Raw genomic sequence first — 115,343 nt, forward strand, 5'->3', positions numbered from 1 at the left:
AACGAGTCTTTGAACTGGATGAATCCACCTTTTATCTCCGTTAACGAGTCTTTGATACTCGTGGACAATTTTTTTGTGCTGTCGGTAATTGCCTGCAACTACGCTGTAGTAGAGTGTATTTAATTGACAAATGACCAATGACAAATGACCAATGACCAATGACAAATGACAAAACGTATCTTCATCAGCTATAAGCGTAATGTTCACCCAGATGAGCTAGTTGCATCGCAAGTTTTCCAGGCGCTATCGCAGCAACACAAAGTCTTTATCGACCAAACGATGTCCATTGGCACACGCTGGGCTGAACGTATTGAAGCTGAAATCCGCCAAGCTGATTTTCTCATTACTTTTCTTTCCGCCTGGTCAACCCAAAGCGAGATGGTAGTAGCAGAAATCGAGACAGCACACCACTTGGCAAAATCACAGCAAGGATGCCCGGTAATTCTCCCAGTGCGTCTAGCATATCAAGAACCCCTCGTCTATCCTTTGAGTGCCTATCTCAATGGTATTAACTGGGCATTCTGGAAAGATGCAGAAGATACGCCCCGCCTGATAGATGAATTATTACAAGCTGTCTCTGGCAGCCCATTAACTATCAGTCCAGAAAAATCCCCCTCATCCCCGGTTGGTGAGCGAAGTCGAACCACATCCCTACCCCATCCCTTTCCTTCAGCCCAGCCCGTTTCGCTGGAAATGCCCGAAGGGACAATGGAATCACAATCTGACTTTTACGTAGAACGCTCATCTGATGCACTTGCTTTGCAAACTATTGAGCAGCAGGGTGTGACAATTACCATTAAAGGCCCCCGGCAAATGGGCAAAAGTTCACTGTTAATCCGCACTATTAAGACTGCTGTGAATGCAGGTAAGCAGGTTGCTTTGCTGGATTTTCAATTGTTTGACAAAGCCGCCTTAACTAATGCTGAACTCTTCTTTCGCCAGTTCTGTACTTGGTTAACTGATGAACTGGAAATGACGGACAAAGTTGCTGAATATTGGAATATGCCCTTGGGAAATAGTCAGCGCTGCACTCGTTATGTCGGTCGCTACCTGTTAAAGGATTTTGGCAACCCCCTTGTCTTGGCAATGGATGAAGTTGAAAGAGTTTTTGATACTGAATTTCGCTCTGATTTCTTTGGAATGCTGCGAAGCTGGCACAACAGCCGCGCCACAACACCCATTTGGAAGCAACTCGATTTAGCGCTGGTTACTTCCACCGAACCCTACCAGCTAATTGATAATCTCAACCAATCTCCGTTTAATGTTGGGCAGGTGATTGATTTAGAAGACTTCACACCAGCACAGGTTTCTGACCTCAACCGCCGTCACGATTCCCCTTTCAACCCCAAGGAAGAACAGCAATTAATGGCGTTGTTAGGGGGACATCCTTATTTAATACGCCTTGCACTCTACTCAGTTGCTAGCCAGCGCCTCTCTGCTACCGAACTATTTGCCAAGGCCACTACAGATAATGGCCCCTTTGGCAATCATCTGCGTAACCATCTCTTCCGGTTGCATAACAAACAGGAATTAGTTCAAGCAATGTTCCAAATAATCCGCCAGAATCTCTGCGAAGATGAGCGAATTTTCTTCCGCTTGCGGGGTGCAGGTTTAGTGCGTCGAGAAGGGCGTATAGTGTTACCGCGTTGTCAACTTTACGCCGAGTACTTCCGAGAACATCTGCGGTAATACCATTTTGGATTTTAGATTTTAGATTTTAGATTTTGGATTTGGGAATCGCTATTAAAGCATTTTCATTCTGGCGATATTTCCCGATAAGCTTGCCGACACTGCTCATAGTTGTCTGGTAAAATCTCGGCATTACCAAAACATAATTGCTCGTGAGTGGTAATTAAAGTTTCATAAGGCTGTATGGGACTTACAGACGATCGCAATAATTGTAAATATTCTCCATCTGTACGGCTGAGTTTGTGAGGTGCGATCGCTTGCTGATGCAAGTGCTGTAACATTGCTAAATAAAGACAACGGCAAGCTTCACGGTAGTTACCTTGATGGTAAAATTTTTGCGATCGCTCCAACAAAACCGCAACCGATGACTCATTAGAGCCATTTTTAACACCAAAAACCGTGAAATTCCTACCTCTACCCAACCAATAATATAAATAGGGGCTGAACTCTCGCCATAACCGCCAAGCTACCCAAGCTACAAATAAGCCTAGTATCAGCCAAAACATAAATTTTAGTAACTCGCCTACCCAAGGGCTAATTGACCATCCACCAGGCAATTCAGGCAAAGACCTTTCCAAGCGGTAAAACTGGTATTCCCACCATTCTCCAACTTGTTGTTGGAACTGAGAAAGCTGCCAATTCCAGCTAGTTTTTTCAAAAGCATCTGTAGACATAGTGGGGAGTGGGGGGTGTGGGAGGTGTGGGGAGTGTGGGGGGTGTGGGAGGTGTGGGGGGTGTGGGGAGATTATAAAAAAGCTTCCTACCCTTTCAATGCCCCATGCCCAATGCCCTATTCCCTAATGACAATTGAGTCTTTTTTTATCATTATCCAGCCGATAACGGCAAGTAGCCCACCAAATGCAATAAATCCTAGATCCCAAGCTAATTGATTTGGCCCTGGTTTAACATGATGGATACCAAGAATTTGGTGGTCAATTAGTCCTTCAACTACGTCGAATAACCCGGCACCAATCAGTATTGAACCAACAAAGGTCTGTGATGACCAAGGAACATCATCACGCCCTCCGGCACGCCATAGTAAGATGATTCCTACTACAGTTAATAGCCAATCGAAAGCATGGAATAACCCGTCCCATATCATATTCAAATCTTCATTAGCAACATTTGTCAGAGGTCGAATGTTGCTCAACATGTGATGCCACTGGAGTAACTGATGCAGTAGAATCCCATCAACAAACCCTCCAAGACCCAAACCAAGAACAACTCCCGCAATAATCAGGGGTGTCCGTCGGTTGAGGGTTGTACTTTTCGCATCCATCATCAACCTCATAGATCGGCTTTTTACTAAAATAGAATTATTTTGGCAACAATATCTTCTATCTTGAGGCAAGTGCGATCGCTAATAATTCAGTACTCATACCAATTTGCAATTCGCAATTAGGATGTTCCCTTTTAAGAATGAGATTGCCTGTTGCCTATTCCCTGTTCCCTTTTAATGCTTAATTAATCTTCAATTTTAATTTGCATACCTGCTTTGGCTGGGTCGAAATTTTCCGGGAAATGAGTATTGCGATCGTAATCTGCTTTTTCTAAGTTCGCTCCTTTGAGATCGGCTTGATGGAGATTCGCTGACATTAACAATGCTCCCCTCAGATCGGCATCTCTCAAATTAGCTTGATTCAGATCCGCAAAGCTCAAATCAGTTCCTCTTAAATTAGCACCGCTCAAATTAGCTTCACTCAAGTCGGCATAGCTGAGGTCAGATCCTTTCAAATTAATACCTTGTAAATCAGCATTACCCAGTTCTGCTTTACTAAAATCTCGTTTTCCTGCTGCATACCTCTCCACAACAGTAGCGGCATTATTAACGGGCTGTTGAGAATTTATTTGAGACATATAACAGCCTCACAGGCTATATGATTATTGCTTTCACTAAGGATTACATCATAAAACCTGTCCAGTTAGACATTTGAGATAGCAAATTTTTCCAAACTCTACCTTGAAAAAAGGAGTGGGGAAGAGGCAGGGGGCAAGGGGTAGGATAAAAAATTACTTCTTTCCCCTCTGCTCCCTGTCCCCTGCCTTTTCATCTCCCCACCCCCTGTATTTCTTAACAGACGCCATGGTTCGGGTTTGTCGGTAGTCGAACCTTGTTATATGTAATACATCAGTTCCTTCTGTTGTCGGATTGTTCTCCGTTCACAAAGGTCTTGGAGTGTATATTTTTCCAATACTGAGTTAGCAGCTTGACGTGCTTCCTGCCAAACTTCTTGAATTAGCTCACCTTCTACTGTGCTGGGAGGCGGTTCAGAAGTAGAGACAACAGCATCAGACCCTTCCATACAGGTAAAAGCATCCAGTACTGTGATTGTCCTAGGGTCTCGTGCCAAAACATACCCACCTTTGGCTCCGCGTATACTCTTAATTAAACCTCCACGCCTTAATGTTGCCAGGAGTTGTTCTAAATAGCGGTTTGGTATGTCTTGTAATACTGCTATTTCTCGAATTTGCAGTGCGTCACCGTTAGGGTAGCAAGTTGCCAACTCTAACAGGGCTAGAAGTGCGTATTCTGATTTGTTAGAGATTACCACAGGCGTAATATTTTAAACTCACACCTAAATATACAAAGTTACTGAATCCATTTCCCTAAGCTATTGCTAAGAAAAACTTGACAATCAACTTATTGTTGACCGGCTTACTCCACTTTAAAGACTTTCAAGCATAGAAACAATTATAATTTTTTTTTAATCCAATAAATAAAAATGATTAATTATTTCATAGTCTTACTGACAAGGGACTGTTGAATGCCAGTTACTTCAACGGGGGGAACCCCCGCAACGCAATAGCTTCTGTTGACTGAAGATTTAGGAATTTGGAGTTTGTAGTTATTCTCCTTCTCCCCTCATGGTGTAATTTATAACATATTTTCAGTAGGATAGGATTTTTGCTTAGTAAATACTTCGCCAAGCTTTCACTGTCCCTTTACCAATTTCACTATCAACTGTTTGACCTCCTTCTAGTACTAGTCTGATGTCTAAGTTTTTGTCTGGAGCATTTTTCAAAGCAGTGGCTAATTCTTGATTAACAACAAACGTGCCTGTTGAACCGTCTAATTGAAAAACTTGTTCTCTGATCTTGATCAAAAGTTTATCTACTATTTGGGTAGTTACGAAGCTCAGATAATCTGGTCTGGGATACAGATTAACTGCGGTGTAGAAAGAAGATCTTGCTTGACCGGAATTTACTGTAATACCATTTCTTTGTGAGGCTGCGCCAAATTGTCTTGGCTTCCTTCCTTCTTTTCTTTCTTTCTTTGTGTCCTTTGCGCCCTTTGCGGTTCGTTCCTTATATAGTTTGGCGCATCTTCATACAGAATTGGTATAACGAGTAGCCGAACGCTCGAAGCAGTCCACAAACTAATAACTTGCTTAGAACTATCACGGTATAAATAACCGCCTAAATAATTAGAGTCTAATTCCTGGTTGATTTTTGACAGATAGATAAAAGCAAACATTCCCAAACTAGCCGTGGTTGAGCGTAAGCAAGTAAGTATTTACGAGCTTGTTCTAGCTGCTCGATCGCCTTGGCTTGATGCCACTGCTGCCAGTAAAATTGCTGAAGATAATCAACTACCCATAGCTGTGCTTCTGTATCTAACTCTTTATCAATTTTTTTGGCTAACTCCAAAGCGTTGCGGTAGGATTTGGGGGCTTTTTTCAGATCTTCGAGTAATTCAGGGGGAATAGCTTGTAATTGCTCGTAAGATGCGATCGCACTTCCCGCACTGCCAGCTGCTATGCTCAATACTGCCTGATGTTGCAAAATTTCCTCATGACCTGTTTGTGTGAGTACAACAGCTAAAGACTGTGCATCTAAGCGATAAAAGGGAATGCGCTGACAGCGTGACACCAAAGTTGGCAACACAGACTCAACTGTCGGTGCAATTAAAATTAATGTTGCTTGTCCTGGTTCCTCTAAAGTTTTAAGTAAAGCGTTCGCTGCGGCTTCAGCCATTGTTTGGGCTTCCTCCAGCACTACCACATTTCTTGGTGCTTCTAAAGGAGGACGACTGAGAAACTCAGTAATTTCCCTAATTTGTTCTAATCGAATTACAGGTGGTGCTTTACGCTTGAGTCCTTTTTCAGCCGCTTGTGCTGCTGTAAATCGTTGTCCTTGGTATTGGTAGGTTGGTTGCACCCACAACAAAGCCGGGTGGTTACCTTGACGCAAACGGTTTTGTAAAGCAGTAGTGATTTCCATCCCACTGGAAAATAGCAATTCCACAAAACACCTAGCTGCTAAACTCCTACCTACACCATCTGGACCGACAAATAAATAAGCTGGAGCAACCCGTTTTTGTCTAACAGCTTGAGTAAGCAATTCTATGGCTTGCTGTTGTCCCACAAGTGGTGCAAATGGCTCAATAGTCATTAGTCATTAGTTATTAATTATTAGTCAATTGTAATTTGCATAACAGCAAGTTCAGTGTTATTCATTTGCAGTTATAAAGATGATTCTCTCCAACTTAATAGCTATTTTTTAGATTTTAAGTTAATAAAATAATCCTTTAATTAGTTTGTGTACTTATTTGGTAAGTATCATTTTAGTTAATTTCCACTAGACACAGTTTTTATAAAGAAAAGCAAATATTGTCAAACAATTCTTGCTAACTTAGATAATCTGAATACATAGAGGAAGAACAAAAAAGCTTAGATTATTAAATTATCGCCTGCTAAATATCTGCAAGTTTTCACAAAGATTTGCAGCTAAATTATGGGGCTAATTTAAACATGCTTCAGGGTATCTAAATCTGAATTGAGCAGTTGCCCCAAAAGTGCCGCAGCTAAATATCAAAACATTTGGTGATGATGGAATTACCACTATCACCGATAAAAATCCTTACACCTCCTACTGAATGGTTATTCTACCTGATTTTCATTTAGTGAAAACTGCAAAGCTAGATGAAAAAATACTGAGTATTTTGCCATTTTTACAAGTAAAAAACGGTGATAAAAGACGATAACACCGAAATCAAGATAAATCAATATTTGCCAGAGGAGGCTGAGATGGAAATCTTCGATTACGTGATTCTAGGAGCCGGTCTGGGTGGACTTTCCGCCGCAGCTTGTTTAACCCGACAAGGCTACCGAGTAGCAGTTTTAGAACAACATTATTTACCTGGTGGATGCTGTCACACCTTTGATTATGGAGAATACAGTTTTTGTGCTGATGTTCATTATATTTCTCAATGTGGTTCTGGTCAGACCATAGACCAATTTCTCGACTATCTTGACCAAGATATACCCTTCAATAGCCTCGATTCTGACTGTATCGATCGCGTCATTACACCAGAGGTAGATTTCAAAATTCCTTTGGGATGGGAAAATTTGCGATCGCGTTTACTTTCAACTTTTCCAGAAGAAGCTAACGCAATTAACCTTTACTGCAATGAAATTCAGCAACTCCACCAAGAAATTCGCAATTTAGTACAGGAAGTACGCTGGTTCGATCGCAAATTATCTGATTGGTTGAAGTTGCCAAAATATTTTAATTTATTTTGCAAGCGGAAGTGGACACTACAAGATTTGTATAACCATGTGAGATTATCGCCTAAACTCCAAGCAGTGTTGGCGGGACAAAGTGGCGACTATGCGCTACCACCCGAAGAAATTGCCCTACTTACCCACACTTCCCTAGTTTGGGACTACTCAGAAGGCGCTTATTATCCAAAACATCACTTTAAACACTTTGTTGGCACCATTGCAGATGTAATTACCGCAGGTGGAGGTGTAATCAAGTATTCAACTTCTGTTAACCATATTCAAGTTAGCAACGGCAATGTTCATAGCGTACTTGCTGATGGAGTAACCTATCGCGCTAGTAAAGCTTATATCAGCGACCTCGACCCCAAATTAACAGTAGAGTTGATGCACGATTCTGAAGCTTTGAGTTACAAAGAGCGTCAACGTCTCACCCGTTACGAATACTCGGCTAGTGCTTTTAATATTTACCTGGGTTTAGATAGCCGCTTCGATCCCCAACGCTACGGCATCGGTAACTGGAATATTTGGTATTATCCTACAGGCAATCTCAACAAAGAATATCAACAACAATTGCAGGGAGACCTCAGCCATCCGTGGATTTTCCTCTCATGTCCGACGATGAAATCCACTGAACCAGGGATGGCACCAGAGGGACATCATATTTTAGAGATTGCTACCGTCTGCTCCTATAAACCATTTGAATATCTGCATAAAACCGACCCAAAAGCCTATAAAACCAGAAAACGGGAAGTTTATCAGCAGATGATGACAAGTGTGCGAGATTTGATTCCAGATGTAGACAACTACGCCCGAATGAAAGTTTACGGTACACCCACCACCAGCGAATTTTATCTCGGACAACCCCAGGGTAATATTTACGGGGCAAAATTAGTGCCCAAACAAGTTGGTTTAAATCGTTTGGGATATGCGACGGAATTACCAAACCTGTTTTTGGTAGGGGCGAGTGCTGGATATCCCAGCGTACCGGGTGTAATTGGTAATGGTATGGATGTAGTGGAACTGTTGACAGGGCGATCGCCACGTCAGAAACTTGAAATAACCCAGCCTTTGGTAGGAGTTGGGTAAATATTTGCTGAAAAAATAGCGAAGAAGCCAAAACAAGTCAAAATTCAAAATCCTCTTGTTTACGAGCCGTGATTAACCGTCTTGTCTTGAAAATGGCGTTGAAGTGTCCATAAGAAAATTATCCTAAAAAAAAGCCTCTGGTGAAAATACCAGAGGTGAAGCATATAATACCATTTCACTTGATGTTTGTCTGAGATGCCCCTGTTTTAGCCTCTGCCTAAACAAGAGGCTAGAGTGTTCCTAAAATATTACCGCAAAAAGTGATTAGGTATAAATATTAGCCAACATTTGCCAATAGCAACTCTCTTTTTGCTGATTTTTGGACTCTTACTTGAGAGTCATCGTCAACATCAACGATCGCTGTGTCTCCATCTATAATTTCACCAGACAACAGTGCTTCGGCGAGAGAATCTTCTAAAAGGCGCATGATTGCTCGGCGTAATGGTCTAGCGCCATAGCTGGGATTATAGCCTTCTTGTACTACGCGTTCTTTGAAGCGATCGCTAACTTCTAAAGTGATTCCTTTTTCCGTTAAGCGGTTAGCAACATCACGGAGCATAATGTCAGCAATTTGCTTGACTTCATCCCTAGAAAGCTGAGTGAAGACGATAATCTCGTCAAGACGGTTGAGAAATTCAGGACGGAAGTAATTTTTCAGTTCTTCATTTACCAAGTTGCGAATGCGGTTGTAACTAGCGTCGGCTTGGGTGTCAAAATCAAAGCCTAAACCACTACCGCCCTTTTCAATCACCTTGGAACCGATGTTAGAGGTCAAAATGATCAGCGTGTTCTTGAAATCGACTTTTCGGCCTTTGGCATCAGTTAGTTGACCGTCATCCAAGATTTGCAGCAGCATATTGAATACATCGGGGTGCGCCTTTTCGATTTCGTCGAAAAGCAGCACTGTGTAGGGTTTGCGCCGCACTAATTCAGTTAGCTGTCCGCCTTCATCGTATCCCACATAACCAGGAGGCGAACCAATTAATTTGGAGACGGTGTGGCTTTCCATGTATTCGGACATATCTAGGCGAACCATCGATTCTTCCGAACCAAAGAAATAAGCAGCCAAGGCTTTAGCTAATTCTGTTTTGCCAACGCCAGTGGGTCCAGAAAAGATAAAGCTAGCGATGGGACGGTTGGGATTTTTTAAACCGACGCGGGCGCGACGGATGGCACGAGATACAGATGTGACTGCTTGTTCTTGACCGATGAGCCGTTGGTGTAGAGTATCTTCTAGGTGCAGAAGCAACTCTGACTCAGATTCGGTTAGCTTGTTGACTGGTACACCAGTCCAAGAAGCCACGATTTGGGCGATGTCTTCTTCGTCAACTACAGCGGTATTGACAGATTGCTCATTTTCTGATATGCCAGCTTGCAGTTGAGTTGTGAGTTCCAACTCTTGGTCGCGCAGTTGTCCAGCTTTGTCAAAATCTTGGACTCTGACTGCTGCTTCTTTGGCTTTGGTAACGCCAGCGAGTTCGCGCTTGAGTTCTTTATTGGGAGAACTTTGAGAGTTCCGCAGACGAACGCGGGAGCCAGCTTCATCAATTAAGTCTATTGCTTTATCTGGCAAAAAGCGATCGCTAATATAGCGGTCTGACAACTTGGCTGCTGCTACCACTGCCGCGTCAGAAATTGTGACTTTGTGGTGCTGTTCGTAAGCGCCGCGCAAACCGTAAAGAATTTGTACGGTTTCCTCTACTGATGGTTCACCGACCATAATCGGTTGGAAACGACGCTCTAGGGCGGCATCGCGTTCGATATGCTTACGATATTCATCGAGAGTAGTTGCGCCGATGCACTGGAGTTCACCCCGTGCCAAAGCGGGTTTGAGGATGTTAGCTGCATCCAAACCGCCTTCTGTACCACCTGCGCCGACCAAGGTGTGAATTTCGTCAATTACCAAGATGATATTGCCCACAGAACGGACTTCTTCCACGACCTTTTTGATCCGTTCTTCAAAATCGCCACGGAAGCGAGTTCCAGCCACTAATAAACCCATATCCAGGCTGATGACTTGCTTATCTTGTAACGATTCGGGGATATCTTGATTAACAATACGTTGAGCTAAACCTTCAGCGATCGCAGTTTTACCAACTCCTGGTTCCCCAATCAACACAGGGTTATTCTTTGTACGGCGACCGAGAATTTGGACAGCACGCTCAATTTCCTTCTCACGACCGACTACAGGGTCGAGCCTGCCTTCTTGTGCCAATTTGGTGAGATTTCTACCAAACTCTTCCATAGTTAGCGTTTGGGTGCGCTTTTGATTACCACCACCAGCGAAAGCCGGTGCATTTTCACCCAAACGGCGAATAATCGCACTGCGGACTGTCTTGAAGTCAACTCCTAGATTTTGCAGTACTTTGGCGGCGACACCTTCGCCCGCCTCGGTTAATCCTAAGAGTAAATGTTCAGTATTAATGTAATTCTGTCCCAGACTATGAGCTTCTTTAAACGATTGCTCAAAGAGGCTTTTCACCTTGGGAGTAAAAGGAATTTCTGGTGGTACAAAGCCAGAACCCCTACCAATAATTTTTTCTACCTCGCGACGTGCGTCTTTGAGAGTAACGCCTAATTCGGCCAGCACTTTAGCAGCAACCCCAGTTCCTTCTCCCATCAAACCCAGGAGAATTTGTTCAGTTCCTACGAAGTTGTGTCCCAGGCGACGTGCTTCCTCCTGAGCTAGCATAATTACTCTAATGGCTTCGGAAGTGAAGTGTTCAAACATAGCGGGTTCTTGCTCCCTTGCTGCTTCGACTTTGGGTGAGATAAAATTCACCCTCATCTAAAGATTTTTGTATTTTCTTAAGCACTAATGTAACTTTATTTAAATTTAACTGGCAGTGGTGAGAGCCGTAAGACCTGAGGTGTACTTGCCGTCTGGGAGTACTGAGAGGGGCAGAGGGGCAGAGGGGCAAAGGGGAAAATAATAACTTTTAACTCCTAATTCTTGGAAAGACTTGGGTTAATCGCGTCTCTCCTAACTCACCACTCGCAATGCACCTCTGTTTAGATAAACTAAAAGTTTAGGATTCAGCACTCAATACTCACGACTTACAATGAGTGAACCAACGGGCAAAAAAGATCAACAGCACCCTCTTTATAACCGCGATCGCCCCCTTATTGATATTTTACTCTCTCAACAGGCGACGGACTATAACTTGGCAGAATTAGCTAGATTGCAAATTCGTTATCAAGGCTTCCCAGGGGCAAGAGACATTCAAAAAGATTTAGATAAAGTCTTGCAGCAGTGGGGTTTGACGGAAGCCCAGCTTTTTGAAAAAACTCGCCAACTCCACGACGTGGGCGGTATTTATAAAAGTCGCGGCAAGAAAGAGGAACAGGATTGGAATTAGGGAATGGGGATTGGGGATTGGGGACTTGTACTGAGCGTACCCCTACGGGGAAGCAAGCTACGCATAGCGTCTCGTAGAGAAGCTGAAGTATTGGGGATTGGGGTATTTTAATAACAGCCTCCTCTGCTTTTGCGTCCCCGCGTCCCCGCGTCTTTCCCATCTTTCCCACTCCCTACTCCTCACTCAGTACTGGAATTGCCATCGCCAATTCTGTGCCTTTGCCTAATTCAGATGTGACTGTGAGTTTGCCGCTATGTTTTTCTTCGATAATCTTAGGACTTACGCAAAAACTCTCTGAAACTCTTATTTATTTGTGTTCTTTGTGTCCTTTGTGGTTCGTTTTTTATAATTTTGCGTAAGTCCTGAATCTGTCGGGAAAAGGAACTTTGCGATCGCTATTTCCTCTAGAGAAGGTGCAAAGACTGGTGCTAATACCACGGATGCGATCGCTTCCATCAACGAAGAAGAAGGGGTTGTTAACTTTTACTTACATCCTAAAGATTCACGCGTACCCACACCAGTTTTAGAATTGACACCACTTGCCTTCGTACAGAGTTTTTTCACTTGCGTTTTATCTAAAACTGCATTGGTGAAATCAGCACCACTAATATCAACATTGTCAAATACAGAACGCAGCATCATTGCCTCACTCAACACTGCATCACTTAAATCAGCGTTCTTAAATCTTGCGAGATAGGCTATGCCATTACTAAAATCTGCACCATGCAGATTTACTCCCTCTAATACAGTACCGTTAAACACAACGCCACGTAAGTCAGCGTTGCTGAAGTTAGCATTTTCTAAATCGACATTGGTAAACTCAGTGCCAATTAAACTTTGGCCAGAGTAATCCTTGCTCTGAAGTCCATCTCCCGCAGAACGGGTAATACTGGAAGAACTTGCAGCTTGCGCCGAGAGGGGAAAAACAAAAAGAGCTATGGCTAAAACAAAGCTAGCTAGTATTTGCCGATACTTCATAATCTTAAATTAACAAATCTCAACACTTCCACCATTAACTATTAAACCTTAGTAGAGACGCGATTTGAGTGAGATACAGACGCGACGCCAGTCGCTACAACGGCGAGGCAGCCGTGTGGGAACGGACTGCCGTGGGAATCCCCGCAACGCGCTGGCTCATTAACCCTTGTCTCTACAAGAGTTAGGAGGCTTTTGTTTGTTACTTCAAACTATATCTGTCAAACAGGAGAGCATCTCGTAGGATAGATAAATGTTGAGGTGCGATCGCATAAATACCTGTGGCTAATCAAGAAGACAACGCCCAATCCTTGGCGCGAACTGTTTTATATCAATTGGGTGTAGAACTCAAAGCACGCTTTACCAGCTTTGGTGGTTGGGAAATGCCCGTACAATTTAGTGGAATTAGCCGCGAACACGAGGCTGTAAGAAATGCAGCCGGGATGTTCGATATTTCCCACATGGGCAAATTTACCCTCCAAGGTAAAAACCTCATATCCCAACTCCAATCTTTAGTACCCTCAGACTTGAGTCGGTTGCAACCTGGTCAAGCACAATACACTGTCTTGTTAAATCCCCAAGCGGGAATTATTGACGACATCATTGTTTATTATCAAGGTGAAGATACCACTGGTACACAAAGGGCTTTTATCATAGTCAATGCGGCAACTACTGGCAAAGACAAAGCATGGCTATTGCAACACCTCGACCAAAATGAGGTGCAATTCCAAGACATTTCACCAGAAAAAGCCTTAATTGCCGTGCAAGGACCAAAAGCTATCAAATTTCTCCAACCCTTAGTACAACAAGACTTACAACCAATTAAAGCATTCGGTCACCTGCAAGCAACGGTACTAGGTAAACCAGCCTTCATCGCCCGCACAGGCTACACCGGAGAAGATGGCTTTGAAGTGATGGTAGATCGTGATGTGGCAGTAGAATTGTGGCAAAGTCTCCATAATGCTGGTGTCATTCCCTGTGGGCTGGGTGCAAGAGATACCTTGCGGCTAGAAGCAGCAATGGCACTTTACGGACAAGACATCGATGACACCACCACACCTTTAGAAGCAGGTTTGGGGTGGCTAGTTCATCTAGATACCAAAGGTGATTTTATTGGTCGGGCAGTTTTAGAACAGCAAAAAGCTGCGGGAGTACAACGGCGCTTGGTAGGTTTACAAACCCAAGGACGTAACATTGCTCGTCATGGCTACCAAATTCTATCAGCAGGTAAAGTTGTGGGAGAAGTCACCAGTGGTACGCTGTCGCCCACACTTGGTTATCCCGTTGCTTTAGCCTACGTTCCCACCAAGCTAGCAACTGTTGGTCAGGAATTAGAAGTTGAGATTCGCGGCAAAGCTTACCCAGCAGTTGTAGTCAAACGTCCCTTCTATCGTTCAAAAAATCGTGTCACTAACTGATAACTGCTGAGGTTTTTGAGGAATAATGTGTTTTCAGTGGTGCTGAGTTCCGAGTACCAAGTAAAGAAGTGAAAATCACATTTTTTCACTCATTGCTCAGCACTGCTTGTGTGAGTTACTCAATCTACAGCAAGGTTTATTAGCGAATATGGCTTGGATGACTGTTAAGGCAATAAATTGTTCGATAAGGGAGAGGAAGTGATATGTCTTTTGAATATCCTCAAGATTTTAGATACTTAGATTCTCATGAATACGTGCGAATAGATGGCGAAATTGCCACCATTGGTATTACCGAGTTTGCCGTAAATGAATTGGGCGATATCGTGTTTTTGGAACTGCCAGAAATTGGCGATTTAGTGACAAAGGGAGACACATTTGGCACTATTGAATCAGTGAAAGCCGTTGAAGAATTAAATTCCCCTGTGACTGGCACAGTCGTAGAACGCAACGATCCTTTGATTGAAGATCCCGAACAAGTATCAGATGACCCCTACGGTGAAGGATGGTTTTTAAAAGTGCGTGTCAATGACCCCGATGAAGTGAATGATGCCTTGAGTGCTGATGAATACCGCGCTCAGGTAGAAGGGGAGTAGAGGCGGAGGGGCAGGGAGACAAGGGGACAAGGGGAGATGAGGAGATGAGGAGATGGGGGTGTGCGGGGAAAGATTTCTTCACCATCCTCCTACACCTCCCACACTCTCTGCTTGCCCCATACCCAATGCCTAATGCCCCACTCCCTAGAAAGATTAAGTTATCAAATTTAAATAAATTGATAAATTACACTCACTTGTTATCAGTATTTGTTGCAAAATATGAAATAGTATTATCTGGAGAGTAATTTGTGGTATTGAATCTCCCTAATTTAAAGTCTAGCGATCGCCATCTGCTAAACGAAACAAGTCAAAAGTTAAGTAATTTTGCCCCCAGACACATTGGCCCTAACTCCGATGACATCGAGCAAATGCTTGAAGTGTTGGGGTTTTCTAGTTTAGATGACCTCATCGACCAAACAGTACCCCAGGCAATTAGGCTCAAGCAACCGCTAAAGTTACCAGAGGCAGAAAGTGAATACGCAGCGCTGGCATTGTTAAAAAAAATTGCGAGCAAAAACCAAGTTTTCCGTTCATATATTGGTATGGGATATTACGATAGTATTACCCCTCCAGTAATTGCACGTAATATCCTAGAAAATCCTGGTTGGTATACTGCTTACACTCCTTATCAGCCAGAAATTGCCCAAGGACGATTGGAAGCACTTTTGAATTTCCAAACTCTGATTATCGACCTCACAGGTTTGGAAATTGCCAACGCTTCGTTACTGGATGAAGCTACAGCCGCCGCCGAAGCCATGAGCCTCAGCTATGGCGTTTCTAAAAATAAGGCAAATGGCTATTTTGTTTCTCGTGATTGTCATCCCCAAACCATTGATGTGTTGCAGACTCGCGCTCAGCCATTGGGGATTAAAATCATTGTCGGCGACCATCAAACATTTGATTTTGAAGAACCGATTTTTGGTGCCATTCTGCAATACCCAGCAAGCGATGGCACCATTTACGATTACCGCGCTTTTATTGAAAAAGCCCATGCTCAGGGTGCATTGGTGACGGTAGCAGCAGATCTTTTAAGTTTAACTTTGCTTACCCCTCCTGGGGAATTTGGTGCTGATATTGCTGTGGGTAGCACCCAACGTTTCGGTATACCCTTGGGCTTTGGCGGCCCTCACGCAGCGTATTTTGCTACTAAAGAAGAGTATAAGCGATCAGTTCCAGGGCGAATTGTGGGAGTATCAAAAGATGCTCTTGGGAAGCCTGCACTGCGTCTGGCTTTACAAACCCGCGAACAACATATCCGCCGGGAAAAAGCTACTAGTAATATCTGCACAGCACAGGTACTACTGGCGGTGATGGCGAGTATGTACGCTGTCTATCACGGTCCTGCTGGACTCAAGCAAATTGCCGAAAATATCCACTCATTGACGGTGTTGCTAGCAGAAGGACTCAAGCGTTTGGGTTATAAAATTAGTTCCGAACATTTCTTTGATACACTGCGAGTAGAACTAGGAAGCCACAATTTAGAAGATATTTTGGCAGCCTCGGAACAACTTCAAATTAACTTGCGGATTTTTGATACAACTGCTGTTGGTATCTCGTTGCATGAAACTACAACAGTAGATGATGTGCTTGACATCTTGGCAATTTTCGCAGGAAATAAAGAACTACCTTTCACCTTGGAAGAATGGTTTTCTCCCCATCTTCCCATCTCCTCATCTCCCTATCTCTCTCTCCCTCGTCAAAGCAATTACCTAACTCATCCAGTTTTCAATCGCTATCACTCAGAAACAGAGTTATTGCGTTATCTCCACAGGCTAGAAAGCAAGGACTTATCGCTAACAACATCGATGATTCCTTTGGGTTCCTGCACAATGAAGTTAAATGCAACCGCTGAGATGATTCCGGTAACTTGGGAAGAATTTGGCAAGATTCATCCTTTTGCCCCGCCATCCCAAACGCAGGGTTATCAAATCCTGTTTCAGCAGCTTGAAGCATGGTTAGCTGAAATTACTGGTTTTGCCGGAATTTCTCTGCAACCAAATGCAGGTTCTCAAGGTGAATACGCTGGACTTTTAGTAATTCGCCAATATCATGAAAGCCGGAAAGAAGGACACCGCAACGTCTGTTTGATTCCCTCCTCAGCACACGGGACAAACCCAGCGAGTGCGGTGATGTGTGGCATGAAGGTAGTGGCAGTTGCTTGCGACTCTCAAGGTAACATTGACGTTGATGACCTGAAAGCGAAAGCTGAAAAGCACAAGTCAGAACTCGCCGCCTTAATGGTGACATATCCCTCGACTCATGGTGTTTTTGAAGAGTCAATTAAGGAAATCTGTGCAATTGTTCATACCCACGGCGGACAAGTTTACATGGATGGGGCAAATATGAATGCCCAAGTCGGAATTTGCCGTCCTGGGGATATTGGCGCGGATGTCTGTCACTTAAACTTACACAAAACTTTCTGTATTCCTCACGGTGGCGGCGGCCCTGGTATGGGGCCTATTGGCGTCGCCTCTCATCTCGTACCGTTCCTACCCGGACATCCTGTTGTCACTATCGACAAGTCAGGGGGAAAATCTCATCTTGGTGCTGTGGCGGCTGCACCTTGGGGTAGCGCGAGTATTTTGGTGATTTCTTGGATGTACATTGCCATGATGGGTACGGCTGGTTTAACCCAAGCTACAAAAGTGGCAATTCTCAATGCTAACTACATCGCCAAGAGACTGGAATCTTACTATCCCGTTTTATATCAAGGGAAAAATGGTTTAGTTGCCCATGAATGTATTTTAGATTTACGATCGCTCAAAAAATCTGCGGCGATCGAAATCGATGATGTCGCCAAGCGTTTGATGGATTACGGTTTCCATGCGCCTACTGTTTCCTGGCCTGTGGGAGGTACAATCATGGTGGAGCCAACAGAAAGCGAATCAAAACAAGAATTAGATCGTTTCTGTGATGCCTTGATTGCTATTCGCCAAGAAATTGCCGAAATAGAATCAGGCAAGGCAGATATCCAAGATAATGTTTTGAAGAACGCACCTCATACTGCTGAAAGTTTGCTGAGTGGAGAATGGGATCATCCTTATTCCCGCGAACAAGCCGCCTATCCTGCGCCTTGGACGCGCGAACATAAATTCTGGCCTGTCGTCAGCCGCATTGATGCAGCCTTTGGCGACCGGAATTTTGTTTGTTCTTGTCTGCCAATGGATGCTTATTCTTCGTAAAATCATATACTTTAGTTAAAATTTGCTCCCCCCAACTTTTTGTAAACGAGAGTTGGGGGGATTTTTTTAGAATAAACTTTCTTTCTGGGTAAGATAGAAATATTTATAGTTCAATACAGTTCAGATAAGACCAAAACACTTGTAGAGACGGCGATTTATCGCGTCTCGAAAACCCAAAATTTTTGCCAGTAGCCCTTAACTAAAACATATTAATTTATAGTTGAGCCTCAGAAGGTCAAAGTTGAGCCTCAGAAGGTCAACGTCGAGCCTCAGAAGGTCAACGTCGAGCCTCGGAAGGTCAAAGTTGAGCCTCGGAAGGTCAAAGTTGAGCCTCGGAAGGTCAACGTTGAGCCTCAGAAGGTCAAAGTCGAGCCTCAGAAGGTCAACGTCGAGCCTCGGAAGGTCAACGTCGAGCCTCAGAAGGTCAAAGTTGAGCCTCAGAAGGTCAAAGTTGAGCTTTGGAACTCGAAATAGCTAGGCAATATCTACAAAGGCTACGTCTACGTGCTTTGGCAATGAGTGTGAGAATTGAAGCGCAGAGGCGCAGTATTTCGACTTCGCTCAATAACCGGGCGCGGAGGAAGAGTTTGAGAGGGTGCGTTAGTGCAGCTTATTAAAGGTATCGCTATTATATGTGTGTATTTGCTTAATTTTGGCATCTGTCGTTAGGATAAGTCACAGGTGTAAAAATTATTTCTACTGCTAGCGAAGATGAATATTGACCCTGTAGTTAATGTACTTAAAAGTATTGCTAAACCTGCGGCTTCTCTAGTTATTAATCAAGCTCAACGCAATGAAACTGTAGTTAGAACTTTAAAACAATTCAATTTTGACCCAGTACAACCGCCTAAAGATGTTGATGGTGTTTATGTTTATTCTTTAATTGAGTATGGTGTAGATAAGCCCGAAGTACTGCTGAATCTTTTTCGAGAAAGAGAAATTAAAAATGCTTTTTGGAGTGCTTATACTTCAAACGATCCTTTGGGTTTTTACAAAGAAGTAGAAAAGTTTTTGCAGGGGAAGGATTCAGAATTTGATATCCGATTGATGAAAATTGAACTGAGATCGGAGTTGGAGGAGTTTGGGGAAATATTTATTAAAGTTGCTAAAAGAAGTAAATCAATAGAGTTTCAGCCTTTTCCTACATGGAATTTAGACGAGTATCCAACAGAATTTAAGTCGTTAATTAGAGAAAAAATTCGCTCGTTTTGTGGTCGTCAGTTTGTTTTTGACGCATTTAAGCAATTTTGCAATAAAAATCGCAGTGGTTATTTCACAGTAGTGGGCGATGCGGGGATGGGGAAGAGTACCATTGCTGCTAAATACGTCTGGCACAATAAATCACCATGCTATTTTAATATTCGCCAAACTAGTAGCAATCGAGCGGAGCTATTTCTTGAAAGTATTCGCCAGCAATTAACTAAGCGTTACCAGTTGCAGAATGTCGAGAAGGCTAATTTAGCTGATTTACTAGAACAAGTTAGTAAAAAAATTCCTGTTAGCGAACGTCTGGTAATTGTAGTTGATGCTTTGGATGAAGTGGAGCAAGAAGCTGGGGGAAATCTTTTAGATTTACCAACGGCGCTACCAGAACGTGTCTATTTTCTGCTGACTAGACGACCATATACTATAGATAAAAAACGCTTGTCTGCACCAGATGTCCCGATGGAGGAGCTAGATTTAAGGGCAAATGACTATGTTAATTTGAGCCGTGAAGATATCAAAAAGTATATTGGGTTATTTTTAAATGTCGATGAAGACCATAAGAAGGAACTTAGACAATGGATTCAAGACCGCAAAATTGATGAGAATGATTTTGTTGAGCAGGTAGCAACTAAGAGTGAAAATAATTTCATGTACCTGCGCTATGTCTTGCCAGGAATTGCTAAAGGTGACTATCAAGACCTGAGTTTAAAGCAATTACCTCATGGACTGCAAGAATATTATCAAGTTCATTGGGAACGTATGGGGATGGATGCAAAGCCCCAAGAAGTAAAAGTATTTATCCTGTTTATTTTAGTGGAGATTGGTACACCAATTCCTTGTGAGATGATAGCGGCTATTGCTGAACAGGATGAATATGATGTGCAATTAGTTTTAGAAGAGTGGGTTGAGTATTTGAAGCAGCAGGATATAAAAGGAGAAATCTGCCATAGCATTTATCACGCTAGTTTTTTAGACTTTTTGAAAGCAAAACGGGTTTTGGATTCTAAACGGAAGCTATTTCAAGAGGTTAATCAACGCATTGCAGATTACCTGATCGGGAAGATGGCGTGATATGGGAGAATTTGCTGACAAATTAGCGGCACAAAGTCCTGCTTTTCAACGTGCTTACTTGGGTAGTTTAGCGCCAAGCTTGGTAAAGTCGGGAAATTTAGAAAAGTATTACCAAACTCTGACTAATTTTGATTTCATCACTGCCAAGATTAACTATCCTGAGTTTGGGGTGCAGCCACTAATTGACGATTATGATTTGATTGATGGTGAAGAGACATTAAATTACTCAGAATATAACTCTGAAAAAGTCAAAAGTCTCAAATTGATTCAAGGGGCATTAAGACTGTCAGCGCATGTTTTAGCAACAGATAAGCAACAATTAGCGAGTCAATTGCACGGAAGGTTACTAAATCAGCAAATGCCAAAAAAGATTCAGGCATTATTGGCACAAATCAAGCAAGAGAAAACTACCCCTTGGCTGTGTCCTTTGACTTCAAGCTTAACGCCACCAGGGGGACGCTTACTCCGCACCCTCAATGGTCATAATTCCTATGTATATGCCGTCGCCGTCACTCCCGATGGTCAACGGGTGATTTCTGGTTCACAAGACAAGACCCTCAAAGTCTGGAATTTGGCCACTGGGGAGGAACTCTTCATCCTCAAAGGTCATAGTGGCTCGGTAAATGCGATAGCCGTCACCCCCGATGGTCAACGGGTGATTTCTGCATCCGGTGATAAGACCCTCAAAGTCTGGAATTTGCTAACTGGAGAGGAACTCTTCACCCTCAAAGGTCATAGTGACTCGGTAAATGCGGTAGCCGTCACCCCCAATGGACAACAGGCAATTTCTGCATCCAGTGACAAGACTCTCAAAGTCTGGAATTTGCTAACTGGAGAGGAACTCTTCACCCTCAAAGGTCATAGTGACTCGGTAAATGCGGTAGCCGTCACCCCCGATGGTCAACGGATGATTTCTGCATCCGGTGACAAGACCCTCAAAGTCTGGAATTTGCTAACTGGGGAGGAACTATTCACTCTCAATGGTCATAGTTCCTCTGTCAATGCGGTAGCTATCACCCCCAATGGACAACAGCTGATTTCTGCTTCCTGGGATAACAGCCTAAAAGTCTGGAGTTTGGCAACTGGGGAGGAACTATTCACTCTCAATGGCCATAGTTCCAATGTATATGCCGTTGCCGTCACTCCTAATGGACAACAGGTAATTTCTGCTTCCCTTGACAACACTCTCAAAGTCTGGAATTTGACCACTAGGAAAGAACTATTCACCCTGAATGGCCATAGTTTCTATGTAAATGCTGTTGCCGTCACCCCTAATGGGCAACAGGTAATTTCTGCTTCCTGGGACAAAACCCTCAAAGTCTGGTATTTAGCAACTGAGGAGGAGTTATTCACTCTCAAGGGTCATAGTGACTCGGTAAATGCCGTTGCCGTCACCCCTAATGGACAACAGGTGATTTCTGCTGCCCTTGACAACACCCTCAAAGTTTGGAATTTGGCAATTGGGGAGGAACTATCTACTCTTAAGGGTCATAGTGACTCGGTAAATGCCGTTGCCGTCGTACCCAATGGACAACAGGTGATTTCTGCTTTCGATGATAACACTCTTATAGTCTGGAATCTGGAATCTGGGGAAGAACTATTCACTCTCAAGGGTCATAGCGACTGGATAAATGCTGTAGCCGTCACCCCTGATGGTCAACGTGTAATTTCTGCTTCCGCTGATAACATCCTCAAAGTCTGGAATTTGGAAACTGGGAACGAACTATTTACTCTCAAGGGTCATAGTTCCTATGTATATGCTGTCACAGTCACTCCCAATGGGCAACAGGTGATTTCTGCTTCCGGTGACAACACCCTCAAAGTCTGGAATTTAGCAGATGGTCAAGAAATATTCACCCTAAATGGCCATAGTTCCTATGTAAATGCTGTCACCGTCACCCCCAATGGGCAACAGGTGATTTCTGCTTCCGGTGATAACACCATCAAAGTCTGGAATCTCCCAACTGGAGATGAATTATTCACCCTCAATAATGATAGTAACTCGGTAAATGCGATCGCCTTAACACCCAATGGGCAACAGATGATTTCTGCTTCCAGTGAGAACACTCTCAAAGTTTGGAATTTGTCTACTAGGGAGGTTATTGCCACTTTCACAGGAGATAGTCCTATTCTTTGTTGTACAGTTGCACCTGATAACTTAACAATCGTAGCGGGTGATGCTTCAGGTAAGGTGCATTTTTTGCGCCTTGAAAACATGGGAGGTAATTCGTAGTTCGTAATTCGTAATTCGTAATTGAGAAACTACACAATATATTACTGACAGAGGATTTCATCGACGTTAATGTTTACATCAGGGAAGGCTTTAATTGATAAAGTTTGACTGCTAGCGAACTTTTGCATAAGCTGATATCCTGCGGCTGTTGGTTGTTGATAAACTTCCACAATTTCCTCCTTAATATCTACTAACCAAACTTCAATTATGTTTGCTTCTGCATATAAAGGGATTTTCTCTTCCCGGTCATACTCGATAGTTGAATCAGCTACTTCAATTAATAAAAAAATATCCTGGGGTTGGGGGTGTGCAGTGGCGTAAAAATCATCACGGGGTTTGAGTAATGCTACATCTGGCTGAGGTTGTGAGTTATCGTTTAATGCAACTGGATTTTGAGCCGCAACTATGACGCGTTTACCTAACAACTGCACCAACAAATTAATCAGGCGATTTACACAAGCCGCGTGTTTTGTCCCAATAGGCGACATCTCTATAATTTCTCCCCGTATCAATTCCACTCGCTCATCTTCTGTGAGAATCCCCAACTCAATCATTTTCTGATATTGCTCAACCGTGAATTTTCGTCTTACTAACTGCACAGTCATGACTACCTCCACTGTTGCCTCATCTTATAATTATTCCTCACAATTATGAATTCACCACCCAAACCACCAACAAAAATCAATTCCAGAGGACATCCCACAGATTTTGAGCAAATTATTCAAGCCAAAAGCCTAAACTTTGTCGGTCGTGAATTTGTCTTCACGGCTATTAACAACTTTCTCCACCGCCATCGCCACGGTTACTTCACTATCATTGGCGCACCCGGTAGCGGTAAAAGTGCAATTCTCGCCAAATATGTGACAAACAATCCTCAAGTTATTTATTACAATGCGGAATTTGAGGGTAAAAATCGTGCTGACGAATTTCTCATAAATATCTGCACGCAACTCATTAATCAATACTCGCTTAATTACACCTCTCTCCCTAATAACGCCACAGAAGGAAGTTGGTTTTTCTCTAGTCTTCTCCAGCAAATCAGCGATGAGTTAGAACCTCATCAAAAACTAATAATTGCCATTGATGGGTTGAATTGCATTGACCGCAACAGCCAACCATCTGGTACAAATCTGTTTTATCTCCCCCGCTATCTCCCGGATAAGGTCTATTTCCTCCTCACTCGTAGACCTTTCTTGCGGGACAAGTCGGGTTTATTAATTGAAACGCCGTCGCAAAGTCTTGATTTAGCAGATTATCCAGAAGAAAATCGGCGGGATATTCAAGCTTATATTCAAAATTACCTAACCCCCCTAACCCCCCTTCCCTACGAGGGAAGGGGGGGACAAGATTACTCCCCTCCCGTTGTAGGGGAGGGGTTGGGGGAGAGGTCAAGTCTTAAATCTTGGTTGAGTAATCACCAGATTAATGAGGAAGAATTTAGCAATTGGCTCACCACTTTGAGCGAAAATAATTTTATGTATGTTAACCAGATTGTAGGTGCGATGGTAGACAATTTCTACCCGGAATCTTTCGAGTCCAATCGACTCCCGCCTGGTTTAGAAGCATATTATCAGCAGCATTTACACAAAATGTTTCCACCCGAAGAAGGGACGGAACACAGCACAGATGTGTTAAACGTCTTAACACAGCAGCAAAAAGCAACATCTGTAGATGCGTTGGCGCAGACTGCCGCAGGCATCGCTAATATAATCAATACAGATGAATACGAAGTTGAAGAAGTTTTAGAAAATTGGCTTGAATTCTTACACCAAGAACAAATTGACGGAGCAATCTATTATAGTCTCTATCATTCCAGCTTCCGTCACTGGTTAGGTACACAACAAATACAATCTGATTATTGACTATTGATTAATTCCTGCAATTCTTCTTTTACAGATAAAGGCTCATAACCCAAAGCAAATGCTTTAGAACTATCCAAAGAAACATCTGCTGGTCTAGGTGCTGCCATTTTCACATCTTGTTGCCGACAGGCTTTGATTCTACTAGCTGATAGTTCAAATACTTCTGCTAATAGCAGACCAAAATCATAGCGGGACAGTCGCTCTTTCCCACCTAAATGAATAATACCGTTGACTTCTTCTAAGGCTAATAAAAGTCCTTTTGCCGCAGTTTTGCCACTGACTGGCGTGCGGAATTCATCAATAAACAAATTTAGTTCTTTGCCGTCTTTTAAAGTTTGAATAAATGGCTGAATAAAGCTTTTTGCTGTGGGTGTTTCTGCGCCAAACATTAAAGGCATTCGACACACTGCGGTCATGGGATACCTTTCTAGCATATCTGCTTCTGCGATCGCCTTTTGCTCACCGTAAAGATTGACAGGACACACGGCATCTGTTTCTTGATATGGAGCATTTAAGCCATCAAAAACTAAGTCAGTTGAGGTAAAAGCATAAGGAATGGAGTTATCCGCGCAAAGTCCGGCAATATTGCAGGATGCTATGACATTAATTGCGTGTGATTCTTCGGGGTGGGTTTGACAAAAATTTGGTTGCGAATGAGCAGCTGTATGAATCACTGCTGCTGGCTCGATATCACTAAATACGCATTTCAATTCTTGAAAATTTGTCAAGTTAACTTTTAATATTTTCACTCCAGGAATCTCTATAGGATGGGATAAATAAGTACCATAAATTTCCCATTCTTGTTTTGCAAGCTGGCAAAGATGCCAGCCTAAAAACCCACTGGCTCCAGTGATTAATAATCTTTTCATATTTCATTGAATGGTGAATACTGAACCGCCTGCCTTCTGCCCCCTGCCTTCTGCCTCTTCCTATGGGAACCACCAAAATCTGTTGCTTTGGAACTGAAACCGCCCAAACCCAAGAAATTGACCGTGGGAATTTTCACCCACTGGAAATGCTGTAACGCCAAGTAGGTAAACACCAGAAAAACTGGGATTACTTACAGGTCGGAGGGCAATTGTAACTGTTTGTCCTGGAGTCACAGGTGGGTCAAAGTTCACAGTAATTGTGCGTGTTTTGCGTTCTCTGGTGACTGGGCCGAGTGATAATTCCGTTCCTTTGCGATCGCGCGTTCCCACAAATGCACGGGTATCATCAAGATAATACTGGATATTCTCTGCTCCTTCACGTTGAGCGATCGCTACCTTCCCAAGAGATTCTCCAGCATTTTCCGGCACAGCGATCGTAAAATAGTAAGTCCCACCCGGAAAATTTACATCTTTGTAAACAGTCGTCGCCTCAACCAGTTTCGGTGGCTGCACAAAATAGACTATACCATCTCTGAGTTGCACTGCTTGAGTCACTGGAACAGTAACTTCCGCAATACCAATTGCTAAGGAAAGTGTTATCCCAAATAAAGTTGCAACGCGCATGGCCGAATATACATTAAGTCAATAAAGAAAAGTTTTAATTGAGTAAAAAAGCACCTCATTTCAATTCTAGTTCTTTAGGAATGAGTGACTTAGGAATGATAGAAGCTTGTTTTTCCGAATCAGAAGGTTGCGTGTACCACCAAGCCCAAGCAATTAAAACCGCTTGAAAAGGAAGTCTGAATACGTGTACCCAGGGTGAATTTGGTATATAGTCGAGCTTAATATGATTAACCGCCATATTGATATTGGCAGGGAAAACCGCAATAAAAAGAGCAATAAGTCCCCAAGCAGCAGCTTGGCTTACAGGCGGAACTAATAACCCAATACCACCTAAAATTTCATAAAAACCACTCAGATAAACTAATTCCAAAGGATAAGGAAGTTGCGGTGGCATAATTTTGACATATGGTTCTGGAATTAGAAAATGTGTAACTCCAACCACAATAATTGCTATAGCAAGGATGACACGTAAACGTTCCTTATGCTGATTCATCAGTTTTGCCTCATTATATACTTACCGCTATAACTTTAGTTTGACGGAGAAATGCTGAATCTGCCTTGAGTCCATAGGATGAAAATGTTATTAGTCATTAGTTATTAGTCATTAGTCATTAGTTTTTCTCCGCGTCCCCGTGTCCCCGCGTCTCCCCTATCTCCCCACACAAAGCATGAACAATGCCTTTAACCGACTTGCACCCTTCATCCAAGAATATATTTATCATCACCAATGGACTGAATTAAGACCAGTCCAAATTGCTGCTTGCCAAGTCATATTTGACACCGATGCTCACTTATTAGTTGCTGCTGCGACTGCCGCAGGTAAAACAGAAGCAGCCTTTCTCCCAGTTTTGACTTTATTACACACCTACCCTGCTAATACCATAGGTGCGTTATATATTAGTCCTATCAAAGCATTAATTAATGACCAATTTGAGCGTCTCAACGACTTACTTAAAGAAGCAGATATTCCAGTTTGGCACTGGCACGGTGATGTTTCTCAAACTCGAAAAAATAAACTTTTAAAAAATCCTCAAGGCATTTTACAAATTACACCAGAATCTTTGGAAAGTTTATTAATTAACAAAAATAACGATCTACTTCGCTTATTTGGTGATTTAAGGTTTGTGATTATCGATGAAATTCACGCGTTTATGGGTTCAGAACGGGGTTGTCAAATTATTTGCCAATTACAACGTTTAGCAAAAATCACAGAAAAACAACCCCGGCGTATTGGTTTATCAGCAACTCTCGGTGATTATTCCTTAGCTGAAGAGTGGTTGCGTTCTGGAACTGATAAGCCAGTAATTACTCCCAAAATAGATGGAATCAAACGCCAAATCAAACTAGCTGTAGAACATTTTTATATTAATGATGAAGTCGATGAATCAGAGGCGACAGCTTACGAACAATATATTTTTAACCTCAGTAAATTTCGTAAATGTTTAATATTTGCAAATAATCGCACGCGCACCGAATCTATAATTGCATCATTGCGAAAAATTGCCACAGAACAAAAATTACCAGATATATATCATGTACATCACGGAAGCATATCTGCTAGTTTGCGGCAAGCGGCTGAAAATGCCATGCGCGAACCCAACAATCCTGCTGTGACTGCTGCAACTTTAACTCTAGAATTAGGCATAGATATCGGTCATTTAGAGCGGGTGATTCAGTTAGATTCACCCTTGTCTGTAGCTAGTTTTTTACAGCGTTTGGGACGCAGTGGTAGAAGAGGTGAAGCGGCTGATATGCGCTTTATTTGCGCTGAAGAACAACCATTATCAGAAGCTTCTTTACCAGAGCAAATCCCCTGGCAACTTTTACAATGTATCGCTATTATTCAACTTTATGTAGAGGAAAAGTGGATTGAGCCAATTCAACCGATTAAATATCCTTTGAGTTTGCTTTATCATCAAACAATGAGTATTTTAACGGCAACTGGAGAAATTTCACCTAATGTTTTAGCTAAACAAATTTTTAGTCTGCCACCTTTTGCTGCTATTTCCCAAGAAGATTTTCGGTTATTGCTGCGTTATTTAATTGATATCGGTCATATTCAACATACCGAACAAGGTAAATTAATCCTGGGTTTGGCAGCAGAAAAGGTGGTGAGAAAATTTCAGTTTTATGCTGTCTTTACTGAACAACAAGAATATATTGTCAAGCACGGTACAACGGAAATTGGCAGTATCGCCGCGCCAGTTCCTGTTGGTAATCAATTTGGTTTAGCTGGGAGAACTTGGGAAGTGGTAGAAGTTGACTTTAAAAAAAGAGCTATTGTGGTGAAACAAGCTGAGGGTAAAGCTAGTATTTATTGGCGTGGTGGTGGTGGAAGTATTCATAGAAAAGTTTTACAACGAATCCGGCAAGTTTTATTTGAGGATGTGGAGTATAGCTATTTGCAAAAGAATGCTTTGCAAAGATTACAGACAGTTCGTCAATTGCTGCGGCGGGTGGGATTAGAGAAGCAGAATATTTTGGAATTGGAAAAAGGTAAATGTTGTATTTTTCCTTGGATGGGTACTGTTGGTTATCGTACCTTGGAAAGATTACTTAACTCTTGGTGTCGGGAATCATTGGAAATTACAAGTATTGGCGGGGTCAGTCCTTATTATTTGACAATTAAATTAGGTAAAGGGAAATTTAAATATCTTGCTCGTGAAATTGCTTCGTTATGCGAGCAAAGGATAAGTGGAGAAGATTTAGTTAGTAGTTCAGAAGCGCCAGAAATTCAAAAGTATGATGAATTTATTCCTCATCCACTTTTACGGAAGGCTTTTATTAGTGATTATTTAGATATGGAAGAAGTGCGGCAAGAAGTGGCAAAGTGGTAAGCACCTATGTAGGTTGGGTTTCGTTCCTCAACCCAACATTAAGCCTTTATTGTTGGGTTTCACTTCGTTCAACCCAACCTAGAATTCTACTTAAATATCTTCGGACTCCTCATCATCGTATATTCCTGCCCGAGTTAAAGCATACTCTGATAGTAAGGGCGTATCTCGCCTATGACTCTCTGCCCATTCCCGAAAAGCTGTTATCCACTCAAGAGCCGTTGCAGTTTTGTAAAATGGTTGCTCCTGTTTTGATTTCATCAACTGCTCAAGCAATGCATCCAAATGTGGCTTAACCACTTCAACAGGGAGCTTAGTTACGTTTGCTAACACCTGCACAACGCCTTCTAACTCTTCTCTGTCAACGTCTGGGGGTAATGGTAGTATTTGATTGTTATTGTTGACCGCGCTATTAGTTTCCACAAATAATACTGAAATTACTTCCTAGTTTAATTATCATGGTTTTAAGCACTACAAGCAAAACCAGAGAAATGGAATTACTGGGGTAGCCGCTTGCTAACAGGAATGATGATTAAAGGGAAGCCGAAAAAATCTTCGCCTGGGCAAATGAGTTTGCCTTGGGACAAGCACAAAGTTTCTGAACTTACGGAAGTGCATGAAGTAGCAGAAAAATTTATTCTGGCGAATTGCTATGTGCCCTCAGTGCCAGGTATCGGATCTCTGAAATGTTGATTATTTGGTGAAAAAATAGCCTGTAATTAATATTTACAAATTTCTGAAAGCCTTAAATGCTACAGTTTACAAGTCTCGATGCGAGAGAAGAGAACCTCCCCGAAACCCCTGGAACAACAAGACGACCATAACAACCTACCCTACCCAAAAACAACCCCCCCTCACCCAGACGCGACACCAGAGGGAGGTGTCCCCAGGGGGCTGACGTATCAAAAGTAACTTCATTGTAATAAATCCAGTTACTATTCATTCTCCATCCAACGCGATCGCCAAACTTTTCCCAAGCTTCTTTATAATACTTACCATCAGTCTTACCACCAACGCTGAGGTAAATTTCTTTTTGAACGCTGAAGCCAAAGCGCCCATTGCTATATTTTACCCACAAGCGGTCAATTGTGCGGAGGTCTTTGCAAGGAAAGTTCAAGAGTTCTTCGTCTCTAATCCAATCACCTTGTTGACGACCTACAGCTTGAAGCATCACTAGATAAGTTTCATAATCAGCGTCTTTCCAATTTCCTGCTGCTAGGTAGCTGCATAGTTTTGTGTAATCTACCTGTACTTCTGAACTCAAATCATCAGATGTAGTTTGGTTAAAAAAGGAAATGAACCATTCTTTCATCGTTTTTGGGCGTTCATTTCCTTTTAACTTCATTATTTCAACATTCGATGTCTTTTGGCTAACTAATAGATTTAACCATTTTCCCATCGTTTTTGGACGTTCATTTGCTTCTAACCTCATTCCCCCAAGAATTGCCAGATTTAATTGCTGGCTAATACTTGGATTGTGTTGTTTTGGTTCAATTAAATTAGCTTTATAATATTTGCGATCCCAAGAGTTTGTAGGTTTTTGAGCGGTTACTATATAGTAAAGTGTTGCTGACAAACCATAAATATCAACTGTTGGTTCTTTGCTACCGTTGAATTGCTCATAAGGAGCAAAATGTTCATTGCCAAACCTTTTAGAAAAAGAAGTTGCAGGAGCAATATCTCCAGCTAAACCAAAGTCTATTAAAATCGGTTGATTACCATTACGCAACATGATGTTACCGGGGTGAATATCACGATGCACTATTGAATTTTGATGCATCGCTGCTAATGCATCACCAATTTTTTTCTGTAGGTGAAGGCGAAGGTTTGATGAATAATTCTCGAATATCTCCTTGAAAAATTCCTGTGAATATTGCTATGACTGCGAGAATTAAACCTATTATTCCAATCCATAGACCTAACGCATCGTAATTAATTTGTCTTGGTTGTGGCTGAACAGCAGGTGTCGGTTTTAACCCTAGTGAATCTAGCCAAGCTTGAATCGATTGGGGGCGTTTTTTGGGGTCTAAATCCATTGCCCAAAGAATATTACGATTGATGTTATCGCTAATTTGAGGATTTAAGTCTTTTGGTTCTGGCAATGGAGTATGATTTTGCAGGCGTTCTTTGGCGCTGGTGGGTACTTGTCCTGTCAATAAGTTGTAGAGTGTGGCTGCAAGTGAATAAACGTCGGTATACGCCCCTAGTTCAATTGTGTGTGAATACAGTTCTGGTGGTGTAAAACCGGCTTCGGCTTCTGTTTCTAGATTGCTGACACTCAGCTTTTTACTGTCAATTCCCCGTGCTAGCCCAAAGTCAATTAACATGGCTTCTTTTGAACCAGCCCTAATCATAATGTTGGCTGGTTTGACATCTCTATGCACCAAGTTATTTTGATGCACTACCGTTAAAGCTTCGCCGATTTGTTGGATGTATTGCAGGGCGTCTGCTTCTGGCAAAATATTCTTCTGGCGATGTGCGAGGTCTATTCCGTCGATGTACTCCATCGCTATGCACCACAAATCGTCCTCCTGAAAGGGATCTTCCAAGAGGCGCACGATATGGGGATGTTTGCATTTAGCGAGTTTGAAGGCTTCTTGGACAAATCTTTCCTGCAACCTTTTGAAGTCTGGTTGGTTCAATAATTGATTGTCCAGGGTTTTGACGACAATGCGATCGCCCTTTTCATCTTTGGCGAGATAAGTAATGCCAAAACGTCCCCGCCCTAATACACTTTCGAGGGTATATTTACCCCCCTGCAACTGCTTTGGAACCGCCCAAACCATCAGCTATGACTGTGAGACACTTGTGTTAATTTTGGCATAAATAGCTCTCACGGCTGTGGAAGAAGGCAAAAGGCACGTCGCTTCGCTCCGAATTCAAAATTCAAAATTCAAAATTCAAAATTCAAAATTCAAAATTAATAATCCCCATAATATAGATAATGGGGCTTGTATCATGAGTCTGTTCGGTCAAAAGAAAGAACATTTACAACAGATTTGAACTTGGTGAAGTGATTAAAGCTTGTTTTACTTCTGAATTCTGACTCCTGAATTCTGATTTAAGGCAAAAACCGATCTAAAGCAGCTTTTAATTGTTCAATTTCAACTTCCATATTGCCTTCTTTTGCTGCTCTAGCAATACACTCGGTTAAATGTTCATCTAGAACAATTCGCGCAACCCGATCTAATGCACCCCGCACTGCGGCAATTTGTAACAAAACATCAGGACAAGGGCTACTTTGCTGCACCATTGTTTTAATACCACGAACATGTCCTTCTATCCGCGACAAACGATTGACAATTCGCCGTAATGACTCTTCGCTATGGATGTGAGGATGGCTTAACTCTCCATGCCCAGGAGTATTATCTCCATGTTCGTGGTCTGTATCATGATTATGGGTGTGTTCTGCTTGCTGGGATGTTAGCAAGGATTCTTGACCTAATCGGTTTGAGCCATTCATGGGTTATCAAAGGACTTGTAGTACTAAGATCCTAGCCTAGTAGTTGACCAAAAATTGGGGAGTGGGGATGAGGGGGATGAGGGAGAATTAGAATTTTGTTTATCTAGTTCAAAGACTCATTAATGGAGTTCAAATACTCCCTGATTCCCTCATCCCCCCATTCTCCAGTCCCCAGTCCTCAATTTCTACTGACGATTCGCTCTTTCTTGGGGAATTATCTCTGTTATTACTCTACCGCCAGAATTACCGCCTTTGACAACAATATTTTCTGTTTCCAAATTACCAACGGCTGTTTCACCAGTAAAATTTACCGGTGGGTCAATTTGTCGATAAACTACATTTCCTTGAGCTTCAACTAATTTATTGTCTAAATACCAAGTTAATGTATTAGATCTCAATGACTGGCTACGCTGACCAACAGCATTGACGTTACCTGTTAAATAAACCGTTTTTTGGGGTATTTTCATTTCCCCTTGATTGGCTGTGACGGTGACTTTTTCCACACGCTGGAACATGCGGGTGGGGGATTTTGTGCTGATGGTTTCTGCGTTCATGTTCCAGGTCATAGAGTTACTAGCTATTTGCAATGGTGGGTCTAGTAAATCTAATTGGGCATTTTTTTGGATGCTGGCAATTTTGGTTTTTAAGTTGACTTCGGCTGCATTTCCTTTGCCGCGATCGCTAATTTTATTATTTTTATAACGGTCAATTTCAATGGGGCGATCGGCAATTAATGTTTCTTCTTTAATATTCCAGTTCAAATGCTCAGTTCGCATCTGCAATTGGGGATCGGCGGAGTTTGCTATCACTCCTCCAGAAAATTCCATCCGCTGTTCGCGAGTTTTAACTCGCGCTTCCTGTGCCACTGCTTGTAGTTTTTTATGAGTACCGTTAATCTGCTTGCGGACAATCAACAAATCTTCTTGAGGACGCCATTCTAATTCATTACCTTGCAAAACAATTCCATTGCTAGGGTCTGTGGCAAATATTTTACCCTTGAGAAATAGCTGTTTTCCATCTTGTTCAATGTCTGCTACATCTGCTTTGACTTGGTAAACGACTTTGCCATCTTGATACAGTTCTCCATAAGGATTTTCAGCCTGACCAATTTGTTTTTCTTTGGTGTATTTTGCCCGTTTAGCTTGGACTTTCCAAATCGGTCGTCCTACTTCATCTGCTTGTTCTAAGGTGACATCAAAGAACGTCAATTTACTATCTTGGTTAGATGAATCAGCAGTATTTGGTTGAGAAGCTGTGGGAGATTTCCCCCCGCAGCTAACTAATCCAATTCCTAAAAAAAAGGTCAAAAACAAAATAAAGAAAGAGGAGAGTCGGAAACTTTGGGAAAAGGAAAATTCCTTGCCTTTGCCTCCTGTTTCCTGCCCTTCTACCTCTCTCGATTTATGATTAAACTGATACTTCATTCTTGGATTTCCAGGTGTCCATCGCTAGTTCTTGGGTCTTCCAAAAATCCCATACTCGATAAGGGTCGATATGGATAGCTTTGACGAGGGGTTTTTTGAATATCCTCTTTGATGGCTTCTAAATCAATGTAGCGATCGCTTACATTAATTAAGCTGTCACTAGTCATGGAACGCAAACTCACCACCTCTACCCGTACACCACGATAGCTCACAGAATTGACTGCATAAGCCAAATCGCCATCACCGCTGACTAAAACTGCGGTATCATAGGAATCGACTAACGCCATCATATCGACTGCTATTTCTACATCCAGGTTGGCTTTTTTAGACCCATCTGGCAGTTGCACTAAGTCCTTAGCAATTACTCGATAGCCATTACGACGCATCCACAGCAAAAATCCCTGTTGCTTCTCGTTTGTCCGGTCTACACCAGTGTAGAAAAAAGCTCGCAGTAAGCGAGAACCTCCAGTTAATCGACACAACAGCTTTGTGTAATCGATTTCAATTCCTAATTGTAATGCAGCGTAAAATAGATTCGAGCCATCAATAAATATGGCCACCCTACCTCGATTCTCCAAAACTTGTTCTGGCGTAAATATCGAGTCGTTTTCTAAATTATTCAACATTGTTGTCATACCTCAGTTTTTATCCCTGTTATTTTTGATACAAATTAACCAGTTTTACATTCTAGTCACAGCGGTTTATGATAATGTTCCGGGGCTAATTAGTTCAGCCCCGATAAATTTTTACCAGAGAATTAGAAATTGAACAAAATCAGAATTTGATATGAACTAATCGTTTTTTGGGAGTTCTATGCGCTTAAAAATGGGTTGGGCTGTACCCAACTGTTGTTTACTAGATAGTACTCCCCAGGTTGCATGGGTAACAAAAGGAGCATTAAGTGAGCTTTGTATTTGATCGTTAAAGTTTATTCCGAAGCCCAGCTGCTGATAAATATCGCTACTGATGTTTGGAATAATTGGAGATAGCAGATAAGCTGCTAGTCTAACCGATTCTAGAACTGCGTACAGAACTTTTTCGACTTCCTGCTGCTGTCCCTGTTTATATAATGACCAAGGAGCTTGTTCATCAATAAACTTATTACTGGCTTGCACCAGTGAAAGGATCGATTCGCAGGCTTGATTGAAAGCTAGCTGCTCATAGGCTTTTTCTACCTGTTCCCCTAGACGTAAACCAATTGTTTTCAAAGGATTTTCGTCAGAGATCGTTTCGTTGCCGATTGGTGGTACATTATTCTGGGCGCAGTATTTCTTCACCATGTTCAAAGTGCGATTGAGCAAGTTACCTAAGTCATTTGCTAAATCTGCATTCAGAACATTAATGAACCTAATTTCATTAAAGTCGCCATCTTTGCCAAATTCGATTTCCTTAAGGAAGTAATAACGAACGGCATCACTACCATAGCGTTTGACTAGCTCTACAGGATCGAGGGTATTACCCAGACTTTTGCCCATTTTTTGACCATCTTTGGTCAAAAAACCATGTCCAAATACCCGGTCTGGCAAGGGAAAACCAGCTGATAAAAGCATTGCTGGCCAGTAAACTGCATGGAAGCGCAGAATATCTTTACCAATTAAGTGCAAATTAATTGGCCACCATTTTTCTAAGGCATTTGCTAAAGTTGGTTCTGCATCTGGTTCGAGCAATGCAGTTACATAACCGAGTAGTGCGTCAAACCAAACATAAAGGGTGTGCTTGGGATCGGTTGGTACTGGAAAACCCCAATCTAAATTAACTCGTGAAATTGAAAAGTCTTGCAAACCTTGATTGACAAAGCTTAGGACTTCGTTGCGGCGAGTTTCTGGTTGGATAAAATTGGGTTTTAACTGATAAAATTCTGTCAGTTTATTTTGATATTTAGATAAGCGAAAAAAATAGTTTTGTTCGTCTCGCCACTCGACTTCTTTATTAGTATGAATTGGGCAACGGTGTCCTTCTAAAAGTTCACGTTCTTCTTTGAATTCTTCACAAGATACGCAGTACCAGCCTTGTTGTTGTCCTTGATAGATATCGCCAGATTCCCATACTCGCTCAAAGAATTCTTTAACGATCGCTTCATGACGAGGCGCTGTAGTCCGACTAAAGCGATCGTATTGAATATCAAGCAATTTCCACAAACTTACAAAGCTAGGCACAATTTCATCGCAAAAATCTTGTGGAGCTTTGCCTAAACTTTCTGCCGTTCGCTGAATTTTTTGCCCATGCTCATCTGTACCCGTAATTAATAGTACTTGATGTCCCCGCAATCTTTGAAATCGCGCTACTACATCAGCAGCGATCGTTGTATAAGCACTGCCTATATGGGGGACATCGTTTACATAATATAGGGGTGTTGTCAGTGCAAATGTCTTTTGTGTTTTATTCACTAGATTCATGCAAAATAAAATCAACTTATTAAAACGTTTTACATCTTAGTTTTGTGGGCAAAACCACGCAATTATATAACATTACTAGCATTTTTTCCAATAACACCTTAATATTAGCAAATTTATCCGGTCAGCAATTGTTTTATAATATGCATTAATTCAACTGATTTTTGCCTAAAATACAGAAATTTACTATTAAAGAATTTTTAGCAATAGTTTTGATTACATAATATTATTGTGTTGAGGAATACATAAATACTCAGAACTCAGAAAATCTACCTCAGTTTATAGATTCAGACATTTCTATCTTAAGACGGTCATGGCAGTGGTAAAGAAATGTAAAAATTAAATTAAGATAAACTGCCATATTTACCGGAATATATATTGATTAGGTATGAGTCTAAATAGTCCTCAGTTGATTTCACAAGCTTTCTTGGCAGGGCTTTCAACACAGATGTTGCGCTATTACGAAGATCGCATTCCGCGAGATGCTAGCGTCTTGGTAGTTAGCAATCACCGCAGCTTTATGGATGCACCGATTTTAATGGCGGCGTTATCCAATCCAATTCGCTTTGCTTGTCATCACTACATGGGACAAGTGCCGATCATGCGCGAGATTGTTACCGGACAATTGGGGTGTTTTCCTTTGGAGGAACCCCAAAACCGCCAACAAAGCTTTTTTGTGCAATCACAGATGTTATTGCAATCTCGGCAGATGGTAGGAGTATTTCCCGAAGGAACAGAACCAATGGTAAAATTTACTGTGCCAAACACAGTGGGTGAATTTCAGCGGGGATTTGCTCATTTGGCATTGCGGGCTGATGTGCAGGATTTAGCAATTTTGCCAGTTGCGATCGCTTCAATTGAAGAAGTCAACACTTCTGGTTTTCCCCTGAGGCTATTGAGTTTATTCGATCCTTCAGAACCTTTATTTAAACAACCAGGTTGGCATCCTTTGGTAGTTTATCGTCGGGTTGCCGTGTTAATTGGTCGCCCTTATTGGATTACGCCTCAACATCAAAAAAGATATCATGGCAAACAAGCCAGAACTGTTGTGGCTGAACTAACCGAACATTGCCACAACCAAGTTAGTGACTTACTGCGCCAGGGTTGCTATTAGGTGTAATTTTGGATTATCGCCAGGGCTTAGAGTTGCTTGTTGTGAGGAGTTTTTTGTGTCTGGTCAAAAGCAGCCAACAATCAACAGTCCAAAAGTTTTATACCATTTATTAGTGACCAATGACCAATGACTAATGACCAATGACTACCCCAGAAGTTGAACTCAAGCCTTGTTTCCTTACACCTAAACGATTACAGCCAGAGTTTCCGCTGTTTGTATATTTACCAGGAATGGATGGAACAGGTCAATTATTGCGATCGCAAACCGCTGGATTAGAAGTTGGCTTTGATGTCCGCTGTTTTGCAATCCCCCGAAAAGACCTTACCTCCTGGGATGTGCTAACCAACAATGTATTAGACTTAATCCACGCCGAATTAGAAAAAAGTTCCCACAGACCAGTTTACTTGTGTGGTGAGTCATTTGGCGGTTGCTTGGCAATGAAAGTTGCAATCAAAGCACCGCAGCTATTTAAACGAATTATTTTAATTAACCCAGCTTCAGCCTTTCAACTTCGTCCTTGGTTGAATTGGGCATCGCAAATTACTTACTTAGTCCCATCAGGATTGTATGATATCGGCGCACTAGGGTTATTGCCATTTTTAGCATCTTTGCCCCGGATTTCTCGCAGCGATCGCCATGAATTGTTAAGAACTATGCGTTCTGTTCCCGCAGAAACGGTTCATTGGCGATTGTCTTTACTGCGAGAGTTTGAGATTGATGAGGAGCAGTTAAGCCGCTTAAGGCAACCAGTTTTGTTGATTGCTGGTGGTAGCGATCGACTTTTGCCTTCTGTAACTGAAGTCAAGCGGATAGCGAATATCATACCAAATACCGAGATTATGGTGCTGCCCAATTGCGGACATGCTTGCTTGCTAGAGCAAGATATTAATCTCTATGAAATCCTCAAAGCTAACGACTTTCTAGAAAATCAAGTTGATATCGGTAAACAGCAAGAGGTGAGAGGATAAGCTAAAGGGCGATCGCATCACCGTGCAAATCGCCCATAAGCTTTAGCCTGTCAGCTATTGAGAGCAATCTAACTTAAGAGATCGTGTTAGCAAGCGATCGCCTATAATCACCAACATTTAATCATTGTTCTAGAACTATACAAAAGTTAATCTGCTCCCACTACTAGTTCTAAAGCTGAAACATATATTTTTGGAGACTAAGAAATGCTTACTCTCAAAGAGTTAGTTATAAGAGAACTAGAAAACCTCAACGAAGAACAACTCAGACAAGTTAGAGATTTTCTTGCTTTTGTTAAATTCCGTAGCCGTGTAGCTAGCTGGGAAATAGATAAAAATGAAATAGCTACCCTCTACAATGAATTTGCACAAGAAGATCGAATACTTGCTGAGGAAGGATTGGATGAATATGCAAAACTGCTGAAACAAGAAGACTAAGAATGACTATCAAACGAGGTGAGGTATGGTTGGCAGATCTCAACCCAACCAGAGGTTCTGAACAAGGAGGTACTCGACCAGTTATTGTCTTTCAGAATGAAATAATTTCTCAATTTTCAACTACTGTTATAACAATCCCTTTAACAAGTAATTTGCGCCGTGCTTCTTTGCCAACGTGTCTATTAATTCAGAGTGGTGAGGGGGGATTAGAACTAGATTCAGTTGCTCTGTGCCACCAATTGCGCGTAATTGACAAAATAAGATTGCAAAGTAAACTGGATGCGCTAACTCCAGAAACGTTTGCTATTTTAGAAGGTAAAGTGTTATTGACATTAGGTTATTAATTATAAAATAAAAACTTTAGATAAATGCCCAGTATTATTTAAGCCTGTTCTGTTAACTTGTGCTTCTGGGGAGATGTCAAGCCGATGGCAATTCGCTACAAAAAGAGAGAGGCTTTAGAGAACGGTGTCAAGCAATGACAGATCGATCCCAAGAAATAGAGGCGAACAAATTAGTTCATTCACCTACAGAAACAAAAAAAGTAGAAATCGCGGCTCAATCATCAGTCGAAAATGAACCCTCCATATTAGAGTCTTTTGCTAAAACTGTTGCTGACACAGGCAAAGCAGTTTTAGACACAGCAATAGGCGTGGGAGAAGCAGCAACGAAGCAAACACACAAGTTCATTGAACAAACAACTCAAACCAGCGGTACACTTGTGAACCGCCTGAGCGAAAATTGGCTGATTAGAAAACTATCTGGAGTATTAAATCTCAATTGGCTGTTTGGCGCCACTGATGTTGTTGATTTAGAAAAAGCAGAAGTGGCGGTAAAGAAGCTGAAACAAAAGTATCCCAATGAATCACCCAGCCAGATTGCTCACCGCATCATGATGGAAAAAGCAGCAAGAGCAGGTGGAATTGGTTTAGCAACTAGTATTTTACCGGGATTTGCAGTGGCATTTTTGGCAATTGATTTAGCAGCGACAACAAAACTGCAATCAGAAATGGTTTATGAAATTGCATCTGACTATGGGCTAGATTTAAAAGATCCTGCCCGCAGAGGTGAAGTTTTAGCAATTTTTGGTTTGGCCTTGGGTGGAGGTCGTCTGTTGAAAGCTGCGGGATTAGGCTTGTTGCGAAATGTGCCTTTTGCGGGTGCAGCGATCGCCGTTAGTTCAAATGCGACGATGATCTATTCATTGGGCTATGCTGCTTGTCGATTTTATGAAGCCAAATTAGATGCATCAACCTCTCTCAATTCTCCAGAGACACTAGCAACATTAAAACAACAGAGTGAAGAGTATCTCCAAAGTGCGATCGCTCAACAAGCCATTATGGATCAAATTTTAGTTCATATGATCCTCGCCAGTCATCCCGAAAAAAGTTGGAAAGAAATTTTGCCAGAATTGCAAGCTGCAAATTTAAGTCCTGCCTCCCTGAATGCCATTGCCGAAGACATCAAATCACCCAAGCCTTTAGATACACTCCTCAATCAGCTAAGCCGTGATTTTGCCATACCGTTATTGGCTCAGTGTTACAAAATTGCCCAGCTTGACAATCAGACTACACCACTTGAGCAAGAAATAATTAGTGCGATCGCTAATAAATTTGATCTGGACATGGGGTATGGGGCATAGCGAATGAGTCTTTAATACTCGTGAATGAGTCTTTAATACTCGCCGATGAGTCTTTGAACTCGACTTTTATACCCCAATACCCATTGCCCATTGCCCATTGCCCAACACATTAAACAAAAATTTTGAGCAATACTGGTACAAGAACAAATATTTAGATAAAATCCCGAAATGAAAATTCAACCTAGTGATGCGCCTTTGCTAGAGTGGGCAGGCGATAGTTTGGCAATTGGATTATTTGAAGATGCAGTAGAGTTAACCGGAGAACTGGCAACTTTGGATCAAAAGTTTGCCGGGGTCTTGAAAGAACTGATTGCTGAGGAGGAATTTAAAGGTAAAGCTAACAGCACCATTTTTACCCGTGTAGGTACTGGTAGCGGAGTTCGGAAAGTTATTGTAGTAGGTTTAGGAAAACCAGAAGCACTCAAACTAGATACTCTACGACGCACTGCGGCTGCGGTAGCTAGAGTAGGCAAAAAGCAAAAAAGCAAAATTCTCGGTTTGAGTTTTCCATTATGGAATAACGATCCAGATGCAAGTGCCCAAGCGATCGCTGAAGGTGTAGAATTAGCGCTTTACCAAGATGTTCGCTTTAAATCAGAACCAGAAGATAAAGGAACACAACTAGAAACAGTAGAATTACTAGGATTTGCCGGACAAGAAGCAGCCATCAACCGCGCCCATCAAATTGTTTCTGGCGTAATCTTAGCACGGCAATTAGTAGCAGCCCCAGCGAATGCGGTAACACCGATTACCTTAGCAGAAACGGCTCAAGCGATCGCCAACGAACACGGTTTACAACTGGAAATTCTCGAACGAGAAGACTGTGAAAAGTTGGGCATGGGTGCTTTTTTGGGAGTAGCCCAGGCTTCCGATTTGCCACCGAAATTTATTCACCTGACTTACAAGCCAGAAGGTACTCCCAAAAAGAAACTGGCAATTATTGGCAAAGGTTTAACCTTCGACTCCGGCGGACTCAACATTAAAGGCGCTGGTAGTGGCATTGAAACCATGAAAATTGATATGGGCGGTGCAGCTGCAACCTTGGGTGCAGCAAAAGCGATCGCTCAAATCAAGCCAGATTCTGAAGTTCACTTTATCTCAGCAGCCACCGAAAACATGATTAGCGGTCGTGCCATGCACCCAGGGGATATTCTGACAGCATCAAACGGCAAAACAATCGAAGTGAACAACACCGACGCTGAAGGACGTTTGACGCTGGCAGATGCTTTAGTGTATGCCGACAAATTGGGATTAGATGCGATCGTTGATTTAGCCACCCTCACAGGTGCCAACGTCATCGCCTTGGGCGACGATATTGCTGGCTTATATACTCCCGATGACGCAGTAGCTTCCCAATTGGAAAAAGCCGCCCAAACATCAGGAGAAAAGATTTGGCGGATGCCAATGGAAGAAAAATATTTTGAAGGGCTGAAATCTGGCATTGCCGACATGAAAAACACCGGTCCCCGTCCAGGTGGTGCCATTACCGCCGCCCTTTTCCTCAAAGAATTCGTGAAAGAAACCCCTTGGGCGCACTTAGACATAGCCGGCCCAGTGTGGACAGATAAAGAAAACGGCTACAACAGCGCCGGCGCGACTGGCTACGGCGTTCGGACACTAGTTGACTGGGTATTGGGAATTGGGGAGTAGGGAGTAGGGAGTGGGGAGTGGGGGAGATGGGGAGCAAAGGGGCAGGGGAAAAGGTTAAAGGGTAAAGGATAAAGGGATAAATTTAACCTTTCCCCCTTACCCCTTTCCCTTTCCCCATTCCCAATGCCCCACTCCCCACTCCCTAGTCTTCAACAATTCGTGCTATCTTGGGCCAGCCATCTGGTAAAATTTGTAAGGTTTCTAGAAGCTCTAAGCAATGGGATCGACTCGTGTACGGATCGCAATTGACGCAATGGGAGGGGATCACGCACCCGGTGAAATTGTTGCTGGCGCATTGCGAGCAAGGGAAGAATTGGGTGTAGATATATTGTTGGTTGGTGATCCCCAACAAATTGAAGCTGCCTTACCGCCAAAAACAAATTTAGGGCAGGTAGAGATCGTGACCGCACAAGAAGCGATCGCGATGGATGAGGAGCCTTTAAACGCAGTTAGACGCAAACGCAACGCTTCTATCAATGTGGCGATGGATTTGGTCAAGCAGCAACGGGCAGATGCGGTATTTTCAGCAGGTCACTCTGGCGCAGCTATGGCATCCGCTTTGCTCCGCTTAGGACGATTACCAGGAGTTGACCGCCCAGCCATTGGGACTGTTTTCCCCACAATTATTGCTGGTAAGCCAGTGCTGGTACTTGATGTCGGCGCAAATGTAGATTGCCGTCCGAAGTTTTTAGAACAGTTTGCTGTTATGGGGTCGGCTTACAGTCGTTATGTCTTAGGTACAAGTGAACCTAAGGTGGGTTTATTGAATATCGGTGAAGAAGACTCTAAGGGCAATGACGCATCTGTCCGCGCCCACCAACTGCTACGGGAAAATTCCCAAATCAATTTTATTGGTAATGCCGAAGGGCGTGATGTGCTTTCTGGTCATTTTGATGTGATTGTCTGTGATGGCTTTGTTGGCAATGTCTTGTTAAAATTTGCCGAAGCTGTTGGAGAAGTGATTCTGCAAATCTTACGGGAAGAATTACCCCAAGGATTACACGGTCAAATCGGCTCAGCACTCTTAAAACCAAACCTGAAGCGGATCAAGCAGCGCATGGATCACGCAGAACACGGTGGCGCCTTGCTCTTAGGCGTGGCAGGAGTTTGTTTAATCGGTCACGGTAGCTCACAAGCACCTTCAATTTTTAATGCAATTCGCATGGCAAAAGAAGCTGTTGACAACCAGGTGCTGCAACGAATCCAGTCCCAATATCTCCTAGAGCGGGAGAGCGGTTAGCAATCAGTCATTAGTCATTAGTCATCAGTTACGAGCAACAAAGCGCAAAGTCTTAGCCAAGGCTTCCTTGGATCAGAACTTTGTAAGAGAGGACAAATGACAAAGGACAAATGACAAATGACAAAAGACAAGTGACAAAAAGCTGATAGCTCGGGAGATTAGGTGTGCATAACTTAGGCGTAGCAATTACAGGAAGTGGCTCAGCAGTACCAGCAACTTCCCTACACAACCAGAGATTGACTGAACTGGTTGAAACATCAGACGAATGGATTACCACAAGAACCGGAATTTGTCAACGGCGATTAGCACTACCGTCTGAGTCATTGAGTGTACTCGCTACAGCAGCCAGCAATCAGGCGATCGCAGCTGCGGGAATTAAACCAGAAGACCTAGATTTGATTTTGCTGGCGACTTCTACCCCTGACGACTTGTTTGGTAGTGCCTGTCAAGTACAGGCTAAATTGGGAGCAACCAAAGCAGTAGCCTTTGACTTAACGGCGGCCTGCTCAGGCTTTGTTTTTGGACTGGTCACAGCAGCCCAATACATCAGAACCGGTGTCTATCAAAATGTACTGTTGATAGGAGCAGATATCCTCTCTCGCTGGGTAGATTGGCAAGACCGACGCACTTGTGTATTATTCGGCGATGGTGCAGGGGCAGTAGTATTGCAGGCATCGAAAAGCGATCGCTTACTGGGTTTTGCACTTAAAAGTGATGGTACTCAAAACCATCACCTCAACCTTGGCTATACAGGCTCATCTCAAGAACTACTCCCTGGTATAAATGTTACTAAAGGCGGTTACCAACCCATAAGTATGAACGGCAAAGAAGTCTACCGCTTCGCCGTCCAAAAAGTGCCAGAAATCATTGACAAAGCCTTATTTCAAGCCAACCTCACTGTTGACCACATAGATTGGCTAGTCTTGCATCAAGCCAATCAGCGGATTATTGATGCCGTTGCTCAACGCCTAGATATCCCAGAACATAAAGTTATCAGTAATCTCGCCCACTACGGCAATACCTCAGCTGCTTCCATTCCTCTAGCTTTAGATGAAGCAGTGCGCCAAGGCAAAATTAAACCCAATCACATCGTTGCTGCATCCGGCTTTGGTGCCGGTCTGACATGGGGCGCAGCAATTTTTGAATGGGGAAGATAGATATTTTGTCATTAGTCATTTGTCTTTTGTGCTTTGTTATTCACTAATGACCAATGACCAATGACCAATGACCAATGACCACTGACTAATGACTAATGACCAATGGCTAAAACTGCATGGGTGTTTCCCGGACAAGGTTCCCAAGCACTGGGAATGGGAATTGATTTATTAGATATACCTGCCGCTAAAGAAAAATTTGCTCAGGCCGACGCAATTTTAGGCTGGTCTGTGACTGAAATATGTCAAACACAAGAAGAAAAATTATCACAGACGCTATATACTCAGCCAAGCCTTTACGTGGTAGAAAGCATTCTTGCTGACCTTCTCCGGGAACGAGGGCATCAACCAGATTTAGTTGCTGGACATAGTTTGGGAGAATATGTTGCTCTTTATATTGCGGGTGTCTTTGAGTGGTCGGCTGGTTTATATTTAGTGAAGCGTCGTGCAGAACTCATGGATAGTGCCTCTGGTGGTATGATGGCAGCCCTGATGAACTTTGACAGGGAACAGTTGGAAAAAGTCATTGCCGAAACGCCTGATGTAGTAGTGGCAAATGACAACAGTCCCGCTCAAGTGGTAATTTCAGGAACGGCCGAGGCTGTACAAGCGGTGATGTCTCAAGTAAAAGCCAAACGTGCTATTCCTTTAAAAGTTTCTGGGGCATTTCATTCACATTTAGTTGCGGCGGCGGCGGCTGAATTTCAAGACATTTTGCAATCTGTAGAATTTCAGCCAGCTGTTGTTCCAGTTTTATCGAATATAGAACCAATTCCGTCTATTGATGCCGAAATTTTGAAGCAGCGCCTCAATCAACAAATGACGGGTTCGGTACGCTGGCGAGAAATTTCTCTGCAATTACCAGCCAACGGCATCGAGCAAGTAATAGAAATTGGCCCTGGTAAAGTCCTAACTGGCTTAATTAAACGTATTAGCCCTGACTTAATCCTAAAAAACATCAATACTGCTGCTGATTTGCCAGTTTGATTTTTTGAAAGGATGTTTTAAAAAGAAGAATTCAGAATTGGTGAATTCAGGAATCAGAATCAATAAGATGGCTGACTCCTGAATTGTTTATTTTTAAGTTTATTTTTAAAATTAAAAACAAAACTTGATACTGATTCTGCCTACCAATGATTACTTCAACAAACGTCACCCGAAAACTATTCAATATTGAAGAATATCACCGCTTAATTGAATTGGGTTTCCTAACAGAAAACGACAGGATTGAATTAATTCGTGGAGAATTAATGCAAATGGCTGCCAAAGGAATACCACACAGTAGCTGTACTTCTTCTCTAGTCAATGAATTAGTAGTTTTACTCTACAATAAGGCTATAGTTAGAGGACAAGAGCCAATTTCATTACCTCCAAATAGCGAACCGGAGCCTGATGTAGTCATTGCGCGTTATCGTGAAGATCGTTATTCGTCAAAGCATCCTTCTGTTGAAGATATTATATTAGTAGCTGAAGTATCTGATAGTACCCTTAAATATGATATCCAAGAAAAATTAACCCTTTATCCTGAATTGAAAATTGCTAATTATTGGATATTTAATTTAATAGCTAATTGTTTAGAAGTTTACACCCAGCCGTTTCAAGATTTGCAAGGTAATTTTAATTATGCAACTAAGCAAATATATTTACCAAATGCCATTGTAAATATTCCTGAATTTCCAGATTTATCTCTAAATTTATCAGTGGTATTTCCTTTAAGTAGGTCGGCGTGAAAAAACCAAACTATGTAAAGATAAATGAATACTCAGAATAGAGGTTTTCTGATGCTGAGGCTTTATCACTCGCCAATTTCTCCCAATTCGCGCCGCGTCTGGATTACTCTCCTAGAAAAAGGACTTGAGTTTGAATTAGTAGAGATTAAACTGGATGGAGAACAGTTTAAACCAGAGTTTTCAGCGATTAGTCCTTTTCATCGCATACCAGTTTTGGTAGATGAGGACTTGAAGATAATAGAATCCTTGGCAATTTTGGATTATTTAGAAGCCAAGTATCCGACACCTGCGATGCTGCCTAAAAATGCAAAGGATTTGGCGATCGCACGTATGGTACAACTGGTAACTGTGAATGAGCTTTTGCCTGCAACTACCATCTTTCTACCTCAGTTTCTAGGCTTGCCGGGAGGAGATCCAGAAACAATCGAGAAGGCAAAGCAAAAAATTGCCACAGTGCTGAAGTTTTTGGAAAGTTTACTTGACGATCGCCCTTACTTTGGCAGTGAAAACCTAACTCTAGCTGAAGCTGTGGCTGGAACTGTAGTACCTTTGATGCCAATTGTAGGCATATCTTTAAGTGAATATCCAAAATTAAACGCTTGGTGCGATCGCTTGATAGCACGTCCGGCATGGCAAGCTACTGAGGCTACTCCGGAGGACATAGCGGCGTTCAGAACGGTCATAGTGGCGAGAATGTCACAACAGAATTCAGGCTAAAAGCTATCGGCCTTAAGAGCAAGCTTGTGACAAAGATTGCAAACTTCCAAAAGCCTGCCTGTACGCACCGCGCCATAGGCAGGCTTTGTTTGCATGGGTGCTTGATAATAACTTTTCTTACAGCTTGACTTGGGACAAATGACTACGGGGATTGTAGGTACGTATAGCCCGGATTTTTTCATAATACTCCCGCTCCTGTTGGCTGAGGTCTTTTGGTGGGGCGACCGCCACCTTCACCAACTGATCGCCTCGTCCACCCTTGGCGAGAGGCCAACCTTTGCCACGTAAACGCAGCGATTGACCAGAACGCACACCCGCTGGTAGCTTGACATTAACCATGCCATCGGGTGTGGGTACATCAATAGATGCTCCCAGCGTTGCTTCATCTGGGGTAATTGCCACTTCGCAAACTAAATTATCGCCTTCCATTTGGAAGAACGAGTGCGGCTGAAGTTCGACTTTTAAGTATAAATCCCCCCGTTGTTGAGTCATGGGGTTAATTTGACCTTTACCCCGCACGCGTAGGCGAGTACCAGTTTTAGCCCCAGCTGGGATGCGAACATCAATTGTTTCGTTGCCTAGACTAAAGCGCTTTTGCACACCATGAAATGCTTCACCAAAAGTCAGAGTGATGGCAGCTTCACTATCTTGGGCAGTGGCAGCACCTGGATCTTGATACCCAAAATCGTTAAAGCCACCAAAACCACTGGGGGCACCTGTGGGAGTACGGTAAGAATAGGTTTGTCGTCCACCACGAGGACTAGCACCGCCAAAGCGTCCTAGCAACTCATTAATAAACTCATCAAAATTGCCGTATTGACTGAAGTCAAAGCCGCCCATATCGACACCAGCACCGCCAGATGGGAAACCTTGACCAGCTTGTTTCCAATATTGGCCGAATTGGTCGTACTTTTTGCGTTTATCTGGGTCTGAGACGACTTCGTAGGCTTCGTTAATTTCTTTGAACCGTGCCTCTGCCTGTTTGTTGCCTGGATTAACATCAGGGTGATATTTGCGGGCTAGTTTGCGAAAGGCTTGTTTAATTTCCTCTTGACTGGCAGTCTTATTAACTCCCAAAATTGCGTAATAGTCTTTAAAGTCGGTTGCAGCCATCTACCAGCCTCCTATAGAAATTCCCGTTATGTTTTTAAGATAAGAGATGTTTAGTTTGCCAGGTATAATGCCAAGCAAAAATAATCTGATTTTAAATTAACAAAGAATATAGAAAATCAAGTGTGGTTCTTGCTCACCGGGCGATCGCAATTTCCGTACTTTGAATAAACGTAGGGAGTGGGGAGATGGGGAGATGGGGAAAAGGTTAAAGGTTAAAGGGAAAAGGAATCAATTTAATCTTTCCCCTTTTCCCCTTTTCCCCTTACCCCTTTCCCTTTCCCCATGCCCTATGCCCCATGCCCCATGCCCCATGCCCCAATTTCAAAGAAAGCGAATCAGGTTGTCTAATCCTTCTTCTAGACTTGGCGGAGCATCCCGGAGTTGACGGTGCATCTGCAAAATAATTTCTTCTGGCACCTGGCGCGATCGCCTTTTATTGCGTGCTAAACACAGCCAAACTGGCATATTTACCCAAATTCCCGTAATGTAGGTAAAGCCAAAGTCACGGGCTAGAGTAATTACCTCACGGCGATGGCGTCGCTGGGCGTTGGTAGCGTCGAAAATTGCCGCATTACCTGTGGAAATAGCTTGTTGAAATTGCCGTTCCACTTCACGCCAAATTAGCAGCCACGATCCCTGAATAGCTTCACAACCAAATAGTTGCCCCCGAATGGCATCTGTAGAAATCAGGTGCCATTCGGGGCATTCTGCCAATAATTGTTTTGCCAGAGTTGACTTCCCGCTACCTGGAAGACCTATGAGCAATAAAAGTTGAGTCATTTGTCATTTGTCCTTTATCCCTGGTCATTTGTCATTTGTCCTCTCTTACAAAGTTCTGAGCCAAGGAAGCCTTGGCTCAGACTTTGCGCTTTGTTGGTTGTAACCAATGACTAATGACTAATGACCAATGACTAATGACTAATGACCAATGATTAAATTACCGTTCCATCAGGAATTACAGCATTTTTTAACACAACTACGATCCCACTACGGATGTAAAAACCTTGACTTTCGCGGTCAGCTTCTTGGACGTTATCTTTGTTGATAATTTTGACATCATGTCCGATGCGGGCATTTTTATCAACGATCGCACCCCTAATAATTGTGTCGGTACCAATGCCTACAGGAATGTCACCTTTAACTAAGCTACATTGGCGTTCCACAGAAGCCTGGTAAAAGTCTGCACCCATGAGCAAAGATTCTTCGATGATGCAGCCAGATTCAATCCGCGATCGCACTCCCAAAACTGAATGTTGAATGCGGCAATTTTTCAAAATGCAACCTTCGCCAATAATTGATTCTGTGATTTGGCAATCTAATAGTTTACTCGGAGGTAAGTAACGAGCGCGAGTATAAATTGGTGCTTCTTCATCGTAAAAACTAAAGGGTGGCTGGGGTTGGCGAGTCAGGGTTAAGTTTGCGTGATAAAATGCCTCGATTGTTCCAATATCTTCCCAGTAATCATCAAATAGATAAGCTTGAACGTTGTAATCCTTAGAGGCATCAGGAATAATTTCTTTGCCGAAATCAGTCCTTTCTGTACCCTCTCTTAACAACTTGAACAAAACATCTTTTTTGAAGACATAAATCCCCATCGAGGCGATGTAGGGCTGTTGTTGGGCTTGTTCTTTTGTTAATCCCAGTACGCTTGTATCAACTTGCATTTGGGTTAACGCTTCGCCTTTGGGTTTTTCGCTAAAATCGATGACTCTACCAGAATCGTCAATTTTCATCAAACCAAAATCTGAGGCGCGGCGCTCGTCAATGGGGATGACTGAGAGAGTAATATCAGCCCCGGTTTCTCTATGGCGCTGGATAAACTGGCGATAATCCATACGGTAGAGGTGATCGCCTGAGAGGATCAAATATTCGTCTACATCCCATTCTTCCATTAACCACAGATACTGACGCACCGCATCAGCTGTACCTTGGAACCAGTTGGGGTTTTCTGGTGTTTGTTGTGCGGCTAGCACTTCCACAAACCCTTCGTTGAAACCAGTAAAGTTGTAGGTACGGGCAATGTGACGATTCAGGGAAGCTGAGTTAAATTGTGTCAGAACGTAAATTTTGAATATTTGGGAATTTATGCAGTTACTGACAGGGATATCGATTAAGCGGTATTTCCCCGCCACTGGTACTGCTGGTTTGGCGCGGAGTTTGGTTAGCGGATAAAGCCGAGTCCCCGCGCCACCACCAAGTATGATTGATAAAACTTTTTTCACAAAATTTCTCCCAGCTGCCTTTCAACTCTCATCTTCAGTTTAGGACTGTATGTGGCAGCTGGTAAGGGGGGATCGAAGAATCTCCGGGAGGAATTTTAGAAACTGCTGCTGGTGTTGAATGAGGTTATTGACTAGTTATCAATTAATATAAAGTATTATTTAATATCAGTAAATAGTCAGCTTCAGCTACACGACTGTTAAAAATACATAAATTAGTGGCTTCTGAATGAATTCAGGAATCAGTAATTTTTTAGACAAAGTATTATTGCTTTAGCTAGAGTTTATTAGATAACTAAGTGCTTATTTATGCTTCTGAGCCTGCTGCTTAAATTTCTCCTGGCGAACTTTGTATCGCCCCAAGAAGCAACCGCGATCGCCCAATCTCGCAAAAAGTCTAAATGCTGGCGATGTTTATCATGAAAGTTTGTTGCAATTAAGCTAACAATTATCGCACCAAAACCTAAAGCTATACCACCACTTATAGAAATACTTCTGACTAAAAAACTATCTTCTTCTGGTTTATTTTCTAACCAGTGAAAGTGATATGCTGCCACAGCAATAATTATTGCTGAAAATTATCCGCGCGGTGTAGGGTTAGACAATGCCTATTGAACACCCAGCTTCCCTGTATTCATTCTCTTATTAACCAAACTTAATTGCTGCGATCGCTTCAAATACTTCACCCAAGGTTGCTCTGACAATTGAGAGATGGCATTGGGTGACAGTGTTGCCGTAAAAATATCTTTACCACTGCTAACACCACTAACGCCGAGATTTTCTAAAACAGCAGTTGCATTAGAGTCTAAAATTGCTTCGGTATGGATAAAAACCCCCAAACTCGGTTTTTCTGAATCTTGAATATTATTCAACGCTGTAGCAAGGGCAGCGTCTAGCTTTTGATAATTCATAAACAATTCCTTGTGAAAGAGGGTAGGCAATTTTTACCTACCCTAACTTATCAAATTTATAGTTTTTTATCGCCTACCCTTGTACAGAAATAATATCCACCTTTCTCAATCTAATTACAGATTTAAGGCATTAATCACTCCATAACCCCATTTCTCATCGAATGTGCCTGCGGGTTTTCCGGGAATTGCGCTATTTTTACGTAGCAAATCTTTCAAAGTAGCGGGATCTAGTTGGGAATCGCGTTGTAAGAGTAATGCAACTAAGCCAGTGACGAAAGGTGTTGCCATACTCGTACCAGCCATTGCGACAAACTTAGAATTAATCATTGACGAACGGGCAGAATTAGCATCAGCAGAAAGTGTGGAAACAATCATTGCTCCTGGTGCTGCTATGTCCGGCTTTTGGCCATCATTGCGTAAAGGCCCTTCACTACTAAATTCGGAAATAGTATCCAAATCTAAGCCCATTTCTCGTATTTCGTTATCAATATCTGTGTACTTAGCTTTGGTAGTATAAGCTGCAACTGTAACGGCACTACTAGAGGCTCCTGGCGAACCAATTTTGACTGCATCTTTGATGCTTTTACCTGTAAAAAATACTGATGACATATCGTCTAACGTCCACACATCCACACGTGTCTCAGTTGCAGAAGTATTGCGTAGACGTAGTTGCCAAATACCTCCCATTACTTGGGAAGGGCCGATACCGCGTATTTGGACAAAGAAGTTGCGATCGCCGTTAGCTTGGTCTGGCCCTGGTGTCACAATTTCCACCCGTGCATCGGGTAACTGATATTCCTGCGTAGGATTACCGTCAGTAATGATTTTTTGGAACGGAGTAACAAAATCGTTGGGACTCCGCACCGAAACTTCCAACTCACTGTCTTTGGAATACCAACCATTTAGCCAAACTATGCCTACTTGATTTAGAGGAACATTAAAGCGCATACCACGGGTGCGATCGCTAGGTATGGTTGTTTGACCATGAATATTGATGCTTCCTTCGTTACCCGCAGCACAGCAAACAATTCTGCCAGGGCCGGTTTCGGCGTCAATCACCTTTGATAGAGAATCGCTACCATCATGGGCATCGGCGTGTCCCCCCAAGCTGAGATTGACAACGGCTGGGCGTCCCAACTGCCTGGCGACTCGAAAAATGTAGCGAACGCCATCGGCAATGTGGGCATCCTGTAAATCTGACCTAACCACAACTAATTCCGCCTCTGGGGCTACGCCGCTATAGGTAGCATCGGCACCAGCAGCTATTCCGGCAACGTGGGTGCCATGTCCGTCAGTATCCTGAGAAATTGTCAGTTGCGCCCCTGAAAATTCAGCCCCGTAGCCTCCTTCTGCTACTCCTGGGCCTGGGAGTGTTTGATCCCAAATGTGTAAAATTCTTCCCGCAAAAGCTGGGTGTTTCGGGTCAATGCCACTATCTATAATGCCGACAATTACGCCTTTGCCGGTCAGTCCAGTTTGGTTTTTAAACTCCGGCAGTTTGACTTTTCCGGGTGCAACATCCATCCGTAGGTGAAGTTTGCGTGATGGTTTGATACGTTGGATTGTATCTTCTTCAGATAAGACATCTAAAGCATTTATTGGTAAAAAAGCTGTGCGGACGCTGCCGGAATTTTGATTGACTTCAATATTATATTGCGATAAATAACTCAAGTCTGCATCAGGGTCGCAGTAGATAAAAACAACGCTTTTAGTTGGCTTGACTGTGGTTTTATGGGCAATAATACCAAGCGATCGCTTATGTGTAACTAAGGCTTGTTCTCCTTCGTTTTGATAATCCTCATATGCCAAAAGTAATCCGGGAGAAAGTTTGTCGTGTCTCATTTTTGCCTCAAATTAAATTTATTGGGAGCTAGGAACCATAACAACTGATATTTTGAATCCTAACTTTCTTTTCTACTACTAGGACTGAATACACCTTGACATAATTCATAATCTATAAAAATAATCCAGTAATTGCTTAAGTCATTACGGATAAAGTTAATTCAATAAATATTAAAAATTATTAATTATTTCAATAAAATTAATAAGCTAGTATTTTTTTACCAATCCCGATCATATTTACCCAAAAAAAGTACATTTGGAATAAAGCAAGACTTACGCAAAATCATGAAAGAGCGAACCGCAAAGGACGCAAAGGAGAGGCAGCGCGGTCTTGGGGGTTTCCCCCATGAGCGACTGCCGTCACAAAGAAGTAAGAGTTTCAGAGAGTTTTTGCGTAAGTCCAATAAACTGGGAAAGAGTCTTTCCATACTCCACGCCCAATTTTCTATCATAAGTAGGAGCCACAAAGAAGCTAATATCTGCAACGATCGCTTCTGAAGCCACTGTGAGTAATTCATGCAAATTCAAACACCAGACTGGGTGAAGCACGCTGTTTTCTACCAAATCTTTCCAGACCGCTTTGCTAGAAGCAAAAAGCCACGTAAACGCCTGTTGCATGAAGCCCGTTGGGAAGATTGGGACGCAATGCCAACACTCCAAGGTTATAAAGGGGGGGATTTATGGGGCATCATGGAAGGTTTAGACTATATCAAGGATCTGGGCATTAACGCCATTTACTTTACACCGATTTTTCAATCTGCCAGCAATCACCGCTATCATACCCATGACTATTATCAAGTTGACCCCATGCTGGGGGGCAACGAAGCTTTTAAAGAATTACTAGACGCCGCCCACCAACGGGATATCAAAGTTGTTCTGGATGGAGTTTTTAACCATTCCAGCCGGGGATTTTTCTTTTTCCACGACGTTTTAGAGAATGGGCCTCATTCCCCGTGGGTAAATTGGTTCAAAATCGAAGGTTGGCCCGTTTCCCCGTACAATGGCGAGTTTCCTGCTAATTATGTGGGTTGGGCTGGAAATCGCGCCTTGCCAGAATTTAACCACGACAATCCAGAAGTGCGGGAATACATTATGGAAATTGCCGAATATTGGATTAAATTCGGCATCGATGGTTGGCGATTGGATGTACCATTTGAAATTAAGACCCCTGGTTTTTGGCAAGAGTTCCGCGATCGCGTCAAAGCCATCAACCCTGAAGCTTACATCGTCGGCGAAGTCTGGGGAGATTCCCGTGAGTGGCTGGATGGGACGCAATTTGATGGGGTGATGAATTATTTGTTTGCCGGGCCGACAATTGCCTTCGCGGCTGGCGATCGTGTAGTCTTAGAGCAAGTGCAAAGCCGCGACTATAAACCTTATCCACCCTTATTTGCTGCCGAATACGCCACCAAAATCCAAGAATTACTCGAACTTTATCCTTGGGAAATTCAGCTAACTCAACTTAATTTGTTAGCAAGCCACGATACAGCCCGATTGATGAGCATTGCCGGTGGCGATATACCCAGCATAGAATTATCAACTCTACTGCTACTCACCTTTCCCGGCGCTTCCAGTATCTATTACGGCGATGAAGTTGGCTTACCTGGCGCCATAGACCCAGACTCACGTCGTGGTTTTCCTTTAGAGAGTAACTGGAATCAAGAAATTTTCAATACTCACCGCCAATTAATTGCCCTCCGCCACACTTACCCAGCATTGCGTACAGGTGATTACCAAGTCCTCTATGCTCAAGGAGAACTTTACATTTTTGCGCGAACTTTAGAAAAAGAAGAATTGATAATTGCCGTCAACGCTGGGACAAGTTCCGCAAAAGCCAGCGTAGATATTGCCAGTTTGCATACTCAACCCAACAAACTCTTATATGGTAGTGCTGAAGTTGAGTTGAATAGTGAAGGAGAAACTCAGCAGTTGTCATTAACTGTTCCTGCACGTAGCGGTTGTATTTTGGGCTAGGGACTGGCGAGGCAGGGGAAAAGGAATAAATTTAACCTTTCCCCTTTACCCCTTTCCCTTTCCCCATTCCTAACGCCCTTACTTCCCTGCTACCATTGCAGGCATCAACACTGCATCAATAATATGGATGACGCCATTGTCTGTCAAAATGTCTGTTTTGATGACATTGGCGCCATTCACCTGAATTTTGCCGTTGACAGATTCAATAGCTAGAATTGACCCTTCAAGAGTCTCTGCTTCATTAATTTGTGCCAAGTCATCAGACCTGACATCCCCGCTAGCGACATGATACGCCACAATTTTCTTGAGCTTGGGAATGTCTTGTAGTAAAGAATCTAAAGTTCCCTCTGGTAAATTGGCAAAAGCTTCGTCAGTGGGTGCAAAGAGTGTCAAAGAACCAGGACTTTTGAGACTTTCTATCAAATCTACAGCTTTAACAGCTTTTATCAGTGTATTGAAATTTCCTGCTGCGATCGCAGTTTCCACGAGATCAGCCATGAGGGTGCGTCACTTAATACTACAAGTTACTTATAAAGTGACTAAAATACTCTTAGCCTCTATCAACAGAAAGGTTGCTGGCGTTTAAACAGACAGTAGCAGACTGATTTAGTGCTGTTACACTGGAGAATGTCCCCAAGAACCACTAATTATGCTAAAGCGTTCTAAGTTCGAGACAACACAGTCTCAAATTATGCACCGTGCTGAGGATTTGATCAGTGCAGCCTCAAATCGTTACCGCATTACGGTTCAGGTGGCGAATCGTGCGAAGCGTCGGCGTTATGAAGACTTTGAAAGTAATGAAGATGCAATGATGAAACCAGTGCTAAGGGCAATTATCGAAATGTCTGATGAATTGACTCAGCCAGAAATTATTGGCGAACTATAAAAATATTGCTGAGTGAGGTAGAGACGCGATTATATTGCGTTTGAGTACAGACGCGATTAATCGCGTCTGTACAAAAATTCTGAATCACAGGCAAATTCATACTTGCACTCAGCAACGCCCAAAATCTTATTTTATGAAAAAGAGAAAATTTCTTTTGAAATCAGTTCTTTCAAAACTTAAAACTCAGTACTCACCAATATTATTTGCGTTAATGGTGGGTTTAATTATTTTGGGTTCCACTTTATTTACTAACCAACCTGGGATAGCACAGACAATCACTCCTAGTGATGTTTGGCAGGTAGTATACCAGAGATTGCCAGATTTTCCACGGGAAAATAAGTATATCAACAAAGAAAATGGCAAAGTTGCCGAAAACAATACGTTAGCAAATCGGTTGATTAGGTATCATGTTTACACCAAAGGGCGTCCCCCAAATTATCGCTTGGATTGGAAACTAACTTTAGCTGATTACCTGGGTGCGAATGAAGTTATGTATGATAGTAGCTATCCAGGAAATGATACACTACGAGAAAATCCGATAGAAGGCGATCGCGCTGCCATTGCCCGTTTGACTCGCAGCCAGCGAAACACTTTGTTGGAAGTTTTAGTCAATATATTTAATCCTACTTCCCAAAACACATCAGCCCCTCGCCCCAACACCACAGCCAACCCTACCACATCAAAAACTCCACAGCCACCCCAACGCACAGGTGCCGAATTACTGAAGTAATGCCAGAGTAAATTAATAACTCCTCACTCTTGTACAGACGTGATTAATCGCGTCTCGAATTATGGAACGCGTTGTTAAAAGCGGATCTGGTTGGCGTATTGGCTGGAACCCCGATGCACCTGAATTTAAAGGTTTAATAGGTACTGATGACTGGGCAATTGAGTTAACCGAAGCCGAGTTAAATGATTTTTGTCGTCTGCTGGCACAGTTAGCAGACACCATGAAGCAACTCGCAACAGAATTAATGGAAGAGGAAAAAATCGCCTGTGAAGCTGAAAGCGATTTATTATGGATGGAGCTAGAAGGCTATCCCCACGCTTACAGCCTGCGTTTCATCTTGAATACAGGGCGATGTGTAGAAGGTAAGTGGGATGCTTTTGCTGTTCCAGATTTACTCCAAGCCACTGGAATGCTCAAAGTTTTTTAAATCTAATATGTAGATTTTTGTTTATCTTCATGCTATGATGGCAAAAGTCAATAAATAGATTTCAGATTTGTAGTTGGCAAAATCCAAAATTCAAAATCTAAAATCCAAAATTGATTTTACGGGGCGTAGCGCAGCTTGGTAGCGCGCCACTTTGGGGTAGTGGAGGTCGTGGGTTCAAATCCCGCCGCTCCGATTGATAATATAGGATGCCTGCTAGTTTTTTAACAGATTGGCAGGTTTTTCAATTAGAATATTTCTTAGTAGCCTCTGCCAGACACTATCAAATCAGCAGTTCAAGATACTAAAACTTCGCTGAGAATAATAACTGGTAAGCCAGGGACATTACGAAAGCCTTTATCGTTGGTTATAAATTGGTTGCAATTAACAGACAAGGCTGTAGCTGCATGAATAGCATCGGGTATTTTCAAATTAGTAGTAGCCCGCAGATTTGCAGCTTGTCTTAGTACAGGTTGACTAATAGGAACTAGTTGCATATTTTCCGACAACAGCAGTTCTTCGTAAGCATTGAGCAAAAATGTATCATTATTTTTCAAAGGAAGAACTAAAGTCTCCATCAAGATGAGTTCACTGCTAATTATTTGAATTTCTCCTGTCTGAAACTTTAACCATAGCGGTTGCAGCAGTGAATAATAATCTGGGTTCCACTCTACGCTATAAATTACTACTGGTGTGTCTATATAGATAACGCTAGAAGAGGGAAGTATTAGCTGTCCCATGAATCCCGTTCCTCTTGCAACTGTCTATCTATTTCTTCAGCACTTTTTGGTGTGCGTTTAGCGTGAACTTCTTCTATAATTTCTATTGCAGAACGTCGTTTTACTTTAGGCTTTTCTGGCAAAATCACGAATACATCAACATTATCGCCAATCTCAGCTTCTGGAAGTTCTATTTCTATTTTGTTTCCTGGTAAAACTTTAGTTGTGATCCGTAAAGCTGCTTGCATGATTTATTCTACCTTATATAGTTAGGACATTTTATTTGCCATTGTTAGGGTTAACCCTATTAAGTTTAATTCTAGTCTATTATCCTAAAAGCCATACTGAGCAGCAACTCGCTTATCTATTTATTTCTCCAATTCCACAATTTTCGAGAAAATTTTTATAGTAATAGGTAGCTATCCTGTTGCAATTCTACAAGAATTTTGGTTTTAAATTATTTTGCTTTAATAAAGTGCGATCGCAATTGCACTTTATTAGAAAATACAAAAAGTGCAGAAGGATGTTTTTTCAAAAGATAATCCATGACTTTTCTTTCACCTTGTCTTGATAATTATTTTGATTTCAAACATGCATAAATGAGAATAGATTTTAAACCTTATCCGCAAAAAAGGCTAATAATAAAATTGCGTTCAGTCGGTGAATACCCTATAAAAATTTGGTATGTTACTCATGCTAAGACGCTTAGATAGCCGTAAAATCTCCTCAGTGGCTATGCTTTTGCTTGTTATATGCTTTACTCTAGTAAGCGTGCATTCATGTAGGCAAACAGATATGATATCAGCACCTTATCTGCTGACCGATCCATTTTTGCAGCTGCCAACTGAAAATTCAGTGCGAGTAGTTTGGTTTACCGAGTTTGCTGGTACTCAACATACAGTGTCCTACGGTGAAAATCTCAAACAAACCGCTCAGGCAAATACTATCAAACTTAGTCGCACGCGTGAAGACCAAAAGTCAAGGGTTGGAAACCAAACCCAAGACAACCAAGTTTATCAAAAACCTGTTGGACGTGACATTTGGCGACATGAAGCTGAGGTAACTGGGTTAACTCCTGGTATGCGGGTAAACTATCGCGTCGCAAGTGTGCGGGAAGATGGCGAAACTGCTAGCAGTGATGTTTTCACTCTTGCAGCTACTCCAAAACCAGGTACACCACTAAAAATTCTGCTGACCTCAGACCATCAATTAAAGCCGATGACATCTGCAAATCTGCAAAAGGTAGTAGAAACGGTTGGACGAGTTGATGGGGTATGGTTTGCTGGTGATTTGGTCAATGTTCCCGATCGCGCCTCGGAATGGTTTGATGATAATAGCGGTGGTGCGCTGTTTCCCGGTTTGCAAGGCCGTGTTAAATACGAAATGACCCACGACGGTGTTAAGACAACCTACACTGGTGGGCAAATAATTCAACATGCACCCATGTTTACTTGCATTGGTAATCATGAAGTGATGGGACGATTTGCTAGAACTGGCAATTTAAATGATGAATTTGATGATACCATTCCTCATGCGATCGCCCAAAAATTGTATCCTGACAAATCTGCGATCAATAATTCTTTTAATACTGTTACCTACGAAGAAATTTTCACTCTACCGACAAGTCAAGAGGGTGGAAAAAAATATTACGCAGTTACCTTTGGAGATGTACGTCTCGTAGTACTATACATTACGAATATGTGGCGTAGCCCCAGTTTAGATGGAAAGCGTAAAGGTAGATATCAAGAAGCAGAAAAGGATTTCAATAATCCAGAAAATTGGGGTTATGGACAGGTAATTTATGAGCCAATTGCTAAAGGTAGCAAGCAGTATAATTGGCTAGAAGCAGAACTCAACAGCCCTGAGTTTATACAAGCAAAATACAAAGTTGTGATGTTTCATCATCCGCCTCATACTCTGGGTGATAATATAGTTCCTGCCTATACAGATCCAGTACAAATAATTGAGCGGGATAATGACAAGATTAAGGCAGTACGTTATGAGTATCCCAAAGGCGCAGATTATATCATCCGAGATGTTCTGCCTTTGCTAGAAAAAGCTAATGTGCAATTACTATTTTATGGACATTCCCATTTGTGGAATCGCTTTGTTAGTCCCAGTGGAATGCACTTTTTAGAAACATCTAATGTCGGCAATACTTATGGTGCGGCTTGGGGTGAAAGAAAGCGAGAAGTGCCAATTGGCTATCAAGAAGAGTATGTTCAACTTGGCGATCCCAATGGTTTAGAACCGATGTTGCCAACAATTGCCCCTTTGTTAGGTGAAGATGCTAAACCAATGCCTTATATTGCCAGTAATGAGATGACAGTTTTTAGTATCTTTGATACAGCAACGGGTACGATCGCTAGTTATCGTTTTGATACTCGCAAGCCTGATTCAGAGGTAGTAAAGTTTGATGAATTAGTTATTAGTTATTAGTCATTAGTCATTGGTCATTAGTCATAAAAAACCAATGACTAATGGCAATCATATAAAGCAAGTACTTCAAATACTAACGTCGTTTAAGTGCTAAAGTCAGTCCATCTGCGATGGGGACAAGAGAAATAGTTACCCGTTCGTCATGGTGTAATTTTTCGTTCAGCGCCCGAATTGCTTGGGTACTTTCATCTTGAAATTTTGGGTCGGCAACGTGTCCTGACCACAAAACATTATCAATAGCAATTAATCCACCCGGCCGCACTAATTGTAGCGATCGCTCGTAATATCCATCATAATTTTCTTTATCAGCATCGATAAAGGCAAAATCAAATGTCTCAGCTTGCCCACTTGCTAACAATCGATCTAAAGTTTCCAAGGCTGGTGCCAAATGTAGATCGATTTTATGGGCAACCCCAGCTTCTTGCCAATACCGCCTAGCGATCGCAGTAAATTCTTCACTCACATCAGCCGCGATAATCTTACCATCATCTGGTAGCGACAAAGCTACAGAAAGTGAGCTATAACCCGTAAACACTCCAACTTCCAGGGTTTTCTTCGCTCCGATTAACTGCACCAAAAGCCTCATAAACTGCCCTTGTTCTGGCGAAATCTGCATTGTGCCATTGGGGTGGTTGGCGGTTTCTTGACGCAGCTTCCAAAGAATTTCTGGTTCTCGCAGCGAAACAGATAAAAGATAATTGTATAGTTGGTTATCAAGACCTATAGACTGTTTTGGCATGGTAGATGAGAAAATTTAGGGAATCTACAGTTATACTATCGCTGATTAGTGGTTTCTTAGGATTAATATGGTGCGGTTGCTTTTGACAGTAATATTGTTAGTGTTATTGACGGCTTGTGGCAGTATTGGACTGCTACCGACTAGTGAGTTAGTGCAAAAAGCGATCGCATTTGAGCTAGAACAAACTCAACAAAAGCTTAGCCAGCAGTTAGATCTAGATTTTCAAGGATTTGAAATCAAGCGGCTATCAATTAGCCAAGAACAACCCCTAACTATTGAAAATTTACCAGCTTTTCGCGTCCGCGGAACCTATGATTTAATTGTTAAGTTACCAAAACGAAGCTTAACACAACCCAACAAACCCTTTAACGTTTACTTGCAAATTCAACAAGAAGGTAAAACTTGGCGATTACTACTTCCAGATAAAGGTAGCAAAGATACTCAACCAATTTGGCGTAGTTATGTTATCCAATAACAAAGCCTGTTGCATCTTTGCCCAAGCTTAATAAGTCTTGTTAATGAGAAAATTAACTTGGGCAAAATGTTTCTATATTTTAGAAACAAAAGGAGAAATCTGTGCCAATAATCAAAAAAATACCAAGACATTATCTAGTTTCTCAGGATGAAGATTAATAGTCTTGAGGTAAATATGGCTGGTCATTTTTTTTGCTTGGATGTACTAGGCTATAGAGTAAAACCAAGCGAGTAGCAGCGGTTAAAGTCATAGCTGCTCTCAAAAATATTTTTCCAGCCAATCCTTTATTCTTCAAACCCCAACCAATGGGATAGTAGAAAAATGTAGCCCAACAGAAGGCAACTGTAAGTCTTTTGATTAAAATAGATTCTGAAAAGCAAGCAATTGGAACAATCCACAAAAAGAATTGTGGAGAATAAAAGACTGAGAATGTCATGAAGCCTACAAGTGCTATTAGAAAAGCATTAATTAAAGATTCAAATGTTTTTGGTTTTTTTAATACTGGGAGCAAGGATGACGAAATTTGTAGAAGCGTGGGTAATCCAGGAAAAACAGCAACAAGCCAATTCAAGTAAAATATATCGTATGTGCTTTCACCATTCAATCGCCGCGCGGCATGAAAAGAGTAGGGAACCAAAAGACCTTTTAAACCAGCATAAAGAAATACTATCAGGTTACCCAAAACAAAGGGAGACAAACAAACTATAGTAGCCTTTATAACACCTTTAAAACCTTGCTTATAAAAGATAAATATTAAGTAAGAAGGAAGTAAAAATAGAGCATACCCTTTCAAGGCGATTGTTATTCCCAGCCAAAATGAACCTTTTGTATACTTTTCATCACGAATCGCCAGTAGAGCAAGTAGTGTTGTAACAGATGTGTAGATGTCAAACCTGAATATAGCAAAGTAAACTGCGGCTGGAGTTAACCAAAGCCAAATAGAGTTTCTTGATACCTTAACTAATGTTACATATACGCCAGAAAGATAGATTAACCAGCTAATAGATCCCCAAATAAATGAAAAGCTTTCTAAATCCGATGAAAAAGGATGAGTCACTTCGGCTACGAATCGACTCAAGCCAAAAATCAAGTTTGCTAGTAAAGTATATTGAGAAAAAACATCTATATATAGTATTCCTTGTCCAACAACCCATCTACTTGAATCAAAGTAAACCTTAATGTCATAAAGATCTAATAACTTAAGCCCAAATAGTTGATTACTAAACAAAAAATCCCACGATAAGTACATTGCAATTATACTTATGATACTCAAGGGTAAAAAAATAGATATTAGCTTTTTTGTAGAAGTATTATTTTGAAATAGTCTCATTTTTGTTAGTATACCTATTAAGTTAATCTCGACCGGACATAAAAGCTAGATAGCTTGTTGAATTTCAACTTATAATCATTTAATAAAGTCTATGTTTTAGCTGCTGAACACTCCAAAGGCAATAGCTCATAAATGCACCAGTGGTAACTTTAATCTCCATTCAGATCCTGAGTGGTAGGGAGTAAGGTTTAAGAATACTGCAAGTTTTTTCACCATTTTATTTAAGATAACCTTTCTTGTGCTTAGTGAATACAAATATAAAATTAATATCTTGTAAATTTAATATGAGTTTAACTTAACTATTTAAAAAATATATTTTTCTAGTTATCAAATCTTTGATATATTGTATTGTGGAGTTTTCTTTCTTTATTGACGATAAGTATTTATTTACGTAATAAACTAATTATTTAGTATTATATTTTACTAATTTAACAACAAATAGACTGAGAGTATTTTTGCTCAAGCAAGAATCAATTTATACAAACTTAATAACAATACCCGTGAATGAAATTCTCTAGCTGCCTTTAGAGTCAGAATTTATCAATGTTTTTTAATTTTAAATTTCTGATTTGAGATTCATAAACATAAAAATTTTTGAAGTTTGAATTTTGGACAGTGGCATATGTGCTACTAGAAAAACCATCACAAGCATTTCCGTATAAATGCTAGAGCATAGCGATGATCGAAATAATAGTTTCATCGAAGAAAATGCAAAATGTATATTAACTTTTTTATCAGTTCCATTGCTAGTATTGTGGTTGTGGTGCTAGTTGCTTTTGGCTTACTCCAATGGTTGCACATACCTGCTGGTAGCTTTCTTGACTGGGTGATTGGCGGTGCGAGTTTTTGGTGGCTGTTGGTAATTGTTACGGTACCGTGGAATGTGCATTTTCAAGCTAAAGAAGTTTTAGCAGAAGCAGCACAATCGACTGAGAAAGGAATTCCAGTCGATGAAAAACAAGTAAAGTATGTCACAGTTTTGGCAAAGCGATCGCTCTGGGTTGCCATTGCTTTACACTTATTCTCAGCCGTTGGTCTTTATACTCTTGCTGTCACTGGTATTAGTACAGTTGGATATGTCAGTTCTGGTGCAGCTTTGTTGTTAACAATTCTGCGTCCAGCGATTCGGGCTTACGAGTATTTATATGCACGGCTAACGATGATTCGCCAAGAATGGAAGTATCCCCGTGAAGATATTGTTGAACTGCGCGATCGCTTTTATAATTTAGAACAAAAAGTGCAATCTTTAGAGGAGCAACTTAACCCAGAACAACCCTCTTCATTGCCAGCAACGCAACAACGTTTTGCTGAAGAAACTCGCAGAGATTTAGCGCGGATTGCGGCTAATTTAGAAGAATTACGCGCCATAAATCACACAGAACACGAACGTTTAGGAAGAGAAGCCAGAAATGCGATCGCTCAACTTTCCACCGACGGACAATTTCTCGACCATGTGCGTGAAATCATTCGATTTTTTAAGACTGCTTAATTATTACTAAATTATAAGTGAGTAAGGGGAAATAGTTGCTATTACCCCTTATTTATTACAAAAATTTATTTCTTCTGTTATTGTTTTTGAAACTCTAAGTTAAGAAAGAGTAAAATCCCACCAATTCCAACTCCAAGACCAATTACTTGTGTTAATACATTGGATATAATAGCAACTAATATTGGATAGTTTACAATAACACTACTTAAGATTTTGTTAAAAATTCCCTGCAAGCCAAAAACGATTAGATAAGTTAGTAATGAAAAGAAAAACGCCTTCCACCAATTTCCTTTAACTAATGTTCGACTATATTGAAATGCTGCCTTACCTCTTTGATCTCGGAGAATAAAAGCCTGAAGACAGAAGCCATTGTTTATACTGTAAATAATACCTGGAACAATTAACAATAAAAAAAGTAAAGCCGAAGTGAGCGCAAGTCTTATCCATAAAATAATCAGGGGTAAAATGCGCGACAATATCTGTCTAACTACAGCTTGAGGTTGAATATTTTCCTGAAGAACACAACTTTCTGTAAGTATACAAAGACTAACAACGTAAATTGGAACTATTATTAACATATAAAAAATATAAAATATAGAATATAAAATCCCAAAATATGAATTAGGATTGTAACGGATGTATTCTGAAAAACCGATTAAAATAATCACAAAAGGCAGGTATATTAAAAGAAAACTAAGAAAGAGCCGATTTCTTTGAATATATAAGTCAAAGCCTAATGATATTAATTCAAGCACTCCAAGTTTTTTGCTCTGAAGTTCAGAAAGGGTACTCATAGATTGTATTTTATTACCTCTTCCCTAAGATATAAAACTACTCATACCATACTGTGTTCAGCATTAACAGTACCCATCAAGGTGCTATTTGATAAGTCTTATGAAGCTTTTTGTAACGAAAAGCAATTATGGCATTTCTCAGGCAAATGAAGTAACCGATAGGGGCGAACGACCGTTCGCCCTTACAATAATCTGTACCTCACCAAGTTGGAATCTCCTCAAGTATTTTGAGGAAAAATTAAAATTGGAACTTACAATAATCTGTACCTCACCAAGTTGGAATCTCCTATATATATTTGATGTCAAAAGCTTATTTGAGATTCGATTTGTGCAAAGATACCACTACTCGGAAGCCAATTGTAAGTACTTTATTGCGAGGAGGAACGCCGTTACGATAAGCACAACGACATATATTAGGTTCATCTCTCCACGAACCACCCCGAATAACTCTGAGTGTAGCCCGGTTATTAGTAATTCTGGCACTTCCATCTTGTGGTGCATTTGTATAGTCTTCATACCAGTGATCGGCACACCATTCTGAGACGTTGCCATGCATCTCATCTAGCCCAAAATTATTTGCTGCGTTATGAGAACCTACTTCACTAGTTTGTTTGCCTGATCGCCCTTTCGGGCCAGAACCATATCGTTTGCTTGCGTCATAATTGGCAAGTTGAGGAGAAATCGTTTCGCCAAAATAGAATGGGGTTTCTGTACCTGCTCGACAAGCATATTCCCACTCAGCTTCGCTGGGTAAACGATAGGGTTTTCCAGTTTGTAATTGCAAACGTTCACAAAATTCGATCGCCTCAAACCAGGTAATATTCTCCACAGGTAAATTATCACCTTTAAAATCGGAGGGGTCAGAATTCAATTCAATCCGAACTTTGGTAGTCTTGCTAATTGCTCGCCACTGGGCTTGTGTCACAGGAAAACGGCTTAAAAAGAAAGACGCAATGGTGACTGGATGTTGAGGGCGTTGGCGATAGTCTCCCTCGTTATTTGCAGCTCCCATCAAGTAGTTACCCTCTGGTATCTGCACCATTTCTATGGAAATCTGTCCGTCTAATCGCTCATCAAACAGAGTTACTTGTTGTTCGTGCCGCTCAATTACCCAGCGTGAACCCAACCGCATAAATCGAGGTTCACGAATCAGTTTCGCTGTTTCAAATTGAAATGATTTGAGTGAAGTGGTTCTAGATGCGATGGGGTTGATCTGCCAATCAGAGTCCTGGAACTCAGGAATGGGTAAAGTGACTCCTGCGACAACGATTTGATTATTGTGGGCTGGCAAAGATTTGAGGGTTGATTCTGCTTGAACATGATTGCCACGAGCAAGTTCGCGCATCCCCTGAAGATATGCTAGCAGAGATTCAAAATGAGCTTGACGCAAAGGAGTGGCGATCGCTTCTGTTAATAATGTCATTCGCAGCCATTCTGTTTTTTCCCTGAGGCTTAATTGAGCAAGCTTGTTGGCTAAATCATGGGCAACAGCTTCCGGGTAAACATAGGCAAGTGCTGTCCAACGTTGAGCCTCGGCGAGAGTTTGAGTAGATAATTTAGAATCATTCAATTCTCGCTGTACGTAAGACAGTAAAAAATGGGCTAATTCCTCAACACGCTTGTGACCAAAGCTAGGATGACGAATCATTTGCTCTAAGAGATAATTGCGTAAATCTGCATTCATCTCGTATAGCTCATGTCCTACCTCTTGGCAAAGCGGAGAGAGTAGGAAGTCGGCTACTGCAATCCAGGGCACTTTCAAGTCCTGGTTTGTGATATCCATCGAAAAACTTGCCCAGAGACAGTAGGTCAAATGGGGCGTGAGAGCGATGGGGAATGCGGCATGATAGGCTAGATATACATGGGCTTGAGTAAATCGTCTCTGGAATGATGCGATCGCGTGTTCAATTTCTTCAGAGCGTGTCTCAGGTAGCAAGTTACTAGAGTTCGTCATCTTAGCGCCCGTCCTCGTAAGACATCGATCGCCCTGTAAAATTCCTGACGATTTAGTTCAAACATGGGAACCAAAGCCGCGATGTCATGGGCGGTTGTCGTTTCCCAGCGAGCGCGAGGCACCGGATTGAGCCAAGTAGTATAACGTACATATTGCCCTAACTCTTTTAAAAAGAATTTTGTCAACCGCCGTCGCCTAGAATTAGATCTACCACGAGCTGCTCCAGCATCGCTGAAAATTAAGCAGACTGTTCTGGCTTTAGGCAAGTTTGATAAACAATCATCAATTGCTTGTGCTTCTAAATGATAGCGATCCCGGTATAGGTATTCATCCGGACAGTTGTGAAAATAGTAAACCCGAACTTGGCTGAAACGCCCGCCACGCAACGCTGTATCTACCAACTCTTCACAAAGATGATGAAACGGAACCATCGAACCATCTCGGTCAATTAATAGCAGAAGTTCTATCCGGTTTGTACGTCGCGGAACTAACACAGGATTGAGTAGAATTCCGTACTGGGCAACCTGTTCAATAGTTGCTGCTAAATCTAATTCGATGGGTGGGCCTTCACGACGGCTAAACCTACGCAGATAACGCCATCCTTGCTTCATTTGGCGATGGGTGAGACGCAAATCATTAACGATGAGGGGGAAGAGTTCGCTAAGTCGGTTGTCCGATTGCCTGATTGCTTTGGCAACTTGAATCTCGTCAGCCATTGTCCGAATCACTTCAGGAGAGAGCATCGTTTTGGGTAAGTTGGCGTAAGTTTCAGGAATCAACGCCTCGTCTCTGGAAGAGGCTGTCTGTCGATTTTTCCACATCTTCCAAACAACAAGCAGCAGAATAATACAGGTAGAAATAATTAATAGCAGTTCCAGATTTTCAGAATGTAATACTTTACTCAAATAATCTTTATTTTGGACAACTAAAACCGCTTTTTTGGGATTGCCAAGTTGAACTTTACCTTGAGGCTTAGTCAAGCATAAACGAATATATTTCTGGAAAAAATCATTCTTCCCATCATTGAAGATGGGAAGAAAAATTGTTTTCTCTCCTGTTTTACCACCCTCAAATCGAATAATTTGGGGACTATCATTGACTTGGTGAACATCATCTAATTGCAAAGTATAGTTGGGTTCGTCGGGTAAACAGTTCTTCCCAACATTCAATTCTGCACTAACTGTCCCATGGTTGCGACCAGTACGGGTAATTTTGATATGTGCCGCTTTTTCATTTATATCGACAGTAAAGTAGGTCAAGGAAGGGTCTAGAATAAAACTGTTGCTGAAGGCTAAAGTACTAATGTGTGATTCCGTGTCTTTTGCAGTGATAAACTTTTTGAGGATAAACGTACTACCGATCGCAATAACACAGCCCGCCAATCCTAATACTAAAAAAAGTATGATTCGAGCCGTGTTATATTTCTTGGGAGTTAGTTGTTTCTTTTGAATGGGTATTGATTCAATATCTGTTGAATTATTTTCCTTGGTTTCCTTGGAAAAAAATTCTTCTTCCAATCGCTCTGGAATAATTTGATTGAAATAATCTTGAAAAATTTGTTCTTCTCGCTGGGATTTAACCCAAATAGCAGAACATAGTTGGGCTAGTGAAGTGCGATCGCGAGTACCAAAACCTGCATTAATAGCTTCCAGCAGCAGATGATATTCTGCTAACCCCAAAGGAAAACCTGCTTTTTGTAAACAGGTGAATAATTCTAATAATGCCGGATCATTCACTTTCCCTAGTTAACCTCAAATAACTCAGATGAGCATCCCAAGTTTTAAGTAACACTTCTAAATAAGGCAATTGCCCTTGCTGGGACAACTTCTCTAATACATCTTGTAATGGATCTCGCTTCAGGGCTTTAATCCAATCGAGTAATTCACTTGTACTCACATTTTTACTGAATTTGCCTGTTTCACCCTCCATAATTTCGCGTAATTTCAAGAAGCGGGAAACGGCTTTGTCTGTCAATTCATTTGCAATACCAGGAAAACGATATTTGACAATTTGCACAATTTGTTCATAGCTGGGAAAATCGACATAATAGAATAAACATCGGCGTAAAAAGGCGTCAGGTAAATCTTTCTCATCGTTACTAGTGATAAAAACGATGGGTGAATTGACTGCTTTAATCTCCTTTTCTTTGCCATTTTCTCGTACCTCTTCAATCTGAATTAGTTGCTCGTCGAGTTCTAGCAATAAATCATTGGGAAAATCGATATCGGCTTTGTCAATCTCATCAATTAAAACTACCGTCCGCTTGGGATTGACAAAAGCTCGACCTAATGCTCCCAAACGAATATAAGACGTTGGATCGTCAAAACGTTGCTTTTCTTCTCTAGTTAAAGAACCAGACGCTGCTAATTGAGCATCGCGTAGCCGTCCAACCGTATCATAAATATACAAACCATCTTTGGCTCGGCTAGTCGATTTTATATACCAAGCTTCAAAATCTAGCCCTAACTCATAAGCAACTGCAAGAGCCAATTGAGTTTTGCCACAGCCAGGTTCTCCTTTGAGTAATAATGGACGACCTAAATAAATTGCCAGATTTATCGCATCCACTAATTTTGGACTGGGTAGGTAAGGATAGATGACCTTACCTTTGTAGGTATCCCCTGGCTGCGGTTGCTTAGTAGGACTGCCAGTATATTCCAAGCGATGAGAATCTAGAGGCGTAACCATTTGTCCTCCTGGTCATACCAATTACAATCACAAAGATCGCAAATTTTTTGTAAAGTTGGTATTGGGATTCCTTGTTTTTCTAAAATAGCCTTAACGGTTTCTGTCTTATTAGTAGAGATAGCTAGAGGTAAGAACTCACTTTGATAATTTAACCAATCTCTCATATCCCTCTCTAAAAATGGATTGATTGCAGGTAAGCCAAAAGGATATTTTGGTTGCCAAACTGAATCGTATTGCTCCACAAAACCGACATTCCACCCAGATACTACACCTTGGTGATCTATAAGGAATATGAGTAGTTTGTAAGTATTTTGCTGAATGCTATCTTCTGACATTTTTTGAGCAAGTGATTTCCAAAATTCGTTCAGTAAATCGCATAAATTTTCTTTAATTGTTAGATCCACATTATCAAATACAATTAAAACATTCTGTGATTTCCATAGTTCACAAATTTTTTCTGCAATTTGAGAGGACAAGCTATTCTCAGGTAAATGAACCCGACCTGCAAATTCGTTCCAAATGGCTAAGATATCAGTTCTGGCTGAAGTTCGATTTAAGTCAATAATAATTTTTTTATCTTCCAAAATTTTCGGAAAAATCAAAGCCAGTCGCTTGAGCAACCATTTTTGACCGTAGTTATGACAACAGCCCTGAATTAAAAACATACCATAAGAGTATTTTCCAGCAATCTCTTCAAAGAGGTTGTGCTGTTCCCAGTAGCCTAGCTTCAATAGTGGTTTATATAAATCGAAAGTTTGGCTTTTTTCTAAGTCAGCGTTTTCCGATTGTTCAGGTTGATTAATCTGTTCTTCTAATTCATCGAGTTCTTCTTCGATTTCTTGTAGTTTTATTTCATATTCTTCAATTCGCTGTTCTAACTCATATTTCGCTTCCGGATCGGTTTTAATGATTCTTTCTTTCTTGAAAAATCTTAATTTTTTGCTAATTTCTTCCCATTCCTCTTCTCGGTCTTCATATCTTGCCTTTAAACGCTTAAGCGAAGGCATATATTCTCCTTAATTCATGTTTGAAATATCTGTTGATATCGCTGTGATTTTAGCATCCATATCTTGCGTGAAAAGACTTACAGCAAGAGTTGGATAGCCATATAAAATTGAGATTTAGAAGAGAAACAAATCAGGTTAGGAACATTTTGAACTTTGGCAAGGAGTTATTTTAACTCTGTGTTTGCAGGGCGAACACACTCCTTCTCGATCAAGAATCTACTTTTTTGAATCATTTTACAGTGAATTAAGGGCTTTGCGAATCCCTTCAACCACATTTAGAAATGCAGTATCGCGATCGCTCCACTGAGTTACGGGTCTAGCATCTTTTGGTAAAACCTGGAGCATACTAAATGGTGAATCTATCCAATTAGAAGGTCTAAGAATAATCGGAATTACTTGTGCTGTGCCTTGATTGTGTCGGGCCATCGCCTGTTGCATTTCAATCTCATAGCAGTGGTCTGAAGCCATGAAGTCGGGACTGATTAGCAGCAGAATGATCTGAGCAGATTCTAGTTGCTCTTCAATTTGAGTTTTCCATTCTTCTCCTGCTTTTATGAGGCTATCGTACCAAGCAGTAATCTTGCCCTGCCGCTCCAGGATAGCCAAATGTTTAATAAATTCATCTAACAAGTCCTTATCTTTATTGGAGTAGGAGATAAAAACATTGATTGGCGCATTCTCCAAGTGTTCAACTGGAGGTTGCATAACTGAAATGGATTGAACATCGGCATCATTGGATTTATTGAGCGGCACTGGAGTCAATTGTTCTGGTATGTCTGCCAAGTCAAAATTTTTCGGTCGTTCGGGTAGTTGGTTAATTTGTTGTTCTAAATCCTGGAGTTCTTCTTCAATTTCTTTTAGTTTTGCTTCATACTCTTGAATTCGCTGTGCTAGCTCATATTTTGCTTCCGAGTCAGTTTTGATGATTCTTTCTTTCTTGAAAAATCTTAGTTTTTTGCTAACTTCTTCCCATTCCTCTTCTAGGTCTTCATATTTTGCCTTTAAACGCTTAAGCGAAGGTATGTATTCTCCATCCAAAGCGGGTTGAACAGTAGCATCAAAAGATGTGGATTTATTGAGCAGCACTGGAATCAAGTGTTCTGGCATGTCTGCCATTTGAATTGCTGCACACCCTAGCTTGTAGGCAAACTCGATAGAACGACCTGCCCCAAGTGCATCATAAAATCCGACTGCAAACTCGATCGCGGCTCGATCGCTAATTGCCTGGTTCATGCCAATTACATAGTCTATGTGCTTGGCGATCGCTTTGGCTTGCACTTGGGAGTAACATCGGTTAAGTACAACACAGCGAATTTGCTCAGCAAACAGTTGAAACAGCCTTGCCAATGCTTCCCCGTCTACAAGCTTCGCATTGCCAATTTCATCTTCAAAGATTAGTCCTGCTTCCCCAGTACCATGTCCTGAAAAATGGATAATCTGCGGATTAATATCGAGCATAGCCCGTTGAAGATCGCGAGGACGAACCGCTAATCGTTGCTCTAGCTGAAATTGGTCGCGCTTTTGAGCGCGTTGCAGTCCTTCCCCAATCTCCCGCAACTCTTGGTCAATCGTTAGACGGCTGGTGTTTTGAGGATTGGCAGCGAGAAATAGGATGCTTTGTCTATGACCACTAGAAAAACTCATAAAGAACTTGGTTCAATACAGTTAGCAGTTTGCTTTTGTTTTATTATCAGGATTTTGCTGTGTAATTGCTCTATTTAGGCTATGGAATTTATCAAAATAAACTTAAAGAAGTCCTGCTGACTCATACAATCTTTTGACCATTGCTGTAATTCTTGCACCATAATCCAAATCTGCTGACCAGCGCCCTGATAGTTGGTCAATTAATGCTGCAATTCCTCGCGTCACAAAGCGAAACCTAGGATCTACTACTTCCTGTACCAAAGGTTCTAAACTAGCGTAAGCTTTTAAATGTTGGACGTGTGCCCTGACTCCAATTCTGGCACTGGGAAAAGATGCAGCCTCCGAACCGCCACCGATGGCACCTAAACCAGCAAAGTTATTTTGTTCGGGTTTAATATCACCACCAAACCTTAAAAATCCCGTTTCTACACACATTTGGCAAAAAGCAATATCATAATTTACCCCTTCTATACCTGCTTCTTCCCGATAAAGTTTTGAGATATCAGGAAACTTTGCCAAAGCATTTTCATTATTATTTCTGAGGAATAATTGTAACTGTACTTCTGAAGTATTACCGTTTGACATTACCCGGTCTAATTGACCAGCACAAACTATTAAATTCGAGCGCAAGCTGACAGTACGAGTTCCAGCGTCCCAACCGACTGCAACATTAAAATCTCGTAGTTCGATCGCTTTGACATAAACTATTCTGCGATAGGTAATTCGATTCACATTCGGTGCTTTTGATAAATCTATTCGTAGACGATCCACTAAATCAATAGGAATGTAAGCATTACCATTAACTAAAATTCCTTGCTCTGAATAATTTTGTCCGTTAATATTAATATTAATTGGTGGATAAGTCGGTTCTGTTGGAGTTCCGGTAGGGTCAATTAGACGACTCCAAGATGCCAATCCATCGGCAATTCCCAAAGCAAAATCGCGGCGACGAGTTTGCAGCAAAGCCCGATCCTCTGGACTGCTGAGAAATCCCACTTGCATCAACAAAGCCGGAAGCGTCGTCTGGCGACAGAATGCCAAACTACCCAATCCACTATTTGTGTCTGGCTTGACTCCGCGATTTGGTAATTGGGGTAGGCGGCGCAACAAGGCCACTAGTAACTGTTCGGCATTGGTTTTGCGCTCAGTATTGTTGGTAATGTAAAAAACGCTAGCCCCACGTACTGAAGGACTGCTAGCTGCATCAGATTGAATTTCTAACGCCACATCACCCCGGCGTCCACGGGAATTTATCCAGCTGATAGTTTGAGCAGCACTCAAATCATCGGGAACTGCTAAAATTTCAAAATTCCGCGCCCGTAGTTCCGTGACAATCAAATCCCGCAGCAGAATCATTTCTTTAGCTTCAGTTGTACCACCTGCGATCGCACCCGGATCGATTCCTCCCGCTTCTTTGCCTCCGTGAGCCGCCGAGATAAAAATACGTCCCATCTTTCAGTATTTCCTCTGTTAAAATTAAGCGTCAGCAATTTTAGACATAATTGGTGGCTTCGCAACAACAATATAATAGCTATCAGAAGTCGAAAGTCATTTGTCCTTTGTTATTTCTCCAAAGTTGATATGAGAAGGGAGTAGGGAGATGGCTTCGCCAAGGGAAAAGGGGAAAGGTTAAAGGGAAAAGGAGGGATCTTTCTTTTGCCCTTTGCCCTTTGCCCTTTGCCCTTTGCCCAATACCCTTTGCCCAATCCCCAATGCCCCATGCCCTATGCCCAATCCCCAATCCTATGCAAATCCCCCGCTTACACCCAGACACAATTGAAGAAGTTAAACTACGAGCTGATATTGTCGATGTTGTCTCGGAATACGTAGTTTTACGTAAGCGAGGGAAAGATTTTGTCGGGTTGTGCCCCTTTCATGATGAAAAATCTCCCAGCTTCACTGTTAGCCAAACTAAGCAAATGTATTATTGCTTCGGCTGTCAAGCTGGGGGAAATGCGATCAAGTTTGTCATGGATTTGGGAAAGCGTTCTTTTGCTGAGGTAGTGCTGGATTTAGCACGGCGTTATCAAGTACCTGTACAAACCTTAGAACCCGAACAACGCCAAGAATTACAGCGTCAGCTGTCTTTGCGCGAACAATTATATGAAGTTCTGGCTTCTGCGGCACAGTTTTATCAACACGCCCTCAGACAATCCCAAGGGCAAAAGGCAATTGAATATTTGCAATCTAACCGCAGACTTCAAGAAGAAACCATACAGCAGTTTGGTTTGGGTTATGCGCCCGCAGGTTGGGAAACTCTGTATCGCTACTTGGTGGAAGACAAACGTTATCCAGTGCAGCTGGTGGAAAAAGCAGGATTAATTAAACCACGGAAAGAAGGCGGCGGTTATTATGATGTGTTCCGCGATCGCTTAATGATTCCCATCCGCGATGTCCAAGGACGCGTCATCGCTTTTGGCGGTAGAACCCTGACTGACGAACAACCAAAATATTTAAATTCACCAGAAACCGAACTTTTTAGTAAAGGTAAAACATTATTTGCCCTCGATCGCGCCAAAACCGGAATTTCCCAACTCGATCGGGCGGTGGTGGTGGAGGGTTATTTTGATGCGATCGCTCTCCACGCTGCTGGAATTAACAACGCCGTCGCCTCCCTTGGTACAGCCTTAAGTTTAGAACAGGTGCGGCTAGTATTACGTTACAGCGAATCGAAACAACTAGTACTCAACTTTGACGCTGATAAAGCCGGAACCAATGCAGCCGAAAGGGCGATCAGTGAAATTGCCGAACTAGCATATAAAGGCGAAGTTCAGCTAAAAATTCTCAATCTACCCAATGGCAAAGATGCTGATGAATACTTGCGCGAGCAAACACCAGAAGATTATGCAGAATTGTTAGCTAATGCCCCCCTTTGGTTAGACTGGCAAATTCAACAAATTCTTCAAAACCGTGACTTAAAACAAGCTGCCGATTTTCAACAAGTAACTCAGCAAATAGTTAAATTACTCAAAAATATAGCTAACAGCGACACCCGAAATTATTATGTTTCTTATTGTGCAGAAATACTCAGTTTAGGCGATACCAGACTTATACCTTTACGAGTCGAAAATTTACTAACTCAAATTGCTCCTCCTGCGCCTACATATTCCAAACCAGTATCAGCGAAAAAAGCATGGGGAGGTAGTGAAAAACTTTCCCCACCCCCAACAGAACGCAGCCTTTTAGAACATGCAGAAGCATTATTGCTGCGAATTTACTTACATTGTCCCGAACAGCGTCAAGTAATTATTGACGAACTAGAAGAACGGGATTTGCAATTTAGCCTTTCCCACCATCGATTATTGTGGCGGCAGATTTTAGAAACAACGGTGGAACAAGAAGATTTAATTTCAACTCTGCAAAATAAATATTTAGAATTATCAGAAGACCTGGGATTAGTATCGCATCTATTTCATTTGAACGAGAAAACGAAGAAAGAAATACTTCGGACTCCGCAGGTGGTTCAAGCTGCGATCGCTTGCATGGATTTGGTAATGCTGGAAAAACGCTATCGCCACTTTTTGGAACTCTGGCAGCAAACCGATCCCGAAACCGAACCAGAAAAATATCAATCCTATTATCAGGCTTTTTATGCCGAAAAACTCAAACTTCAAAAAATAGACAGACAACGGCTATTTTCGATCACAGAATTGTTGTAGCGATGTTTACTAATAAGTCAAAGCAATTAAGTAGGTCGGTGTTGAAAATTGTCGTTATGACAAGGCAGGAGGCAGAAGGGAAAAGCTTTTTGAGCAACTTTACTTTCCGTTACATACTTTGGTTTTTTTGCGCCATTCTACTTAAACTCATGGTAGCTATTGTTTCAAACTCCAGATTTTACATGAGCTATTTCATTAACTCCTGAACTATTGTTGTGCTGTAAAAAATCTTGAAATAATTCAAAAAATTTATCCAAAGCTTCACTTTCATCTTCAGAATAAAACAAAATAATTCGACTCCAAGATTGAGTATCGGGCTGATTAAATCTTCGCTCTACCCATTCTTGAAAATCTTCAAATTCTCGTTCTTGCTCTGTTACTTCTATTCCCAACTCACGGCGAGCAAATGTGTATGCATCTAAAAAAACTTGCAGATGGCTCAAAGAACGCTTTCCTAAATATAAAGCAGGCCTTTGTTTAATTTTTTGTAGCATCTCATATAAATTAGACATATCCGACCTCAAGATAAAAGTCCAAAACTTATTTAAAAGTCAATCTCTGTTACCTCAAAGCTACCACCTAAATCCATTGCTAGACAATAAAGATTTGCCATCTAATATTCTCTAGGAATGCCTTCATGGTGAATATTATCAAACACAATTTCTTGTCCTTTAATTTTAATCAAAATCCCCTGATGGCGACCGTTTGTAGCAATATTACGTTGAAGACCATCATGGTAAATATTGCCATACTTGCCTTTGGTTTTCCCTGTATACAGTTTAATATGTTTTCCTGGGACTCTTCTTTGAGTTAAAAACTCTTTAATAGCTTCAGCGCAATCAACACACTCAAATAACTTAAAACGATTCGCTATTTGTGTAATTTCTTTACTTAACTCATCATTAGAGCATAACTGCTCCATCTCATTACTAATCCCTATTGCTATAGCTCAATATGACGGTAGATAGTTTAACACACTACCCACTAAATTTAAGGAGAGGTTGAGTCATGGTAGCTATTGATGAGCATGGACAACTTCTACCATTTAAGATAGATATAAGCTTTTATTCTCCTTTCCCTCAGAGGGTAAGCATTGGTTGAGTATAGTTATTGAGTATAAAAATATATCAATAATTTATACTTACAATGCTAAAAGTAGGGTATTTGAGCATTAAACGAGAATCTTTGCATTTATTATGCCCAAAAGCGTTGATGTACAGTTTTTCTAAGGTTCACTGCATAAATCCTGATTGTCAACGTCCTTATCCTCAGCCTTGGGGAAACAAATTTTGCAACAGTTGTGGCGCACCGCTACAGTTGTTAGACCGCTATGTTCCAATTCAGCAGTTGGGTTCGGGAGGGTTTGCTCAAATTTACACGGTTTGGGATGAAAAAACTCAAGCCGAGAAAGTGCTGAAAGTGTTGGTTGAAGATTCACCAAAAGCGCTGGAATTGTTTACCCAAGAGGCGGAGGTTTTATCTAGATTACAGCATCCTGGTGTGCCCAGAGTTGATGCTGACGGTTATTTTCAGGTAAATTTGTTCAATCCCAAACCACATCAACTGCCCTGTCTGGTAATGGAAAAAATCAATGGGCAGACTTTAGAGGAAATATTAAAAAAATATCCGCAAGGGTGTCCAGAGGATTTGGTTTTAAACTGGTTCGCCCAAGCTGTAGAGATTTTACAAGAATTACATAAACGTCAAATTATTCACCGAGATATCAAACCTTCTAATTTGATGCTGGATACCTTTGGAGGGGAACCAAAAAGCGATCGCCTCGTATTAATTGATTTTGGCGGAGCAAAACAAGTTAGCCCTTCAAAACTGGGTTCCCGGTCTAGTTCCACCCGATTATTTTCTTCTGGCTACAGTCCACCAGAACAGGTGACTGGAGGGATTGTGGGGCCCGGTGCCGATTTTTATGCCCTTGGTCGAACGATGATTGAACTACTAACGGGCAAGTATCCGCCAGATTTAGAAGACCAGCAAACTGGCGAGTTGCGCTGGCGAACCCAAGTCAATGTCAAGCCGGAGTTAGCAGACTTGCTAGATGAGATGGTGCAGGAAGATGTGCGATCGCGTCCGCTAAATGCACCAATGATTCAAAAACGTCTCACAAAGATTTCTCACCCATTACCATCGCCGGGGTTATTATCCCAACTGCGGGATAACCTGAAACAAACCTCAACCCAAGCCTCCCAGAAATTGACACAGCTAACACAAGCTGCTGAACAAGCTTTAGCTCAATTTGGCCAAGGTGTAAATCAAACCATTATTTTTATTGTTCAGACAATCCTGAAAATTTTGCGAGCTTGTTTGGCAACAATTTGGGCAATAATGTTAACTACTATTGGCGCTTGTTTTGGTGCGATCGCTGGTTTTATTTTGGCCTATCGCACAAGCTTGGGGCCTCGGATTGTGGAATTTATTTTGATTCAGGTTAACCAATTAGTTCCCAATACTCAACCCAACTTTGGCGCAGATATTTTGGTCTTTGTGGCTGCGGGTTGGGGAACCGCATGGGGACTGACAGTATCTGGGTGTTTTGGTCAACGGCGGCGATTTTTAGTAGCATCGTTGATGGGGATGATTAGCTATGGCTTCGGCTGGTTGATTTTGCAATTGATCGCACCAAAAAACAGCGGCGAGGGCTTAGTAACAGTGATTTTAGTCGGAGTTTCCCTACTCACCCTCAGTTTAGGACTTCGCAGCCATCATATAGTGTACGCTGTGTTCGCTGCCTTTGGCAGTGCGATCGCCTATGCAACTTTGATTCTTTTGAACTTAGCACCTCCAATGTTGGAATTTTCCAGTCAACCAGGCTGGTCAGAGTTATACAAGCCTCTGATTTTTTTTGGTTCTGTAGGCTGGTTTCTCAGCTTTTGGTTGGGCGTGAGTTTTTACCTAATTGTCCCTGGGTTACGTTTTTTGGGGTGGAGGTAAATGGTATGGGGCATAGGAATGGGGAAAGGGAAAGGGGTAAGGGGGAAAGGGGAAAGATTAAATTTATTCCTTTTCCCTTTTCCCTTTAACCTTTTCCCCTGCCCCCATGCCCCATGCCCCCTGCCCCCATGCCCAATACTCCTAAAAACAAGATCCCCCTAGTCGTATTTTTCATCGAGCTAGGGGGATCACATATGTGGTAGTCTATAAATGATTCGGTATAGTTCCTTACGACTCGATTGTATAGCCTAGATTTGAGTTTGAGTAGTCCTACCGCAAGAATTTATAGTATATTCATCGCTTCTTAATCAATACTTCATTCCTGGTATTCACTTGGCAGGTTCTATATGTAATTATGACAGTACTAAGTGTACATTACTTGTCATTTTTGTAAATATCTGTAACGAATATGAAACTTAAGATTGTCGCCACCGTCTCCCTGTTAGCTAGTTTTGGCTTTGCAGGGCAGACTTTTGCATCAAACGTGCAAGACTTGGAGCAGTTGAAGGCGACAAATGCTTGTCCCAGGTGCGATTTGAGTGGTGCTGACCTAACTCAACTGAATCTAACTGGAGCCATTTTGCGGGGGGCTAACTTGAGTGGTGCGACATTATCTCAAGTTAATCTCACAAATGCCGATCTCACAGGTGCAAATTTAGAAGGTGCAATTCTCAATTCGGCGAATCTCACTGGTGCTTCTTTAACGGGTGCAAACTTGAAATCAGCATCCTTAGAACAAGCTGATTTGTCCTATGCAGGTTTCATGAGCGCTAATTTAGAAGCAGCAAACTTAAAGGATGCCAAATTGCTGTTTACTAATTTTCGGGCGGCAAATTACCGACTAACAATTTTGAATAATGGCGTGGTTACCTCTGACAAATCCTATAGTTGGTCGTTAGAGCGTCCAAACAACAGAGAATGTAACAAGTTCAAACCCGAAGAAACTCCAGGTACAACCTGCTACGGAAAATAACTGGTTTGTAGGGGACTCAATGGGGGGTAAGACCTTTGGTTTACCCACAAAAAAGACGTAGAGACGTTGCATTGCAACGTCTCTACATCTGTTTAAATAGCAAAAAAACGTGGAGTGTAGGGTATATTATCCTCCACTGGTTTGGGCGATCGCTTTTTGAGCAATACCATTTCACTAAAATTATGCGACAGATCAAAACTCAGAAAACCTTGTAAAATCAGGCTTTGTTAATTTTGAATTTTGAATTTTGAATTTTGAATTCCTATAAGATCGTGTTTCTCCATCTGTGTACACTACCGCCTTTATTGGCGGCGAAATGGCTAAAGTTAAGCTAAAATTCAAGCAGAGTAAGCATTTCACGCTTAGGAACACTCCATGCTTGAGACTTTGGAAACCCGACTTTACGAATTAGAACAATTTGCCAACACCCTTGTTTCTCATCAATTGACGCACATTAGTGTGGTGAGTGTTGGTGTCATCTTTGTAGCTGGCTTACTCACCAGCCTGACGCCTTGTATGCTTTCTATGCTGCCAATTACCATTGGTTACATCGGCGGTTATGAAGCCAAAAGCCGTCTGCAAGGCGTTGTCCAATCAACTTGGTTTGCTCTGGGATTAGCAACTACTCTCGCAGGATTAGGGATATTAGCAGGTTTAGTGGGAAAAGTCTACGGTCAAGTAGGAATTGGTTTACCAATCATTGTGAGCATCATCGCCATTCTCATGGGGCTGAACTTATTGGAAGCACTACCTTTGCAATTTCCATCCTTGGGTGAAACCAATTGGATTTCCCAAGATTTGCCAGCAGGGTTGCGTTCCTATTTGCTGGGACTGACTTTTGGCTTAGTTGCATCTCCTTGTAGCACGCCTGTTTTAGCTAGCTTGCTTGGTTGGATTGCTAACACACAAGACTTAATTTTAGGCGCTGTTTTACTACTTTCTTATACAGCCGGCTATGTAGCACCATTGATTTTAGCAGGTACTTTCACTGCTTCAATTAAAAAGTTGCTAGAACTACGCCGCTGGTCTGGTTGGATTAACCCGGTGAGTGGGGCGCTATTAGTAGGATTCGGTGTATTTTCTTTAATTTCTCGAATTCCTCTTGGTAGTTTTTAAGTCAGGAATCAGAATTCAGGAGTCACAATTCAGGATTCAGAAGAATGTACACTGATTAACCCATCTGAGTAATGACTGAAAACGGAAAGGATATAGGCCCCTAAATTTATTGATGGGGATTATTAATTTTGAATTTTGAATTTTGAATTTTGAATTCGGAGCGAAGCGACGTGACTTTAGAAGATTCGACTTCCAAAAAAATTAGTTGGTGGGCTGTACCTGGGCAGTATTTACGCCGGGAGTTTTTGCCTGTACTGACAGATTTACGACTGGCGATCGCACTATTACTATTGATTGCCATCTTTAGCGCTACCGGTACTGTAATTGAGCAAGGCCAGTCTCCTGGATTTTACCAAGCTAACTATCCAGAACATCCAGCATTGTTTGGTTTCTTAACTTGGAAAGTAATTCAAGTAGTTGGCTTAGACCATGTATATCGTACTTGGTGGTTTTTAGCATTACTCATTTTATTTGGTACTAGCTTAACTGCTTGTTCTTTTACCCGTCAGTTACCAGCCTTAAAAGCAGCCCAACGCTGGAAATATTACGAAGAACCACGGCAATTTAAAAAACTAGCTTTAAGTGCAGAATTAGATACTGGTTCTTTGAGTTCTCTTAACCAAATATTGCAGAAGCGTCGCTATAAAATTTTTTCAGATCCAGAAAAAGAAAATCTTTTATATGCCCGTAAGGGAATAGTCGGACGTATTGGCCCAATTATCGTTCATATTGGCATCGTGACTATTTTGCTAGGGGGAATTTGGGGAGCAATGACCGGATTTCTTGCCCAGGAAATGGTTGCCAGTGGCGATACATTTCAGGTGAAAAATGTTATAGACGCTGGCCCTTTCGCAGTAGACCAAGTGCCGAAAGATTGGTCTGTGCGAGTTAATCGTTTTTGGATTGATTACACTCCAACTGGAGGCATCGATCAATTTTATTCAGATTTATCTGTTTTAAATAATCAAGGGGAAGAAGTTGACCACAAAAAGATTTTCGTCAACCAACCTCTGCGTTATCATGGCGTAACTTTCTACCAAACTGATTGGGGAATTGCAGCTGTTCGCGTCCAATTTAATAACAGCCCAATTTTCCAGCTACCAATGGTCAAGTTGAACACCAACGGTCAAGGTGCAATTTGGGGTACTTGGATTCCTATTAAACCGGATTTGAGTGAGGGTGTCTCGGTGCTAGCCAAAGATTTGCAAGGAATGGTATTAATTTATGATGCCACTGGTAAGCTAATTAATACTGTACGCGCTGGGATGTCTGCCCAAGTCAATGGCGTGAAATTGAAAATAATAGAGGTAATTGGCAGCACAGGTTTACAAATTAAAGCCGATCCAGGTATACCAATTGTTTATTCAGGGTTTGGTTTATTAATGTTGGGTGTGGTGATGAGTTACTTTTCGCACTCCCAAATTTGGGCATTACAAAAAGGCGATCGCTTGTATGTTGGTGGTAAAACTAATCGCGCCCAAGTCGCTTTTGAACAAGAAGTTTTAGAAATTTTAGACCAACTGAGTTCACAGCCAAACAATGAAGATAAAGGAATAGCAATTCAAGTTTAATTGCCATTTATTTGTAGAGACGCGATTCATCGCGTCTTTTGTCTTTCATGAACAAACACATCTGTTTCATTGATAAAAGCATAATTTGTCAATAAATTAATAATTTTCGCAATAACCTTTGTTGATTAATTTTGAATGCAAGCAAAAAAACTGTTGACTTCTTAACAGTTGACAGGGTATTATATAAATAATGGAAAAGCTGTCGGCAAATATACCCCTTTCTCAAAGATATTAGTTAGTAATTTTAAGACTTAGCGCCGCAGCAGTACAAAAGCAATTAAGCCAACTAAAAAACAAAGCGCGAACTTTACCCAAGGCTGTTGGATAAATTGGATGAGTTTCTCTTTAGATTCCGTTTGTTGGTGCGGGTGATGAGTTGATTTCGGCGATGCGAGTTTGGGCGTATTCTTGGAATGGTGCATAGTTAATGATGGTGGCGAGTTCAGCCGCATCATTTAAGGAATTAACTGCGGCGTTTGAGTCTCCCATCTTTAACTGGACATCGGCAATAAATAATAGATTACGACTTTGACTGTAGATATCTCCAATTTGGATGTAGAGGTTTTGTGCTTGCTGGAGATAGTCAAGTGCTGTTGTGGGGTTTTCTTGTAACTTACCGAATTCTTGTAGAACGTTAGCTTCCCCCAAGCGATCGCCAATGTCGCGGTAGAATTGCAAAGCGCTTTCGTAGCGTTGTAAGAGGATGTTTGAAAAGTCATCTAACGTATGTTTGACTACTCTGGCTATCGAGAAGTTGAACGAGATAATGAGGGTTCTGGGACTTGCGATCGCTTCTCTGAGTTGCATTTAAGGCTCAAGCTGACACTTTTCAAACAACCTCTAAGCGGGCAATGGTTTCATTAGCAACATCGACTCGAAACGCTTCAATCTGTCTCGCTGTAATCAAAGGGAATAATTCCAAATCCTGATACGCTTTGCGAAACTTTTCTAGTAAAGATTTGTTCATCTTCCAATTTCCTGCCATGCCTTGATTATCATAGCCAATTTTGGTATTTGCCCATTGCCCATTGCCGCTTGCCGCTTGCCCCTTGCCGCTTGCCCCTTGCCCATTACCCATTGCCCCATTTCTTTTGTCCCACCATTTGGTAAGTTAGTACATAGTCCGAAACAATAGCAGTTATCACAAGAGGGGATTACGTTGAGTCACCATCCAGATGCCATTGCCCCGCACGGTGGACAGTTGGTTAACCGTATCGCCACACCAGAACAAAGAGAAGAATTTCTCTCAAAAGCTGACTTTTTGCCGCGAGTGCAGCTTGACGATCGCGCCGTTTCTGATTTAGAAATGATAGCGATCGGTGGTTTTAGTCCACTCACAGGTTTTATGAACCAGGAAGACTACGATCGCACTGTAACAGAAATGCGACTAGCTAACGGTCTTGTCTGGTCAATACCAATTACACTATCGGTAGCCGAAGAAGTAGCTTCCCCTCTCAAAGAAGGTAGCTTGATTCGCCTAGATAACCCCGCAGGGCGGTTTGTTGGAGTTTTGGAACTCACGCAAAAATATCACTACGACAAAACCCGCGAGGCAATTAATGTCTACCGCACTGATGATGCAAATCATCCTGGTGTGCAGGTACTATATAACCAAGGTTCAGTACATCTGGCTGGTGATATCTGGCTATTGCAACGCGAATCCCATTCCCAGTTTCCCACTTACCAAATAGATCCCGCAGCCTCACGGCAAATCTTCCGCGAAAATGGCTGGAAAACCATTGTCGGTTTCCAAACTCGCAACCCCATCCACCGCGCCCACGAATATATCCAAAAGTGTGCCTTAGAAACAGTAGATGCTCTGTTTTTGCATCCATTAGTTGGCGCAACCAAAGATGATGATATTGCCGCCGACGTGCGGATGCGCTGCTATGAAATTTTGCTAGAACACTACTATCCTAGTGATCGCGTAATTTTGGCAATTAATCCCGCAGCAATGCGTTATGCTGGTCCTCGTGAAGCCATATTCCATGCCCTAGTCCGCAAAAACTACGGCTGCACCCACTTTATCGTCGGTCGCGATCATGCTGGCGTTGGTGATTATTATGGCACTTACGATGCTCAATACATCTTTGATGAATTTGAGCCAGCTGAATTAGGCATTGTGCCCATGAAATTTGAACACGCCTTCTACTGCACCCGTACCAAGCAGATGGCAACGACTAAAACCAGTCCCAGCAAACCAGAAGAACGCGTTCACTTATCTGGAACCAAAGTTAGGGAGATGCTGCGACGCGGTGAATTACCTCCACCAGAATTTTCCCGCCCAGAAGTAGCCGCCGAGTTGGCGCGGGCAATGCGGATAGAGGTGTCGGTTTAGGGCATTGGGCATTGGGCATGGGGGAAGGGAAAGGGGTAAGGGGGAAAGGGGAAAGATTAAATTTATTCCTTTTCCCTTTAACCTTTTCCCTGCCTTCCCCACTCCCCCTTTACACTACAGACCTCAAACCTTTAAGCTGCTAGCTGGTAGGCTGAGAACTGATGGCTAATTATGAAACGGCGCACGTTTTTAAACAGAATTGGCTCAATACTTGCCGTATTGGGGCTAACTGAAGCTGAGTGGTTGACTTTGGGAAACCGCTACTACTACGCTTTGGCACAACCCAGTCCGCGCAAGTTGGCATTATTAATAGGTATTAACCAATACCCCAAAATTCCAGCCCTCAGTGGTTGCCTCACTGATGTGGAACTGCAAAGAGAACTTTTGATTCATCGCTTTGGCTTCCAAAGTTCAGATATTCTCACCTTAACTGAGGAACAAGCTAGCAGGGAATTCATTGAGGCGGCTTTTTTAGACCACCTGGGCAAGCAAGCTCAAGCTGGTGATGTGGTGGTATTCCACTTTAGCGGCTATGGCAGCCGTGTCAAATTGGAAACATCGCCAGATACAATGCAAAATGCTCTGGTGTCAGCTAATGAAAGTCAAATTGCACAAAATGAAACAATAGTCAATTATTTATTAGAAGAAACTTTACTATTATTATTGCGATCGCTCCCTACAAACAGAGTCACAGCAGTATTGGATACTAGTTATTCTGCTCCTAGCTCAATCATCGGATTAAAAGCTCGCGTCCTCCAGGAGTCACCAGAAGCCAAGCTGATAGCAGAGGAACTCGATTTTCTCAAAGAACTGAAAACTCAAAAATCACGCAGCACTCCTACTGTATTAACAACTACTTCAAGTTCCAAGCAGTCAGCTAGGGAAGCAGTCTTTTCTGGTTTTAGTGCCGGGTTATTTACTTACGCCTTGACTCAGTATTTATGGGAAGCTACACCAGCCACCAAAATTCAAGTCGCTCTTTCTCATGTGGAAAATTCTCTGTACAAATTGGGTAGTAAACAGCAACTAGATTTAAACAGTACACAGAAAAATCAACAGGAAGCGTTACTGGTTGAGAATTTGCTGCCAGACAGTAACATTGGTGCAGAGGGCGTGGTGAGAGCCATTGAAGAAGACGGCAAAACAGTGCAGCTGTGGTTGGCAGGATTACCCCCCCAAGTGCTGCTATACTACGGAGTGAATTCTCGATTGACTCTACCAACAACAGAGCAATTGGTATTGCGATCGCGTAGTGGGTTAACAGCAAAAGCTCAATTTTTCAAAATTGAAGGTGCAACTCCGGCGCAAGTAGGGCAACTTGTCCAAGAAGCAGTCCGCGTTTTACCAAAAAATATTAATTTAATAATTGCTCTGGATACTCGACTCGAAAGAATTGAACGAGTAGATGCCACAAGTGGCTTTGCGGCTATTGCTCATATGTCCACCGTAGTAGCGGGGGAACAACCAGCTGATTATATATTTGGTAAGCTCCAGCAAACACCTAGTCGGTATGGACTATTTACTCTCGATGGCGAGTTAATTCTCAACACCGCAGGCGAAGTTGGCGAAGCAGTAAAAGTCGCAGTACTACGGTTAGCGCCGAAATTATCCACCTTGCTAGCAGCCAAATTATGGCGACTCACAGAAAATGAAGGTTCTTCGCGCCTAGCCATCAAAGCAACCCTAGAGACAATTAGCGATATATCATCTCAGGCGTTAATGCAACGCCAAACACTGCGAACTGAGATTTCTGAAAAATCACTCCCCACAGACGCGATTAATCGCGTCTCTACCAAATCACGATTAATCGCGTCTGCACCCACTCCCACTGTCCCTATCGGTAGCCGAATGCAATATCGGCTGGAAAATCAGAGCGATCGCCCAGTATACTTAATTTTGCTAGGTTTAAAAAATAATCAGACAGCAACTGCCTTTTACTCTTGGGAAACTCCACAAGAACCAAACACTACGGACAATAAACCGCTTTTTCGAGAAGTTGTCATCGCCCCAGGTGAAACCCTCACCTTACCCCAAACTAATGCTGGTTCTGAATGGGTAATTCCAGGCCCAGCCTTCTTTTCGGAACAACAACTAATTTTTAGTACTGCTCCCTTCAATGCAACTCTCGCCGTTTTGAACACTGCAAATTATCCCACACCTGACGAGCATCCAATTGCCCCATTGTTGAAATCGTTAGATGTTGTCCAAGCCTTGCTCCAAGATTTGCATAACGCCAGCTTCGTCAAAACTGAGATGAATGGTACAGCAGCCGACTCATATATCTTGGATGTGAATAATTGGGCAAGTTTGAGTTTTACTTTTCAGGTTGTGTGAATGCAGATGGGGCAAACAGCGAGTGTTGACTGATGACTGCTAATGGTCTGACTATCTTGTGAAACAGCGGATTTATTTATCAATCTAACCAACTGGACTTTATATTGGGATAATTATTTTAATAGTTGGTTAATAGATGTTGAATATCAATCATTTTTAGAAAATATTTTCAAACTAAGACATTTTTTTGTTAACTGTCTTAACTGTCCAAAAAATATTTCTTAACTGTCTTAACTGTCCTTGTGTTTTTGCTCTAGTAGTGAGAATATCTCAGGGTAATTCCACCTGTAATAGAGATACAAAAATTAGTAAATAGAAGGAAAACTCATGTCTGACATCAAAAAACTTGGTCAATCTTGGATATTTAATTGGTTCTTTGGCTTTAGCGAGATCCCTACAGATGAAGATTGTTGCATTTACATGAAATCAGTTTTATGTTGCGCTAAAGGAGATGGAGTTCTTTCAAAGAAAGAAAAAGATTGGGCTATTGGATTCTGTGCGTCCTGGGGAGTAGCAAACTGGGTAATTGAAGAGCTAAAAGCATACGAAGCAGATGAAGATATAGAAGAAGTCATTGCTCGCTCTCCTCAAGTGTCCATAGCACAAAGAGATTTACTTCTCACAGCAATTAGAGCTTCTGCTGCTGATGGAGAACTTCATGGACAGGAAAAGAAAAAAATTCGGCAAATGGCTTCTATTATAGGAGTTAAAGAAGAGATAGTAGAGCAGTTAGAGCAACTACACCAAGAAGAATTAGCATTACGGCAAAAGCGTGTTAAGCTGCTATATCCTGAGAAAAGCCCTTATTAGTAATCTACATCTAAGTAACTATATTCAACTCCAACGCTAAACAATTCAAAATTTGCTTATTTGCTTCTTAAAAAATTAAGAAGATTTAGAAGTAATAACTTGGAATTAAAGCAAAGTGTATGGGGTGACCATTTTTGGCGTTGTATAAATACGGCATGGTTTGGCGATTAAACCTTTGAAAAGTCCTTCAAATGGAACTAAATTATTCCATGATTTTGCAACGCCTAATTTTGAATCTGATAATTTGGGCTAAACGTTAGACAAATTTACCCAAGTCTTGGATTTTAATAATTTTGCCTATTGCTTTGATTGCAGTTTTGGGATTGATATTTGCAGTTTATCACAGTTATCTAAAAGGTTTTGATCCGTGGCAAGCACTTCAGATATCAAAAATGTCAATTCTTCAGCTACTACTCAACATAATTCTTTGAGCAGTCAATAGCCAACAGTCAAGCCTATTTTCAAAGCCAGTTGAATTCAATTAAGTGGAACGACCCACAACTTCATCAAAAGCAGTATTTACAGACACTTCTTTCCAAGCATCTAGTTCTGTTTTCACCGACTCCAGTTTGGCATTAATAGCATAAATAGCATCTTCTCCTAACGCCAATCTCAGTGGCGGATTATCGCTATTAACTGCTTTAATAATTGCCAAAGCTGCTTTCTTGGGATCGCCTGGTTCCTTAAATTCCAATTTATTATCTAATATATCTCGCGCACCTTGACGCATTTCACCAATCGCTGCTTCATAGTCCTTGATTTCGCTATCAGCTATAACAAGAGAACGCGTGACAAAATCTGTACGAAATGCACCAGGTTCTACTATTGTGATTTTGATACCCAGAGGTGTAACTTCCTGAGCTAATGCTTCAGAAATACCTTCTATTGCAAATTTAGTACCATTATAAATTCCTGTACCGGCATAGCCCACAAATCCACCTACCGATGAAATATTAACTATGTGTCCACTACCTTGCTGGCGCATATAAGGTAGTACCGTCCGTAGCACTTCTAAAATACCAAAAAAGTTTGTTTCAAACTGACGGCGAACTCCTTCATTACTGACTTCTTCTATTGCCCCTAAAATTCCATATCCAGCATTATTAACAAGTATATCAATGCGTCCAAATTTGGCAATTGCCTGTTTTACTGCTTGTTCTACTTCTTCAGGTTTCGTGACATCAAGTTGCACCGCCAATGTATGTTCTGGAAAGCTTGCTGCTAAATCTTGTATCAACTCTGGATTTCTTGCAGTTAGGATTACAGTCTCACCCTGCTTTAACACAGTTTCTGCTAATGCTCGACCCAAGCCTTTTGAACTACCAGTAATAAACCATACTCGTCTCTTAATCGTTGAGGATGTGACCATAACAAATCTCCATTTTTAACAAAACAATTCATGAGTCAGCCACACAGAATTAAAAATTGAATTTTGTGTAATACCATTTCTTTGTGAGGCTGCGCCAAATTCTCTTGGCTTCCTTCCTTCTTTCTTTCTTTCTTTCTTTGTGTCCTTCTCTAACGAGACGCTGCGCGAATGCGCCCTTTGCGGTTCGTTCCTTATATATGGCGCATCTTCATACAGAATTGGTATTACTAGATGTTGCCAGATGTTTCCTGCATCTTTTTCCGGAGACTAAGCGGCCTCATGTCAGTCCAGACTTCTTTGATGTAATCTAGACACTCTTGCTTCAAACCATTTTTACCAGCGTCTTTCCAACCAATAGGGTTTTCACGGTCAGATGGCCAAATGGAATATTGTTCTTCATGATTAACTACAACTTTGTAAATTGTTGTGTCTTCTTTATCATCTTGATACATGATTCACCTGTTGATAATTAATTAATGGTTGTTTATACTCTGGTAATAAGTTAATCAATGAAGCTTAATCAAAGGTAGATAAAAACTTCATTTTTTACTATTAATTAATATTACTATTTTCTCGCTTCTAATTTAAGAGAACTTAAAGATTTAAATTCTAAAATTGTTAATATTAATACAACTAACATAAACACGATATCTGCAAAAAGCATACCAGAATATATGCCTCTGACACCTGCAAATCTTGAAAAGAATAGAACCATTGGCACAGTCAAGATTATGCTTTTTAACAAAATTACTACTAATACAGTTTTACCTTTGCCTATAGATATAAAAAGAGTATTACTAAAGTGTGCTAAAGGCCATATTGGCATTAGTATGTTGAGAAGCCTAAAATTTAGCAGATCGCCTTCTACAAATCTAACATCTGGCAGAATTATTTCTAAAAATGTTCTGGGAAATAATTGTAAGGGAAGCCAAATTAATACTAATAAAATAGTTCCAATAGTTGCAAAAGTTAAATATGCTTTTTTTATCCTTCCGTAATTTTGTGCGCCATAATTCATACCAATTATAGGTTGTAATGCTTGGGAAAAACCAAAAATAGGAATAAATATAATTGAGATTATTTTTCCCGCTGCTCCAAAGAAAGCAATATCAGTATTTGTTCCATAGTTAGAAATTGAATTAAAGACTACGAAATCTTGTAGTAATATGGTAAACGGAGAAAAAAGTTCTGATATGCCAACTGATAAGATTGCGGGGATTAAGTCTATGGCGATCGCCATATTTTTAAAATTAACAGGGATAGAACTTTTACCAACAATAAAATAACCTAAATTAGCAATACTATAAACAACCATTGCCATAACTGTAGCCAGAGCAATCCCTTGAGTTCCCCAATGAAATACACTAATAAATATATAATTTAATACAATATTAACAATAACAAAAAGCCAATCAAATATTGAAGTTAATTTAATCTCCCCTTCTGATCTTATCAGATTTCTACAAGCTTCTGCTAAAATCAAAAATACTGAACCTATGATATAAGTATTAAAATATTTTACGCCTTCTAAAGCAACTTCACCAGTTCCTCCCATTAAGAAAATTAATTCTTTGCCAAACTTATAACCAATAATAGTAATTAAGAGTGAAATTACAGCACTCATAACTATTAAAGTACCAAATATTTTAGACTGAGTTTTAACATCTCCAGAACCAATAGCTCGACTCAAAACAGAAGCAGAACCCACTCCAATACAAAAAGCAAATCCATTTGTTATAGCTAAAATTGGCAGTGCTAATGAGATGCCAGCTAAAGCACTTTCACCAATAAATCTTCCTGCAAATAAAGCATCAATAAAAGTGTTTAAACTCAGCATCAGTATTCCCAGAGTACTAGGAATTGATAACTTGAAGATTAGTTTAAGAAGGTTACCATCAAGAATTTCATTAGTGATTTGAGATTGTTTTTGTACAGTCATCTTTTAATTTCGTATTTACTGTTTACTCAACCTTAACCAAACGGCTAACACGATACTGCTTCACTGCTTCTAATTCCATCTCTTTTGCGGAGTTAAATGCACTGGTTACCTCACCACAAACTTCTATTCTGCCTTCATAAGCACCTGACATACTGCCATCTGGAAGTGTAAAATCAATCCGAACTTCTGCCCAGTCACCATCCTTTTCCATCGCCAATACTTTGCCTGCTTTCAAGTAATTTAGCCAATTCCAACCAGACTGCATCCAAATTTCGCGCTCAACAATTTGCTCAAATTTGCTTAAACCAGTCCATCCTCGATAATATTGACGCAAACCAAAAACTGAGCCATTCTGTTGCACTAATAAATCCAATACATCTGGCTCTAAATGTCCCCACAAACAGCCTTGAGATAAATCAATTAATGTAGGGGCAAACTGATGACCACCAAAGTGAGTTGTTTGCCAAACTCGTAATTTCCCATGAGAAATAGGGGCGTATTCTTTACGTAATTGTCGATATATAGGAGTTCCAAATCTGCCGCAAGCAAGGTCAACTTGAGCATGGGTACAAACCATCAGTTCACGAATGTCACTTGTTTGTTGTTTATATTGCTGAAATTGCGATAAATTGTTCGGTTTTTGTATCAACTGCTGAAATATTGCTGTCAACAAAGCAGCCGCTTTACTTTCTGGTACGATAAACTCTTGTTTCTCAAACTGAGAAAACAGTTTTGTAGGGCGATAATAGTAGAAAATGCGGGTAAAGCCAGGATGAGAATATTCGCGGTCAGGAGCAATTAGCATCGGTTTCAAATTTACCCCATGCTGAAAAATTAACTCTTGGAATAAACCTATCACTGACTTAATAGTTGGATTTTCTTGAAATATTTCTTGTGGCCAAGGTTGTGGAACTTCCATAACCAACCAGTGTTCATAAGTACCTGCTGTCCCAATTAAATCTTCTCCATTAGCTTTTGAAACTAAGGAACAAAAACGACAGTCTTTTGGCAGAAGTTCTTTCATATGTTGAGTTTGCATATTTACTGTCTGTGCTATAGTTTTTTATTACAAAAATTTTATACGGGAGTCATTTTTTCTCTATCAAACAACTCACTACAGCTTGAAAAAGCTGATTCACGGACTACACAAATCAGTTAAAAAATCAAATTAAATTTTTATAGCGATGAATTATTAATCAAGTCCCATTCCTTTTCGCATATCCTGATAAAAATTGTCATAAAAATATTGGTGCGGTACTAACCTTTTATACAAAGCATACAAAGTAAGACGCCAGTATGATTGCACAACAAAATATTGTCTTTTAGGTTTACGAGCTTCCAAAGCCTGAAAAATCGTATTTGCCACTTTTTCGGCTGGTAAACCTCCGCTGCGGTTATCTTCTACCGATCCTTGCATATATATTTTGTAATTCTTGCCATATATCGCTTTAATTTCTGGTGACATATTCGCTAATGCTTCCTGATAACTAGCTTCTACTTTATCAGCCTGTTCCGGGGTTACTATTCCTGCTGGCAAGATGGAAATAACCTCAACTCCACTAGAAAATAATTCCATTCGTAAAGAATCTGTAATTGCTTCCATCGCAAATTTGGAAGCAGATAAAAGACTTCTATAAGGTAGGGCTAATCTGCCACAAATTGCACTGATATTAATGATGCGACCTTTGGCTTTTCGGATCAATGGTAAAAATGCCTGTGTGACTGCAATTTGACCGACAACATTGACTTCAAAATTAAATCTAATGTCATCTATGGAAATACATTCTATAGGGCCATCTACCGCTACAACTGCGTTATTAATTAAAGCGAATAGTCCTTCATCCCCAACTATTAGCGAGACAAATTCAGTAGCAGATTTAATTTCTTCTGGTTTTGTGATGTCCATAATAATTGGTGTTAAATTACCAGATGCAGATTCCTTTAGTGAATGTGCATCTTTTTCACTACGGACTCCGGCAAAAACACGATACCCTTGCTTGGCTAGTGAAAGCGCAGTTACTCGACCTAAACCTGTGGATGTTCCTGTGATGACAACTGCGCCTTTATAACTCTGACTCATACCCATTTTCTCCCAGATGGAATATATTTTTATGCTGCAAAATGCTTAGTTGAGAAATACGATGTATATCAACTGAATAAACCACTAAAAGCAAGAGCTAAAACAAGTGGTTTTGACTTTTGTTCATGCTGACGAGTGGGATTACTATTAAGCTGCTGACGTAGCAGCCACAAAGGTTTTTTAAGACCAGGAGATAGTGTCATAAATGTTGTTGAACCCCATAATTTCTAGATATTGAACTGGAAAAATAAATTGAGAAATATATTAAAATCGGTTCATGCCTTGCAAGAAAGTAGGCGTTATTCTTTCTCCTGCGCTCCCCGTCCCTTCTGCCTCTTTTTGACGGCGACTACGCGTAACCATTTTCACACCACTTGCAGGAGAACAAATCAAACCTGCAAATTTTGGACGTTCTGGACGCTGACTGACTAACTCTAATTCATAGCGTGAAAGAATCGTTGCTAATATAAGTTTCATTTCAAATAAGGCAAAGTTTGCACCAATACAGACACGAGAACCGCCGCCAAATGGCAAAAATTCGTAAGGAGAAAATTGTTTTTCTAAAAAGCGTTCTGGCTGAAATTCTTTTGGATTTGGATATAAATCTTCACGCTGATGGGTCGAATAAATATTACCAATAAGTATTGTACCAGGATGCAGTTCGTAGCCCATAATCTCAACGGTCGATTCTACTAATCTGGGAAATGTAAACAATTGAGTTGGATAAATTCGCAGAATTTCATTACATACAGCACTTAAGTACGGTAATGCAACAATGCTCATTGGGTCTGGATTTTGACCAAGACTGTTAAGTTCTTCTAGTAATTTTTCTCGAACATCTTTTAAACGATGAATCCAATACAAAGCCCAACTAATAGCAGTTCCAGAAGCATCACCGGATGCAAATATAGGAGATATTACAAGGTCGCGTACCTCTTCATTGCTTAATGATTCACCTGTTTCATCACGAGCTAATATTAAATCGCTAAGTATATCAGTCCCGGAAAAATCTGCTTGCTGGCGACGTTCTTCAACCTCAGTAAATAGTAATTGAAAAAGTTCTCGTCTTAGATGTAGAAGATATCCTTGCGGACTCCATTGTCCTAAATCTTTTTCTAGGAAAATTTTGCTAATAATTTTAACTATAAGAGATTGGCGATCGAGTTTCAGCAAAGACGCAAATAAATGTTTAATTTTGTCATGGCGGTCTCCCTCATGCAAACCAATTACCCGTTCTATACCCACTTGAAAAGTAATATCTTCAATGACCGGGTATGCTACAAAGGGTTTTCCAACCACTTGTTTATCCATCATCTTTTCTGTGAGTTCACAGATACCTCTTCCACAAGCTTGCATCCGCGCTCCATGAAAAGCTTGCATTAAAAGTTTACGCCGATTTTTGTGAATTAAACCATCAAGTTGCAGAACTCCTTGGTTTCCTGTAATAAAGGCAAAATCCTCATTTAATGCACCCCTAGCTATAATTTCTTTGGTATTTGTGAAAATTTCTTTTATGCCTAAAGGATTGCTGATGTAAACAATTGGTGTAGAACCAGACATGATAGTGACTATATCACCATAACGTTGGGAAATAGCATCCAAATAGCCAAAAGGATTAGACTCAAATTGTAGACCTAACAACCAAAATGGTGTTTTTGGCCCTGGGGGTAGTTTCATCAGTTGCTTTTACTCCCATTATTTAAATTTGACACAGCATTATCAATACAAACTCTCAAAGTTTTAGCTAATTCTTGAATATGAGGTTCAACAAAAATAGAAAAATGATCCCCAGGAACTTCTATAAGTTTAATAGGTTGACTAGAAAATTTACCCCAACCTAGTAAGGGGTCATTAGTATGAAATTCCGGACTTTCAAAATCATGAATAATTTCTTCCTTAGCTCTAAAGAGAGTCATGGAATGAGGATAAATAACTGGCACATAATCTCGCATTGCTTGGACATGAGCCTTGAAGAGTTTGTAATAACGGATAAAATCTTTAATCTCCGTATCAGTAAAGATGAAGTTTGCTTTTTGATTAATTAAATCAAGTTGTTTGTTGAGTGATAAATCTCGCAGTTCTTCAAAAGAAACTGAAAAATCTATATTACTATCAGTTTTGATTGATTCAGCCATGCGGAGTAAAAACTTTGCATCATCGTCTTTTGTAGATTCAATACGTGTTTCTGAAAGTATGGCATCAATTACAACTAACAAATCTACTCTTTCACCCTGTCTTTGTAATTGCTGCGCCATTTCAAAAGCAAGTATACCGCCGTAACAATGACCACCTAAAAGATAAGGCCCATTTGGCTGTATTTTACGAATTTCTTGCAAATAGTAATTTGCTGTTTCTTCTACCGATATAATTTCAGGTTCCTCTGCATCAGGGTTATGTTCCAAAGCATGAAATGGATAATCCTCACCAAGCCTTCTGGATAAATTAATATAGTGATTAATACCTCCGCCAGCACCATGCACACAAAAGAAAGGTATCTTGGAATCAGAAGAGTTAATTGCTACCACAGGAGAATTAGAACTCTCGCGAAATGGTTGACTAACAATTACAGCTAGTTTCTCAATTGTAGGATTTTCAAAAAGAGTAGATAGACTAAGGTTATGACCAAATCTATCTTGAATTTGAGCCATTAAGCGTACAGCTAAAAATGAGTGACCACCTAAGTTAAAAAAGTTATCTGCTACTCCTATAGGGCTAGTATTTAGAAGATTCTCCCAAAGTTTTACTAATGATAATTCTGTAAAGTTCCGAGCAGCAATAAAGGTTTTAGTAGTACTTATTGGGATAACTTCATCTGTGCGAAGAGAACGCTTGTCTACTTTGCCATTAGGTGTAAGTGGTAGTGCATCTAATACTACAAAAGCAGACGGTAGCATATAACTAGGTAATTTCTGTTGCAAATAGGGCAATAGTTCTGTCGCTACTTCCTGTTTTTGTGCGACAATATATGCAATCAAACGTTGATTTTCTTCAGCGTCATTAACCACAACCACAATAGATTCTTGCACATCTGGATGTTGTAAAATTGCTGCTGCAATTTCACCCAATTCTACTCGAAAACCTCTGATTTTGACTTGTTCGTCATGACGACCTAAATATTCTAGATTTCCATCATTGAGATAACGGACTAAATCGCCTGTTTTATAAAGCTTTGTTGTTGGAATAAAGGGGTTATCAATAAATTTTTCTTGAGTTAATTCTGGACGATGTAGATATCCCTTTGCTAAGCCGTCACCACCAATATAAAGTTCGCCAAAAACTCCTATAGGTGTTGGTTGTAAATTGTGATTCAATACATACACTTGAGTATTTTGGATAGGGCGACCGATAGGAATAGTGTTTACTTTATCTTCTAATAAACTGGTGTCGTAATAAGTGGCGTTTGCAGAAACTTCCGATGAACCATAAAGGTTGATTAGTTTTGCAAATGGCATTAATTCTTGGAAGTTTTTAGCTAACTTCACAGATAGTGCTTCGCCGCTAGTTATCCAAATTTTTAGTTGTGATAATTTCTGAGTCAGATAATGATAATTGTCTAGAAGTAAACGTAGTAATGAGGGTACAAGTATAATACGGCTAACTTTGTGATGCGCTAAAGCTTCTATAAATAATTGCGTGTCTAATAAAGTTGCATTGCTGATAATTACTGTAGGAATTCCTTGAAGTAAAGGAGCAAAAATTTCCCAAACAGAATCTACAAAGCTAATAGCTGTTTTCTGACAACAAACTTCTTTTGGGGTGAAAGGATAAGTCTTCCATAGCCAGTGTAAGCCATTTACTGTACCGCGATGAGTGCCAAGAACGCCTTTAGGCATTCCAGTTGAACCAGAAGTGTAGATAATATAGGCGAGATGTTCGGGTTTTGAAATGTTAATCAGGTTTTCTGGACTTTGTTGAGCAATTTCATCTTGGTGAATATCGAGGCAAACGATTTTAGGCGAAGATAATGATTGTTTTTCTAATATTTCTTGATGGCTAATTAATATCGATGCCTGAGAATCCGAGAGCATAAAATTTAGACGCTCAACTGGATAACTTGGATCGAGGGGAATGTATGCACCGCCAGCTTTGAGAATGCCTAAAATCCCCACTACCATGTCTATTGAACGTTCCAGACATATAGCAACTAATGTTTCTTTTGTTACGCCCTGTTTTTGTAAATAATTTGCGAGTTGATTAGCTTGATAATTAATTTGACGATAAGTTAGTTGCTCAGATTGATGAACTAAGGCTATAGAATCAGGCGTGAGTTCAACTTGCTGTTCAAATAATTGATCGAGAGATAAATTTTTATATTCTGCGCTACTTTGATTAAACTTAAATAATAATTGCTCTTCTTCAACAGGAGTTAGTAGCGATAAGTCATTGATATGTTGCTCTGGATTAGCAACGATATTTTCTAATAAAGTTTGGTAGTTTTTGATAAATTGGCTAATGGTTGTTGCATCAAAAATATCTGTATTGTACTCCAAACACCCCGTTAATCCCTCTTGGGATTCAAACATTGACAGGAAAATATCTAGTTGAGATGTACCGCTATCAAATTCTAAAGTATGCAAGGTTAATCCAGATACTTCCTGCACAGATGTTGGAGTATTTTGCAAGACAAACATGACTTCATAAAATGGATTTCTGCTTAAGTCGCGTTCGGGTTGTAATTTTTCTACAAGCATCTCAAAAGGCAAGTCTTGATGTGCATAAGCATCGAGAGTCACCTGACGAACTCGGTGTAGAAATTCCTGGAATGTGGGGTTACCACTGAGGTTATTACGCAATACTAAAGTATTAACAAATAAACCCAATATTCCTTCTAATTCAGCACGGTTGCGGTTGGCAATTGGAGAGCCAATCAAGATATCTTCTTGGTCTGTGTAGCGATATAATAATATGTTAAAAGCTGCCAGCAAGCTCATAAATAAAGTGGCATCTTCTCGCTGGCTTAATTGTTTAAGTGCATTAGTTAAGGTTGTGGAGAATGTAAAATATTGCTTGGCGCCAGCAAAAGTTGTGACGGTAGGTCGCAGACGGTCTGCGGGTAGTTGGAGTACAGGAAGCTCGCCGCTTAGTTGTTGCTTCCAGTATTTTAACTTGGTTGCGAGGAATTCTCCTTGAATGCGATCGCGTTGCCAAATTGCGAAATCTGCATACTGAATTGGAAGTTCGGGTAAGGGAGAAGGTTGATTTGTAGAGAACGCTGCATATAAGGTTGACAACTCGCGCAAAAACACGCCGCAAGACCATCCATCGGTGATAATGTGATGCATGGTCACAAGCAAAACATGTTCTTGTTCATTTAAGCGTAGTAAAGTTGCTCTGACTAAAAGTCCTTTAGCTAAATTAAAGGGTTTTGTTGCTTCTTTGGCTACAAGTTGTTTCACCTCTGATTCCCAATTTTGATTGGATAAATGCTCAAGATTAATGATGGGTAAATCCCAAGTTAAATCCCGTGCAATTTCCTGTACTGGTTGTCCATTTATGAGTTTAAATGTTGTGCGCCAAATTTCGTGACGCTTGAGGATTTCATTTAGGCTTTGGTGAAGTGCGGTAATATTTAACTGTCCTTTGATATGAAAAGCGATGGGAATATTGTAGAAGGAACTCCCGTGGTAAAGTTGGTCAATAAACCATAGTCTTTGTTGGGAGAAAGATAAGGGAATATTTTGAGATATTTGGCGTTTAGGAATAGTATCAGCTTGAAATTTGCCTCCTTTCCATTTTTCTAAGAGAGCTTTTTTCGCTGGTGATAAATTAGTATTATTTTTATTCATTGCTAATATGTAATCTAAAGTTTTTTTGGTTTGTTTTTTGGGTGAGTATAAAGATATTTAATTCCACGCAGAGACGCAGAGAGGAGGGAGAGGAGAGGTTTTGTTCTCCTACTCGCTACTTCTTGTGTTACTGAAGAGAGGCTTTTTGACAAACAAAGCAAGCTATGTCTTCGCTTTCTCCAAAGTCTCTAGTGTTATAGTAATTAAATTGTGTGAAGCCAGCATCTTTTAAAGCTGACTCAACTTCTTCTAAAAAGTGATCTTTTCTTAGCCAAACGGTGTCTGAACGCTGCCAATTTTTATCTATTAATTCAAATCCTGTGACTTTAATTTCCCAGAGCCTTTCTTCAGGTTTGTAGTAGAATAATTCTATTAATGAGCATTCATCATTGATATTAATAATATTAAAATTGTTTTTCTGAGCAGCTTCATGTAGCCAGTCTGTTATTGGTATATTGAACACAAACACACCACCATCTTTCAGTGAAGCATATACGTTTTTGAATACTGTTTTTAAATCTTCATTATTTTGGATAAAATGAAGAACATCGTTTGCCAAAGCTGCATCAAAGATGGGTGGTAAATCAAACTGACGGATATCACTAAGGATAAATTCGCTTTCAGGCGCATTTTTTTTAGCGTAGTTTAGCAGTCCTTGAGAAGCATCGATTCCAGTAACTTTATAGTTTCTAATGTTGAGCTGTTGCGCTAAATATCCAGAACCGCAACCAAGTTCAAGAATATGGGTTCCCGCAGGGAGTTGTGATAACAATATTTGGTCTAAAGCAGGGATTATACCTTTTAGTAGATCTTCAGGTGTGTTTTTGAATTCGTTCTGTAACCGAGCGATGGGTTCATAGTTGGGAAGAGTGTTTAGTAAGGACATAGACGATTTCTCCTGTTGTTGGATGAAGTTTTCGATGAAATAATTTATGCTTCAAAGTTTATTAGTTACCTAAAAAAGCTTCTACTTCTTCTTCGGATAATTCTTCTATTTTTTCTAATAAAAGTTGTTCTATCATTTCTGCTTGTTTGGCTGGTATCATGGCTTGCGATAAAAGGTCACGCAGTGGTAAATCTATAGGAAACTTTGCCCGCAATCGAGAAACTAATTGAGTCGCAATTAAAGAGTCTCCTCCTAATTCATAAAAGTTGTCGTAAATACCAACTTCTGTAATTCCAAGTACCTCTTGCCAGATTTCGGTAATTTGTTTCTCTAACTCATTTGTTGGAGCAAGATATGAATTACTCAGTTGTGGTCTAGAATAACGTGGGCATGAATCTAATTCGTTAGCAGATTTAGAATTTTCTAAATAATCAAGGTGAAATACATAATTTTGCCCAGCTTTATTATCCACTGTAGAAACAACAATTTGAGTTGGTTTTTCTAGAGATAATATTCTTTTAAATGCTTCTATAGCTTCTGTTGGAGTAATGCTTAATTCTAATCCGCCTACTTGTTCTAAGGGTTTTGGCTCTTGGGTGAAATCTAATGCTGTTAATTTAGTATTTAAAGAAGTCGATGAAGATTTAGCATCAATCCAGTATCTTTGTCGTTCAAAGGGATAGGTAGGTAAAGGTAAACGATGACGCTGCTCGTGGGCATAAAATCCTGACCAATCTATATCTACACCAAAAAGCCACAACTTACCTAATGTCTGTAACAAAAAACTCGCATCCGATTTTTGCTCTTGCACGTGAGGTAAAGAAGTCAGGACGTTTTGTTTAGCATTGATATCTAAATGTTGTTTGGTTAATGTACTTAAAGTTCGTCCCGGGCCGACTTCTAAAAAAACACCTTCAAACTGTTTTAAGAGTTGAGCTATACCATCGGAAAATTTGACAGTTTGTCGTAAATGTTGGCTCCAATAATTAGGATTTGTAGCTTGTGCCTCTGTAATCCAAGTACCAGTTACATTGGAAATAAAGCTTATGCGTGGTGGGTTGAGTTTAATTTTTTTGAACGATCGCCCAAATTCCTCTAAGATTGGCGACATCATTTGAGAATGGAAGGCATGGGACGTATGCAACAAACGACATTCAATTCCTTGAGAGGATAATTGATTTTCTAGCGTGGCGATCGCTTCTTTTGTGCCAGAGACTACGCATGAAGTTTGGCTGTTAATCGCAGCGATTTCTACAGAGTTGGAAATTAGCGATCGCACTTCTTTTTCTGGAAGCCGAATTGCTAGCATACTCCCTGGCGGTAACTGTTGCATCAGTTGTCCCCTTTTTGCCACGATGAATAGCGCATCTTCAAGGGAAAATACACCTGCGATCGCAGCTGCAACATATTCCCCAATGCTGTGACCAATCATCGCCGCAGGTAGCACACCCCATGACATCAATAACTTAGCCAAGGCGTACTCAATTACAAATAATGCTGGCTGGGTGAAGGCTGTTTGTTGTAGTTTTTGGTTAGCTGCGGTAATTTCTTCTGATTTTGGAAACAGTAAATCGCGGATATCAAGACCGAGATGAGGCTGCAAAATCTCCGCGCAATTATCTACATGTCTGCGAAATGTTGCTTCGACTTCGTAGAGTTCCCGACCCATGTTTGCATATTGCGATCCTTGTCCGGAAAACATGAAAATGACAGGCTGTTCTCTATGCTCTTGATATACAGTAAATGTCCTTTCTTGTTGCTGTGTTTCTAACACAGTGATACCATCTTGAACATTTTTGCACACCAACATTCGACGATGGTTGAAAGCTCTACGACCAACTTGTAAAGTATGAGCAATATTAGCTAAATTTATCTCTGGATTTTGTTTGAAATAAGTTAATAAATTTGCCGTTGCACTTTCTAAGGCTGTGCTAGTTTTCGCTGATAATAATATTAATTGCCAAGGTCTAGATTTATCAGAATATCTAACTTCCGGTGCTTCTTCTAGGATGACATGGGCATTAGTTCCACCAAAACCTAAGGAACTAATTCCTGCTCTGCGGGGAGTATTGTTAGTTTTCCAATCAGTTAATTTAGTATTAACGAAAAAAGGGCTATTTTCAAAATCAACCTCTGGATTGGGAACTTCAAAATTAATGCTAGGAGGAATTTTTTTATATTTTAATGCTTGTACAGTTTTGATTAAACTTGCTATGCCAGCAGCTATGTCTAAATGTCCAATATTTGGTTTCACTGAACCGATAGCGCAAAAGCCATTTCTTGATGTAAAAGCACGAAAAGCTTTAGTCAACGCTGCAATTTCCACTGGATCTCCAGCAGCGGTTCCAGTTCCATGAGTTTCTATATAAGAAATCTCATCAGCATCTATTCCGGCATTTGCCAAAGCTTCTACAATAACTTCAGCCTGACCATTTACACTAGGTGCGGTATAGCTAACTTTTAAAGAGCCATCATTATTAATTGCAGAACCTTTAACAACTGCATGAATATAATCTCTCTCTGCTATGGCATCTTCTAATCTTTTTAATACAACTATTCCCAACCCACTGCCAAAAATAGTACCCTCTGCCTTAGCATCAAAGGCTCTACAATGACCATCAGGAGATAAAATTCCATCCTGTTCATAGTAGTAACCCGACTTTTGTGGAACTATAATTGTAACTCCACCAGCTAATGCAATATCACACTCTTCATCAAGTAAACTTTTGCAAGCTAAGTGTAAGGCAACTAATGAAGTAGAGCAGTAAGTTTGAACTCCTATACTTGGCCCTTTTAAATTTAATTTATATGAAACATTTGTGGTTAAGAAATCTTTGTTAAAAGTATAGTTGTTAGAAATAACTCTGGAATTAACGTTATTATATATATTATTGAAAAAGTAAGTATTTGTGCTGACACCGCCATAAACCCCAATCAAACCATTGTATGTTTCTGGGTCGTATCCAGCATTCTCTAGAGCTTCCCAAGCACATTCTATGAATAGGCGATGTTGGGGGTCAAGTAATTCGGCTTCTTTTGGAGTGTAGCCAAAGAATCTAGCATCAAAATGTTCAATATCTGCTAGTATAGCCGCTGCTCTAACATAATTTGGGTTGTTTAAAGCCTCTGCTTCTAAATTTAAATCTGCTAAGTCACGATCGGATAAAAATGAAATAGACTCAACTTTATTTTGGATATTCTGCCAAAATTCCTCGATATTGTTCGCACCAGGGAAACGACCGGACATTCCCACTATTGCTATATCTAGATTTACTGTTGATTCTTGCATGACTTTATTGTCTTTAATTTTGAATTTTTAACTTTGAATTTTGAATTGTTAACTGTCTTCTTCTTTGTCCTCTACTTAGCCTTTGTTCAAAACTATTTTTATCGGATTCTTCAACAGGACTAAAAATATTTGTCATAGAGCTAATATTTGGGCATTCATACAGCTTGGCAACAGATAGATTTGAATCAAATTGCTTATTTAAGATAGCGATTAGTTGAAGACCTATGAGTGAATCACCACCAAGCTCAAAGAAGTTATCATAAATTCCTATTCTTTCAATTCCAATAACTTCTTGCCAAATATCAACTAACTTTTGCTCATTTTTATTGCGAGGTGCAACGTAATCATTACTGAGTTCTGGTCTCGGGTATTTTAATTTGGATGAATTGACAGTTTCTAAAAAATCTAGTCCTGGTGTTTTATTGTCAGAGTTGTAATGTTTGAATACTTCCAATAAATCAGAGGTAGATATTACAACTTGAGGTATTGTATTCTCTAAAATACGGTGAAATACATCTACACCTTCATGGGGTAATATACCTTGCTTAAGATTTTCTAGCCGCAATTCTTGGAGTCGTTGTGGCAATTCTGTGTTTACTGCCATTCCAACTTCTTGCCAAGTATCCCAATTAATACTTGTAATAAATCGGTTTTGTTTTCCAGCATTACAGTGAGCATAAGCATCTAAAAAAGCATTCGCGGCACAATAATCTACCTGTCCAAATTCTGCTACGATTGAGCTATTTGATGAGACTAAAACAAATAAATCTAACTCAATATTTTTGAGAATTGTATCAATAACTACTGTTCCTTTTACCTTGGGAGTTAGAATTGTTTCTGCTTCGTCTGGAGTTTTTCGTTGAATTGCACCGCCTCCAGGAACTCCAGCAGCGTGAATAACACCATTGAGTTGGCCAAATTGTTGTTGAGCTTGAGCGATCGCACTTTGCATTTGTTCTATGTTGCTGACATCAGCAGCGATCGCTAAAACTTCTGCACCCAAATCTTCAAGTTCTTGAACTTTGCGAATCTTACAACTTGTACTATCAGCTTCATCATGAGTAGATAGCCATTGAGACCACTCATTTTTGTTGGGTAAAGCAGAACGTCCTACTAATAATAATTTTGCTTTTACAGTTTGAGCTAAGTATTCTGCCAAAACAAGTCCAATACCTCCGAGTCCACCTGTAATTAAATAAACTCCTTTTTCTCGTAGTCGAGGCTTTTCAGTTTTAGTTTTCTCAAAACGCACTGGTTCAAAACTCTGCACCCAACGATTCAAACCTCGATAAGCAATTAACTTTTCTGGGTTATCAACTGTCAATTCTAGGAGTAAATTTTTTATCAGTTTTTCTTCTTGCCAACTGCCATTTGAAGGAAGAATAACATCAATATTACGACAATTGATATTTGCATATTCTTGAGAAATAACTTTAACTGGGCCGAGCAAAGTTGCTTTTTCTGGAGAAAGTACTTCAGTTGCCGTTACTGGCTGTAAGTTGTTAGAAATAACACTAATTTCAAACTTATTAGTTGTTTCTCGTCTCCCTAAAGCTTGGGCAATAAATAATAAACTATAAAATCCCTTTATTTGGGCTAATTCTAATTTTGAAATCTTTAATTCTTGGTCAGCTACGTGTGTAACATTCCATAAATGAACTATTTTTTTTGGTAACTTATTGTGTCTGAATAATTCTTCAAATAAAACATCATAATCATGGTGGTTTTCTGGGTTGATAGTATATTCCGACTCACCTATTATGTTAAAGTTTTCAGCTAATTTTACCGTAATTACGTCTTGGTTTTGTTTTTCTAGTTGTTTTACTAATTTGATACCCAAACCGCACTCATCGAGAAATACCAAAGTGCAAGATTTTTCAGTTACTAATTCTTGGCTATCCAGTTTGGCTGGAGGTAAAGAAGGCTTCCAAAAAGGAATATAAAACCAGTCAGCTAGATCGGGTTTTTTAATGAGTGATATTGAACTATGATTATTATCTTGTTCTGGCTTTTTCGCTTCAATCCAATACCTTTGCCGTTCAAAAGGATAGGTAGGTAAAGGTAAACGATGCCGCTGTTCTTCGCTATAAAATTCTAACCAATCTATATTGACACCAAAAAACCACAACTGACCCAATGTCTGCAACAAAAAGCTAACATCTGATTGTTCGTTTTGAGGTAACGAAGTCAGTACGTGTTGTTTGGCATTGATATCTAAATGTTCTTTAGTTAATCTGCTTAAATTATGTTCCGGCCCTACCTCTAGAAAAACGCCTTCAAACTGCTCTAAAAGTTGAGATATACTCTCAGAAAATTTCACACTTTGTTGCAAATTTTGGCTCCAATAGTTGGGATTTGTCGCTTGTGCATCTGTAATCCAACTACCAGTTACATTGGAAATAAAACGAATACGTGGTGGGTTGAGTTTAACTTTTATTCCCTTGTTTGCTACAATTGCTAAGGCGTCTTCTAAAGAAAATACACCTGCGATCGCAGCTGCAACATATTCACCAATACCCTCACCAATCATAGCTTCTGGTAGCACATCCCATGACATCAATAACTCAGCCAGGGCATACTCACTTACAAATAATGCTACATCAGTAAGATTAGCTGCGGCAATTTTATCTGAGTTTGAAAACAGTAAATTGCGAATATTAAAACCAATGTGAGATTGCAGAATTTCGGCGCAATTATCTACATGTTTGCGATATGTCGCTTCAACTTCATATAATTCATGGCTGATGTTTGTATTTGGCGATCGTTGTCCAGAAAACATGAAAATTACAGGACAACGATTTGGCTGGAAATGATAGTCAAAAACACGTTCTTGGTCATGATTTTGCAGTAATTTCACAGCGTCATTCAAGTCATGGCAAACTACCATACGCCGATGGGCAAAAGCTCGACGACCTAATTTTAAAGTGTAAGCTACATCAGCTAGGTTAATATCAGGATTTTGCTGGAGGTAAGTAGCTAAATTTTCTGTAGCAGTTTCTAAGGCTGTGCTAGTTTTGGCTGATAATAATATTAATTGCCAAGGACGAGAAGCACTAGATTTTTCAATTACTGGAGCTTCTTCTAGTATTACGTGGGCGTTAGTTCCGCCAACACCAAAAGAACTTACACCTGCTCTACGAGGTAATCCGTTAGTTTTCCAGTCTGATAATTTAGTATTGACGTAGAAAGGACTGTTAGCAAAATCTATCTCTGGATTTGCTTTTTCAAAGTGTAAATTAGGGGGAATTTGTTGATGTTTTAATGCCAGGATTGTTTTAATTAAACCTGTCACACCTGCTGCTGTATCCAGATGCCCAATATTGGTTTTTACTGAACCAAGAGCACAAAAACCTTTTCGATTTGTGCTATTACGAAAAGCTTGTGTGAGAGCCTTAATTTCAATCGGATCTCCCAAGGGAGTTGCAGTTCCATGAGCTTCAACATAAGAAATAGTATCGGCTTCAACACCAGCTAAAGCAAGTGCTTCTGAAATAACTTCTCTTTGACCGTGAACGCTAGGTGCTGTAAAACCAACTTTTAAAGAGCCGTCATTATTGATAGAGGAACCTTTAATTACAGCATGAATAAAGTCTCCATCAGCAATAGCATCCTCCAATCTTTTTAACACAACAATGCCCAAGCCATCGCCAAATACAGTTCCTTTAGCGTTAGCATCAAAAGTCCGGCAATGCCCATCAGGTGAATGAAGAACTCCCTCTTGATATTGATAGCCAGATTTTTGGGGTAACTTGGCTATGGAAACACCACCAGCCAAAGCTATATCACTTTCTCCGTTGAGCAAACTTTGGCAGGCTAAGTGTACAGCTATTAATGATGTAGAGCAGTTATTCTGAACATTGATACTTGGGCCAGTAAGATTTAATTTATAAGAAGTTTGCGTGCTTAAGTTATCTTTTTCATTACCAATAAAAATATTTAAAGCATCTACTGACTCGATGATTTCTTTATTAGAAACTAAATTTGTAAATAAATAATTGCTGTTAGTGACACCAGCATAAACCCCAATTTTACCTTTATAAGATTCAGAATCATAGCCCGCAGATTCTAAAGCTTCCCAGGCAGACTCTAAAAACATCCGATGCTGCGGATCTGTGATTTCAGCTTCTCTGGGAGTATATCCAAAAAATGCAGCATCAAATAACTCGATACCTTCTATTATGCTGCCTGCTTTCACATAATTCGGGTCATTGAGTAAAGTTTGTTCTACACCCGCACCTAGCAGTTCTTCATCTGTAAAACGCGAAATTGATTCTACCCCATCTCGCAAATTTTCCCAAAACTTCTCAACATTGTTTGCCCCTGGAAACCTACCAGTTATCCCAATAATAGCTATTTCATCACTGTCATCAAAATTGTCAAATTCTTGAGAGTTATTCATCTTTTTTTCCAACAACTACATATACTCTTGCGTTCCTCTCCGCGCCTCTGCGTCTCTGCGTCAGATAAAACCCTCTCAACAATCTAATATCTCTAAATCCAGAGCAATTTGAATTTGGTCATTTAAAACTGCATCAATGTCATCTTTACTCGTCAAAGGATTAGCAATTACCGCACGCAACGCAGTTACAGAAATTTCTTTGTCTAAACAAGTAATTCTTTTTGTTGTCCGCGAAATAAAAGTACGACCAGCTTGACGTTGACTTTTTTGCAGGCGCTCATTAAATATATTAATTTGTTGATTATCACTTTCTGTTAATTGCTTTTTAGCTGCAACTTCTCGTAAAGGCTCCGGAATATAACGATAAAGAAGTAGATTGATATCTGGTTCCGATAGTAACTCAAATTCCGGCAGAGAATTGATACAATCGGCCATATATTGTGTTTTTTCAATACCTGCATCAATCAAAAATTCATAACCTTTCAAACCTATCAGATGTAGCCCAGCATGTAAAAATAATGCCATACCGGGACGAGAACCTTCTAAAGCGCGTTTTCCTAAATCGAATGAACCTTTACGCATGGTATAGCTAGCATTTTTTTCAATCACTGAAGCTAGGTATGGTTCGCGCATGAATACCATGCCAATACCCATAGGTAAATACAGCTGTTTATGTCCATCAATTGTGACTGAATCAGCGCGTTCAATACCAGCAAGTTTTTGTCGATGTTGTTCGGAAAATATTAGCGGCCCGCCCCAAGCTGCATCTACATGAAAATGAACATTTGCAGCTTGGGCGATATCTGCAATATCTGAAAGTGAGTCTATATTACCAGAATCTGTAGTACCGGCAACGCCAGCGATCGCAATAATATGTAAATTTTTGGACTGACAGTCTGCAACAGCTTGACGTAAGGCTACTAAGTCCACTTGATTGTTTTTATTAGTAGGAATTTTAATCAAACTATGCGTACCTATGCCTAATAAATCTGCTGCTTTTTCAAAAGAAAAATGCATCAATTCAGAACCAATTATTACTGCTCCTTGATAACCGTAGTAATCTAAAGCTGCTGGTAAACCTGCCTTTTCTACACCTGGAAAGCTATTTTTTGCACCCAAAGATTTATTACGAGCGCACCATAATGCGATGATGTTGGCTGCGGTACCTCCAGATACTAATATGCCTAAAGTGCTTTGGCTATTTTGGACATGCTCGCTATAAAATTCATCAGAAAAGTTATAAATTAATCGATGAATCATTGCCAAAGACTGGCGCTCGTATGGACTAAAAGCTTTGGCTGTTTCTATTTTGACAACATTCTGGTTCATTGCTGTCATCAGTTTTGCCAGAGGTCGCACAAAACTGGGCAGTGCAGAGGTCATGTGACCTATAAACCGGGGTGAAGATGTATGTATTGAATGATTAATAACATTATTTGCTAAATATTCAAGATAAGTATCAAAATTAGCAGGATTAACGGGAATTTGACTATCACCAAATATTTCTATTAATGAATTAAATTCAATATCTGAATTAGTATTAATGGCATTTAAGAAATCATCAACTAACGCGTCAGTTTCAACAGTTATCTTAGCTTCTGTAGAGACTAAGCTATTAGATGGAGCAAATAATTGCATCACTTCATTGGCGACTGCATAGTGTGGCGTTAGCTCATTCTTCAAAAAGAAATTTTGCTGAGTTTTTTCTTGTCTTTGCTGACTTAATGCCATTTTATACCCCACAAAAAATTTATGCTTTTGACTCTTTACTTTTGACTGGCTCGGCGATGATTTTGTCTGGCTTCTTTGCGACGCTTAATTGAAGCAGACCTTACTTGAGCATGGTAAGAATCTTTTTGCGAAACAACTTCTTCATCGCTACTTAAAAACTCAGCAAGGGAACTGATAGTTGGCCTTTCGTAAATGCTGATTATCGGAATATGAGTATTTAATTCTTTTTGTAACTGGGAGATAACCTCAACACCGATTAAAGAACTACCTCCCAAATCAAAGAAATTATCATAAATACCAATCTTTTCAATTCCTAAAACTTTTTGCCAAGCTTTAGCAACTATTTGCTCTACCTTATTACTAGCTGGAACGTAATCGTTTTGTAAGTTTCTTCTGGAATGGAACGATAAAGCATCTGCATTATTTTGTAAAAATTGTCGTTTTATCCATTGCTCAATTCTGGGTTGTAATTCTCCCGCAGAAACAACAATCTGAGGAGTTTTAGTTAAACATAATACACGTCTAAAGACATCTATACCTTCCTTCCATGTCATGCGTAATTTTTCTAAAGCTACTCCCACAGTTAGGTCTTCAATATCACCATCTTCAGATTGCCAAGTATCCCAGTTCACACTAATACAAGGAAACAAATTTGTTTGGTTGTACTTGTGAGCATAAGCATCCATAAAAATGTTAGCAGCAGAATAGGAAGTTAACCCCAAACCTCCTAAAACAGATGATGAGGAAGATGTGAATAAACAAAAATCTAGCTTTTGACCTTGCAAAACTTTCTCTAAAACAAATAGCCCATATACTTTAGGACTAAATTGTGCTTGACTTTGAGCTTTAGAACTTTCTTCAATAGTGTAATACGCATCGTCATTAATTCCGGCTGTGTGGATGACACCATGAATTTCAGTAAAGCGCTGTTTAGCTAATTCTATAGCTTTTTGCATTTGTTGTTCGTTAGCTACATCAGCACTAATCGCTTCAACCTCAGCACCTAACTCCTCAAGCATCATCACTTTTTTCAGCTTTTGGCTAACTTCATTAGATTCATCATGAGTTAGTAGCCATTCAGACCATTGATGTCTTTCTGGTAAGCCTTTTCTACCAATTAAAATTAACTTAGCCTGCACTGTTTTTGCTAAGTATTCTGACATTGCTAAACCAATGCGACCAAGACCGCCAGTGATTAGGTAAACACCACCTTTTATTAACTTACTTTTGCTGGTAATACTCTCATCTAAACGTACAGCTTCATAAGTTTTAATCCAGCGATGATTGCCGCGATAAGCAATTATGTTATCGGTTATGGGTGCTGTAAATTCTGTCAGCAGCGAGTTTATTAGTGTTGGTGATGGCTTAGTTTTAGAGTCTGCAAGTACGATATCAAAGCAGCAGCAAGTTATATTGAGATATTCTTGTGGAATTACATTGCATGGGCCCAATATAGTTGCTTTCTCAGGACACAAATTCTCGCTACCAGTGACATCATGTAGATTGCTGGTGACAACCATCAACCTTATTGGGTCAATGATATTTTGTTTTGCCAAGGCTTGTGCTAAAAACAGCAGACTATCAAAACCGAGATTTTGACAATCTTCAAAAAACTGATATTGTGTTTGTGGGTCTAGCTCTTGACTGGGTAAAATATCGTTAGGAGTTACGCTCCAAAAATGCGCGATCGCTTGAATAATCCAATCCTGTTCTTGCAGTGCTTTAAATAAACTATCATAGTCATCCCTTTGTTGGGGATTAATTACATAATTACAGTCATTAAGTTTAGCAAATTTATCTCCTGCCCTGACAAAAATTACATCTTGATTTTGTTCTTTGAGTCGTTCGGCAATTTCTGTTCCGACTCCATAGCTATCAACAAAAATTAACCAAGATGACTTTTCTTGTAGCAGTTTTTCCCCTTGAATAAGTTCAACTGGTGTCGATTCTTTCCAGCGAGGAACATAGAACCAGTCAGCAATATCTGGCTTTTTATCTGATTTTTTTGGCGACATCATTGCCAAAGTTGCATTTCTATTTACCTCAATCCAATAACGCTGGCGCTCAAAGGGATAAGTAGGTAAAGGTAGACGATGACGTTTTTCATTTGCATAAAAACCAGACCAATCAATTTGAATTCCTACTAACCAAAGCCTACCCAAGGTATTAAGTAAAAATTCTACATCTGATTGTTGCTCTTGAGGATGCCGTATAGAAGTTAATGTTACTACATCTGTCTGATGTTGTTTTGCCAAACTACTTAGCGTCCGTCCCGGACCGACTTCCAACAATACTTGCTCTGGCTGTTTCAATAATTGAGAAATTCCTAAGCCAAAGCGTACTGGCTGCCTTAAATGCCTTGCCCAATATTTAGGATCTGTTGCTTCAGTGGCAGTAATCCAAGTTCCGCTAACATTGGATATAAAAGGAATTTTTGGAGTATTAAGCTTTACTTTTTCTAACGACTGAATGAAAGTCTCAATGATGGGTGACATCATTTCAGAATGAAAGGCATGAGATGTATGTAAACGCCTACAATTTATGCCTATTTGTTGTAGTTTTTCTTGCAATTTATCTATTGCTGTGTGTGAACCAGACACTACACAAGAAGAAGGTGCGTTAATCGCAGCTAAAGAAATTCCTTTTTCTAGAAATTGTTGTATTTTTTGTTCTGTAAGCTGAACCGAAAGCATAGTACCACCAGGTAACTCTTGCATGAGTTTTCCTCGTCTTACTACTATCTTCAAGACATCTTCTAAAGTAAAAACTCCGGCTATAGTTGCAGCTACATACTCTCCAATACTATGACCAATCATCGCTTCCGGACGCACGCCCCAAGACATCCACAACTTGGTCATGGCATATTCAATTACAAACAATGCTGGTTGAGTAATTGCTGTTTGTTGTAATTTTTGTGTTGCTTCTGGAACTTTTTCTTCGCTGGGATAAAGAACTGTACGTAAGTCTATTTGCAAGTCAGATTTTATGAGTTCGCAGCAGTAATCCACTTGCTCTCTAAATACGCTTTCATTTTCATATAATTCTCGACCCATATTTACATATTGCGAACCTTGTCCGGAAAACATAAATACAACCGAACGATTACAAGGTTCTTGATAATAAGTGAAAGCTCTTTGAGGGTCTTGCAATGCATTAATTGCATCTTCTTGATTTTGACAAACTACCATTCGGCGATGGTTCAAAGTCCAACGGCCTACTTGTAAAGTATGAGCAACATCAGCAAGATTTAAATCTGGATGCTTTTGTAGATGATTAGCGAGGTTTTCTGTAGCAGTTTGTAGTGCTGTATTCGTCTTAGCTGAAAGTACCAGCAATTGATACTTTCTCCTCTGCTCCTCTGCTCCTCTGCTTCCCTGCTGCGTTGGAGCTTCTTCTAAAATTACGTGGGCATTTGTTCCACCAAAACCAAAGGAACTAACACCCGCACGGCGAGGATTACCGTTAGTTTTCCACTCTGATAATTGATTATTTACATAAAAGGGACTGTTAGCAAAATCAATTTGAGGCGATGGTTCTTCAAAGTTTAAACTAGGAGGAATTTGTTTATTTTTTAAGGCTAAAACAGTTTTAATTAAACCTGCTACACCGGCAGTTGAATCTAAATGTCCAATATTGGTTTTTACAGAACCAATGGCACAAAATCCTTTTTTCTGAGTTTTGGTACGAAAAGCTTGTGTTAACGCAGCAATTTCAACGGGGTCACCTAAAGAAGTTCCGGTTCCATGTGCTTCAATATAACTAATAGTTTCAGGTTCAACTTCAGCCATCACCTGAGCTGCTCTAATTACTTTCGCTTGACCATTGACGCTGGGTGCGGTGTAGCTAACTTTATCTGAGCCATCATTATTAATAGCAGAGCCTTTGATAATAGCATGGATGCAATCTCCATCTGCGATCGCTTCTTCTAATCGTTTTAAAACTACAAGACCTAAACCTCTTCCTTTGACGGTTCCCGCAGCCTTAGCATCAAAAGCACGGCAATGTCCGTCAGGAGATTCAATTCCTCCCTCTTGATATAAATAACCGTCTGCTGTTGATATTGAAACTCCTCCTGCTAAAGCAATATCGCACTCACCACTGAGCAAACTTTGACAAGCTAAATGTACGGCAACTAACGAACTCGAACAAGTAGTTTGAACCGCATAACTTGGCCCCTGCAAATTTAATTTATAAGAAACAAGGGTAGTAACATAATCTGGAGAAGTTCCTTTTTCTATTTGCTTATCGCCCACAGAGGCTATGAGATCGTAATTAGAATAAATATTCAGTAGATAACTACCAAAACTGGTACCAGCGTAAACTCCAATAGGTTTTTTATATATCTGTGAACTATAACCAGCATCCTCAAGTGCTTTCCATGAATACTCTAAGAAAAAACGCAGTGAAGGCTCCATAACTTCAGCTTCTCTAGGGCTAAAATCGAAGAATGAAGCATCAAACAAATCTATACCTTCGACTCGACCTTCTGCTTTCACATAATTCGGGTCATTTAGTAAGGCTGCATCTACACCTAAGTCTTTTAATTCTTGGTCGGTAAATCTATGAATCGACTCTACTCCATCTCGGAGATTTTGCCAAAATTGCTCTATGTTTTGAGCTTCTGGGAAACAGCCACTCATACCAATAATAGCTATTTCCAGACCAGTTGTATTATTGAAATATCCTGAATCTTCCATAATTAATTTGGCTGTTTGCCGTTACACATTCTGTTGTCTCTTTTGTAAGAAGCGTTGTTTTAATCTAGCTTTTCCAGCTTCTAGCTGTTCGTTTAATTCATTGCTTTGGTTTTCAAAGTTATCATCTTCTTCTTGGCTAAAATATCGGGATATAGAACTGATTGTTGGATATTTAAACAGGTCAGTTATTGCTAAGTCTGGTTTAAAAATTTCTCGTAGTTTGCTGTAAACCTGAAGCACATTTAGCGAATGACCGCCAAGGTCAAAAAAGTTATCTTGAATGCCGACTTTCTCCACCTTGAGAATTTTTTGCCAAATATCAGCAATTGTGTGTTCCATCTCATTTCGCGGCAATACATAAGCTGTTTCTAGTACTGGGCGAAGATTATCTGGTTTTGGTAAAGCTTTCCGGTCCACCTTACCGCTAGGTGCTAGAGGCAGATTTTCTAGCATCACAAAGGCAGAAGGTAACATGTGATCTGGTAATTTCTCTTTTAAAAAACTACGCAATTCACTAATACTAGGAACTGGCTCTATTTTGGCAACTACATAGGCAACAATTAGCAAGTTACCTGGTTCATCTTCTTGAACTATTATGACATTTTCGCGTACATTAGGGTGCTGATTTAAAAATGTTTCAATTTCACCAAGTTCAACTCGAAAACCACGAATTTTTACTTGATGGTCAATGCGTCCAAGGAATTCCATATTTCCATCAGCCAGCCACCTACCTAAATCTCCGGTTTTATAGATTAAATCCTGGCGATTTGGTGGTAGCTTTTTCCGAATATCTGGAAAAGGGTTAGGAACAAAACTTAAATTAGTTTTTTCTTGATTTTTCCAGTACCCCGCACCGACACCAATTCCGGATACACAAATTTCACCTGGAGCGCCAATAGGTAATAGTTGCATTTGCTCATCTAGAATGTAGAGATTCAAGTTAGCTAATGGTTTACCAATTGGTACTGTTCGCTGATTTTCACCAAAAGGCTGGTTAACAATAAATTGAGTAATATCATCAGCAGCTTCGGTAGGGCCATAAGCGTTAACAATTTTGATTTCAGGATATATCTGGAGCCACTTATTTACCCAACTTACCGATACTGGTTCTCCCACAACCATCATCCATTTCAAATCGGGTAATTCTCTTTCATGAATTCCTAGCTGAGAAGTATATTCCAGTAAGCCACCAAATAATGCAGGTACTAATTCAACAACTGTAATTTTTTGTGATTTTAGCGCCTTAAATAGTTTATCAGGAATTCCAACAGTTTCTACATCTACTATTACTGTTTTGCCACCAATTAAAAGCGGTGCTAAAAATTGCCAAACAGAAATATCTGTTGAAGAAGGAGCGCTTTGGAGAAAATAAAATTCTTCTGTTAACTGCAACTCATCAAATTGAGCATAAATATGATTAATTGCACCATCATGTCTGACAATTGCCCCTTTTGGTAATCCTGTAGACCCAGAAGTATACAGCATATAAGCTGGGTCAGCAGCATCATTGATAGGTTCTATATTATCATTAGGCAGATGTTCAAAGTCTAACTTATTATATATCTTTAATTCTGGGCGCTCAGCAACCAATGTCTGATCGGGAATCAA

Annotated in this window: 92 protein-coding genes and 1 tRNA gene (1 of these 93 running past the window's edge); 37 read left to right on the forward strand and 56 right to left on the reverse strand. The window is 40.7% G+C overall.

Annotated elements, in window-relative coordinates; all coding sequences use genetic code 11:
* Window positions 1-165: 165 nt before the first annotated feature.
* Window positions 166-1,689 (forward strand): AAA-like domain-containing protein, encoded by a 1,524-nt coding sequence (locus ACM0OY_RS07680; RefSeq protein WP_414568268.1) that lies wholly within the window; start codon window positions 166-168, stop codon window positions 1,687-1,689.
* Window positions 1,690-1,754: 65 nt separating this feature from the next.
* On the opposite strand, the gene ACM0OY_RS07685 is transcribed toward ACM0OY_RS07680, so the two are convergent.
* The 6 genes from ACM0OY_RS07685 to ACM0OY_RS07710 form a co-directional block, all read right to left on the reverse strand.
* Window positions 1,755-2,363 carry a DUF4129 domain-containing protein gene (locus tag ACM0OY_RS07685; RefSeq protein ID WP_414568269.1) on the reverse strand — a complete coding sequence of 203 codons (609 nt, stop codon included), beginning with the start codon at window positions 2,361-2,363 and terminating at the stop codon, window positions 1,755-1,757.
* Window positions 2,364-2,479: 116 nt separating this feature from the next.
* Complete coding sequence (locus ACM0OY_RS07690) at window positions 2,480-2,968, reverse strand: DUF2243 domain-containing protein (protein ID WP_414568270.1); 489 nt, start codon at window positions 2,966-2,968, stop codon at window positions 2,480-2,482.
* Window positions 2,969-3,153: 185 nt separating this feature from the next.
* Entirely contained in the window at window positions 3,154-3,546 is a 393-nt protein-coding gene (locus ACM0OY_RS07695; protein WP_414568271.1) for a pentapeptide repeat-containing protein, read from the reverse strand.
* Between the two features lie 257 nt (window positions 3,547-3,803).
* The gene (locus ACM0OY_RS07700; RefSeq protein ID WP_414568272.1) at window positions 3,804-4,241 is read right to left on the reverse strand and encodes an RrF2 family transcriptional regulator; all 438 of its coding nucleotides are present in this window, start codon (window positions 4,239-4,241) and stop codon (window positions 3,804-3,806) included.
* Window positions 4,242-4,598: 357 nt separating this feature from the next.
* Window positions 4,599-4,793, reverse strand: coding sequence for a hypothetical protein (locus ACM0OY_RS07705; RefSeq protein WP_414568273.1), 195 nt, complete (start codon window positions 4,791-4,793; stop codon window positions 4,599-4,601).
* A gap of 328 nt (window positions 4,794-5,121) precedes the next feature.
* Window positions 5,122-6,081, reverse strand: coding sequence for a DNA polymerase III subunit delta' (locus tag ACM0OY_RS07710; RefSeq protein ID WP_414568274.1), 960 nt, complete (start codon window positions 6,079-6,081; stop codon window positions 5,122-5,124).
* A gap of 635 nt (window positions 6,082-6,716) precedes the next feature.
* On the opposite strand from ACM0OY_RS07710, the gene ACM0OY_RS07715 reads away from it, so the two are divergent.
* Complete coding sequence (locus ACM0OY_RS07715) at window positions 6,717-8,279, forward strand: phytoene desaturase family protein (protein ID WP_414568364.1); 1,563 nt, start codon at window positions 6,717-6,719, stop codon at window positions 8,277-8,279.
* A 277-nt stretch (window positions 8,280-8,556) separates the two neighbouring features.
* On the opposite strand, the gene ACM0OY_RS07720 is transcribed toward ACM0OY_RS07715, so the two are convergent.
* Window positions 8,557-11,010, reverse strand: coding sequence for an ATP-dependent Clp protease ATP-binding subunit (locus ACM0OY_RS07720; protein ID WP_414568365.1), 2,454 nt, complete (start codon window positions 11,008-11,010; stop codon window positions 8,557-8,559).
* Between the two features lie 331 nt (window positions 11,011-11,341).
* Between ACM0OY_RS07720 and ACM0OY_RS07725 the strand changes: the two genes are divergently transcribed.
* The gene (locus ACM0OY_RS07725; protein WP_414568275.1) at window positions 11,342-11,638 is read left to right on the forward strand and encodes a DUF3288 family protein; all 297 of its coding nucleotides are present in this window, start codon (window positions 11,342-11,344) and stop codon (window positions 11,636-11,638) included.
* A gap of 483 nt (window positions 11,639-12,121) precedes the next feature.
* Here ACM0OY_RS07725 and ACM0OY_RS07730 read toward each other — a convergent pair whose 3' ends face one another.
* Window positions 12,122-12,616: a pentapeptide repeat-containing protein gene (locus ACM0OY_RS07730; protein WP_414568276.1), complete on the reverse strand. Its 495-nt coding sequence runs from the start codon at window positions 12,614-12,616 to the stop codon at window positions 12,122-12,124.
* 278 nt (window positions 12,617-12,894) lie between these two features.
* On the opposite strand from ACM0OY_RS07730, the gene gcvT reads away from it, so the two are divergent.
* From gcvT to ACM0OY_RS07755, 5 genes are all read left to right on the forward strand, one after another.
* Window positions 12,895-14,031 carry a glycine cleavage system aminomethyltransferase GcvT gene (gcvT, locus tag ACM0OY_RS07735; protein WP_414568277.1) on the forward strand — a complete coding sequence of 379 codons (1,137 nt, stop codon included), beginning with the start codon at window positions 12,895-12,897 and terminating at the stop codon, window positions 14,029-14,031.
* 203 nt (window positions 14,032-14,234) lie between these two features.
* Complete coding sequence (gcvH, locus tag ACM0OY_RS07740; RefSeq protein WP_414568278.1) at window positions 14,235-14,624, forward strand: glycine cleavage system protein GcvH; 390 nt, start codon at window positions 14,235-14,237, stop codon at window positions 14,622-14,624.
* A 248-nt stretch (window positions 14,625-14,872) separates the two neighbouring features.
* Window positions 14,873-17,806: an aminomethyl-transferring glycine dehydrogenase gene (gene gcvP, locus ACM0OY_RS07745; RefSeq protein ID WP_414568279.1), complete on the forward strand. Its 2,934-nt coding sequence runs from the start codon at window positions 14,873-14,875 to the stop codon at window positions 17,804-17,806.
* A gap of 711 nt (window positions 17,807-18,517) precedes the next feature.
* A complete protein-coding gene (locus tag ACM0OY_RS07750) occupies window positions 18,518-20,083 on the forward strand; it encodes an AAA family ATPase (protein ID WP_414568280.1) in 1,566 nt (521 codons plus the stop codon).
* 1 nt (window position 20,084) lies between these two features.
* Window positions 20,085-22,316, forward strand: coding sequence for a WD40 repeat domain-containing protein (locus ACM0OY_RS07755; RefSeq protein WP_414568281.1), 2,232 nt, complete (start codon window positions 20,085-20,087; stop codon window positions 22,314-22,316).
* Window positions 22,317-22,357: 41 nt separating this feature from the next.
* Here ACM0OY_RS07755 and ACM0OY_RS07760 read toward each other — a convergent pair whose 3' ends face one another.
* Window positions 22,358-22,921, reverse strand: a complete 564-nt coding sequence (locus ACM0OY_RS07760) for a Uma2 family endonuclease (protein WP_414568282.1) — start codon at window positions 22,919-22,921, stop codon at window positions 22,358-22,360.
* A gap of 45 nt (window positions 22,922-22,966) precedes the next feature.
* On the opposite strand from ACM0OY_RS07760, the gene ACM0OY_RS07765 reads away from it, so the two are divergent.
* Complete coding sequence (locus tag ACM0OY_RS07765) at window positions 22,967-24,178, forward strand: ATP-binding protein (protein ID WP_414568283.1); 1,212 nt, start codon at window positions 22,967-22,969, stop codon at window positions 24,176-24,178.
* Here the strand turns inward: ACM0OY_RS07765 and ACM0OY_RS07770 are convergent.
* From ACM0OY_RS07770 to ACM0OY_RS07780, 3 genes are read right to left on the reverse strand one after another with little or no spacing between them, the layout of a single operon-like run.
* Window positions 24,172-25,047 (reverse strand): SDR family oxidoreductase, encoded by an 876-nt coding sequence (locus ACM0OY_RS07770; protein ID WP_414568284.1) that lies wholly within the window; start codon window positions 25,045-25,047, stop codon window positions 24,172-24,174. The two genes, ACM0OY_RS07765 and ACM0OY_RS07770, sit on opposite strands and share 7 nt — an antisense overlap.
* 60 nt (window positions 25,048-25,107) lie before the next feature.
* Entirely contained in the window at window positions 25,108-25,671 is a 564-nt protein-coding gene (locus ACM0OY_RS07775) for a DUF2808 domain-containing protein (protein WP_414568285.1), read from the reverse strand.
* A gap of 55 nt (window positions 25,672-25,726) precedes the next feature.
* Window positions 25,727-26,164: a DoxX family protein gene (locus ACM0OY_RS07780; protein WP_414568286.1), complete on the reverse strand. Its 438-nt coding sequence runs from the start codon at window positions 26,162-26,164 to the stop codon at window positions 25,727-25,729.
* A 175-nt stretch (window positions 26,165-26,339) separates the two neighbouring features.
* Here ACM0OY_RS07780 and ACM0OY_RS07785 point away from each other — a divergent pair, with 175 nt between their 5' ends.
* On the forward strand, window positions 26,340-28,508 hold the full coding sequence (locus ACM0OY_RS07785; RefSeq protein WP_414568287.1) for a DEAD/DEAH box helicase: 2,169 nt from the start codon (window positions 26,340-26,342) through the stop codon (window positions 28,506-28,508).
* Between the two features lie 90 nt (window positions 28,509-28,598).
* Here ACM0OY_RS07785 and ACM0OY_RS07790 read toward each other — a convergent pair whose 3' ends face one another.
* The 7 genes from ACM0OY_RS07790 to metG all read right to left on the reverse strand — a co-directional run bounded on the left by ACM0OY_RS07790 (window position 28,599) and on the right by metG (window position 35,788).
* A complete protein-coding gene (locus tag ACM0OY_RS07790; protein WP_414568288.1) occupies window positions 28,599-28,928 on the reverse strand; it encodes a hypothetical protein in 330 nt (109 codons plus the stop codon).
* A 322-nt stretch (window positions 28,929-29,250) separates the two neighbouring features.
* Window positions 29,251-30,354 (reverse strand): GUN4 domain-containing protein, encoded by a 1,104-nt coding sequence (locus ACM0OY_RS07795; RefSeq protein ID WP_414568366.1) that lies wholly within the window; start codon window positions 30,352-30,354, stop codon window positions 29,251-29,253.
* On the reverse strand, window positions 30,299-31,291 hold the full coding sequence (locus ACM0OY_RS07800; RefSeq protein ID WP_414568289.1) for a serine/threonine protein kinase: 993 nt from the start codon (window positions 31,289-31,291) through the stop codon (window positions 30,299-30,301). Before ACM0OY_RS07800 ends, ACM0OY_RS07795 begins: the two co-directional genes overlap by 56 nt.
* Window positions 31,292-31,566: 275 nt before the next feature.
* The gene (locus ACM0OY_RS07805) at window positions 31,567-31,968 is read right to left on the reverse strand and encodes a metal-sensing transcriptional repressor (RefSeq protein WP_414568290.1); all 402 of its coding nucleotides are present in this window, start codon (window positions 31,966-31,968) and stop codon (window positions 31,567-31,569) included.
* A gap of 185 nt (window positions 31,969-32,153) precedes the next feature.
* On the reverse strand, window positions 32,154-33,392 hold the full coding sequence (lptC, locus tag ACM0OY_RS07810) for an LPS export ABC transporter periplasmic protein LptC (protein ID WP_414568291.1): 1,239 nt from the start codon (window positions 33,390-33,392) through the stop codon (window positions 32,154-32,156).
* Window positions 33,389-34,018 (reverse strand): NYN domain-containing protein, encoded by a 630-nt coding sequence (locus tag ACM0OY_RS07815; protein ID WP_073639656.1) that lies wholly within the window; start codon window positions 34,016-34,018, stop codon window positions 33,389-33,391. The genes lptC and ACM0OY_RS07815 overlap by 4 nt, the downstream gene beginning before the upstream one ends.
* A 165-nt stretch (window positions 34,019-34,183) precedes the next feature.
* Window positions 34,184-35,788: a methionine--tRNA ligase gene (gene metG, locus ACM0OY_RS07820; RefSeq protein ID WP_414568292.1), complete on the reverse strand. Its 1,605-nt coding sequence runs from the start codon at window positions 35,786-35,788 to the stop codon at window positions 34,184-34,186.
* Between the two features lie 385 nt (window positions 35,789-36,173).
* On the opposite strand from metG, the gene ACM0OY_RS07825 reads away from it, so the two are divergent.
* From ACM0OY_RS07825 to ACM0OY_RS07875, 11 genes are all read left to right on the forward strand, one after another.
* Window positions 36,174-36,899, forward strand: a complete 726-nt coding sequence (locus ACM0OY_RS07825; RefSeq protein ID WP_414568293.1) for a lysophospholipid acyltransferase family protein — start codon at window positions 36,174-36,176, stop codon at window positions 36,897-36,899.
* Between the two features lie 140 nt (window positions 36,900-37,039).
* The gene (locus ACM0OY_RS07830; RefSeq protein ID WP_414568294.1) at window positions 37,040-37,867 is read left to right on the forward strand and encodes an alpha/beta fold hydrolase; all 828 of its coding nucleotides are present in this window, start codon (window positions 37,040-37,042) and stop codon (window positions 37,865-37,867) included.
* A 204-nt stretch (window positions 37,868-38,071) separates the two neighbouring features.
* Window positions 38,072-38,302, forward strand: coding sequence for a hypothetical protein (locus ACM0OY_RS07835; RefSeq protein ID WP_414568295.1), 231 nt, complete (start codon window positions 38,072-38,074; stop codon window positions 38,300-38,302).
* Window positions 38,303-38,304: 2 nt separating this feature from the next.
* Window positions 38,305-38,646 (forward strand): type II toxin-antitoxin system PemK/MazF family toxin, encoded by a 342-nt coding sequence (locus tag ACM0OY_RS07840; RefSeq protein ID WP_414568296.1) that lies wholly within the window; start codon window positions 38,305-38,307, stop codon window positions 38,644-38,646.
* 134 nt (window positions 38,647-38,780) lie between these two features.
* Window positions 38,781-39,944, forward strand: coding sequence for an EcsC family protein (locus tag ACM0OY_RS07845; protein WP_414568297.1), 1,164 nt, complete (start codon window positions 38,781-38,783; stop codon window positions 39,942-39,944).
* Between the two features lie 168 nt (window positions 39,945-40,112).
* Window positions 40,113-41,594: a leucyl aminopeptidase gene (locus tag ACM0OY_RS07850; protein WP_414568298.1), complete on the forward strand. Its 1,482-nt coding sequence runs from the start codon at window positions 40,113-40,115 to the stop codon at window positions 41,592-41,594.
* 217 nt (window positions 41,595-41,811) lie between these two features.
* Window positions 41,812-42,834: a phosphate acyltransferase PlsX gene (gene plsX / locus ACM0OY_RS07855; protein WP_414568299.1), complete on the forward strand. Its 1,023-nt coding sequence runs from the start codon at window positions 41,812-41,814 to the stop codon at window positions 42,832-42,834.
* A 164-nt stretch (window positions 42,835-42,998) separates the two neighbouring features.
* Window positions 42,999-43,991, forward strand: a complete 993-nt coding sequence (locus ACM0OY_RS07860; protein ID WP_414568300.1) for a beta-ketoacyl-ACP synthase III — start codon at window positions 42,999-43,001, stop codon at window positions 43,989-43,991.
* Between the two features lie 102 nt (window positions 43,992-44,093).
* A complete protein-coding gene (fabD, locus tag ACM0OY_RS07865) occupies window positions 44,094-44,975 on the forward strand; it encodes an ACP S-malonyltransferase (RefSeq protein ID WP_414568301.1) in 882 nt (293 codons plus the stop codon).
* A 146-nt stretch (window positions 44,976-45,121) separates the two neighbouring features.
* The gene (locus tag ACM0OY_RS07870) at window positions 45,122-45,718 is read left to right on the forward strand and encodes a Uma2 family endonuclease (protein WP_414568302.1); all 597 of its coding nucleotides are present in this window, start codon (window positions 45,122-45,124) and stop codon (window positions 45,716-45,718) included.
* 51 nt (window positions 45,719-45,769) lie between these two features.
* Complete coding sequence (locus tag ACM0OY_RS07875) at window positions 45,770-46,435, forward strand: glutathione S-transferase family protein (RefSeq protein WP_414568367.1); 666 nt, start codon at window positions 45,770-45,772, stop codon at window positions 46,433-46,435.
* 117 nt (window positions 46,436-46,552) lie between these two features.
* Here the strand turns inward: ACM0OY_RS07875 and ACM0OY_RS07880 are convergent, their stop codons facing one another.
* The 7 genes from ACM0OY_RS07880 to ACM0OY_RS07910 all read right to left on the reverse strand — a co-directional run bounded on the left by ACM0OY_RS07880 (window position 46,553) and on the right by ACM0OY_RS07910 (window position 53,042).
* A complete protein-coding gene (locus ACM0OY_RS07880) occupies window positions 46,553-47,548 on the reverse strand; it encodes a DnaJ C-terminal domain-containing protein (protein WP_414568303.1) in 996 nt (331 codons plus the stop codon).
* Between the two features lie 321 nt (window positions 47,549-47,869).
* Window positions 47,870-48,328: an AAA family ATPase gene (locus ACM0OY_RS07885; RefSeq protein ID WP_414568304.1), complete on the reverse strand. Its 459-nt coding sequence runs from the start codon at window positions 48,326-48,328 to the stop codon at window positions 47,870-47,872.
* A 152-nt stretch (window positions 48,329-48,480) separates the two neighbouring features.
* Window positions 48,481-49,770, reverse strand: a complete 1,290-nt coding sequence (locus ACM0OY_RS07890; protein WP_414568305.1) for a glucose-1-phosphate adenylyltransferase — start codon at window positions 49,768-49,770, stop codon at window positions 48,481-48,483.
* A 284-nt stretch (window positions 49,771-50,054) separates the two neighbouring features.
* Complete coding sequence (locus ACM0OY_RS07895; RefSeq protein ID WP_414568306.1) at window positions 50,055-50,324, reverse strand: hypothetical protein; 270 nt, start codon at window positions 50,322-50,324, stop codon at window positions 50,055-50,057.
* 51 nt (window positions 50,325-50,375) lie between these two features.
* Complete coding sequence (locus tag ACM0OY_RS07900) at window positions 50,376-50,678, reverse strand: hypothetical protein (RefSeq protein WP_414568307.1); 303 nt, start codon at window positions 50,676-50,678, stop codon at window positions 50,376-50,378.
* 114 nt (window positions 50,679-50,792) lie between these two features.
* A complete protein-coding gene (locus ACM0OY_RS07905) occupies window positions 50,793-52,520 on the reverse strand; it encodes a S8 family peptidase (RefSeq protein ID WP_414568308.1) in 1,728 nt (575 codons plus the stop codon).
* A gap of 360 nt (window positions 52,521-52,880) precedes the next feature.
* Entirely contained in the window at window positions 52,881-53,042 is a 162-nt protein-coding gene (locus tag ACM0OY_RS07910; RefSeq protein WP_414568309.1) for a hypothetical protein, read from the reverse strand.
* Here ACM0OY_RS07910 and ACM0OY_RS07915 point away from each other — a divergent pair.
* Window positions 53,037-54,494: a glycoside hydrolase family 13 protein gene (locus ACM0OY_RS07915; RefSeq protein WP_414568310.1), complete on the forward strand. Its 1,458-nt coding sequence runs from the start codon at window positions 53,037-53,039 to the stop codon at window positions 54,492-54,494. The genes ACM0OY_RS07910 and ACM0OY_RS07915 overlap by 6 nt on opposite strands.
* Before the next feature lie 78 nt (window positions 54,495-54,572).
* Here ACM0OY_RS07915 and ACM0OY_RS07920 read toward each other — a convergent pair whose 3' ends face one another.
* A complete protein-coding gene (locus ACM0OY_RS07920; RefSeq protein WP_414568311.1) occupies window positions 54,573-54,992 on the reverse strand; it encodes a fasciclin domain-containing protein in 420 nt (139 codons plus the stop codon).
* 151 nt (window positions 54,993-55,143) lie between these two features.
* Between ACM0OY_RS07920 and ACM0OY_RS07925 the strand changes: the two genes are divergently transcribed.
* From ACM0OY_RS07925 to ACM0OY_RS07940, 4 genes are all read left to right on the forward strand, one after another.
* The gene (locus ACM0OY_RS07925; protein WP_094351515.1) at window positions 55,144-55,380 is read left to right on the forward strand and encodes a DNA-directed RNA polymerase subunit omega; all 237 of its coding nucleotides are present in this window, start codon (window positions 55,144-55,146) and stop codon (window positions 55,378-55,380) included.
* Window positions 55,381-55,591: 211 nt separating this feature from the next.
* Window positions 55,592-56,110, forward strand: a complete 519-nt coding sequence (locus ACM0OY_RS07930; protein ID WP_414568368.1) for a hypothetical protein — start codon at window positions 55,592-55,594, stop codon at window positions 56,108-56,110.
* A gap of 61 nt (window positions 56,111-56,171) precedes the next feature.
* On the forward strand, window positions 56,172-56,537 hold the full coding sequence (locus tag ACM0OY_RS07935; RefSeq protein ID WP_414568312.1) for a DUF1818 family protein: 366 nt from the start codon (window positions 56,172-56,174) through the stop codon (window positions 56,535-56,537).
* Window positions 56,538-56,656: 119 nt separating this feature from the next.
* Window positions 56,657-56,730 (forward strand) — tRNA-Pro (locus tag ACM0OY_RS07940).
* A gap of 100 nt (window positions 56,731-56,830) precedes the next feature.
* Here the strand turns inward: ACM0OY_RS07940 and ACM0OY_RS07945 are convergent.
* Entirely contained in the window at window positions 56,831-57,274 is a 444-nt protein-coding gene (locus ACM0OY_RS07945; protein ID WP_414568313.1) for a type II toxin-antitoxin system VapC family toxin, read from the reverse strand.
* Window positions 57,262-57,501, reverse strand: a complete 240-nt coding sequence (locus ACM0OY_RS07950; protein WP_414568314.1) for a hypothetical protein — start codon at window positions 57,499-57,501, stop codon at window positions 57,262-57,264. Before ACM0OY_RS07950 ends, ACM0OY_RS07945 begins: the two co-directional genes overlap by 13 nt.
* Before the next feature lie 547 nt (window positions 57,502-58,048).
* Between ACM0OY_RS07950 and ACM0OY_RS07955 the strand changes: the two genes are divergently transcribed.
* Window positions 58,049-59,692 carry a metallophosphoesterase gene (locus tag ACM0OY_RS07955; protein ID WP_414568315.1) on the forward strand — a complete coding sequence of 548 codons (1,644 nt, stop codon included), beginning with the start codon at window positions 58,049-58,051 and terminating at the stop codon, window positions 59,690-59,692.
* Window positions 59,693-59,765: 73 nt separating this feature from the next.
* Here ACM0OY_RS07955 and ACM0OY_RS07960 read toward each other — a convergent pair whose 3' ends face one another.
* On the reverse strand, window positions 59,766-60,431 hold the full coding sequence (locus ACM0OY_RS07960) for a class I SAM-dependent methyltransferase (RefSeq protein ID WP_414568316.1): 666 nt from the start codon (window positions 60,429-60,431) through the stop codon (window positions 59,766-59,768).
* A gap of 67 nt (window positions 60,432-60,498) precedes the next feature.
* On the opposite strand from ACM0OY_RS07960, the gene ACM0OY_RS07965 reads away from it, so the two are divergent.
* Window positions 60,499-60,906: a hypothetical protein gene (locus tag ACM0OY_RS07965; RefSeq protein ID WP_414568317.1), complete on the forward strand. Its 408-nt coding sequence runs from the start codon at window positions 60,499-60,501 to the stop codon at window positions 60,904-60,906.
* A gap of 154 nt (window positions 60,907-61,060) precedes the next feature.
* Here the strand turns inward: ACM0OY_RS07965 and ACM0OY_RS07970 are convergent, their stop codons facing one another.
* Complete coding sequence (locus tag ACM0OY_RS07970) at window positions 61,061-62,236, reverse strand: hypothetical protein (RefSeq protein WP_414568318.1); 1,176 nt, start codon at window positions 62,234-62,236, stop codon at window positions 61,061-61,063.
* Between the two features lie 715 nt (window positions 62,237-62,951).
* Here ACM0OY_RS07970 and ACM0OY_RS07975 point away from each other — a divergent pair.
* A complete protein-coding gene (locus tag ACM0OY_RS07975) occupies window positions 62,952-63,725 on the forward strand; it encodes a hypothetical protein (RefSeq protein ID WP_414568319.1) in 774 nt (257 codons plus the stop codon).
* A 77-nt stretch (window positions 63,726-63,802) separates the two neighbouring features.
* On the opposite strand, the gene ACM0OY_RS07980 is transcribed toward ACM0OY_RS07975, so the two are convergent.
* The 7 genes from ACM0OY_RS07980 to ACM0OY_RS08010 all read right to left on the reverse strand — a co-directional run bounded on the left by ACM0OY_RS07980 (window position 63,803) and on the right by ACM0OY_RS08010 (window position 73,264).
* Window positions 63,803-64,519, reverse strand: coding sequence for a hypothetical protein (locus ACM0OY_RS07980; RefSeq protein ID WP_414568320.1), 717 nt, complete (start codon window positions 64,517-64,519; stop codon window positions 63,803-63,805).
* A 310-nt stretch (window positions 64,520-64,829) separates the two neighbouring features.
* A complete protein-coding gene (locus tag ACM0OY_RS07985) occupies window positions 64,830-66,473 on the reverse strand; it encodes a formylglycine-generating enzyme family protein (RefSeq protein WP_414568321.1) in 1,644 nt (547 codons plus the stop codon).
* Window positions 66,470-68,209: a hypothetical protein gene (locus tag ACM0OY_RS07990; protein WP_414568322.1), complete on the reverse strand. Its 1,740-nt coding sequence runs from the start codon at window positions 68,207-68,209 to the stop codon at window positions 66,470-66,472. Before ACM0OY_RS07990 ends, ACM0OY_RS07985 begins: the two co-directional genes overlap by 4 nt.
* A complete protein-coding gene (locus ACM0OY_RS07995) occupies window positions 68,202-69,161 on the reverse strand; it encodes an AAA family ATPase (RefSeq protein ID WP_414568323.1) in 960 nt (319 codons plus the stop codon). The genes ACM0OY_RS07990 and ACM0OY_RS07995 overlap by 8 nt, the downstream gene beginning before the upstream one ends.
* Complete coding sequence (locus ACM0OY_RS08000) at window positions 69,146-70,168, reverse strand: hypothetical protein (RefSeq protein ID WP_414568324.1); 1,023 nt, start codon at window positions 70,166-70,168, stop codon at window positions 69,146-69,148. The genes ACM0OY_RS07995 and ACM0OY_RS08000 overlap by 16 nt, the downstream gene beginning before the upstream one ends.
* Window positions 70,169-70,402: 234 nt before the next feature.
* Window positions 70,403-71,812, reverse strand: coding sequence for a TIR domain-containing protein (locus ACM0OY_RS08005; RefSeq protein ID WP_414568325.1), 1,410 nt, complete (start codon window positions 71,810-71,812; stop codon window positions 70,403-70,405).
* A gap of 102 nt (window positions 71,813-71,914) precedes the next feature.
* The gene (locus tag ACM0OY_RS08010; protein ID WP_414568326.1) at window positions 71,915-73,264 is read right to left on the reverse strand and encodes an N-acetylmuramoyl-L-alanine amidase; all 1,350 of its coding nucleotides are present in this window, start codon (window positions 73,262-73,264) and stop codon (window positions 71,915-71,917) included.
* A gap of 293 nt (window positions 73,265-73,557) precedes the next feature.
* Here ACM0OY_RS08010 and dnaG point away from each other — a divergent pair, with 293 nt between their 5' ends.
* On the forward strand, window positions 73,558-75,471 hold the full coding sequence (dnaG, locus tag ACM0OY_RS08015; RefSeq protein ID WP_414568327.1) for a DNA primase: 1,914 nt from the start codon (window positions 73,558-73,560) through the stop codon (window positions 75,469-75,471).
* Between the two features lie 164 nt (window positions 75,472-75,635).
* Here the strand turns inward: dnaG and ACM0OY_RS08020 are convergent, their stop codons facing one another.
* Both ACM0OY_RS08020 and ACM0OY_RS08025 read right to left on the reverse strand, forming a co-directional pair.
* Complete coding sequence (locus tag ACM0OY_RS08020) at window positions 75,636-75,983, reverse strand: hypothetical protein (RefSeq protein ID WP_414568328.1); 348 nt, start codon at window positions 75,981-75,983, stop codon at window positions 75,636-75,638.
* Between the two features lie 101 nt (window positions 75,984-76,084).
* On the reverse strand, window positions 76,085-76,393 hold the full coding sequence (locus tag ACM0OY_RS08025; protein WP_414568329.1) for a papain fold toxin domain-containing protein: 309 nt from the start codon (window positions 76,391-76,393) through the stop codon (window positions 76,085-76,087).
* A gap of 290 nt (window positions 76,394-76,683) precedes the next feature.
* On the opposite strand from ACM0OY_RS08025, the gene ACM0OY_RS08030 reads away from it, so the two are divergent.
* The 4 genes from ACM0OY_RS08030 to ACM0OY_RS08045 all read left to right on the forward strand — a co-directional run bounded on the left by ACM0OY_RS08030 (window position 76,684) and on the right by ACM0OY_RS08045 (window position 82,077).
* Window positions 76,684-78,417: a protein kinase domain-containing protein gene (locus ACM0OY_RS08030; protein ID WP_414568330.1), complete on the forward strand. Its 1,734-nt coding sequence runs from the start codon at window positions 76,684-76,686 to the stop codon at window positions 78,415-78,417.
* Between the two features lie 409 nt (window positions 78,418-78,826).
* Window positions 78,827-79,390 (forward strand): pentapeptide repeat-containing protein, encoded by a 564-nt coding sequence (locus ACM0OY_RS08035; RefSeq protein ID WP_414568331.1) that lies wholly within the window; start codon window positions 78,827-78,829, stop codon window positions 79,388-79,390.
* Window positions 79,391-79,765: 375 nt separating this feature from the next.
* Window positions 79,766-80,506 carry a cytochrome c biogenesis protein CcdA gene (locus ACM0OY_RS08040; protein WP_414568332.1) on the forward strand — a complete coding sequence of 247 codons (741 nt, stop codon included), beginning with the start codon at window positions 79,766-79,768 and terminating at the stop codon, window positions 80,504-80,506.
* 170 nt (window positions 80,507-80,676) lie between these two features.
* Complete coding sequence (locus tag ACM0OY_RS08045; protein ID WP_414568333.1) at window positions 80,677-82,077, forward strand: cytochrome c biogenesis protein; 1,401 nt, start codon at window positions 80,677-80,679, stop codon at window positions 82,075-82,077.
* 345 nt (window positions 82,078-82,422) lie between these two features.
* Here ACM0OY_RS08045 and ACM0OY_RS08050 read toward each other — a convergent pair whose 3' ends face one another.
* Entirely contained in the window at window positions 82,423-82,884 is a 462-nt protein-coding gene (locus tag ACM0OY_RS08050) for a tetratricopeptide repeat protein (protein ID WP_414568334.1), read from the reverse strand.
* Window positions 82,885-82,906: 22 nt separating this feature from the next.
* Window positions 82,907-83,155: a hypothetical protein gene (locus tag ACM0OY_RS08055; RefSeq protein WP_414568335.1), complete on the reverse strand. Its 249-nt coding sequence runs from the start codon at window positions 83,153-83,155 to the stop codon at window positions 82,907-82,909.
* Window positions 83,156-83,236: 81 nt separating this feature from the next.
* Between ACM0OY_RS08055 and sat the strand changes: the two genes are divergently transcribed.
* The 3 genes from sat to ACM0OY_RS08070 all read left to right on the forward strand — a co-directional run bounded on the left by sat (window position 83,237) and on the right by ACM0OY_RS08070 (window position 87,559).
* Entirely contained in the window at window positions 83,237-84,415 is a 1,179-nt protein-coding gene (gene sat / locus ACM0OY_RS08060) for a sulfate adenylyltransferase (protein ID WP_414568336.1), read from the forward strand.
* Between the two features lie 171 nt (window positions 84,416-84,586).
* Window positions 84,587-86,749 (forward strand): caspase family protein, encoded by a 2,163-nt coding sequence (locus ACM0OY_RS08065; RefSeq protein ID WP_414568337.1) that lies wholly within the window; start codon window positions 84,587-84,589, stop codon window positions 86,747-86,749.
* 327 nt (window positions 86,750-87,076) lie between these two features.
* Complete coding sequence (locus ACM0OY_RS08070) at window positions 87,077-87,559, forward strand: TerB family tellurite resistance protein (protein WP_414568338.1); 483 nt, start codon at window positions 87,077-87,079, stop codon at window positions 87,557-87,559.
* Between the two features lie 481 nt (window positions 87,560-88,040).
* Here the strand turns inward: ACM0OY_RS08070 and ACM0OY_RS08075 are convergent, their stop codons facing one another.
* From ACM0OY_RS08075 to ACM0OY_RS08140, 14 genes are all read right to left on the reverse strand, one after another.
* Window positions 88,041-88,928 (reverse strand): oxidoreductase, encoded by an 888-nt coding sequence (locus ACM0OY_RS08075; protein WP_414568339.1) that lies wholly within the window; start codon window positions 88,926-88,928, stop codon window positions 88,041-88,043.
* Window positions 88,929-89,155: 227 nt separating this feature from the next.
* Window positions 89,156-89,380: an MbtH family protein gene (locus ACM0OY_RS08080; RefSeq protein WP_414568340.1), complete on the reverse strand. Its 225-nt coding sequence runs from the start codon at window positions 89,378-89,380 to the stop codon at window positions 89,156-89,158.
* A 113-nt stretch (window positions 89,381-89,493) separates the two neighbouring features.
* Window positions 89,494-90,867, reverse strand: coding sequence for an MATE family efflux transporter (locus ACM0OY_RS08085; RefSeq protein ID WP_414568341.1), 1,374 nt, complete (start codon window positions 90,865-90,867; stop codon window positions 89,494-89,496).
* A 22-nt stretch (window positions 90,868-90,889) separates the two neighbouring features.
* Entirely contained in the window at window positions 90,890-91,906 is a 1,017-nt protein-coding gene (locus ACM0OY_RS08090; RefSeq protein WP_414568342.1) for a sucrase ferredoxin, read from the reverse strand.
* Window positions 91,907-92,059: 153 nt separating this feature from the next.
* A complete protein-coding gene (locus ACM0OY_RS08095) occupies window positions 92,060-92,947 on the reverse strand; it encodes an SDR family NAD(P)-dependent oxidoreductase (RefSeq protein ID WP_414568343.1) in 888 nt (295 codons plus the stop codon).
* A 68-nt stretch (window positions 92,948-93,015) separates the two neighbouring features.
* The gene (locus ACM0OY_RS08100) at window positions 93,016-93,150 is read right to left on the reverse strand and encodes a hypothetical protein (protein WP_414568344.1); all 135 of its coding nucleotides are present in this window, start codon (window positions 93,148-93,150) and stop codon (window positions 93,016-93,018) included.
* Window positions 93,151-93,211: 61 nt separating this feature from the next.
* Window positions 93,212-94,624: a cytochrome P450 gene (locus ACM0OY_RS08105; RefSeq protein ID WP_414568345.1), complete on the reverse strand. Its 1,413-nt coding sequence runs from the start codon at window positions 94,622-94,624 to the stop codon at window positions 93,212-93,214.
* Window positions 94,624-98,733 carry an amino acid adenylation domain-containing protein gene (locus ACM0OY_RS08110; protein ID WP_414568346.1) on the reverse strand — a complete coding sequence of 1,370 codons (4,110 nt, stop codon included), beginning with the start codon at window positions 98,731-98,733 and terminating at the stop codon, window positions 94,624-94,626. Before ACM0OY_RS08110 ends, ACM0OY_RS08105 begins: the two co-directional genes overlap by 1 nt.
* A 127-nt stretch (window positions 98,734-98,860) precedes the next feature.
* Window positions 98,861-99,619, reverse strand: a complete 759-nt coding sequence (locus ACM0OY_RS08115) for a class I SAM-dependent methyltransferase (RefSeq protein WP_414568347.1) — start codon at window positions 99,617-99,619, stop codon at window positions 98,861-98,863.
* 61 nt (window positions 99,620-99,680) lie between these two features.
* Window positions 99,681-102,908 (reverse strand): beta-ketoacyl synthase N-terminal-like domain-containing protein, encoded by a 3,228-nt coding sequence (locus ACM0OY_RS08120; protein ID WP_414568348.1) that lies wholly within the window; start codon window positions 102,906-102,908, stop codon window positions 99,681-99,683.
* 13 nt (window positions 102,909-102,921) lie between these two features.
* Entirely contained in the window at window positions 102,922-107,307 is a 4,386-nt protein-coding gene (locus tag ACM0OY_RS08125) for an SDR family NAD(P)-dependent oxidoreductase (RefSeq protein ID WP_414568349.1), read from the reverse strand.
* 75 nt (window positions 107,308-107,382) lie between these two features.
* Window positions 107,383-109,038 carry a pyridoxal-dependent aspartate 1-decarboxylase PanP gene (gene panP, locus ACM0OY_RS08130; RefSeq protein WP_414568350.1) on the reverse strand — a complete coding sequence of 552 codons (1,656 nt, stop codon included), beginning with the start codon at window positions 109,036-109,038 and terminating at the stop codon, window positions 107,383-107,385.
* Between the two features lie 35 nt (window positions 109,039-109,073).
* Complete coding sequence (locus ACM0OY_RS08135) at window positions 109,074-113,735, reverse strand: SDR family oxidoreductase (RefSeq protein WP_414568351.1); 4,662 nt, start codon at window positions 113,733-113,735, stop codon at window positions 109,074-109,076.
* Between the two features lie 21 nt (window positions 113,736-113,756).
* On the reverse strand, window positions 113,757-115,343 hold the 3' portion of the coding sequence (locus ACM0OY_RS08140) for a non-ribosomal peptide synthetase (RefSeq protein ID WP_414568352.1). The gene runs 1,179 nt beyond the window's last position; only the last 1,587 of its 2,766 coding nucleotides appear in the window; its start codon lies beyond the right edge, outside the window; the stop codon is at window positions 113,757-113,759.

The sequence above is a fragment of the Nostoc sp. CCY 9925 genome (assembly GCF_963920935.1).
Classification (GTDB): domain Bacteria; phylum Cyanobacteriota; class Cyanobacteriia; order Cyanobacteriales; family Nostocaceae; genus Nostoc.

Bases quoted from the DNA above. Each gene is read 5' to 3' on its own strand.
- ACM0OY_RS07680 (WP_414568268.1), top strand. From the start codon at position 166: ATGACAAAACGTATCTTCATCAGCTATAAGCGTAATGTTCACCCAGAT.
- ACM0OY_RS07685 (WP_414568269.1), bottom strand. From the start codon at position 2,363: ATGTCTACAGATGCTTTTGAAAAAACTAGCTGGAATTGGCAGCTTTCT.
- ACM0OY_RS07690 (WP_414568270.1), bottom strand. From the start codon at position 2,968: ATGGATGCGAAAAGTACAACCCTCAACCGACGGACACCCCTGATTATT.
- ACM0OY_RS07695 (WP_414568271.1), bottom strand. From the start codon at position 3,546: ATGTCTCAAATAAATTCTCAACAGCCCGTTAATAATGCCGCTACTGTT.
- ACM0OY_RS07710 (WP_414568274.1), bottom strand. From the start codon at position 6,081: ATGACTATTGAGCCATTTGCACCACTTGTGGGACAACAGCAAGCCATA.
- ACM0OY_RS07715 (WP_414568364.1), top strand. From the start codon at position 6,717: ATGGAAATCTTCGATTACGTGATTCTAGGAGCCGGTCTGGGTGGACTT.
- ACM0OY_RS07720 (WP_414568365.1), bottom strand. From the start codon at position 11,010: ATGTTTGAACACTTCACTTCCGAAGCCATTAGAGTAATTATGCTAGCT.
- ACM0OY_RS07725 (WP_414568275.1), top strand. From the start codon at position 11,342: ATGAGTGAACCAACGGGCAAAAAAGATCAACAGCACCCTCTTTATAAC.
- ACM0OY_RS07730 (WP_414568276.1), bottom strand. From the start codon at position 12,616: ATGAAGTATCGGCAAATACTAGCTAGCTTTGTTTTAGCCATAGCTCTT.
- gcvH (WP_414568278.1), top strand. From the start codon at position 14,235: ATGTCTTTTGAATATCCTCAAGATTTTAGATACTTAGATTCTCATGAA.
- ACM0OY_RS07750 (WP_414568280.1), top strand. From the start codon at position 18,518: ATGAATATTGACCCTGTAGTTAATGTACTTAAAAGTATTGCTAAACCT.
- ACM0OY_RS07755 (WP_414568281.1), top strand. From the start codon at position 20,085: ATGGGAGAATTTGCTGACAAATTAGCGGCACAAAGTCCTGCTTTTCAA.
- ACM0OY_RS07760 (WP_414568282.1), bottom strand. From the start codon at position 22,921: ATGACTGTGCAGTTAGTAAGACGAAAATTCACGGTTGAGCAATATCAG.
- ACM0OY_RS07765 (WP_414568283.1), top strand. From the start codon at position 22,967: ATGAATTCACCACCCAAACCACCAACAAAAATCAATTCCAGAGGACAT.
- ACM0OY_RS07770 (WP_414568284.1), bottom strand. From the start codon at position 25,047: ATGAAAAGATTATTAATCACTGGAGCCAGTGGGTTTTTAGGCTGGCAT.
- ACM0OY_RS07775 (WP_414568285.1), bottom strand. From the start codon at position 25,671: ATGCGCGTTGCAACTTTATTTGGGATAACACTTTCCTTAGCAATTGGT.
- ACM0OY_RS07780 (WP_414568286.1), bottom strand. From the start codon at position 26,164: ATGAATCAGCATAAGGAACGTTTACGTGTCATCCTTGCTATAGCAATT.
- ACM0OY_RS07785 (WP_414568287.1), top strand. From the start codon at position 26,340: ATGAACAATGCCTTTAACCGACTTGCACCCTTCATCCAAGAATATATT.
- ACM0OY_RS07800 (WP_414568289.1), bottom strand. From the start codon at position 31,291: ATGGTTTGGGCGGTTCCAAAGCAGTTGCAGGGGGGTAAATATACCCTC.
- ACM0OY_RS07805 (WP_414568290.1), bottom strand. From the start codon at position 31,968: ATGAATGGCTCAAACCGATTAGGTCAAGAATCCTTGCTAACATCCCAG.
- lptC (WP_414568291.1), bottom strand. From the start codon at position 33,392: ATGAAGTATCAGTTTAATCATAAATCGAGAGAGGTAGAAGGGCAGGAA.
- ACM0OY_RS07815 (WP_073639656.1), bottom strand. From the start codon at position 34,018: ATGTTGAATAATTTAGAAAACGACTCGATATTTACGCCAGAACAAGTT.
- metG (WP_414568292.1), bottom strand. From the start codon at position 35,788: ATGAATCTAGTGAATAAAACACAAAAGACATTTGCACTGACAACACCC.
- ACM0OY_RS07825 (WP_414568293.1), top strand. From the start codon at position 36,174: ATGAGTCTAAATAGTCCTCAGTTGATTTCACAAGCTTTCTTGGCAGGG.
- ACM0OY_RS07830 (WP_414568294.1), top strand. From the start codon at position 37,040: ATGACTACCCCAGAAGTTGAACTCAAGCCTTGTTTCCTTACACCTAAA.
- ACM0OY_RS07835 (WP_414568295.1), top strand. From the start codon at position 38,072: ATGCTTACTCTCAAAGAGTTAGTTATAAGAGAACTAGAAAACCTCAAC.
- ACM0OY_RS07840 (WP_414568296.1), top strand. From the start codon at position 38,305: ATGACTATCAAACGAGGTGAGGTATGGTTGGCAGATCTCAACCCAACC.
- ACM0OY_RS07845 (WP_414568297.1), top strand. From the start codon at position 38,781: ATGACAGATCGATCCCAAGAAATAGAGGCGAACAAATTAGTTCATTCA.
- ACM0OY_RS07850 (WP_414568298.1), top strand. From the start codon at position 40,113: ATGAAAATTCAACCTAGTGATGCGCCTTTGCTAGAGTGGGCAGGCGAT.
- plsX (WP_414568299.1), top strand. From the start codon at position 41,812: ATGGGATCGACTCGTGTACGGATCGCAATTGACGCAATGGGAGGGGAT.
- fabD (WP_414568301.1), top strand. From the start codon at position 44,094: ATGGCTAAAACTGCATGGGTGTTTCCCGGACAAGGTTCCCAAGCACTG.
- ACM0OY_RS07870 (WP_414568302.1), top strand. From the start codon at position 45,122: ATGATTACTTCAACAAACGTCACCCGAAAACTATTCAATATTGAAGAA.
- ACM0OY_RS07875 (WP_414568367.1), top strand. From the start codon at position 45,770: ATGCTGAGGCTTTATCACTCGCCAATTTCTCCCAATTCGCGCCGCGTC.
- ACM0OY_RS07880 (WP_414568303.1), bottom strand. From the start codon at position 47,548: ATGGCTGCAACCGACTTTAAAGACTATTACGCAATTTTGGGAGTTAAT.
- ACM0OY_RS07885 (WP_414568304.1), bottom strand. From the start codon at position 48,328: ATGACTCAACTTTTATTGCTCATAGGTCTTCCAGGTAGCGGGAAGTCA.
- ACM0OY_RS07900 (WP_414568307.1), bottom strand. From the start codon at position 50,678: ATGAATTATCAAAAGCTAGACGCTGCCCTTGCTACAGCGTTGAATAAT.
- ACM0OY_RS07905 (WP_414568308.1), bottom strand. From the start codon at position 52,520: ATGAGACACGACAAACTTTCTCCCGGATTACTTTTGGCATATGAGGAT.
- ACM0OY_RS07915 (WP_414568310.1), top strand. From the start codon at position 53,037: ATGCAAATTCAAACACCAGACTGGGTGAAGCACGCTGTTTTCTACCAA.
- ACM0OY_RS07920 (WP_414568311.1), bottom strand. From the start codon at position 54,992: ATGGCTGATCTCGTGGAAACTGCGATCGCAGCAGGAAATTTCAATACA.
- ACM0OY_RS07925 (WP_094351515.1), top strand. From the start codon at position 55,144: ATGCTAAAGCGTTCTAAGTTCGAGACAACACAGTCTCAAATTATGCAC.
- ACM0OY_RS07930 (WP_414568368.1), top strand. From the start codon at position 55,592: ATGGTGGGTTTAATTATTTTGGGTTCCACTTTATTTACTAACCAACCT.
- ACM0OY_RS07935 (WP_414568312.1), top strand. From the start codon at position 56,172: ATGGAACGCGTTGTTAAAAGCGGATCTGGTTGGCGTATTGGCTGGAAC.
- ACM0OY_RS07945 (WP_414568313.1), bottom strand. From the start codon at position 57,274: ATGGGACAGCTAATACTTCCCTCTTCTAGCGTTATCTATATAGACACA.
- ACM0OY_RS07950 (WP_414568314.1), bottom strand. From the start codon at position 57,501: ATGCAAGCAGCTTTACGGATCACAACTAAAGTTTTACCAGGAAACAAA.
- ACM0OY_RS07955 (WP_414568315.1), top strand. From the start codon at position 58,049: ATGATATCAGCACCTTATCTGCTGACCGATCCATTTTTGCAGCTGCCA.
- ACM0OY_RS07960 (WP_414568316.1), bottom strand. From the start codon at position 60,431: ATGCCAAAACAGTCTATAGGTCTTGATAACCAACTATACAATTATCTT.
- ACM0OY_RS07965 (WP_414568317.1), top strand. From the start codon at position 60,499: ATGGTGCGGTTGCTTTTGACAGTAATATTGTTAGTGTTATTGACGGCT.
- ACM0OY_RS07970 (WP_414568318.1), bottom strand. From the start codon at position 62,236: ATGAGACTATTTCAAAATAATACTTCTACAAAAAAGCTAATATCTATT.
- ACM0OY_RS07975 (WP_414568319.1), top strand. From the start codon at position 62,952: ATGTATATTAACTTTTTTATCAGTTCCATTGCTAGTATTGTGGTTGTG.
- ACM0OY_RS07980 (WP_414568320.1), bottom strand. From the start codon at position 64,519: ATGAGTACCCTTTCTGAACTTCAGAGCAAAAAACTTGGAGTGCTTGAA.
- ACM0OY_RS07985 (WP_414568321.1), bottom strand. From the start codon at position 66,473: ATGACGAACTCTAGTAACTTGCTACCTGAGACACGCTCTGAAGAAATT.
- ACM0OY_RS07995 (WP_414568323.1), bottom strand. From the start codon at position 69,161: ATGGTTACGCCTCTAGATTCTCATCGCTTGGAATATACTGGCAGTCCT.
- ACM0OY_RS08000 (WP_414568324.1), bottom strand. From the start codon at position 70,168: ATGCCTTCGCTTAAGCGTTTAAAGGCAAGATATGAAGACCGAGAAGAG.
- ACM0OY_RS08005 (WP_414568325.1), bottom strand. From the start codon at position 71,812: ATGAGTTTTTCTAGTGGTCATAGACAAAGCATCCTATTTCTCGCTGCC.
- ACM0OY_RS08010 (WP_414568326.1), bottom strand. From the start codon at position 73,264: ATGGGACGTATTTTTATCTCGGCGGCTCACGGAGGCAAAGAAGCGGGA.
- dnaG (WP_414568327.1), top strand. From the start codon at position 73,558: ATGCAAATCCCCCGCTTACACCCAGACACAATTGAAGAAGTTAAACTA.
- ACM0OY_RS08020 (WP_414568328.1), bottom strand. From the start codon at position 75,983: ATGTCTAATTTATATGAGATGCTACAAAAAATTAAACAAAGGCCTGCT.
- ACM0OY_RS08025 (WP_414568329.1), bottom strand. From the start codon at position 76,393: ATGGAGCAGTTATGCTCTAATGATGAGTTAAGTAAAGAAATTACACAA.
- ACM0OY_RS08030 (WP_414568330.1), top strand. From the start codon at position 76,684: ATGTACAGTTTTTCTAAGGTTCACTGCATAAATCCTGATTGTCAACGT.
- ACM0OY_RS08035 (WP_414568331.1), top strand. From the start codon at position 78,827: ATGAAACTTAAGATTGTCGCCACCGTCTCCCTGTTAGCTAGTTTTGGC.
- ACM0OY_RS08040 (WP_414568332.1), top strand. From the start codon at position 79,766: ATGCTTGAGACTTTGGAAACCCGACTTTACGAATTAGAACAATTTGCC.
- ACM0OY_RS08050 (WP_414568334.1), bottom strand. From the start codon at position 82,884: ATGCAACTCAGAGAAGCGATCGCAAGTCCCAGAACCCTCATTATCTCG.
- ACM0OY_RS08055 (WP_414568335.1), bottom strand. From the start codon at position 83,155: ATGGGTAATGGGCAAGGGGCAAGCGGCAAGGGGCAAGCGGCAAGCGGC.
- ACM0OY_RS08065 (WP_414568337.1), top strand. From the start codon at position 84,587: ATGAAACGGCGCACGTTTTTAAACAGAATTGGCTCAATACTTGCCGTA.
- ACM0OY_RS08070 (WP_414568338.1), top strand. From the start codon at position 87,077: ATGTCTGACATCAAAAAACTTGGTCAATCTTGGATATTTAATTGGTTC.
- ACM0OY_RS08075 (WP_414568339.1), bottom strand. From the start codon at position 88,928: ATGGTCACATCCTCAACGATTAAGAGACGAGTATGGTTTATTACTGGT.
- ACM0OY_RS08080 (WP_414568340.1), bottom strand. From the start codon at position 89,380: ATGTATCAAGATGATAAAGAAGACACAACAATTTACAAAGTTGTAGTT.
- ACM0OY_RS08085 (WP_414568341.1), bottom strand. From the start codon at position 90,867: ATGACTGTACAAAAACAATCTCAAATCACTAATGAAATTCTTGATGGT.
- ACM0OY_RS08090 (WP_414568342.1), bottom strand. From the start codon at position 91,906: ATGCAAACTCAACATATGAAAGAACTTCTGCCAAAAGACTGTCGTTTT.
- ACM0OY_RS08095 (WP_414568343.1), bottom strand. From the start codon at position 92,947: ATGAGTCAGAGTTATAAAGGCGCAGTTGTCATCACAGGAACATCCACA.
- ACM0OY_RS08100 (WP_414568344.1), bottom strand. From the start codon at position 93,150: ATGACACTATCTCCTGGTCTTAAAAAACCTTTGTGGCTGCTACGTCAG.
- ACM0OY_RS08105 (WP_414568345.1), bottom strand. From the start codon at position 94,624: ATGAAACTACCCCCAGGGCCAAAAACACCATTTTGGTTGTTAGGTCTA.
- ACM0OY_RS08110 (WP_414568346.1), bottom strand. From the start codon at position 98,733: ATGAATAAAAATAATACTAATTTATCACCAGCGAAAAAAGCTCTCTTA.
- ACM0OY_RS08115 (WP_414568347.1), bottom strand. From the start codon at position 99,619: ATGTCCTTACTAAACACTCTTCCCAACTATGAACCCATCGCTCGGTTA.
- ACM0OY_RS08120 (WP_414568348.1), bottom strand. From the start codon at position 102,908: ATGCAAGAATCAACAGTAAATCTAGATATAGCAATAGTGGGAATGTCC.
- ACM0OY_RS08125 (WP_414568349.1), bottom strand. From the start codon at position 107,307: ATGAATAACTCTCAAGAATTTGACAATTTTGATGACAGTGATGAAATA.
- panP (WP_414568350.1), bottom strand. From the start codon at position 109,038: ATGGCATTAAGTCAGCAAAGACAAGAAAAAACTCAGCAAAATTTCTTT.
- ACM0OY_RS08135 (WP_414568351.1), bottom strand. From the start codon at position 113,735: ATGGAAGATTCAGGATATTTCAATAATACAACTGGTCTGGAAATAGCT.